The organism is Cyanobium sp. Tous-M-B4 (genome assembly GCF_024345395.1).
GTDB lineage: Bacteria > Cyanobacteriota > Cyanobacteriia > PCC-6307 > Cyanobiaceae > Cyanobium_A.
In genome coordinates, this window is sequence record NZ_JAGQBA010000008.1 from 1 (window position 1) to 88841 (window position 88841).

At 63.0% G+C, this 88841-nt stretch carries 93 protein-coding genes, 1 tRNA gene and 2 pseudogenes; 52 read left to right on the plus strand and 44 right to left on the minus strand.

The genetic code is table 11. The features are described from left to right. Nucleotides 1-250 (minus strand): annotated as a pseudogene (locus KBY73_RS13975) (photosystem II q(b) protein); the annotation flags it as partial. A gap of 260 nt (nucleotides 251-510) precedes the next feature. On the opposite strand from KBY73_RS13975, the gene KBY73_RS13980 reads away from it, so the two are divergent. Further along, nucleotides 511-867: a hypothetical protein gene (locus KBY73_RS13980; protein ID WP_254937678.1), complete on the plus strand. Its 357-nt coding sequence runs from the start codon at nucleotides 511-513 to the stop codon at nucleotides 865-867. 161 nt (nucleotides 868-1028) lie between these two features. Further along, nucleotides 1029-1352 (plus strand): hypothetical protein, encoded by a 324-nt coding sequence (locus tag KBY73_RS13985; RefSeq protein ID WP_254937679.1) that lies wholly within the window; start codon nucleotides 1029-1031, stop codon nucleotides 1350-1352. On the opposite strand, the gene KBY73_RS13990 is transcribed toward KBY73_RS13985, so the two are convergent. Continuing rightward, entirely contained in the window at nucleotides 1349-2299 is a 951-nt protein-coding gene (locus KBY73_RS13990) for an aspartoacylase (protein WP_254937680.1), read from the minus strand. The genes KBY73_RS13985 and KBY73_RS13990 overlap by 4 nt on opposite strands. Before the next feature lie 71 nt (nucleotides 2300-2370). On the opposite strand from KBY73_RS13990, the gene KBY73_RS13995 reads away from it, so the two are divergent. The 4 genes from KBY73_RS13995 to KBY73_RS14010 all read left to right on the plus strand — a co-directional run bounded on the left by KBY73_RS13995 (nucleotide 2371) and on the right by KBY73_RS14010 (nucleotide 6293). After that, nucleotides 2371-3345, plus strand: coding sequence for a glutathione S-transferase C-terminal domain-containing protein (locus tag KBY73_RS13995; protein ID WP_254937681.1), 975 nt, complete (start codon nucleotides 2371-2373; stop codon nucleotides 3343-3345). Continuing rightward, nucleotides 3342-3983 carry a DUF2301 domain-containing membrane protein gene (locus KBY73_RS14000; protein ID WP_254937682.1) on the plus strand — a complete coding sequence of 214 codons (642 nt, stop codon included), beginning with the start codon at nucleotides 3342-3344 and terminating at the stop codon, nucleotides 3981-3983. The genes KBY73_RS13995 and KBY73_RS14000 overlap by 4 nt, the downstream gene beginning before the upstream one ends. After that, complete coding sequence (locus KBY73_RS14005; protein WP_254937683.1) at nucleotides 3980-5869, plus strand: ABC-F family ATP-binding cassette domain-containing protein; 1890 nt, start codon at nucleotides 3980-3982, stop codon at nucleotides 5867-5869. The genes KBY73_RS14000 and KBY73_RS14005 overlap by 4 nt, the downstream gene beginning before the upstream one ends. A gap of 205 nt (nucleotides 5870-6074) precedes the next feature. Beyond that, the gene (locus KBY73_RS14010) at nucleotides 6075-6293 is read left to right on the plus strand and encodes a CP12 domain-containing protein (RefSeq protein ID WP_106632635.1); all 219 of its coding nucleotides are present in this window, start codon (nucleotides 6075-6077) and stop codon (nucleotides 6291-6293) included. A 35-nt stretch (nucleotides 6294-6328) separates the two neighbouring features. Here KBY73_RS14010 and obgE read toward each other — a convergent pair whose 3' ends face one another. Further along, a complete protein-coding gene (obgE, locus tag KBY73_RS14015) occupies nucleotides 6329-7339 on the minus strand; it encodes a GTPase ObgE (protein WP_254937684.1) in 1011 nt (336 codons plus the stop codon). Nucleotides 7340-7377: 38 nt separating this feature from the next. Here obgE and KBY73_RS14020 point away from each other — a divergent pair, with 38 nt between their 5' ends. Next, complete coding sequence (locus tag KBY73_RS14020) at nucleotides 7378-8604, plus strand: ABC transporter ATP-binding protein (RefSeq protein ID WP_254937685.1); 1227 nt, start codon at nucleotides 7378-7380, stop codon at nucleotides 8602-8604. Here KBY73_RS14020 and KBY73_RS14025 read toward each other — a convergent pair. The 5 genes from KBY73_RS14025 to KBY73_RS14045 form a co-directional block, all read right to left on the minus strand. Continuing rightward, nucleotides 8592-11033: an endonuclease MutS2 gene (locus tag KBY73_RS14025; RefSeq protein WP_254937686.1), complete on the minus strand. Its 2442-nt coding sequence runs from the start codon at nucleotides 11031-11033 to the stop codon at nucleotides 8592-8594. The genes KBY73_RS14020 and KBY73_RS14025 overlap by 13 nt on opposite strands. Next, nucleotides 11030-11419, minus strand: a complete 390-nt coding sequence (locus tag KBY73_RS14030; RefSeq protein ID WP_254937687.1) for a VOC family protein — start codon at nucleotides 11417-11419, stop codon at nucleotides 11030-11032. The genes KBY73_RS14025 and KBY73_RS14030 overlap by 4 nt, the downstream gene beginning before the upstream one ends. 20 nt (nucleotides 11420-11439) lie before the next feature. Beyond that, entirely contained in the window at nucleotides 11440-12336 is an 897-nt protein-coding gene (locus tag KBY73_RS14035) for a hypothetical protein (protein ID WP_254937688.1), read from the minus strand. Between the two features lie 64 nt (nucleotides 12337-12400). Further along, a complete protein-coding gene (hemB, locus tag KBY73_RS14040) occupies nucleotides 12401-13402 on the minus strand; it encodes a porphobilinogen synthase (RefSeq protein WP_254937689.1) in 1002 nt (333 codons plus the stop codon). A 25-nt stretch (nucleotides 13403-13427) separates the two neighbouring features. Continuing rightward, the gene (locus KBY73_RS14045; RefSeq protein ID WP_254937690.1) at nucleotides 13428-14396 is read right to left on the minus strand and encodes a DnaJ C-terminal domain-containing protein; all 969 of its coding nucleotides are present in this window, start codon (nucleotides 14394-14396) and stop codon (nucleotides 13428-13430) included. A 204-nt stretch (nucleotides 14397-14600) separates the two neighbouring features. Between KBY73_RS14045 and KBY73_RS14050 the strand changes: the two genes are divergently transcribed. From KBY73_RS14050 to KBY73_RS14070, 4 genes are all read left to right on the plus strand, one after another. After that, nucleotides 14601-15203 carry a hypothetical protein gene (locus tag KBY73_RS14050; protein ID WP_254937691.1) on the plus strand — a complete coding sequence of 201 codons (603 nt, stop codon included), beginning with the start codon at nucleotides 14601-14603 and terminating at the stop codon, nucleotides 15201-15203. Nucleotides 15204-15336: 133 nt separating this feature from the next. Beyond that, a complete protein-coding gene (locus tag KBY73_RS14055; protein WP_254937692.1) occupies nucleotides 15337-15789 on the plus strand; it encodes a hypothetical protein in 453 nt (150 codons plus the stop codon). Between the two features lie 19 nt (nucleotides 15790-15808). Beyond that, nucleotides 15809-16183, plus strand: a complete 375-nt coding sequence (locus KBY73_RS14060; protein ID WP_254937693.1) for a hypothetical protein — start codon at nucleotides 15809-15811, stop codon at nucleotides 16181-16183. A 665-nt stretch (nucleotides 16184-16848) separates the two neighbouring features. Beyond that, the gene (locus KBY73_RS14070) at nucleotides 16849-18015 is read left to right on the plus strand and encodes a class I SAM-dependent RNA methyltransferase (RefSeq protein WP_254937694.1); all 1167 of its coding nucleotides are present in this window, start codon (nucleotides 16849-16851) and stop codon (nucleotides 18013-18015) included. Here the strand turns inward: KBY73_RS14070 and KBY73_RS14075 are convergent. Further along, complete coding sequence (locus KBY73_RS14075) at nucleotides 18012-18398, minus strand: phage holin family protein (RefSeq protein ID WP_254937695.1); 387 nt, start codon at nucleotides 18396-18398, stop codon at nucleotides 18012-18014. The two genes, KBY73_RS14070 and KBY73_RS14075, sit on opposite strands and share 4 nt — an antisense overlap. Further along, nucleotides 18395-18817 carry a glycine zipper domain-containing protein gene (locus KBY73_RS14080; RefSeq protein WP_254937696.1) on the minus strand — a complete coding sequence of 141 codons (423 nt, stop codon included), beginning with the start codon at nucleotides 18815-18817 and terminating at the stop codon, nucleotides 18395-18397. The genes KBY73_RS14075 and KBY73_RS14080 overlap by 4 nt, the downstream gene beginning before the upstream one ends. 117 nt (nucleotides 18818-18934) lie before the next feature. On the opposite strand from KBY73_RS14080, the gene smc reads away from it, so the two are divergent. Together smc and KBY73_RS14090 are read left to right on the plus strand one after the other, a co-directional pair. Then, on the plus strand, nucleotides 18935-22543 hold the full coding sequence (gene smc / locus KBY73_RS14085) for a chromosome segregation protein SMC (protein ID WP_254937697.1): 3609 nt from the start codon (nucleotides 18935-18937) through the stop codon (nucleotides 22541-22543). Nucleotides 22544-22611: 68 nt separating this feature from the next. Further along, nucleotides 22612-23688, plus strand: a complete 1077-nt coding sequence (locus KBY73_RS14090) for a PRC-barrel domain-containing protein (protein ID WP_254937698.1) — start codon at nucleotides 22612-22614, stop codon at nucleotides 23686-23688. A 9-nt stretch (nucleotides 23689-23697) separates the two neighbouring features. Here the strand turns inward: KBY73_RS14090 and msrB are convergent, their stop codons facing one another. From msrB to KBY73_RS14105, 3 genes are all read right to left on the minus strand, one after another. Further along, entirely contained in the window at nucleotides 23698-24141 is a 444-nt protein-coding gene (msrB, locus tag KBY73_RS14095; protein WP_254937699.1) for a peptide-methionine (R)-S-oxide reductase MsrB, read from the minus strand. Between the two features lie 36 nt (nucleotides 24142-24177). Beyond that, nucleotides 24178-25473 carry a glycosyl transferase gene (locus KBY73_RS14100; RefSeq protein WP_254937760.1) on the minus strand — a complete coding sequence of 432 codons (1296 nt, stop codon included), beginning with the start codon at nucleotides 25471-25473 and terminating at the stop codon, nucleotides 24178-24180. Nucleotides 25474-25489: 16 nt separating this feature from the next. After that, a tRNA-Leu gene (locus tag KBY73_RS14105) sits at nucleotides 25490-25571 on the minus strand. A gap of 130 nt (nucleotides 25572-25701) precedes the next feature. Here KBY73_RS14105 and accC point away from each other — a divergent pair. Further along, nucleotides 25702-27060: an acetyl-CoA carboxylase biotin carboxylase subunit gene (accC, locus tag KBY73_RS14110; protein ID WP_254937700.1), complete on the plus strand. Its 1359-nt coding sequence runs from the start codon at nucleotides 25702-25704 to the stop codon at nucleotides 27058-27060. A 13-nt stretch (nucleotides 27061-27073) separates the two neighbouring features. On the opposite strand, the gene KBY73_RS14115 is transcribed toward accC, so the two are convergent. Beyond that, nucleotides 27074-27418, minus strand: a complete 345-nt coding sequence (locus KBY73_RS14115) for a YggT family protein (protein WP_254937701.1) — start codon at nucleotides 27416-27418, stop codon at nucleotides 27074-27076. A gap of 90 nt (nucleotides 27419-27508) precedes the next feature. Here KBY73_RS14115 and psbX point away from each other — a divergent pair, with 90 nt between their 5' ends. The 4 genes from psbX (at nucleotide 27509) to KBY73_RS14135 (ending at nucleotide 29683) form a co-directional block, all read left to right on the plus strand. Then, complete coding sequence (gene psbX / locus KBY73_RS14120; RefSeq protein ID WP_106632598.1) at nucleotides 27509-27631, plus strand: photosystem II reaction center X protein; 123 nt, start codon at nucleotides 27509-27511, stop codon at nucleotides 27629-27631. Nucleotides 27632-27717: 86 nt separating this feature from the next. After that, complete coding sequence (locus tag KBY73_RS14125) at nucleotides 27718-28614, plus strand: Ycf66 family protein (RefSeq protein ID WP_254937702.1); 897 nt, start codon at nucleotides 27718-27720, stop codon at nucleotides 28612-28614. Between the two features lie 44 nt (nucleotides 28615-28658). Next, entirely contained in the window at nucleotides 28659-29195 is a 537-nt protein-coding gene (locus KBY73_RS14130) for a Tol biopolymer transporter periplasmic protein (protein WP_254937703.1), read from the plus strand. Further along, nucleotides 29192-29683 (plus strand): hypothetical protein, encoded by a 492-nt coding sequence (locus KBY73_RS14135; RefSeq protein WP_254937704.1) that lies wholly within the window; start codon nucleotides 29192-29194, stop codon nucleotides 29681-29683. Before KBY73_RS14130 ends, KBY73_RS14135 begins: the two co-directional genes overlap by 4 nt. A 12-nt stretch (nucleotides 29684-29695) precedes the next feature. Here the strand turns inward: KBY73_RS14135 and KBY73_RS14140 are convergent, their stop codons facing one another. The 3 genes from KBY73_RS14140 to KBY73_RS14150 are packed head-to-tail and all read right to left on the minus strand — an operon-like array spanning nucleotide 29696 to nucleotide 32308. Then, the gene (locus KBY73_RS14140) at nucleotides 29696-29908 is read right to left on the minus strand and encodes a chlorophyll a/b-binding protein (RefSeq protein WP_254937705.1); all 213 of its coding nucleotides are present in this window, start codon (nucleotides 29906-29908) and stop codon (nucleotides 29696-29698) included. Between the two features lie 28 nt (nucleotides 29909-29936). Next, nucleotides 29937-31928, minus strand: coding sequence for an ABC transporter ATP-binding protein/permease (locus tag KBY73_RS14145; RefSeq protein WP_254937706.1), 1992 nt, complete (start codon nucleotides 31926-31928; stop codon nucleotides 29937-29939). A gap of 38 nt (nucleotides 31929-31966) precedes the next feature. Next, nucleotides 31967-32308, minus strand: a complete 342-nt coding sequence (locus tag KBY73_RS14150) for a histidine triad nucleotide-binding protein (protein ID WP_254937707.1) — start codon at nucleotides 32306-32308, stop codon at nucleotides 31967-31969. 56 nt (nucleotides 32309-32364) lie between these two features. On the opposite strand from KBY73_RS14150, the gene KBY73_RS14155 reads away from it, so the two are divergent. Then, entirely contained in the window at nucleotides 32365-33936 is a 1572-nt protein-coding gene (locus KBY73_RS14155) for a YifB family Mg chelatase-like AAA ATPase (protein WP_254937761.1), read from the plus strand. 22 nt (nucleotides 33937-33958) lie between these two features. Here the strand turns inward: KBY73_RS14155 and rpsU are convergent, their stop codons facing one another. The 4 genes from rpsU to def form a co-directional block, all read right to left on the minus strand. Next, complete coding sequence (gene rpsU / locus KBY73_RS14160) at nucleotides 33959-34129, minus strand: 30S ribosomal protein S21 (RefSeq protein ID WP_010304532.1); 171 nt, start codon at nucleotides 34127-34129, stop codon at nucleotides 33959-33961. Nucleotides 34130-34205: 76 nt separating this feature from the next. Then, nucleotides 34206-34865, minus strand: a complete 660-nt coding sequence (locus KBY73_RS14165; protein WP_315858443.1) for a DUF3747 domain-containing protein — start codon at nucleotides 34863-34865, stop codon at nucleotides 34206-34208. Nucleotides 34866-34898: 33 nt separating this feature from the next. Next, the gene (locus tag KBY73_RS14170; RefSeq protein WP_254937708.1) at nucleotides 34899-35096 is read right to left on the minus strand and encodes a hypothetical protein; all 198 of its coding nucleotides are present in this window, start codon (nucleotides 35094-35096) and stop codon (nucleotides 34899-34901) included. A 12-nt stretch (nucleotides 35097-35108) separates the two neighbouring features. Continuing rightward, a complete protein-coding gene (def, locus tag KBY73_RS14175) occupies nucleotides 35109-35693 on the minus strand; it encodes a peptide deformylase (RefSeq protein ID WP_254937709.1) in 585 nt (194 codons plus the stop codon). An 88-nt stretch (nucleotides 35694-35781) separates the two neighbouring features. Here def and KBY73_RS14180 point away from each other — a divergent pair, with 88 nt between their 5' ends. Next, the gene (locus KBY73_RS14180; protein WP_254937710.1) at nucleotides 35782-37710 is read left to right on the plus strand and encodes a prolyl oligopeptidase family serine peptidase; all 1929 of its coding nucleotides are present in this window, start codon (nucleotides 35782-35784) and stop codon (nucleotides 37708-37710) included. A gap of 8 nt (nucleotides 37711-37718) precedes the next feature. Further along, the gene (locus tag KBY73_RS14185) at nucleotides 37719-39077 is read left to right on the plus strand and encodes a sodium:solute symporter (protein WP_254937711.1); all 1359 of its coding nucleotides are present in this window, start codon (nucleotides 37719-37721) and stop codon (nucleotides 39075-39077) included. Here KBY73_RS14185 and KBY73_RS14190 read toward each other — a convergent pair. The 5 genes and pseudogenes from KBY73_RS14190 to KBY73_RS14210 form a co-directional block, all read right to left on the minus strand. Further along, nucleotides 39059-39715 (minus strand): class II aldolase/adducin family protein, encoded by a 657-nt coding sequence (locus KBY73_RS14190; protein ID WP_254937712.1) that lies wholly within the window; start codon nucleotides 39713-39715, stop codon nucleotides 39059-39061. The two genes, KBY73_RS14185 and KBY73_RS14190, sit on opposite strands and share 19 nt — an antisense overlap. Further along, nucleotides 39708-40808 carry an S-methyl-5-thioribose-1-phosphate isomerase gene (gene mtnA / locus KBY73_RS14195; RefSeq protein WP_254937713.1) on the minus strand — a complete coding sequence of 367 codons (1101 nt, stop codon included), beginning with the start codon at nucleotides 40806-40808 and terminating at the stop codon, nucleotides 39708-39710. Before mtnA ends, KBY73_RS14190 begins: the two co-directional genes overlap by 8 nt. A gap of 51 nt (nucleotides 40809-40859) precedes the next feature. Then, nucleotides 40860-41243, minus strand: a complete 384-nt coding sequence (locus tag KBY73_RS14200) for a HEPN domain-containing protein (protein WP_254937714.1) — start codon at nucleotides 41241-41243, stop codon at nucleotides 40860-40862. After that, nucleotides 41236-41580, minus strand: coding sequence for a nucleotidyltransferase domain-containing protein (locus KBY73_RS14205; protein WP_254937715.1), 345 nt, complete (start codon nucleotides 41578-41580; stop codon nucleotides 41236-41238). Before KBY73_RS14205 ends, KBY73_RS14200 begins: the two co-directional genes overlap by 8 nt. Before the next feature lie 48 nt (nucleotides 41581-41628). Next, a pseudogene (locus KBY73_RS14210) lies at nucleotides 41629-42174 on the minus strand (DUF1543 domain-containing protein). A gap of 68 nt (nucleotides 42175-42242) precedes the next feature. Here KBY73_RS14210 and KBY73_RS14215 point away from each other — a divergent pair. Further along, nucleotides 42243-43640, plus strand: coding sequence for an FAD-dependent oxidoreductase (locus KBY73_RS14215; RefSeq protein ID WP_254937716.1), 1398 nt, complete (start codon nucleotides 42243-42245; stop codon nucleotides 43638-43640). On the opposite strand, the gene KBY73_RS14220 is transcribed toward KBY73_RS14215, so the two are convergent. From KBY73_RS14220 to KBY73_RS14240, 5 genes are read right to left on the minus strand one after another with little or no spacing between them, the layout of a single operon-like run. After that, nucleotides 43637-44974: a SufS family cysteine desulfurase gene (locus tag KBY73_RS14220; RefSeq protein WP_254937717.1), complete on the minus strand. Its 1338-nt coding sequence runs from the start codon at nucleotides 44972-44974 to the stop codon at nucleotides 43637-43639. The two genes, KBY73_RS14215 and KBY73_RS14220, sit on opposite strands and share 4 nt — an antisense overlap. Beyond that, complete coding sequence (locus tag KBY73_RS14225) at nucleotides 44971-46068, minus strand: SufD family Fe-S cluster assembly protein (RefSeq protein ID WP_254937718.1); 1098 nt, start codon at nucleotides 46066-46068, stop codon at nucleotides 44971-44973. The genes KBY73_RS14220 and KBY73_RS14225 overlap by 4 nt, the downstream gene beginning before the upstream one ends. A 14-nt stretch (nucleotides 46069-46082) precedes the next feature. Further along, nucleotides 46083-46886, minus strand: coding sequence for a Fe-S cluster assembly ATPase SufC (sufC, locus tag KBY73_RS14230; RefSeq protein ID WP_254937719.1), 804 nt, complete (start codon nucleotides 46884-46886; stop codon nucleotides 46083-46085). Nucleotides 46887-46943: 57 nt separating this feature from the next. Beyond that, nucleotides 46944-48383 (minus strand): Fe-S cluster assembly protein SufB, encoded by a 1440-nt coding sequence (gene sufB / locus KBY73_RS14235; RefSeq protein WP_254937720.1) that lies wholly within the window; start codon nucleotides 48381-48383, stop codon nucleotides 46944-46946. 14 nt (nucleotides 48384-48397) lie between these two features. After that, nucleotides 48398-48784 (minus strand): ferredoxin-thioredoxin reductase catalytic domain-containing protein, encoded by a 387-nt coding sequence (locus KBY73_RS14240; RefSeq protein WP_254937721.1) that lies wholly within the window; start codon nucleotides 48782-48784, stop codon nucleotides 48398-48400. Nucleotides 48785-48994: 210 nt separating this feature from the next. On the opposite strand from KBY73_RS14240, the gene sufR reads away from it, so the two are divergent. The 10 genes from sufR (at nucleotide 48995) to KBY73_RS14290 (ending at nucleotide 56844) form a co-directional block, all read left to right on the plus strand. Then, nucleotides 48995-49666 carry an iron-sulfur cluster biosynthesis transcriptional regulator SufR gene (gene sufR, locus KBY73_RS14245; protein WP_254937722.1) on the plus strand — a complete coding sequence of 224 codons (672 nt, stop codon included), beginning with the start codon at nucleotides 48995-48997 and terminating at the stop codon, nucleotides 49664-49666. A gap of 385 nt (nucleotides 49667-50051) precedes the next feature. Next, the gene (locus tag KBY73_RS14250; RefSeq protein ID WP_396097216.1) at nucleotides 50052-50669 is read left to right on the plus strand and encodes a phycobiliprotein lyase; all 618 of its coding nucleotides are present in this window, start codon (nucleotides 50052-50054) and stop codon (nucleotides 50667-50669) included. A 91-nt stretch (nucleotides 50670-50760) separates the two neighbouring features. Beyond that, on the plus strand, nucleotides 50761-51522 hold the full coding sequence (locus KBY73_RS14255; protein WP_254937723.1) for a phycobilisome rod-core linker polypeptide: 762 nt from the start codon (nucleotides 50761-50763) through the stop codon (nucleotides 51520-51522). A gap of 185 nt (nucleotides 51523-51707) precedes the next feature. Beyond that, a complete protein-coding gene (locus KBY73_RS14260; RefSeq protein ID WP_254937724.1) occupies nucleotides 51708-52751 on the plus strand; it encodes a DUF4912 domain-containing protein in 1044 nt (347 codons plus the stop codon). 8 nt (nucleotides 52752-52759) lie between these two features. Next, nucleotides 52760-52942 carry a hypothetical protein gene (locus tag KBY73_RS14265; RefSeq protein WP_254937765.1) on the plus strand — a complete coding sequence of 61 codons (183 nt, stop codon included), beginning with the start codon at nucleotides 52760-52762 and terminating at the stop codon, nucleotides 52940-52942. Nucleotides 52943-52999: 57 nt separating this feature from the next. Next, nucleotides 53000-54373 (plus strand): phosphatidylserine/phosphatidylglycerophosphate/cardiolipin synthase family protein, encoded by a 1374-nt coding sequence (locus tag KBY73_RS14270; RefSeq protein WP_254937725.1) that lies wholly within the window; start codon nucleotides 53000-53002, stop codon nucleotides 54371-54373. A gap of 123 nt (nucleotides 54374-54496) precedes the next feature. Further along, on the plus strand, nucleotides 54497-54883 hold the full coding sequence (locus KBY73_RS14275) for a hypothetical protein (protein ID WP_254937726.1): 387 nt from the start codon (nucleotides 54497-54499) through the stop codon (nucleotides 54881-54883). 47 nt (nucleotides 54884-54930) lie between these two features. Further along, on the plus strand, nucleotides 54931-55173 hold the full coding sequence (locus KBY73_RS14280; protein ID WP_254929606.1) for a hypothetical protein: 243 nt from the start codon (nucleotides 54931-54933) through the stop codon (nucleotides 55171-55173). 8 nt (nucleotides 55174-55181) lie between these two features. Further along, entirely contained in the window at nucleotides 55182-56396 is a 1215-nt protein-coding gene (locus tag KBY73_RS14285) for an FAD-dependent monooxygenase (RefSeq protein WP_254937727.1), read from the plus strand. A gap of 22 nt (nucleotides 56397-56418) precedes the next feature. Continuing rightward, nucleotides 56419-56844: a hypothetical protein gene (locus tag KBY73_RS14290; protein ID WP_254937728.1), complete on the plus strand. Its 426-nt coding sequence runs from the start codon at nucleotides 56419-56421 to the stop codon at nucleotides 56842-56844. Here the strand turns inward: KBY73_RS14290 and KBY73_RS14295 are convergent. Next, nucleotides 56827-57177 (minus strand): hypothetical protein, encoded by a 351-nt coding sequence (locus KBY73_RS14295; RefSeq protein ID WP_254937729.1) that lies wholly within the window; start codon nucleotides 57175-57177, stop codon nucleotides 56827-56829. The genes KBY73_RS14290 and KBY73_RS14295 overlap by 18 nt on opposite strands. A 162-nt stretch (nucleotides 57178-57339) precedes the next feature. On the opposite strand from KBY73_RS14295, the gene KBY73_RS14300 reads away from it, so the two are divergent. Both KBY73_RS14300 and KBY73_RS14305 read left to right on the plus strand, forming a co-directional pair. After that, nucleotides 57340-58995, plus strand: coding sequence for an alpha-D-glucose phosphate-specific phosphoglucomutase (locus KBY73_RS14300; protein ID WP_254937730.1), 1656 nt, complete (start codon nucleotides 57340-57342; stop codon nucleotides 58993-58995). Nucleotides 58996-59161: 166 nt separating this feature from the next. Beyond that, nucleotides 59162-59851, plus strand: a complete 690-nt coding sequence (locus KBY73_RS14305; protein ID WP_254937731.1) for a potassium channel family protein — start codon at nucleotides 59162-59164, stop codon at nucleotides 59849-59851. Between the two features lie 114 nt (nucleotides 59852-59965). Here the strand turns inward: KBY73_RS14305 and KBY73_RS14310 are convergent, their stop codons facing one another. From KBY73_RS14310 to KBY73_RS14325, 4 genes are all read right to left on the minus strand, one after another. Continuing rightward, complete coding sequence (locus tag KBY73_RS14310; protein ID WP_254937732.1) at nucleotides 59966-60409, minus strand: hypothetical protein; 444 nt, start codon at nucleotides 60407-60409, stop codon at nucleotides 59966-59968. Next, nucleotides 60409-63714: an efflux RND transporter permease subunit gene (locus tag KBY73_RS14315; protein ID WP_254937733.1), complete on the minus strand. Its 3306-nt coding sequence runs from the start codon at nucleotides 63712-63714 to the stop codon at nucleotides 60409-60411. Before KBY73_RS14315 ends, KBY73_RS14310 begins: the two co-directional genes overlap by 1 nt. A gap of 7 nt (nucleotides 63715-63721) precedes the next feature. Beyond that, nucleotides 63722-64762 carry an efflux RND transporter periplasmic adaptor subunit gene (locus KBY73_RS14320; protein ID WP_254937734.1) on the minus strand — a complete coding sequence of 347 codons (1041 nt, stop codon included), beginning with the start codon at nucleotides 64760-64762 and terminating at the stop codon, nucleotides 63722-63724. Between the two features lie 111 nt (nucleotides 64763-64873). Beyond that, nucleotides 64874-66007, minus strand: a complete 1134-nt coding sequence (locus KBY73_RS14325; RefSeq protein ID WP_254937735.1) for an efflux RND transporter periplasmic adaptor subunit — start codon at nucleotides 66005-66007, stop codon at nucleotides 64874-64876. A gap of 56 nt (nucleotides 66008-66063) precedes the next feature. Between KBY73_RS14325 and KBY73_RS14330 the strand changes: the two genes are divergently transcribed. Beyond that, nucleotides 66064-68361: an AAA family ATPase gene (locus KBY73_RS14330; RefSeq protein WP_254937736.1), complete on the plus strand. Its 2298-nt coding sequence runs from the start codon at nucleotides 66064-66066 to the stop codon at nucleotides 68359-68361. A gap of 89 nt (nucleotides 68362-68450) precedes the next feature. Here KBY73_RS14330 and KBY73_RS14335 read toward each other — a convergent pair whose 3' ends face one another. Together KBY73_RS14335 and KBY73_RS14340 are read right to left on the minus strand one after the other, a co-directional pair. Further along, nucleotides 68451-69134, minus strand: a complete 684-nt coding sequence (locus tag KBY73_RS14335; RefSeq protein ID WP_254937737.1) for an alpha/beta hydrolase — start codon at nucleotides 69132-69134, stop codon at nucleotides 68451-68453. A 160-nt stretch (nucleotides 69135-69294) separates the two neighbouring features. Further along, nucleotides 69295-69975: a 4'-phosphopantetheinyl transferase superfamily protein gene (locus KBY73_RS14340; protein ID WP_254937738.1), complete on the minus strand. Its 681-nt coding sequence runs from the start codon at nucleotides 69973-69975 to the stop codon at nucleotides 69295-69297. A gap of 23 nt (nucleotides 69976-69998) precedes the next feature. Between KBY73_RS14340 and bcp the strand changes: the two genes are divergently transcribed. Next, nucleotides 69999-70466, plus strand: coding sequence for a thioredoxin-dependent thiol peroxidase (gene bcp, locus KBY73_RS14345; RefSeq protein WP_254937739.1), 468 nt, complete (start codon nucleotides 69999-70001; stop codon nucleotides 70464-70466). Here bcp and KBY73_RS14350 read toward each other — a convergent pair. Together KBY73_RS14350 and KBY73_RS14355 are read right to left on the minus strand one after the other, a co-directional pair. Continuing rightward, entirely contained in the window at nucleotides 70444-71040 is a 597-nt protein-coding gene (locus KBY73_RS14350; RefSeq protein WP_254937740.1) for a type III pantothenate kinase, read from the minus strand. The genes bcp and KBY73_RS14350 overlap by 23 nt on opposite strands. A 92-nt stretch (nucleotides 71041-71132) precedes the next feature. Then, nucleotides 71133-71900, minus strand: coding sequence for a phosphoadenylyl-sulfate reductase (locus KBY73_RS14355; protein WP_254937741.1), 768 nt, complete (start codon nucleotides 71898-71900; stop codon nucleotides 71133-71135). A 111-nt stretch (nucleotides 71901-72011) separates the two neighbouring features. Between KBY73_RS14355 and KBY73_RS14360 the strand changes: the two genes are divergently transcribed. The 4 genes from KBY73_RS14360 (at nucleotide 72012) to KBY73_RS14375 (ending at nucleotide 76775) form a co-directional block, all read left to right on the plus strand. Beyond that, nucleotides 72012-73166 (plus strand): NAD(P)/FAD-dependent oxidoreductase, encoded by a 1155-nt coding sequence (locus KBY73_RS14360; protein WP_254937742.1) that lies wholly within the window; start codon nucleotides 72012-72014, stop codon nucleotides 73164-73166. Nucleotides 73167-73239: 73 nt separating this feature from the next. Then, nucleotides 73240-74898: a GTPase HflX gene (hflX, locus tag KBY73_RS14365; protein WP_254937743.1), complete on the plus strand. Its 1659-nt coding sequence runs from the start codon at nucleotides 73240-73242 to the stop codon at nucleotides 74896-74898. Between the two features lie 46 nt (nucleotides 74899-74944). Beyond that, nucleotides 74945-75580, plus strand: a complete 636-nt coding sequence (locus tag KBY73_RS14370) for a peroxiredoxin (RefSeq protein WP_254937744.1) — start codon at nucleotides 74945-74947, stop codon at nucleotides 75578-75580. A gap of 10 nt (nucleotides 75581-75590) precedes the next feature. Next, nucleotides 75591-76775, plus strand: a complete 1185-nt coding sequence (locus KBY73_RS14375) for an anhydro-N-acetylmuramic acid kinase (protein WP_254937745.1) — start codon at nucleotides 75591-75593, stop codon at nucleotides 76773-76775. Here KBY73_RS14375 and KBY73_RS14380 read toward each other — a convergent pair. Continuing rightward, nucleotides 76709-77020 carry a ribbon-helix-helix domain-containing protein gene (locus KBY73_RS14380; protein ID WP_254937746.1) on the minus strand — a complete coding sequence of 104 codons (312 nt, stop codon included), beginning with the start codon at nucleotides 77018-77020 and terminating at the stop codon, nucleotides 76709-76711. The two genes, KBY73_RS14375 and KBY73_RS14380, sit on opposite strands and share 67 nt — an antisense overlap. A 107-nt stretch (nucleotides 77021-77127) precedes the next feature. Between KBY73_RS14380 and KBY73_RS14385 the strand changes: the two genes are divergently transcribed. From KBY73_RS14385 to KBY73_RS14405, 5 genes are all read left to right on the plus strand, one after another. After that, on the plus strand, nucleotides 77128-77460 hold the full coding sequence (locus KBY73_RS14385; RefSeq protein ID WP_254937747.1) for a hypothetical protein: 333 nt from the start codon (nucleotides 77128-77130) through the stop codon (nucleotides 77458-77460). 39 nt (nucleotides 77461-77499) lie between these two features. After that, entirely contained in the window at nucleotides 77500-77781 is a 282-nt protein-coding gene (locus tag KBY73_RS14390) for a hypothetical protein (RefSeq protein ID WP_254937748.1), read from the plus strand. A 206-nt stretch (nucleotides 77782-77987) separates the two neighbouring features. After that, a complete protein-coding gene (locus tag KBY73_RS14395) occupies nucleotides 77988-79736 on the plus strand; it encodes an ABC-F family ATP-binding cassette domain-containing protein (RefSeq protein WP_396097218.1) in 1749 nt (582 codons plus the stop codon). 148 nt (nucleotides 79737-79884) lie between these two features. After that, nucleotides 79885-80049: a hypothetical protein gene (locus KBY73_RS14400; protein ID WP_254937750.1), complete on the plus strand. Its 165-nt coding sequence runs from the start codon at nucleotides 79885-79887 to the stop codon at nucleotides 80047-80049. Nucleotides 80050-80183: 134 nt separating this feature from the next. After that, a complete protein-coding gene (locus tag KBY73_RS14405) occupies nucleotides 80184-80411 on the plus strand; it encodes a hypothetical protein (protein ID WP_254937751.1) in 228 nt (75 codons plus the stop codon). On the opposite strand, the gene KBY73_RS14410 is transcribed toward KBY73_RS14405, so the two are convergent. Continuing rightward, nucleotides 80408-81544 carry a trypsin-like peptidase domain-containing protein gene (locus KBY73_RS14410; RefSeq protein ID WP_254937752.1) on the minus strand — a complete coding sequence of 379 codons (1137 nt, stop codon included), beginning with the start codon at nucleotides 81542-81544 and terminating at the stop codon, nucleotides 80408-80410. The two genes, KBY73_RS14405 and KBY73_RS14410, sit on opposite strands and share 4 nt — an antisense overlap. A 309-nt stretch (nucleotides 81545-81853) precedes the next feature. Between KBY73_RS14410 and KBY73_RS14415 the strand changes: the two genes are divergently transcribed. The 7 genes from KBY73_RS14415 to KBY73_RS14445 are packed head-to-tail and all read left to right on the plus strand — an operon-like array spanning nucleotide 81854 to nucleotide 87346. Next, a complete protein-coding gene (locus tag KBY73_RS14415) occupies nucleotides 81854-82159 on the plus strand; it encodes a DUF2973 domain-containing protein (protein ID WP_254937753.1) in 306 nt (101 codons plus the stop codon). A 43-nt stretch (nucleotides 82160-82202) separates the two neighbouring features. Continuing rightward, nucleotides 82203-82586 (plus strand): hypothetical protein, encoded by a 384-nt coding sequence (locus KBY73_RS14420; protein ID WP_106632550.1) that lies wholly within the window; start codon nucleotides 82203-82205, stop codon nucleotides 82584-82586. A 39-nt stretch (nucleotides 82587-82625) separates the two neighbouring features. Next, the gene (hrpB, locus tag KBY73_RS14425; RefSeq protein ID WP_315858445.1) at nucleotides 82626-85193 is read left to right on the plus strand and encodes an ATP-dependent helicase HrpB; all 2568 of its coding nucleotides are present in this window, start codon (nucleotides 82626-82628) and stop codon (nucleotides 85191-85193) included. 60 nt (nucleotides 85194-85253) lie between these two features. Next, nucleotides 85254-85430 carry a hypothetical protein gene (locus KBY73_RS14430; protein ID WP_254937754.1) on the plus strand — a complete coding sequence of 59 codons (177 nt, stop codon included), beginning with the start codon at nucleotides 85254-85256 and terminating at the stop codon, nucleotides 85428-85430. After that, complete coding sequence (gene xseA, locus KBY73_RS14435) at nucleotides 85427-86602, plus strand: exodeoxyribonuclease VII large subunit (protein ID WP_254937755.1); 1176 nt, start codon at nucleotides 85427-85429, stop codon at nucleotides 86600-86602. The genes KBY73_RS14430 and xseA overlap by 4 nt, the downstream gene beginning before the upstream one ends. Before the next feature lie 4 nt (nucleotides 86603-86606). Further along, complete coding sequence (locus tag KBY73_RS14440; RefSeq protein ID WP_254937756.1) at nucleotides 86607-86882, plus strand: exodeoxyribonuclease VII small subunit; 276 nt, start codon at nucleotides 86607-86609, stop codon at nucleotides 86880-86882. 14 nt (nucleotides 86883-86896) lie between these two features. Then, complete coding sequence (locus KBY73_RS14445; RefSeq protein WP_254937757.1) at nucleotides 86897-87346, plus strand: DUF2834 domain-containing protein; 450 nt, start codon at nucleotides 86897-86899, stop codon at nucleotides 87344-87346. Between the two features lie 8 nt (nucleotides 87347-87354). Here the strand turns inward: KBY73_RS14445 and KBY73_RS14450 are convergent, their stop codons facing one another. Next, nucleotides 87355-87702 (minus strand): hypothetical protein, encoded by a 348-nt coding sequence (locus tag KBY73_RS14450; protein ID WP_254937758.1) that lies wholly within the window; start codon nucleotides 87700-87702, stop codon nucleotides 87355-87357. Beyond that, complete coding sequence (locus KBY73_RS14455) at nucleotides 87702-88583, minus strand: YihY/virulence factor BrkB family protein (RefSeq protein WP_254937759.1); 882 nt, start codon at nucleotides 88581-88583, stop codon at nucleotides 87702-87704. Before KBY73_RS14455 ends, KBY73_RS14450 begins: the two co-directional genes overlap by 1 nt. Nucleotides 88584-88841 lie beyond the last annotated feature (258 nt).

Below are 88841 nucleotides of genomic sequence, written 5' to 3' on the forward strand. Positions count from 1 at the left end.
GAACAACAGCACCGGAGATGATGTTGTTGCCGTACATCAGGGAGCCAGCTACGGGCTCACGGATGCCGTCGATGTCGACAGGGGGTGCGGCGATGAAGGCCACGATGAAGCAGATGGTGGCAGCCAGAAGGCAGGGGATCATCAGCACACCGAACCAGCCCACATAAAGGCGGTTGTTGGTGGAGGTGACCCAGTCGCAAAACTGGTTCCACGCAGAAGCGCCTTGGCGCTGCTGAATAGTGGTTGTCATGAGAACGAGAAGAGGGTGTTCCAGAGGAACGGGTATGGAAGGTGGCAAGCCACCAGACGGAATCCCGTCGAGCGCAAGAACATTGCGCAACACAACTGTAACGGAAGATTGCGGCTTTGGTGAGAAGGCTGGTCAGGGGGCGCCAAAGCCCTGCTGATGAAGCCCATAAGTACCGCTGATGTTGGGGTGCGACAGGGCAATCCATAGCCAGCCGGCCAGACCACTGCTAAGCAGAGGACAGCTAAGGATTCGTCTCCGGCATGGCCCTGCTCGTTCGATTTAAAGCCCTGCCTATACGGGCCAGCCTGGCCACCACAACCGTGGCCGCAGCCTGCCTGTTCTCTGCTGGCTGTCAGCGGCAACCATCAGCCGAGCTGCAAAAGCTGCAGCAGCGCCAGGAGCAGTTGGAAGTAAAGATTCAGCAGCTTGAGCAGAAGCTCAACACCGTGGCTCCCGGCAACGGGGCCGACCCGGCCGGCAAGCCCCCGGCTGGAGCCATCAAATCACTCACATACCGCAGCGGCACCTCAGACGATCGCCTGCGCATTTACTGGGCCGACGGCAGCACCACAAACCTGCCTTGCAAGCAGGAGCAGTCCACCTTGGTGTGTGGGTAAGTCGCCTTGACACTGACAGAGCCGCTGCGTTGAGCTGGATCTGTCACATCCATAAACCCATGGGTTCACCTTTTGCTTCAGCAGCGGCGTTATTAAGTGCGCGACTGCTGGCGGGGGGCTTATTGGTAGCCAGTTGCCTGGGCGCTGGCAGCCTGTCATTTTTGAATTCCGCTCCGGCCCGGGCCCAGGCGGAAGCACCCGTTCCATTCAGTGCCGTGCGGGCCCTCAACTTGGCTCGCAACACCGCAGTTCAGACCAACGGCGGCTTGGGGCTCTACCGACCAGAAAAGTGCATGTTTGAAACGGCGAGCGCCGGCAACAAATGCCTGATCAGCTCAACCAGTGATGGCTATCTATTTCGCTTCCTTGGCGGAGCACCTGGCTGGCAGCAGCTAAGTCTGGCTGCAACGGTGGAAACCGAAATCCGCGTATCCAGTGACGGGCGCACCGTCCTTGGCATTGATTACAACGGCGCCCCCCGTTAGGCCAGCTGGACAGCAAGGGCTGTCAAAGCTGGCAACCATTCAGACCCAACCGGCCAACATTCCCTGCGAGTGAGGCTTAGGGCAATGCCCTTTTCGCCGTAGGCGGCCTCATTTACAAAGACGGGCCAGACGGAATCCCCCGCCAAATCCGGCGGCAGGGCCAGGCCAATTTCCTTGCCGCAGGGATCGATAAACACCGGATCTCCCGAACGCAAGGGACGCCAGTCGCGATGCTGTAACGCTGGATGCAGGCAGGCGGCAGGTGAACCATCTGGATGGCGCGGCAAATCCAGGCTGCCCAGATGGCAATGCACCACAAGCTCAGCCGGCAGCCTTAGGCGGCCTCGCCGAGCTGCCGCCAACACGGCCAGGGCCGCCTCAACGCCGAGCTGGCTTTGACGGCAGATCGGAGCCTGGATAACCCCCTGGGGCACCGGACCCACCTCGATCACCAGGCCGCAGGGCCAGCGCTCAACCAAAAAGCCCGTTTGGGAAGCATCGGCCTCGTGCAAGTAAATCGGCAGCCCCAACTCCCCCTGCAAACCCGCCGCCAGAGCTAGATCGGCCGGCCTCCGGCCGTAGAGCACCAAGGAGTTACCCATAGCGCTGGTGGTGCTGTGTAGGTCGAGCACCACCAGCGAAGGAGATTCAGCATCAGGGCCATGGCAAGCGAGCAGCTGGCGAGCGCGCTGCAGATCAGCTTCGTTTCTCGAGGAATCCGCCAGCAGCTCGGGGGCAAAGCAGCGGTTTAAATCCCGCTCCACATAGCGCTGATTGGCTTTGTGGGCAGCAGGGTTGCCAAGCACCAGCGCCACATCAAGGCCGTGGCGCTGCAGGGCCTCGGGCTGGCGGCGCCAGTGCTCCAGCAGCCAGGGGGCGTTGCGTTCATTGCCGTGGGTGCCGGCCACGACCAGCACCTGGGCCGGTTTGACGATTTGGCTGATCAAAAAGAAGAAGGCCAGAAATGGATTTCAGCCCCAGCCTGACGCAGATTCAGAGCTCTGCCGCCCCCGCAACCATGCCTCCCCCCGCCCCCTTGGTGCGCACGGCCCGCGCGATCTGGCACTGGCAATGGCACCAGCTCATGGGCGGCCTGGGACCGGCCGATGCAGAGGGCAACTACCGCCGCCCCAGCGGAGCTTTCTCGGCGCTGCCGCCCCTGCCCAGCGAAGCCGGGGCGGCTGATGGGCACGTGTTGATTGTGGGGCGCAGCTGCCCCTGGGCCCACCGGGCCTGGCTGGTGTGGAGCCTGCGCCAACTGGGCTGCAGCATCAACCTGGTGGTAGTGGACCCCGATCCAGCCGAGGGGCGCTGGCGCTTTGCCGAGCCCTTCGAGGGCTGCGCCAGCTTGATCGAGCTCTACCAGCAATCCGGCGCTGATCCGGGGCAGCGGGCCACGGTGCCGGCGCTCTATTCCCGCGGTGAGAGGCGGATCCTGGTTACGGAGAGCGCCCGGCTGATCGAGCTGCTCAACCGCTGGCCCGCACCAGCAGGGCCCGATCTGGAGCCCCATAACCAGCAGGCAGCCACAGAGAAGTGGCGCGCGCGGCTGCAGGGCGACGTCAACGACGGGGTGTACCGCTGTGGTTTCGCCCGCACCCAGGCCGCCTACGACCGGGCCGAGGCGGCCTTGTTTGCGGCGCTTCTGGACGCCAATGGGGCCTTGGAGCAATCTCCTTGGCTAAGTGGGGACCAACTGAGCCTGGCCGATATAGGGCTTTTCCCGACCCTTATCCGGCTGGAGCTGATTTATGCGCCCCTGTTCGGTTGCAGCCGCATACCCCTTTGGCAGCTTCCAGCCCTATGGGACTGGCGCCGGCGCTTTTACAGCCTGCCCGGCGTGGCCGAGACCTGCTTCCCGGAGGCCTGGCGCAGCGATTACTTCGGCGCCCTGTTTCCCCTCCATCCCTCGGGAATCATCCCGGCCGGGCCGCCACTCGCCACACTGGTGCAAGGCAGACCAGTACAGGAAAGCAGCGAGAACCATCCATGACTGATCCGATATTTGAAGGGGTGTACGGCACCTACACGATTGACGCCACCGACCGGCGGGAGGTGCTCGGTTACCGCCTTGCCCTCACGGCGGTGGCCGTTGGCCAAGCAGGCCTGCTAGTGCAGTGGCGGCAGCTGGGAGCCGACCAGCTCTGGCCCTGGATGCTGCTGATGGCTGCGGGGCTGGGCCTAGCTCTGCGCTGGATTCACATTTACTTAGTGCCCTTGCACCGGGCCCTGCAGCTGTTCTGGCTACTGGGTTGCCTGGGGGGCCTGGCATTGGCGATCCACAGCGGCCCCGGCGCCATGCTGCCGGCCCTGGCCAGTCAGCCCCTCTGGATTCTGGCCATTGGCCCCTTTTTCGCGGCCTTGGCGGGGGTTGGCTTCAAGGAATTTTTCTGCTTCAGGCGGCCGGAGGCGATCGGCGTGACCCTGCTACTGCCTACCGCCCTGCTGGGCCACCTCAGCGGCTTGCTGCCAGGAGCGATCACCACGGCCCTGCTGGCCCTGGAGAGCGGGCTTTTGCTGGTGCTTTGCCTGCGCAAATTTCCCATGCCCGCCGCGGCAGATGTGGGCGACAAGAGCGTGTTTGCTTACCTCAAAGGCCAAGCTGGCGCAGCTGGGGAGGCTGCACTTTGAGTTTGATAAGCCTGGTGGAAGCCAGCAAGGACTTCGGCATCCGCACCCTGTTCGAGGGCCTCACCCTCCACATCGGCGAGCGGGAGCGGCTCGGTCTGATTGGTCCCAATGGGGCCGGCAAGAGCACCCTGTTGAAGGTGCTTGCGGGCAATGAGCCCCTCGGCAGCGGCAAGCGCCGCTGCGCCCCCCGCACCCGGGTGGTGCTCGTAGACCAGGAGCCCGAGCTAGATCCCGAGCACACCGTGCTCGAGCAGGTGTTTGCCGGTAGCGGCGAGAAGATGGCTTTGCTGCGGCAGCACACGGCCCTGAGTCAGGCCGTGGCTGATGGCCCCGACAACACCATCGCCCTGGCCCAGCTCAGCGACCTGCATGGCCGCATGGATCAGCACAATGCCTGGGGGCTGGAGCAGCAGTGCCGCGAGGTGCTGGAGCGGCTAGGCATCGCTGACATCGAGCGCAAGGTGGGCGACCTCTCCGGCGGCTACCGCAAGCGGGTCGCCCTGGCGGCAGCCCTGGTGGCCGAGCCGGACGTGCTGCTACTTGATGAGCCCACCAACCACCTCGACGCCAACGGGGTGGAATGGCTGCAGAACTATCTCGAGCGCTTCTCCGGCGCCCTGGTGCTGGTGACCCACGACCGCTACGTGCTCGATCGGGTCACCCGCCGGATCGTGGAGGTGGATCGGGGCCTGGCCCGCAGCTACGACGGCAACTACGCCACCTATCTCACCCATAAAGCTGAGGAGGAGGCATCGGAAGCGGCCTCAGCCGCCAAGTTCAAGGGCACGCTGCGGCGGGAACTGGCCTGGCTCAGGCAGGGTCCCAAGGCCCGCAGCACCAAGCAGAAGGCCCGCATCCAGCGAATTGAGGCGATGCGGGAGGCACCTCTGCGGCAGGGCCGCGGCCAGGTGAGCTTGGCCACCACCAGCCGGCGGCTCGGCAAGCGGGCCATCACCGCTGAGGAGCTGGAGGTAAGTGTGGGCGAAGGACCCGAGGCCAGGGCCCTGCTGCGCGCCTTCAGCTACGACTTCAGCCCGGAGGACCGGGTTGGCATCATTGGCCCAAACGGGGTAGGCAAGTCGAGCCTGCTGGAGGTGATCGCCGGCCGGCGCCAACCCAGCAGTGGCAGCCTGGAGCTGGGCTCAACCGTGAAGCTCGCCTACTTCGACCAGCACAGCGATGTGCTGCTCAAGCCCGACCAGAAGGTGCTGGAGGTGGTTCAAGCTGCCGCCAGTCGGGTGGCAGTGGATGGTGAGGAGCTGAGCGCCTCCCAGTTGCTGGAGCGCTTCCTGTTTCCACCAGCCCAGCAGCACCAGCCGGTGGCCAAGCTCTCCGGCGGCGAGCGACGGCGGCTGCACCTCTGCCGGCTGCTGATCGAGGCGCCGAATGTGCTGCTGCTCGACGAGCCCACCAACGACCTGGACGTGCAGACCCTGAGCGTGCTCGAAGACTTCCTCGAAGACTTCCGCGGCTGCGTGGTGGTGGTCTCCCACGACCGCTACTTCCTCGACCGCACCGTGGACCGGCTGTTCTGCTTCGAGAACGGTGAGCTGCAGCGCTTCGAGGGCAACTACAGCGCCTATTTAGAAGCGAGCTCCGCCCGCCAGGCCGCACCCAAGAGCCCCAAGAATCCAGCCCCGGTAGCGCCCCAAGCCAGCAAAGCGCAAACGCGGCGGCGGAGCTTCAAGGAGAGTCGGGAGCTGGGCGAATTGGAGCTAAACCTGCCGGCCTGGGAGCAGCAGCGCCGTGAGCTGGAGCTGGCCCTGGCCAGTTCAGGCAGCGATTACGCCGCCCTTGAGGGACTCACCCAGGAGCTCGCCGCGTTAACGGAGCGCATCCATTGCGGCGAGGAGCGCTGGCTCGAACTCAGCGAGCTGGCGGGGTGAAACGGGGGGCCTAGCCAGGGCCGGCCGCACCGCAGAGGACCCTGGGCTCACATTGTTGCCAATCCAACACATCGCCAAAGCTCAGCTCCCGGCGCCATTGGCGCTGCTCAAAGAGGTAGCAAGTGCACCTTCGGGGCATCGATCAAGATCAGGCGCCCGTAAGGTGAGCCGCGATGAGCTCCGGTCTCAAGTGGCCGGTATCCGAATGAAAAGCATCGACGAGCACATCCAGAAAGACCAGAGCGAGATCGAGGCAGCCAAAGCAGCTGGCGACCTAGGCAAGGTCCGCCACTTGGAGGAAGAGCTCCAGGGTCTCAAGGAGTTCAAAGAGCACCATCCCGAGGACAGCCACGACCCAACCCCACTGGAAGTGTTCTGTGACCTGAACCCTTCTGCCCCCGAGTGCCGCGTCTACGACGACTGAATTGACTAGGGCTTAATTGCCTACGGCTGAACTGCCTAGGGCTGAACGATGCCGAGCTGCTGCCACACCGCGGCCAGCAGCTGCGGCAAATTTTTGGAGGCAGCAGCTGAAATAGCCAGAACGGGCAAGCCGCCACGGGCCTGCACCTGCTGGCTCACCTTCTCCACCAGCTCTTCAAGGCTGGCTGGATCGAGCAATTCGATCTTGTTGAGCACCACCAGGCGGGGCCTCTGGTCGAGCCCATGGCCGTAGGCCGTGAGCTCCCCCTCGACCACGTTCAAGTCGGCGACCACATCCTCCGCGCTGGAATCGATCAGGTGGATCAGCAGCCGGGTGCGCTCGATGTGGCGTAGGAAGTCGTGCCCCAGCCCTGCCCCCTGGGCCGCTCCAGCGATCAAACCAGGAATGTCAGCAAAGACGGTGCCATCACCACTGGGCCGGCGCACCACCCCCAGGTTGGGCACCAGGGTGGTGAAGGGGTAATCGGCGATCTTGGGCCGAGCTGCCGAAAGCACCGAAATCAAGGTGCTCTTGCCGGCATTGGGCAAACCGATGATGCCAACTTCAGCCAGCAGCTTGAGCTCCAGCTGCAGCAGCCACTCCTCTCCCTCCCTGCCCTCGGTGAACTTCTCCGGGGCCCGGTTGCGGTTGCTGAGGTAGTGGGCATTGCCCAGGCCGCCGCGGCCGCCAAAGGCCACCAGTAGCTCCTCACCTGCATCGGTGAGATCGCCTAGCAAAATTGAGGTTCGGGCATCGCGCACCACGGTGCCGCAGGGCACCTTGATCACCAGATGGTTGCCGCTGGCACCGGTGCAGCGATTGGGACCGCCCCGGCGACCATCGACCGCCAAAAACTGCCGCTTGTACTTGAAATCCAGCAGGGTCTGGAGGTTGGCGTCAGCCACCAGCAGCACGTCGGCACCACGGCCGCCATCGCCGCCGGAAGGGCCGCCTGCTGGCACATATTTCTCGCGGCGAAACGCCACGATTCCGTCGCCGCCTCGGCCGGCCTTGACCGTTACGCGGGCTTGATCGATGAATTGCATTGGAACAAACCTAGGATCGCGCCGTCTGAAGGCCCGTCTTGGCAGAGGTTCGCTTCCAGCAGGTCAGCAAGACCTACCCACCCCGGCGCGGTGGTGATCCGGTGCAGGTGCTGCGCCAGCTGGATCTACAGATTCATGATGGCGAATTTTTGGTGTTGGTTGGGCCCTCAGGCTGCGGCAAAAGCACCCTGCTGCGTTTACTGGCTGGCCTAGAGCAGCCCAGCCAGGGGGAGATCTTCGTGGGCAATCGGCCGGTGAGCTCGCTGCGCCCAGCCCAACGGGACGTAGCCATGGTGTTCCAGAGCTATGCGCTCTATCCCCATCTCACGGTGGCCGGCAACATCGGCTTCGGCCTGCGCCGCAGCCGCAACCGCACGGCCCTTGAGCAGCTTCAAGACAGCCTGCATTTGGCCACCAGGCGGCTGCCAGGGCCCTTGCGGCTGCGCTCACGGCGGGAGGAGCGCATCGACCAGCGCATCGCCGAGGTAGCGGAAACCCTGGAGCTCGACCAGCTACTCGATCGGCTGCCCAAGGAGCTTTCCGGCGGCCAGAAGCAGCGGGTTGCCCTGGGCCGGGCCATCGCCCGGGCGCCGGCAGTGTTTTTGATGGACGAACCGCTCAGCAACCTCGACGCCAAGCTGCGCACCGGCACCCGCACCCAAATCGTTGAGCTGCAGCGACGCCTGGGCACCACCACCCTGTATGTCACCCACGACCAGGTGGAGGCCATGACCATGGGGCACCGGATCGCCGTGCTCAATGCTGGAAGGCTGCAGCAGCTCGGCACACCGATGCAGCTCTATCAGTGGCCCGCCAATTTGTTTGTAGCCCAGTTCATCGGCAGCCCGCCCATGAATCTGCTTCCGGTAACCGCGATAGGTGCGGGCCAGGTGCAGCTGGGCGGCCGCAAGCTGGCGGTTGAAGGTCCCCTCGCCGAGGTGCTGGCATCACGGGCAGGGGAGGCGCTCACTGGCGGACTGCGGCCCGAGCACTTCCAGCTAGCTCCCGCCACCAACCGCAACCTGCGGGCCGAGGTGAGCCATGGCGAAGCCCTGGGCAACGAACAACTGCTCACCTGCCGCCTGGAGGAGGGCGGTCACCTGGTGCAGGTGCGGGTCGGCCCTGAAACAATCCTGCCGCCGGGGGCCAGCCTGAACCTCGATATTGATCCCCGAGGCTGGCGCCTGTTTGATGCCAGCGGCGAGGCCCTGCCCCTGCTCCCTGAGCCCGCAAGCCTGGAGCCGACCCTGCCCTATTTCACGTAAATCACGCTGCAGCCAGCCCCGCCGTCGCCCTGCTCGGCGTCACTCACCCGCTCCACGTAGGGCACCGTTGCCAACCAGGCCCGCAGGCCGCGCTTGAGTTTGCCCGTGCCGATGCCGTGGATCACCCACACGGGACCATTGGCGGCGCGCAGCCGCTCCTCCAAGGCCGCTTCGGCTTCATGCACCCGCAAGCCGCGCACATCAACGGTGTTGCGCTCGGAGCGCACATCCGGGCCCGGGCCCCCCAGCCCCCGCTGACCCTTCACCTGCACCCGCACCTCAGGGGGTGAGGGTTTTTCGCCATGCAGCCCCTCGATACCGGCCAGCTCCAGGGTTAGCCGCATCACCCCACAGCGCACCGTGAGTTCCCGGCCGTCATCAGCGATGGAGAGCACCTCAGCGGCCTTGCCCAGCGACAACAGCCGCACCCGATCACCAACGGCGGGCATCCAGCCCCGGTGCTCGCGCCGCTCCGGGGTGGGGAGGTGCTGCTGCTCAAGCGATTTTAGCCGCTGGCCGGCCTGGCGTGCTGTTTCGCCTAGGGCGGCGCTACTAACCTCGCCCCCATCGCGCCCCTGGCGCAGCCTCCTGATGATGCGCTTCACCTCGTTCTGTCCCTGACGAATCGAGCGCTCCAACTGCTGGCGCCGCTGTTCCTGTAGCTCGGCGCTCTGCTGGGTCTGCTGTTGCCAGCGCAGCAGCAACTCCTCGTGCAACAGCTCGGTGCGGGCCAGTAGGGCGGCTGCCTCCTCGGCGGCCTCCTGCTGGCGTTGACGCTGATTTTCCAGGCCGGCGATCACCTGGTTCACCTCGCCCTCGCCGAGGGGCTCCAGCTGGGCGGCGGCGAGCTCCAGCACCGGCTCCCCCAGCCCCAGCCGGCGGGCAATCGCCAGGGCGTTGCTGCGCCCCGGGATACCCCACTGCAGCCGGTAGGTGGGCGAGAGGGTGTCCACATCGAAGGCCACCGAAGCGTTCTCGAAGCGTGGGTCGGCGTATTTGAGCGCCTTGAGCTCACCAAAGTGGGTAGTAGCGATCGTGAGCCGGGCCCGATCGGCCAGGTGCTTGAGCAAAGCCGTGGCCAGGGCCGAACCCTCAAGGGGATCGGTGCCAGCCCCCACCTCATCGAGCAGCACCAGGGAGGCGCCGCCAGCCGCGCCAGACCCCGGAAGAGCTTCGAGGATGCGGGCGATGCGGCGGATGTGGCCGCTGAAGGTGGAGAGGTTTTGTTGCAGCGATTGCTCATCGCCGATGTCAGCCAGCACCTGGCTGCACCAGGGCAGCCGCGGCGTGCCGCTGCAGGGCAAAAACAGGCCAGCCCGAGCCATAAGAGCCGCCAAGCCGACGCTTTTGAGAGTCACGGTTTTACCGCCGGTGTTGGGGCCGGTGATCGCCACCACCCGCAGCTCCGCTGCCACCAGCAGGCTCACGGGCACCACCGCATGGCCGCCCTGACGCCGCTGCTGCCAAAGCAGCAGGGGGTGGCGCAGCTCACGCAGCTCGAAGGGCGCGCTGGGGTCGTCTGCCAGCTCCGGGCGTACCGCCCCTAACCATTGGCCGTAGCGCGCCCGGGCCACCCCCGCATCCAGACGCACCAGCACCTGCTGGAGTGCGGCCAGAGCTTCAGCCTCCTCGCCCACCTGGGCGCTCAGGTCCGTCAGCACGGCCCGCTCCAGTTCCCGCTCGCGCCCCTCCAGGTCGCGTATGCGATTGCCCAGGGCAATCACCGCCTGGGGTTCGATAAACACCGTTTGTCCCGAAGCCGAGCTGTCGTGCACCAGCCCTGGCAACTGAGCGGCAGCGCCAGCCTTCACAGCCAGGACGGGACGGCCGTTGCGCTCCGAGATCACCGTGTCCTGGAGCATGGCGCCGCAGCGGCGCATCAGCTCCTGCAGTCGATCACGCCGATCTGAGCGGGCCCCAAGCAGCTGGCGCCGCAATCCCTCCAGGGGCGGACTGGCCCGATCCGCCACCCGGCCGCCCTCTTCAAGGCAAAAATGCAGCCGCTGCTCCAGCTCCGGCAGGGTGCGCAGCTCGGCCACCAGGGCCGTACAGACGGGCCGCAGCTGGGGATCGTCGATCTGGCGCCGGAGCCGGCGGGCCGCAGCCAGGGTGGTGGCCAGGGCCAACAACTCCTCGCCCGGAGCCGTGCCGCCCTTGGCGCAGAGGGTCACCAGCGCCGCGATATCGGCAACTCCCTGAAAACTCAATCCCCCCTCCAGCAGCCCGTCGAGGCCAAGCAGCTCGGTGGTTTCAGCGAGCAAGCGGCGGCTGGCAGCGAGGCAAGCGGGCAGGGCCAGCTCCAGGCAGGCACAGCGGCCTGGAGCTGTGCTGGCGAAGCTGGCCAGCTGCTCTGCGAGCCGCGGCCACTCGAGCAGCTCCAGGGCCTCCTGCTGAATTGGGGCCAATGGGGGGGCAGTGACGTCGTTCACCCGGGCAGGTTGGAGGGGATGCCGCCAGGGGGCTCGTAGAGCATCTCTAGCCAGTTGCCTTCCGGGTCTTGTAGGTAGAAGCTGGCAGTTCCGTCACGGTGGTCATGCACTGGGCCGCAGGAGCGGCCTGCCGCCACAAGCTGAGCGTGCACCGCATCCACCTCTGAGCGGTCGCGGAAATGGAAAGCAAAATGGGGCCCGGCAGCTTTGTAACTAGGGCTGAGCAGGGCCAAGCCCGTGCCGGCCCCAGGCCACTGCAAATAGGCCCAATCGGGGGCATCCCAGCAGAGCTCCAGGCCCAGGGAAACATAAAAGGCCTTGGCCCGCTCCATGTCCTGCACCCGCAGTGCCACATGGCCAAGGTGATGAACAGCAGCAGGAGCCATGGCAACTGAACCGGGTGAGTTCATTGTGGGTTACAGAACCGGATCTTGAGGATCTGATCGAGCTTCACCACCAACATCAGCCAGGCGGTGCCAGCCAGGGTGAGAAGGGGATAGGCGAGCGTGGGTGCAGGAATTACGAAGGGAAGCAGGGCCAAACCGAAAGCCGGAGCACATCGGAGGCGAGCCAACCTGAGCAGCAGCGCAGTAACCAAAACAGCCAAAAACGCAGCTAACGGACTCACTCCCAGAGCCAGCACTAATGCAATTCCAGCCACCGCCGCTCCAGCAGTAACCGCCAGCACGGCAAAGAAGCGGCCTTGCCAGGGACACTCATCAGCATGGGCCAACATCTCCCAGGCAATCACCAGCAAAGGGGGATACAAAACCAATTGGGATCCCAGCAACTGAACCATTACCAGAGCTCCCAGCAAGAAAACAGCCAAAGGCAGCAGCCAGGGAACCCTCTCCAACCAAGACTTGGGTGCAACCAAAGTTGAGATAGTTGGAACCAATGGGGAAACTTGAGCCCGAGCCGGAAGCGGCATCAAGTGAGAGCGAAGCATGACGATTAGGGCCAACCCACCTGTGCCCACCAAAATCGCCACCGGGTAAAAAAAACTCGTAATTCCCAGCACCAATGGCAATACCCCGGCTGAAATTGCGGGAATAACAGGCGAGCGCAGAAGCCGGATCACAAGCAAACAGATTGCCAGATCCAATATCAGCGCGGTGGGGCCATAGGGCAGGGTGCGGGTGAGCAGCACCCCAGGTACAGCAGTAAGCACCGGTGTCAGGGCCAGAAGCTTGGGGGATCGGGCCCAGCTACTGAGAGGATCGGCAAACACAACAGAGGCGAGCGCCCCCAGCTCTGGAAACAACAAATAACTGATGCCACTAGCCCTGGCCAGTGCAGCCATCAAAGCGATGTAACTAGCTGTAGCCAGATAAGGCCAAATCCAAAAATATCGGGAAATAATAAAATTACCCCTGGCGCAGCCACTGCGCAGCATCACAGGCGTGATAGGTGAGGATTAGATTGGCCCCAGCCCGCTTAAAGCACAGCAGGGTTTCCAGCACCACGGCCCGCTCGTCGATCCAGCCCTTTTCAGCGGCGGCCTTCACCATGGCGTATTCACCGCTTACGTTGTAAGCCGCAATTGGCAGCTCCGTTTCGCCGCGCAGACGGTAGATGATGTCTAAATAGGCAAGGCCAGGCTTCACCATCAAAATGTCAGCCCCCTCCTGTTCATCGAGCAGGGCTTCGGTGAGCGCTTCACGTCCATTGGACGGATCCATTTGATAGGTTGATTTATCATTCGGGATAGGCTTGCCCGCGCCAACCCGAGGAGCTGAATCAAGAGCTTCGCGGAAGGGACCGTAATAAGCAGAAGAGTATTTAGCTGTATAGCTAATGATACCGATATGCTCAAACCCCTCCTCATCGAGGGCTTCACGGATAGCCCCAACTCGTCCATCCATCATGTCGCTGGGGCCAATCAGATCCGCCCCGGCCCGAGCTTGGGCAACGGCCTGACGGCAGAGGATCGCCACGGTTTCATCGTTGAGCACTACCCCTTCCTCGCTAACGATGCCGTCATGGCCGTCACAGGAGTAGGGATCGAGGGCCACGTCCGTCATGATCGCCATCTCGGGGTGCACCTCCTTAAGCCGGCGAATAGCTCGGGGTATCAGGCCACCTTCGTTGAAACATTCAGCACCGTCTTCGGTTTTAAGGCCATCGGCCACCTTGGGAAACAGCACAACGCAACGAATGCCCAAATCCCAAGCGCGGCCCACCTCCTGCACCAACCCTTCGAGGCTCCAGCGCATCGCCCCAGGCATGGCCCCGATCGGCTCGTTGGTGGCGCCCTCATGCACGAAGAGCGGGTAGATGAAATCGGCTGCGCTGAGGTGGTGCTCCCGCACCATCGCCCGCAGGGCCGGGGTACGGCGCAGGCGGCGGGGACGGTAGGTGAGCTCCATGGCTGCGATCTGGCTGGGGTGGATCCTAGAGACGGGCCGCCTGGATCCAACCGGCGCGGGGATCGGCGCTGCGGGCTGCCCGCAGCTGCTCCAGCAACTGGCGCTCCTCAGCGCTTAGCTGGTCGGGCAACTTGAGTACCGGCGTAAGCAGCAGATCGCCGCGGCCATCCTTGAGGGGCCAGCCCTTGCCCTTGAGCCGCAGGCTGCGCCCCAGGGTCATGCCGGGCGGCACCCGCACGGAGGCCTCGCCATCGGGGGTAGCCACCCGCACCTCGCCGCCAAGAGCCAGCTCATCGAGGCTGAGGGGCAGCTCAGCCCGCAGCTGGTCGCCGTCCAGCTTCCACACCGGATGCTCCTGCAGCTGCAGGTTGAGGTAGAGGTCACCCCGGCGCCCGGTGCCGGGCTGCAGGTTGCCCTTGCCCTTGAGCCGCAGGCGGCTGCCGTGTTTCACGCCGGGCGGAATGCGCACCTGCACCCGCTCGTCGTTCACCGCCAAGGTGCGTTCGGAGCCGCGGAAGGCATCGGCGAAGGAGAGGCTGATGCTGGCTTCGGCATCGAGATTGATCGGGGCGCTGCGGCCACCGCCGGGCATACCGCCAGCAAAGCCACCAGGGAAGCCTGAACTGAAACCAAAACCGCCCGGGGCGCCGCCGGGGGAGGGGCCGCCAAACCGACCTAGAAGGTCGTTGATGAAGTCGTCGAAGTTGCCATAGCGGCCGAAATCAACGTCAACGCCGCCACTGGCCGAGCCACCGCCCGCCTGGCTCCAGTACTGGCCAAATTGCTCGTAGCGCCGGCGTTTATCAGGATCGGAGAGAACTTCATAGGCCTCGCTCACCTCCTTGAACTTGGCCTCAGCCCCCGCATCACCGGGGTTTACGTCAGGGTGGTACTGACGGGCCAGCTTGCGAAAGGCACGCTTGATGGCGTCGGCATCAGCGCCACGCTCCACCCCGAGCACGTTGAAATAATCCCGATAGCCGTTTGCGCTCATCGCAGTTCTGGCGTCAACGGCTCTAGAGGCTCCACTCTCTCAGCCAATAGCAGTCATCCCACTGCGCACCAGGGTGCGGAAGGCCGAACGGAGGCTGAAGCGGAGCTGTTGCGGCCTTGAGGCAAATGGCTAAGCGAATGCGAAGGCCTTCAGCGGCCCAGACGCATCGCTTAAGATGAGCATATATATGCGTCCCCCCCCGCAATGGCAGTCAGCCCTTCTTTCCTAAATTACAAACTTGACAGCGACGATCTTGATGATCATTACAGCAAGAGCTCTGAATATATTTCCTTTAGCGATGACGAGGAAGATGACTCAGATGATGACGATTCAGATGACAATGATTCGTCTGATGATTCAGAATACGACGATGATTCAGACGATGACGACTCAGATGATGATGACGACTTAGACGACGATTCCAGCAGCGACGACTCAGATGATGATGACGACTTAGACGACGATTCCAGCAGCGACGATTCAAACGACGACTACAGCCGCTACTCAGGATTTAGCGTAGTGGAGCAAAAATCCGACGCAGATACAATAACCAATTTCAATGCCTCCAAGGACAAAATTAAATTATCTTTTGATTTTGACGATGATATTGATTTCAAATTCACCGATTCCCGCCGAGAATTCCGGCAAGCATCATCCAGAAAGTTTGAAATTATTTTCAACGACAAAAACGATGGGCTTTATTTTAACGACAACGGAAGGCGCGATGGCCTTGGCGAGGATGGCGGACTAATTGCCCTAATAGTTAATTTGACCGGACGCCTGTCTGACGATAATTTTATCACCTAAAACCGTTTCTCGAAATTCTAATTATATTAGAGCTAGCGAGAAACGCTTGTCCGTTCCAATAGGGGGGTTTGCTAACAATTCAATACCCCCCTTTCTCTTGGAACTACACTTCTTCCATCTCATTTGATGTGAAATGTCTCGGCTTGGCTCCCTGCGCTCCGGCCTGCTTATCGCCCTGAGCACGGTGCTGGTTGGCTTTACGGCCACTGCAAGCGCCGAAAGCGGAGCCACCTCCACCGGCAGCTCCACCACTGCCACCTTGGGCGAAGCCCTTTCTGCTTCGACCCCGGAACAAAAAGCGCTCAGCGCCCATCTGAGCGCCAAGGGAGCTGTTTTTTACGGCGCCTGGTGGTGCCCGGCCTGCTTCCAGCAAAAAAACCTTTTTGGCAAGGAAGGCGGCAATTCCCTCCCCTATGTGGAGTGCGACAAAACTGACGCTGGCCGTAGCCGCTGCATGGCCGCCCAGATACGGGCTTTCCCCACCTGGGACCTAGCGGGCAAGGAGCGCCGCGAAGGGGTACAAACAATTGAAGAGCTCAAAGTGTGGAGCGGCTTTAGCGGAGCTGCCAAACCAAACCAGCCTTGACCCCTACTCGCCTCTCAATATGTCTACCAATCTGCTGAAAGCCGCTTTAGTTGCCGCCGTCGTGCTGCCAGCCGGCAATGCCCTGGCCCAAGGATTGGCGCCCATGGTGGGGGCCAGCGCGATTCAAGGCACCCTCCAGGGCACCTCCACGCCTGCTTACACGGGCGTGCTCGATAAGGCGCGCAACACCGTTAACACCGCCAGCACCCAGCAGGCTGCAGCAGGTTCAGGCTCCAGCCGGGGGCCTTCCCCAGCTCCGCTCGCTGGCAGCTCAGCTCAAAACATGGCTAGCGGTTCGCCCAGCGGCGCTTCGGTAAACGGCCAGGCAATTCCGTTGTGCTCCCATGGCGGCCTTTGCCAGGGCGCAGTGATGCGGGCAATCGGACGGCCCTGAAGCAGCAGCCGAGCAAGCCCTCCGGCCCCTTGTGGATCTCTGAAGCGCAAGGCTCAGAACAATCCTGGGGTTCTTGGCTGGGAATCAGGTGCAAGGGGCTCGGGCGGCGTAGGGAATCTGAACCGCTGCTCGTCCCAGGCTGCCAACAGCGCCGCCAAGGCCACCAGCGCAACCAGGCCAATCCCCAAAGACAGACCTGGGCGCCTAAATCGGGAGCGCCGCTGACGCTGGGGCGTCTGGGCTGCCCCCAGCGGCCTGGCACAACGGCCACACACCAGGCGACCAGCCAGGCTGCGATCCGCCTTAACCGACCAACTGCCGCAGTGGGGACAGGCCATCGCTCCGGCGAGCTGCAATGGGAAGGCCCCTTCCAGGGCCCATGGGTCAATTGGGTGATAAGGCTGACCTCACCCCATCTCCCTTACAGGGTCAGGCTGCCACAGGGGCGGTCTGACGGGAGAAACGAACGATGTTGTTCGCTGTTACGTGTTTGCTCTTACCGAGCAGGCTTCAGTCACCCTCCTTATACCCCGTCGAAACCATTGCAGCCCCGTTAAGTGGAGCTGAGCGGAATCGAACCGCTGTCCGAAGCACTGGTGTGAGCCACCTAGTCCGGCCGAAACCGGACTGGTTCATTGTGGCAGCAAGCAAGGGCAGACTCAGGGGTGGGCATCACCGAACCAAACAGCACATCAATCAGCGGCATAGCGGTTGTGCCACCGGGCCTCGAAGACGCCGCGGCGGCTGAGCTCACGGCCTTGGGTTGCCAAGCCGTAGCACGCCTACGCCGGGCCGTGCGCTTCCAAACAGACCTGGCTGGCTACTACCGGCTGCACCTGCAAGCCCGCCTGCCCTTCCGGCTCCTGCTTGAACTGGCTCACTTCCCCTGCCGCAGCAAAGACGAGCTCTACGACGGTGTGCAGCGCGCCGTCGATTGGAGCCGCTGGCTACCTCCTGGTGCCACCTTCCGGGTCGATGCCACCGGCAGCGCCCCTGGCCTCAACCACAGTCACTACAGCGCCCTGCAGGTCAAAAATGCCCTGGTGGATCTGCAGCGTCAGCAGTGGGGCGCCCGCTCCTCCGTTGACCTCGAGGATCCCGACCTCTCCATCCACCTGCACCTCGGCGGCGGCGAAGCAGCCCTGAGCCTCGATGGCAGCGGCGGCAGCCTGCACCGCCGCGGCTACCGGGCCGCCATGGGCCTGGCCCCGCTCAAGGAAAACCTCGCCGCCGGCCTGATCGCCCTCACCGGCTGGGATGGCTCGGTGCCCCTGGCCGATCCCCTTTGCGGCTCCGGCACCCTGCTGATTGAGGCGGCCTGCATGGCCCTAGGCCGGGCGCCAGGTCTGGGCCGCCACTTCGCCCTGGAGCGCTGGCCAAAGTTCGACTCCCAGCTCTGGCAGCAAGAGCGCCAAGCGGCCAGCGCCCTAGCCCTAGAGACGCTCCCCAGCGGAGAACCCCTGGCGCCGATCGTTGGCAGGGAGCAGGATCCCGGCGTGCTTGATCAAGCCCACAGCAACGCTGAGGCTGCCGGCATCGCAAGTGCCCTGGAACTGAGCCTGGGCGACTGCCGCGACTTCATGCCTCCGCCAGGGCCGGGGATCTTGGTGTGCAACCCGCCCTATGGCGAGCGCATCGGCGAGCGTGAGGCACTGGAGCCTCTCTACGCCGACCTGGGCCGCATGGTGAAGGAGCGTTGCGGCGGCTGGAGCCTGTGGCTGCTCAGCGGCAACCCGGAGCTCACCGGCGCCCTCAAGATGAAGGCCAGCCGCCGCATCCCAATCAGCAATGGAGGCATTGACTGCCGCTGGCTGCACTACGAGGTGCGCTAACGACCCAAGATTGCGCGAGTGGTTTTGCTTAGGCCGGCGGTGGTTTCCGGCAGGTAGGGGCCCTTGAGCAGCTGGCCGCCCACCCGCAGAAAAATCCCAGCCAGCACGAGATTCAGGGCCGCCACAGCCAAAGCAGCATGGATCCAGCTCAGCCCCTGGGCTGCGTGCAGCCCCAGCAGCAAAGCCAGCTCGGCGCCGATGAGGGCCAGCAGCAGCAGGGCTAGGCCGCCGCTGAGCAGCAAGGCCCCACTGATCAAGCGCCGCTTCTCCCGATCCACCTCCTGCAGAGCGATACGCACGTGCAGGTCCATAACCGAAGTCAGCAGGGCGCCAACCCGGCCCGCCGCCACCCGGGCCGGGCCGGGCGAGTTTTGGTCCGTCATGACGAACGCCGGCCCGAGGCAAGCAGCAAACCGAGCAGCACCCCGACGCCGGTGGCGATGCCAATCGCCATCAGTGGACGCTCCCGCACCGGCTTCTCAATGCGAGGCCGCAAGGTGGTGTTGAGCTCATCGAGCAGGTTTTCCAGCTGAGCCTCCAAGGGCGCCAGGTTGTCCGCCAGGCGACTGGTCTGGTCCCCCGCCACCTCGAGGAGGTCGAGCAGCTGGTCCTTGACCGCACTAGCGGTGCGGCCGGTCTGGCTGGAAATCACCTCAACCACTTCATCAAAACTGCCCCGAGTGGCCTCCAGGGTCTGGCGGGCAACCGCCGGCCACTCCCGCTGAATGGTGGGGATCAGGGTCTCAAAACGGTCGCGGAAGCCCTCGGGGCTGGCGGCGCGGGGAGGCGTTTCGGCGTTCATGGCAGTTCTGCGGTCATGGGGACAGGGGGCGACTGCGAAGCTCAGTCCTCAAGGTAAGGAGGGGGTTGAGCTTTCGAAAGCCTCCGCTACATTTCTGCTGCTCGGCGCACGGGCCTGTTGGTTCACATCAATCAGGTCGAGCTCACCCACTTCAAGTCCTTTGGCGGCTCGATCACGATCCCGCTGCAAGAAGGTTTCACGGTGGTCACGGGCCCCAACGGCTCCGGCAAGAGCAACATCCTTGATGCGGTGTTGTTTTGTCTGGGCCTGGCCAGCAGCCGCGGCATGCGGGCAGATCGTCTGCCCGATCTAATCAACAGCGCCATGCTGCGCGAGGGCAAGGTCGCCGAAACCTCGGTGAGCGTGCGCTTTGACCTCAGTGAGTGGCAACCCGACCAGGCCGAAGCTGGCCTGGAGCCGCCAGAAGAAGGGCCCTGGATCAAGCCAGGTCAACAGGAGTGGACCGTTAGCCGGCGCCTGCGGGTTGCCCCCGGCGGCACCTACGCCAGCAGCTTCAGCGCCGATGGGGTGAATTGCAATCTGCAGCAGCTCCAGAGCCAGCTGCGGCGCCTACGGGTGGATCCTGAAGGCAGCAATGTGGTCATGCAGGGTGACGTCACCCGCATCGTCTCGATGAGCGCCCGGGACCGGCGCGGCATCATCGACGAGCTGGCTGGTGTCGCCCTATTCGACAGCCGTATCGAACAGAGCCGCGGCAAGCTTGACGAGGTGCAGGAGCGTCAGGAGCGCTGCTCAATCGTGCAGCAGGAGCTGCTCAGCTCCCGCCTGAAACTTGAGCGCGACTGCGCCAAGGCCCGCACCTATCAAGACTTGCGCCAGCGCCACCACAACGGCCGCCTGCAGGAGCAGGTGCTGGCCTTTGAAGCAGCCCAGGCGAACCAGGCTGCCCTGCTGCAACGCAGCGCCAGCCTCGCCAGTCAGCAACTGGCTGAACGTGAGGAGATCAGCGAGGGCGAAACGGGCCTGGCTGCTGCCGCCACCGCGCTCGAGCAACTCCAAGCTGAGGTAAAAGCCCTCGGTGAAGACCAGCTGATCGCCGTGCAAGCCGAGCTGGCAGGCCTCGAGGCCAGTGGCCGCGAACTAACCCGCCAGGCAGGCAAACACAAGCTCGATGCCGAGGCCCTGCAACGCCAGCGCCACGAGCTGGCCCGCACTCAGGGCGAGCTGCGCCAGCAGCAGCAGGCCCTCGAGGCCAGTTCGGACCAAGCCGCTCTCAACGACGCCGACGCCGGCTGCCGCGATGCCGAAGCCGCCGTAGAGCTGTCGCGCCGCCGGCTGGGCGAGGTGGCGGGGCGCTCCGGCAGCTGGTTGGAAGAACAGCAGCAGCGCAGCCGCGCCCGCCAGCAGCTGGGCGAGCAGATCAGCCCCCTGGAGGCCGAGCGTCAGCAATTACAGGAGCGACTGCGGCAGCACCAGGAGCGCCTGGCCGAGCTCGGCGCCGAAGAGCAGCAGGAAGGGGCCAGCCATCGCAGTGCCCAGCAGCAACTGGAGGCCACCGAAAGCAGCTGGCAGCAGGTGCTGGAGGCCACCCGAGCGGAGCAGCAGCAGGTGCAGGAGCTAGCCGAAGCATTGGCCCTGCAGCAGCGCACCCGCAGCCGCCTTGAGCAGGAGCAAACCCAGCTCGAGCGCGAGATCGCCCGGCTAGACAGCCGCCGCGAAACCCTGCAGGAAAGCCGCGGTACCGGAGCCCTGCGGGTGCTGCTGGAGGCCGGCCTGGACGGCATCCACGGGCCGGTGGCCCAGCTCGGCGAAGTGGAGGAGCGGGTGCGCTTGGCGCTGGAAGTGGCCGCCGGGGGGCGCCTCGGCCAGGTGGTGGTCGACGACGACCGCATCGCCGCCCGGGCGATCGAGCTGCTCAAAACCCGCCGGGCAGGCCGGCTCACCTTCCTGCCGCTCAACAAGATTCGGGGGGGCTCCGGTGGCGGCTCCAGTGGTAGTGGCGGAGCCGCACTGCAACGCGGTGGGCCTGCAAGCGGTGGGCTGGTGGGCAAGGCGGTGGATCTGGTGGGTTACGAGCCCGTTTACGCCGAGGTGTTCCGCTACGTCTTCGGCGACACCCTGGTGTTCGACAGCCTGGCCAATGCCAGACGCGAACTGGGCCGCTGCCGGGCCGTGACCCTCGACGGCGAACTGCTGGAGAAGAGCGGCGCCATGACCGGCGGCAGCCTGCAACAGCGGGGCAGCCAGCTCAGCTTCGGCCGCAGCCAGGACGGCGACGAAGCCGCACCCCTGCGCCAGCGCTTGCTGGAGCTGGGCGAGAGCCTGCTGGCCTGCCGCCGCAAGGAAGCCGAGCTGGGCCAGCAGCTCGAAGCCCTGCGCCCCCGGCTGCTCGCACACCAGCAGCGCCAGGCGGGCCTGGAGGCCGAGCGCAGCGCCGCCCAGCGGGCCCTAGCCCCCCAACTGCAACGCCAGCAGCAGCTGGGCAGCCGCCTAGGCCAACTGCAGGAGGCCTTGCAGAGCGATCTGCAGCGCCAGCAGCAACTTGATTCCCTGCTGTTGCCCCTGCAGCAACAACGCATCGCCTTGGAAGAGGCCGAGGCTGCGGTGCAATCCTCCGGTGATGCGGCCCGCTGGCAGGGGCTGCAGAGCGAGCTGGAGGCAGCCGACACGGCCCTGGCCGCGGCCCGCAGCCTGCGTGATGGGCTGCTGGCGGCCCGGCGCGAACGGGCCCTGAGCGCCGAGCGCCTCAGCAACCAGCTCGAGGCCCTGAGCGCCGATGAACAGCGGCTGGTGGCCGCTGTGAACACCCTGGTGGAGGAGCGCGCTCGCTGGAAAGAGCAGCACCAGGCGGATCAGGAGCGGCGCAGCACCTTGGCAGCCGAGCAACAGCTGCTGCAAACCCGCTTTGGCGAAAGCCGCCGCGCCCGCGATGCCGCCGAAGCCCAGCTGGCCGCCCAGCGCCAGGCCCTGCAACAGCGCCAATGGGAACTGCAACGCCTCGGCGAGGAGATCGAATCGCTGGCCGAACAGCAGCGTGGCGACCAGCTGCGCCTGGCCCAACTCGAGCGGGAGCTGCCCGAGCCCCTGCCGGAGATCCCCGAGGAGGTGCGGGAGGCGGGTCTGGAGGCCCTGCAGGCAGAGCTGCGCAGCCTGCAGGCCCGGATGGAAGCCCTCGAACCGGTGAACATGCTCGCCCTTGAGGAGCTTGAGCAGCTCGAAACCCGCTTGGCGGAATTGGAGGAGCGGCTCGAAGTGCTCAGCAAGGAGCGCGAAGAGCTGCTGCTACGCATCGAAACCGTGGCCACCCTGCGCCAGGAGGCCTTCCTTGAAGCCTTCACAGCCGTGGATGGCCATTTCCGCACAATCTTTGAAGGGCTGTCCGACGGCGAGGGGCACCTGCAACTGGAAAACCCGGAAGCACCCCTTGAAGGTGGCCTCACCTTGGTGGCCCACCCCAAGGGCAAGGCGGTGCGGCGTCTCAACTCCATGAGTGGCGGCGAGAAATCGCTCACGGCGCTGAGCTTCCTGTTTGCCCTGCAGCGCTTCCGGCCTTCGCCCTTCTATGCATTAGATGAAGTCGACAGCTTTCTCGACGGCGTCAACGTGGAGCGCCTCGCCGCCCTGATTGCCGGCCAGGCAGACCAGGCCCAATTCATGGTGGTGAGCCACCGGCGCCCAATGATCGCCGCCGCCACCCGCACCATTGGCGTCACCCAGGCCCGGGGCGCCCACACCCAGGTGGTCGGGTTACCGCCCGCTGCCTGAGCCGCCCCTTCCCCAGCGGAGCAGGTGAGCCACAATGGGCCGACTGGGCCACGGGTACGACCCTTTCATTGACCTCCTCCATCCCCCCTTCCGCTGATCCCGGGGCAACGGCTGCCGCCCCAAGTGATCGCCTCTGGTTGCGCTCCGAGCTGATGGGCACCCAGGTGATCACCCGCGACACCGGCCGCCGGCTGGGCGTGGTGGGCGAGGTGGTGGTGGATATCGACCGGCGCGAAGTGGTGGCGCTGGGCCTGCGCGACAACCCTCTGACCCGCTTCCTGCCAGGCCTGCCGCGCTGGATGCCCCTAGACCGGATCCGCCAGGTGGGCGATGTAATCCTGGTGGATTCCGCCGATTCGCTGGCAGAGGGCTTCAACCCTGACCGTTACAGCAAGGTGATCAACTGCCAGGTGATCACCGAAGCGGGCGACCAGCTGGGCCGGGTGCTGGGCTTCAGCTTCGACATCGAAACCGGCGAGCTGGCCACCCTGGTGATCGGCGCCCTGGGAGTGCCCCTGCTGGGTGAAGGCGTGCTGAGCACCTGGGAACTCACCGTTGAAGAGATCGTCAGCAGCGGCCCGGATCGGATCATTGTTTACGAGGGCGCCGAAGACAAGCTCAAGCAGTTGGGCTCCGGGCTGCTGGAGAAGCTTGGTATTGGTGGGCCGAGCTGGGAGCAGGAGGAGCGAGATCGCTACCGCACCAGCATGGTGCCCGTGGAAAACCAACTGGCTGCAGGCCAGCCGGCAGTGCAGGAACAGCGCCGCATCCAGCCGGCAACTAGCCAGAGCTTCGAGCCCGATGAGGAGTTCGATTACGTCGAACTCGATGAGCAGCGCCAACGGGAACCCCTGCGCCAGCGCCGCTACCTCGACGAGGAGGAGAGCCGCTACGAGCAACTGCGTTACGAGGAATCACGTTACGAACAGCGTCCAGCTGAACCCAGTCGCCGCCCCCTGCAGGCCGAGCCCCAGCCCAGGCAGGCACGCCCCCTCGAGGCTCGACCTCTTGATGCTCGACCTCTCGAAGCTCGACCTCTCGAAGCTCGACCACTAGAGAGGCGGCCCGCCCCCACCCCCTACCGCGAACCCCTGGATGTGGAGGCTGAAGACCTGGCCAGCAACGACCTAGACGATCCCTGGTAAAAAACCCTCTCAGCTCGCCTTGAAGGCCAGGGAAGCCGAATTGACGCAGTGGCGCTGGCCGGTTGGGGCTGGGCCGTCGTTGAAGACGTGGCCAAGGTGGGCGTCGCAGTTAGCGCAGCGAATTTCTGTGCGCACCATGCCGTGGGCGTTATCGGTGTGGGTGCTAATGGCTGCTGCGCTTACCCCATCCCAGAAGCTGGGCCAGCCGGTACCGGAATCAAACTTGGTGGCGCTGCTGTAAAGCTCGGCATCGCAGCAGATGCAGTGGTAGCTGCCATTGCCCTTCTGGTTCCAGTAGGCGCCGCTGAAGGCACGCTCGGTGCCGCCCTGACGGGCAACCCGGAACTGCTCAGGCGTCAGCTGCTGGCGCCACTGCTCCTCGCTGGCCCCGCGGGCCAAGCCACTGTCGAGGCCGCAGGCTGAAGGGTCGGAAGAACTAGCAGCGTCGGCCATCGAACTCAGTCAAAAGGAGTCGCAAGCCTAGGCAGCTCAGTTGGGGGATTTCAGCGTAGGGGCACTCAGCTCAGGGGGCAGCAGCTCCTGCACCAGGGCCGCCAGGCTGGCCACAGCCCCCGGCTGGCCCCGCAGGCTGCGCAGATCGGCGCGCATCTGCTCCAGTCGCTCCGGTGCCGCCAGCCAGTCGGCGGCTTCGGCGGCGATGGCCTCAGGGGTGATCGCCCCAACCCGCTCCGGCACCACCAAGCGGCCAGCGGCAATGTTGGGCGAGGCCAGAAAGCCCCGGTGGCGCAGCCGCCAGGCCGTAATTAGCACCCCAAACAGCCAGCGCAGCAGGGGCAACCGCCCCAGCATTCCGGCCAGTCCATCCCAGGCCTGCATGACGTGCAGGTGCTGGGTTGGCACCAGCACCAGCATCGGCACGCCCAAAGCAGCCAGTTCGGCGGTGTTGGCACCCACGGTGGTGAGGGCCAGGGAGCACTGGCTCAAGCTGCCGTAAGCCGGATTCTCCCGAACCAACCGAATCCTGGTGCCAGCTGGGGTCTCCAGTAGATCCGGAGCCAGCAGACGGGGCTGACCCGACCGGTAGGTACGGGAGATCGGATTGGCCGGGCCAGCCTGAATCAGCAGCTCCTCCACCGCAGTGGTGGGCGCCAGGGGCAACAGAAAGCGACAGCCTGGACGGAGGGCCGCCAGCCGATCGGCCGTCTCCAGCAAAAACGGCATACCCACGCGCAACTTGGCCCGCTTCGAGCCCGGCAGCAGCGCCAACCACTCCCCTGCCGGCAAGGGCGCCTCGCTACGGGCCGACTCGGAGAGGTCTGCCATCAGGTCACCCACCACCGTGCAGCGGGATGCCCAACGCGGTGCCAACTGATCAGCAGCCAGGGGCCCCATGGCAGCGATGCGGTCGTTCCAGCGGGGCCAGCGGGCCACCCATTCCGCATAGGTGAGATGGCGGTAACCCAGCCGTGCCGAGAGCAGCACGGTCCAAAACTGATCACCCCCTAAAAACACCACCAGTCCCTGGCGGGGCCAGGGGCCAAACCGCTTGGGGCGCAGTAGCAGCGACCAAAATTGACGCGCCGGCACGATGCGCTCAAACAGGCCCCAGGCGGCGGCGGCTCGATGCTCCTGTCCCGTGCCGTTTGGGCAGGGCACAAGCAACAACTTGAGGCTGCAGGCTGCCGCAGGAACCTCAGGGCGTAGCGCCATCTGGCGATGCAGGCGCTGGGCGAGGGGCCTAACCCAAGTAGACAGCTCTCCGGGGCCGTTGCTGACAAGCACGATCGCTGCCGAGGGCCGGATCGATTCGGGCAAGGCCTGGATGGCTCGAATTAAGAAATGCGGATGACGAGACTTGAACTCGTAAGGCCGAAGCCACACGCCCCTCAAACGTGCGTGTCTACCAATTCCACCACATCCGCATGTGGTTCGGATCGCTGGGCGTTCCGGTGCGAGCAATATACCCATCGCCGGCACCAGAACCCTCTAGGGGAGCTGTCCAGGCAGCACTGATACAGTCCGCCTCAGCCCATATCAGCTGAGACGCCGCGGATGCCCATCGGCAAGCTGCTGATCGCCAACCGTGGCGAGATAGCCCTACGCATCCTGCGCACCTGCCGGGAGCTCGGCATTCCCACCGTCGCCGTCTACAGCACGGTGGACAAAAACGCCCTGCACGTGCAGCTCGCCGACGAAGCCGTATGCGTTGGCGAAGCGCCCAGCAGCAAGAGCTACCTCCACATCCCCAACATTTTGGCGGCGGCCACCTCCCGGGGTGCTGACGCAATTCACCCCGGCTACGGCTTCCTGGCCGAAAACGACCGCTTCGCCGAGATCTGCGCCGACCACGGCATCACTTTTGTGGGTCCCTCCCCCGAGGCCATCCGCTCGATGGGAGATAAGTCGACCGCTAAGGCCACCATGGAGCGGGTGGGGGTGCCCACCATCCCCGGTAGTGCCGGCTTGCTGGCCAGCCCGGAGGCGGCGGCGCGATTGGCCGAATCGATGGGCTACCCGGTGATGATCAAGGCCACCGCTGGCGGCGGCGGCCGCGGCATGCGCCTGGTGCCTGGGCCCGATCAACTCGAGAGCCTGTTCAAAGCGGCCCAGGGGGAAGCGGAGGCTGCCTTCGGCAACCCTGGCCTTTACATGGAGAAATTCATCGACCGGCCCCGGCACGTGGAAGTGCAGGTGCTGGCCGATCGCCACGGCAATGTGATCCACCTGGGCGAACGCGACTGCTCGATCCAGCGCCGCCACCAAAAGCTGCTGGAAGAGGCCCCCAGCGTGGCCATCAACGCCGACCTGCGCCGCCAGATGGGCGATGCCGCCGTGGCCGCCGCCCGCACCATTGGCTACGAGGGCGCCGGCACCGTGGAATTCCTGGTGGACCGCAGCGGGGCTTTCTATTTCATGGAAATGAATACCCGGATCCAGGTGGAACATCCGGTCACCGAGATGGTCACAGGGGTAGATCTGATCGCCGAACAGTTGCGTATTGCCGGTGGGGAGCCGATCTCGGTCACCCAAGACCAGATCAAGCTCTGCGGGCACGCCATCGAGGCGCGCATTAACGCTGAAGATCCCCGCCAAAACTTCCGGCCCGCCCCTGGCAAAATCACCGGCTGGCTACCTCCTGGCGGCCCCGGTGTGCGGGTCGATAGCCACGTGTACACCGGCTATGAGATCCCGCCCTTCTACGACTCCTTGATCGGCAAGGTGATCGTCTGGGGCACCGATCGCCCCCATGCCCTCAGACGGCTGCGCCGGGCCTTGTCGGAATGCGCGGTGACCGGCATTCCCACCACCATCGACTTTCACCTGCAACTGCTGGATCGCCCCGAATTCCAGGCGGGCGACGTACACACCAAATTTGTGGAGCAGGACATGCTTCCGCAGAAGGGCAGCTAAGCCGGATCTGAGTTCAGCCGATCCCGACGCTCTGGGCCCGAAACAACACCTGACTGACAAGCCCCTGCTGCCCCACCAAAATTTCTCGCACCAGGCTGAGCAGGCCCACCCACACCACCGGCGTCACATCCACGCCACCGATCGGTTTGATCAGCCGACGGGTGAGGGCAAGCAAGGGCTCGGTAGGGGCTCCGACCAGGCGCATCGCTCCGCGGCTCAGATCAATCTGGGGATACCAGGTGAGCACGATCCGAAACAGAAAAAGCAAGGTCCAAAGCGCCAGGCCAAAGGCCAGGGCCAAGTGCAAGCCGGACAACAACGGCAGCCAGGACTGGGGTAGGGAGGTGGCTGCCGTCACAAAGCTCTAAGTAGCTGGGCTCCCAGCGTAGGAAGCCGCCATCACTGCCTAGGATCGCGCCACGAATCAAGCCATAGAGCTGTTCCTGCCATGACGCCATCCCTGGCCAATTTCCTGACCAGCCTGCTTGCCGGCGCCGTGATCGTGGTGGTGCCCATCACAATCGGGCTGGTGCTGATCAGCCAAAACGATCAGCTTGATCGTCGCCTTTGAGCTTCCGGCACCTGAGTAACTCCAGGTCTCTGGCTGCTCGGGCTCACCTGCCTACACTGACGAGACGGACTGTCGGGTGAAAAACCGTGGTTAATGCCAGCCTGAATTGGGCCAGCATCGTGGGCATAGTGCTTGCGGTGGGCGGTGCACTGCTTTATTTCATGCGGAGCTTCAAGCCCGCCCTCGCCCGCGATTACGACGTCTTTTTCGCTGCGGTTGGCCTGCTCTGCGGCGGCATCCTGTTTTTTCAGGGGTGGCGCCTCGATCCAATCCTGCAATTTGGTCAGTTTCTGCTCGCCGGCACCACTGTCTTTTTCGCCTACGAAAGTGTGCGCCTGCGGGGTGTAACCACCGAGCAGGCACGCCGGTCGTCCTACTTCGACGACGACGAACCAATGCCTGAACCAGGCCCATACAGGCCGAGAATGGGTGGCCGCGCTTGGGTCGAGGCCTCTACAGATCGCTTTGATGAGCCCGAGCCGCTGAGACGCCGCATCCCCTCCCGCGGCGAAGTCGATGCGCCAGATGAGGAAGACTTTTACCGTGCACCCCGGCCCAGCAGTAGGGCCGCCATCCCGGAAAGGGCCGCCAGCCGCCGCCCTGCCCAAGAGGATTGGGCACCCCAAAGCTCTAGCCGGCCCAGTATCGATTTCGGTGCCCGCAGGCGTGATCGAGATGCCGCGGTAGAGCCCCGGCGCGGTAGCCGGCCGACAGCTGCTAGTGAGGCCATGCCCCGCTCCAGCCGCAGGCCCGGGCCACCAGCCCCAGCCCCAGCCCCAGAAGCACCTAGGAGCTCCAAGCCAGCGGGGGTGCCCCAGGGCTCACCGATCAGCCCAGCAACCCCTGCCAGCGGCAGAAGCAATCGGCCAGCGGCAAGCGATATCAGTGATGCGGACTTCACCCCAGTGAAACCCTCCAGTCGCCCCGAGCCCAGCCCCCGAGGCATTAGTCCCCGGGACAACAGCTCCCGCTTCGACGACTGAACCTTTTCGCCGCCAACAGATTGGTGCCCCTAGGGGTTTCTGCCATGCTGCTGACAACCCTGAGCTTTCTTGTCAGCGGCTGCTCCGGTGGAGCGTGGCTGGCCCGGCGCAGTGCTGGCCAGGTTGGGGTATTCAACGGCAACAGCCGCCAAGAACCCGCCCTCAGCGGCCAGGGACGATTTCTTGCCTCAGTGGTTGATCGGGGCGGCAGGGCCACCCTGCTTTTGCAGGAGCAGCCCAGCGGCCGAATCGTGCCCCTGCGCCATTTCCAAAACCACCAGCCCCACAGCTCCCCCTCCCTTAGCTGGAACGGTCGTTATGTGGCGGCCCTGGTGCAACAGGGCAACCAAAGACTGGCCTTGATCGAAGACCGAGCCAACGGCAACCTGCACCGGCTTCCCCTACCGACGGACCGCACTGCAGTTCGCCTCAGCCTGTCCCCGGAGGCACGCCAGCTGGCGGTGCAAGTTGCCCAGGCTGGCCAGTGGCGCGTGCAGCTGTTTGATCTGCGCAGCCTGCTTGAGCCAGACCTGCCCGGCGGCCTTGCCGTTCAGGGGGGCGGAGCCCAGCCCTCACCATGAGGAGCTCGCTTGCAAATAGAGCCATCGCAGCGGCAGCAACCGGCCTGCTACTGGGCGGCTGCCTTGCCCCCATGGCCCAGCCCATAGTGCCGCTCAACTCCCGGCTGGAAGCCATAGGTGCCAACCGGGATCCAGCCCTTTCAGGGCGCTGGCTGGCCCTAATCAGCGGCAGGGGCGGCCGCGAACAAGTGCTGCTGCTGGATCTGGAGCGCCAGCAGCCCATAGACCTGCCGGGCCTCAACCGGGCCGATGCCCAACCGGTGAGCGTCAGCGTCGACGCAGCAGGAGAGCGAATTGCCCTGGTGCGGCAGCTGGAGGGACGCACCGAGTTGGTGCTCTACAGGCGCTCCGTGCAGAGCCTGCAACCCATACCGATGGTCCCCAGCGGCGTTGCCCGCCAGGTGCAGCTGCAGGCCGATGGTCGCCAGCTAGCTGTGCAGGTGAGCAGGAGCGGGATCTGGCAGGTGGATCTGGTGCAAATTCCTTAGAGCACCAGACGCTCAAGGCACCAGGCCAGACCAGCGCAGAAACGTCTCGCCGCCCAGGACTTCGATCAGCAGCACGGCAATGAAGCCCACCATGGCAAAGCGACCATTCACCCGCTCGGCGTAGCCGCTCCAACCAAAGGCTGGCACGTCGCCGGTTGTTGCACTAATTGCTGCACTGGTTGTAGGACTGATTTCTGGGGTCTGGTCGGGGCTTGGTTCAGGCATGGGGTCAGGTAGGGGAACAGGGAGTGGATCAGGCGTGGCGGCCCACGTCATAGCCGGCCGCCGGTAGTAGCCGCCAGTTGCCGCTGCCATCGAGCTCCAGCACGGTGTCATGGAAGGCGGTGAGGGTGGGCCTATGACCGACGCTCACAAAAGCCATCTCCCGCTCAGCCAGCAGGGCATAAAGGTGACGCTCAGTTGCCACATCCAGGGCGCTGGTGGCCTCATCTAGAACAACAAAACTTGGTGAATTGAGCAGCAGGCGCGCAAAGGCCAAACGCTGCTGCTCGCCCAGGGAAAGCAGGCGAGGCCAATCCTGAATGATGTCGAGATCGGGGTAGCGCCCAACCAGCTCGGGCAGCCGCACCTGCTCCAAAACGTGGCGCAGCTGGTCGTCACTAAAGCGATCTGGCTGCAGCGGATAGCAAAGCTGCTCGCGCAGGCTGCCGAGCAGCATGTAGGGCTTCTGGGGAATGAACAGCAGATCTCCCTCGCTGGGCCGCTCCACCCGACCAGCAGCTGGGGGCCACAGCCCACTGACCATGCGCAAGAAAGAGGTTTTGCCGCAGCCCGATGGGCCTACAACCAGCAAACGTTGATGGCGATCCACCTCAACACTGAGGTCGCGAATCAAGATACGATTTGTGCGGGGTGGCACCAAATCGACATGGCTAACCAGAATCGAATTTCCACTGCTACCAGTGCTCGTTGCGGCCAACTGGGCTTCAAGCGCTGCAGTTTCAATGCCGATTGAATCAACCTTGCCCTGAAAACCCTCAAGCCGGCTAATAGAAGCCGAGAATGCCGCAAGACGGTCGATATTATTAACGATGTAACTCACCGAAAAGAGCACTTGACTGAAAGCAATACTTGCCTGGCCAAAGACTCCAAAATCAACATCTTTAGCGAAATAAATAGGAGCTATCACCAGCCAAGGCAGGAAGCGAGAAAAATAATCATAGGAGCGCTGAATCACACTAATGAGCGCCTCCCAAATAATCAGGCGATCATAATTTCGAATCGCCCCCTCTAGCCTTCTGCCTGCCTCACGGCCCTCCTGTTGCTCGCCCCGATAGAACGCAATAGATTCAGCGTTATCTCGAATATGAACCAATCCGTAGCGGAAATCAGCCTCCAGCTTGAGCTGTTGATAGTTCAAGCTCACCAGCTTCCGACTGGCAAATACAATTAGAGAAGTACCTCCTACTGAATAAGCAAGCAGCACCAAGGCAAGCTTGTCGCTGATAGTCCACAATACAATAATGAAACTGACGAAAGTGAGCAGGGCAGATATTATCTCAACCGTTACACTGAGGCTGGTGCCAGTAAAACTGGCTGCGTCTTGCGAAATGCGCTGATCAGGGTTGTCAATCTCCTCGATTGACTCATCATTTGGATTGAGAACGTAATAAGCCCGATTTGAAAGATACCTGCTCAACAGGCGGCCGCTCAGCCATTCACGCCACAGCAGGCCAAGCTTAGGTATTAAATAACTCTGGATGGCCCTGATCGGAAGGGCGATAACCAAGCAAAAAGCATAAATAGCAACGATCTTCCAAAACTCCTCAGCCTTGTAACCGACAAGAGCATTTTCAATATTGCGAGCTACATAGCTAATCCCCACATTGATGCCATTGATAACCAGGATCAGCAGGGTGATCACCGCCATCAACAACCAGGGCAACCAGCGCCCGTGTCGCAACTTGCCGCGGAAAGCCACAAAACAGACCAACCCTCCGGCCAGCAGCACCATCACCAGCGGCCCGATCGGGCTGCTCCAAATTGCTGCCACCTGCTCGGGCACCCCGGGCAGGAAACGGCTGCGCAATTCGGGAATCAAGGCCCCGGTTAGGGCCAAAACCCCAGTGAGCAGCAACAAGGTGCTGCCTACCACCACCGCAAGCAGTGCCACCACCAGCAGTAGAAACTGCCAGCTCTTGGTGTCGTCTACCGGCAGGAAATAGGGCTGGGCCAGGCGCTGCAACTTCGCCAGTTGACCGCGAAGAGCCTTGAGGGGGTTCATGGGGCAGGTCGGATCAGGTCATTGTCGCGGGCCCGCGGTCAGCCCGGGGGCCAGGCCAGGGGACGCCCACCAAGGACATGCACATGCAGGTGAAACACGGTCTGGCCCGCATCCGCGCCGCTGTTAATAACCGTGCGGAACGACTCCAGACCCTCCTGCCGGGCCACCTGGGCAGCCACCAGCAACAGGTGGCCGAGCAGGGCCTCGTTCCCTGCGGTGGCATCAGCAAGCTGGGCAATCGGCTGGCGTGGAATCACCAGCACATGCACTGGAGCCTGGGGAGTTACGTCGCGGAAAGCCAGGCAATGCTCATCGGCATACACCTGATCGCAGGGGATCTCGCCACGGAGGATGCGCCCAAAGATCGTGTCTTGGCTCACAAAGGCAACGGGGGTGGGACAGGGGTGGCACTAACGATGTAGTAGCCCATGGCGTGATGTTGGCACGGTGCAAGACGGCGGCGCTGCAGGGCCTGGAGGCCAGGCCAGTGCTGGTCGAGGTGGATCTGGCTCCCGGCTTGCCGGGCCTGCAGCTGGTGGGCCTGGCCGATGCGGCGGTGCAAGAAGCCCGGGAGCGGGTGCGCTCGGCCATACGCCACAGCAGCCTGAAGGTGCCGCTGACGCGGGTGGTGGTGAATCTGGCCCCCGCCGATCTGCGCAAGGAGGGGCCGGCTTTTGACCTACCGATCGCCCTGGGCCTGCTACTGGCCAGTGGCCAGCTGGATGCCGCCAGCAACAACGAGGTTTGGAGCGCCGGCGAGCTGGGGCTGGACGGCAGCTTGCGGCCGATCCGGGGGGTGCTGGCGATTGCGATTGCAGCCCGGAACCATGGCGCCCGGGCCTTGGTCGTGCCCCAGGCCAATGCCTGGGAGGCCGCATTGGTGGAGGAGCTGCGAGTGTGGGGCGCCGCCGATCTCGGCCAGGCCTTATGGCGGCTGCAGCATCCGCGGGCCCGTCCGGCCGCCACCGCTCCTGACCCCGCCCCCGCCCTTAAACAAGCCAAAGCGCTGAAAACCGCCAGGCCTGCGGCTGAAGATCTTGCCGACGTCAAAGGGCAGCCCCACGGGCGCCGGGCCCTGGAGATCGCCGCGGCCGGAGGCCATCACCTGCTGCTCTGCGGCCCACCCGGCAGCGGCAAAACAATGCTGGCCCAGCGACTGGCGGGGCTGCTACCCCCGCTCGATCCTGCGGAGGCCCTTGAGCTCACAGCCGTCCACTCGGTGGCGGGCCTGCTGGACAGCAGCCAGGGCTTGCTGCAAACCCGCCCCTTTCGCAGCCCCCACCACAGCTGCTCCGGGCCGGGGCTGATCGGTGGAGGTGGCCAACCCAGACCAGGGGAGCTGGCCCTGGCCCACCACGGAGTGCTGTTTCTCGATGAGCTGGCCGAATTTCGCCGGTCCGTGCTCGACCAATTGCGCCAGCCCTTAGAAGACGGCGAAGTCTGGATTAACCGCGCCCGCCAGCGAACTCGCTTCCCCTGCCGCATCACCCTGGTGGCCGCGGCCAATCCCTGCCCCTGTGGCTGGTTTGGCGACCCTGAGCGCAGCTGCGGCTGCGGGGAGGGCCAGCGGCGGCGCTACTGGGGCAGGCTGTCGGGCCCCCTGCTGGATCGCATTGATTTGCAGGTGGTGATGAGACGGCCATCAAGTGCCGCCCTAACGGCACCGTTTAGAAGCCACGGTGGCAGCCCGACCAGCGACGAATCAAGCGCTGAAGTGCGAGCAAGAGTCCGCCGGGCCCGGGCCCACATGGCTGCCCGCAATCCCGGTGGCTGCTGCAACAGCCGTATCGCCGGAGGCCAGCTGCAGCAAGTGCTTCGACTGGAAGGCAAAGCCTTAGAAGTGTGGGAGGCAGCGATTCAGCACCGGCAACTCAGTGCCCGGGCTGGGGCCAGGCTGCTGCGGGTTGCCCAGACGATCGCCGACCTAAACGATCAAGCCAGCATTGGCGCAGCTGCAATTGCCGAAGCGCTCACCTACCGGTCGTTTGATCAAGGGGTATCTCGCTAAGCGGGAGGCCAGATCAAAGCAATCAACGGCGGCGGCGGCGCTGCTGGGCCTTGCGCTTGTACTTCTCGACAGGTGTCTCGTGGTGACGCAGACGCTTTAAGTCAGCGAAAATGCCCGCCTTGGACACCTGGCGCTTGAAGCGGCGCAGAGCCGATTCAATCCCTTCGTTTTCGCCGACGGTGACCTGGGTCATGAAGCGCTGCGCTGCTCACAGAGCTTGCCAATGTAGCAACTGCCCTTTCGCGTTGACCATTCCCCGTGCCTCCAGGTCAGCTCCCGCTGCCAGAGAGGCCTGAAATGGGGCTGGGCGCCACTACCGGCAGCCCAGGCTGGATGGCAGCATCAGGCCAGGTATCGCGGTAGAGATACACGTGGCCCAGATTGCGACCGCCGAAAGCGCGGCGCTTGAGCTGCCAGCCCGGTTCAAACACCAACTGCAGGAAGCCAGAGCCCGAACCCTGGGTGCGGGCTACCAGCATTTCAGGACCCGCACCGGCCTTGGTGGGCACGGCCAGCAGCACGTTGTCACCGCTCTGACGCTGCACGGTGAGCCGATAGCTCGTAGCTAGATCAGCCTCGCCTACACGCACCGAGTAGCCGTTGGCATCAATGAAGCGACTGCAGATGCCGCTGAAGTCAAAAGTTGCAAGCAGGGGGTCTACCTGAGCTGGTGAGCCAGGGACTACGGCAAAACAGGGCCGGGTCGGCTTTACCTGCTCATAGATGTTGAGTTGAGCGCGGACGCCATCGCCGATGGGCGCTGCCACCAGGACAAAACGCTCCTGGCTGAGATCCGCAGCTTGAAAAAGGGTGCTGGCCATGGCTGGGGTGGCAGCAAAGGCAACCGCAGCGGCCCAAGCTCCAGCTGCCAGGGGGAGGGAATTGGCACCCAGTTGGGGCAATCGCATCACGGCATTGGCAAGCAACATGGACTTAATCGTATGCAAGGCATCCAGCTAGGGCTAGGCCGGCTTGTTGATCCGGATGGCAACCAACAGGGCCGCAACCGTGCCAGGCAGGCTTAGGCCCAGAATCCAACGGGTGGCCTGCAGGCCCAGGTCGGGGTCGCCATAGGCCAGCTCAAACACTGAGCCCGTCGAAGCGATGCCCAGCAGGCAGGCCAGGGCCAGAAACAAGCCGGCCAGGGGTTTCATTGGCATGGAGAAGAAAGATCAGCGGATGGAACGGACATCTGCCCGCTGAAAACCCTTTTCCAGCAAGCCTTCATTGAGGCTGAGCTCATCGGTAACCCGATCGACGAAAAGCACACCTTCGAGGTGGTCCATCTCGTGCTGGATGCAGCGGGCCAGCAGACCATCAGCCTTGACCCGTTGGGGCCGGCCCATCTCGTCGCGATAGCTGACCTCGACCGTGGCCGGGCGCACCACATTCAAGTAGACGCCTGGAATACTGAGGCAACCTTCCTCGTAAGTCTCGATCGCAGCGCCGAAGCAGGCGATTTCGGGATTGATCAAAACCATCGGCGCCGCAGCAGCATTCTCGGGATCAAGATCAATCACCAGCAGCTGCTTATGCACTCCCACCTGGGGTGCCGCCAAACCGATGCCCTTGGCCGCGTACATGCTGCGCAGCATGTCCCGGGCCAGATCTCGCACACTCTCATCAACCTTGCTGATGCGCTTGGCAGGAGCGCGCAGCACCCCATCACCAAGGGTGTGGATCGTGAGCGGGGACTCCTCAAGGGCATCCTTGGATACTTGAACGCCGCGGCTGGCCTGAACGGCGGAGCGTGCCATCTGGGCAAAGCTGCCGGCTGAACTGCGGGCCAACGCGATACTTGATCGAACGACTTCCACTTTAAGTCGTTATCCCTCGGTGCATGCGGTGGCTGACCCCCCTGGAGCCCTTCCCGCCGCTGTTGTGGTGGGCCAAACCCCCAGCCTGCGGGAGCCACGGCTACTCGACGGGGTGCTCTATTGGCTGGAGCAGCGCCCCCATGAAGGGGGGCGCACGACCCTGCTGCGGCGCTTGGGGCCAGACCTGCCAGCAGAGGAGCTAAGCCCTGGCAGCTGGAATCTGCGCAGCCGGGTGCATGAATACGGTGGCGGCAGTACGGCCCTGGGCCACCGGAGCGATGGCCGGCTGGTGGCAGTGTTCAGCCACGACGGCGACCGCTGCCTCTGGCTGCTGGAGCTCGATAGCAGCAGTTGCCAGCCGCGACGGCTCAGCCCGCCAGGTGCCTACGGCGGCGGCTTGATCGATGCCAGCCGCGACCGCTGGATTGGCGTACTGGAAAGCGGCAGTGATGAAGGTGCTGGCTGCGACCAGCTGGTGGCTGTTGGGCTGGAAGGTGGCGAGCCCCAGCCGCTGGTGGAGCCAGCCGACTTCTGCGGCTACCCGGCCCTGAGCCCCTCCGGCGAGGGGCTGGCCTGGGTGGAGTGGCAGCAGCCCTTCATGCCCTGGGAGCGCAGCCAGCTGTGGCTGGGGCACTTCGATGCGGCAGGCCAGCTCAGTGGCCGCCGCCTGGTCGCAGGATCGGGGGTGGAGCCAAACCCGGACATTTCGGTGTTCCAGCCGCTCTGGTGCGGGCCCCACCTGGTGGTGGCAAACGATCGCTCCGGCTTCTGGAACCTCGAACAGCTCGATAACGCCGAGGGACTCGACATAGAGACCCTCGGCGCAGAGGCGCCGCTGCATTGGCGGCCGCTGCTGCCCATGCAGGCGGAATTCGGCCTGCCCCAGTGGGTGTTCGGCATGGGCACCCAGGCCTGGGATGGCGAGCAGCTGCTGGCCACCGCCTGCCTGCAGGGGCGCTGGCAGCTGGGCCGGGTGGAGCTGCCGAGCCAGGGCGGAGACGCCGGCCAGTGGCAGCCCCTGGCCATCCCCTTTGATGATTTGGCTGGTATTTGCGCCGAAAAAGGGCGGCTGGCCTGCATCGCCGCATCAGCAACTGAAGCCGCGGGTCTGCTCGAGCTGGACCTGGCCAGCGGCAACTGGTGGCACACCCCTGCTGCCACCTGCCCTCTGGCGCCGGAGGCGATCAGCCTGCCGCAGGAGCTGTGGTTTGAGGGCCACGGCGGCGCCCGCAGCCACGCCTGGTTCTACCCCCCAGCCGGGGGAGCCCACCGCGGGGCACCCTTGCTGGTGAAAAGCCACAGCGGCCCCACCGCCATGGCCCGCACGGCCCTGAACTTAGCCATTCAGTTTTGGACAACTCGAGGCTGGGGGGTGGTGGATGTGAACTACGGCGGTTCAACCGGCTTCGGCCGCGCCTATCGGCAGCGGCTCGCTGGCCAGTGGGGCGTGGTGGACGTAGCAGATTGCGCCGCAGCCGCCCAGGCCCTGGTGGCGGCGGGCCGGGCCGATCCTGACCGCATCGCCATCGAAGGCGGCAGTGCCGGCGGCTTCACCACCCTGGCCGCCCTGTGCTTCACGGACGTATTTCGCGCCGGCGCGAGCCGCTACGGCGTAGCCGACCCCAGCGCGTTGGCGTCTGAGAGCCATCGCTTTGAAGCCCGCTATCTCGATGGGCTGATCGGCCCCTGGCCGGAAGCGCGCGCCACCTACAAGGCCCGCTCACCGCTGGCCCACGCCGATCAAATCCGCTGCCCGGTGATCTTTTTTCAGGGCCTCGATGACAAGGTGGTGCCACCGGAGCAGACCGACCGCATGGCAGCAGCGCTCGCAGCCAACGCCATCCCGGTGGAGGTGCACCGCTTCCCGCAGGAGGGCCACGGCTTCCGCGATGGTGCCACCTTGATCCGCGTCCTGGAGGCCACTGAGGCTTTCTTCCGCCGGCACTTCAACCTGTGATCGCAACCTTGGCGAGCGACCTGCTGCCCAGCTTCGGCTGGTTGGCCCTGGCCCTGGCCTGCCTCAGCCTGATCCTGGCGGTGGGGCGAACTCTTGGCACGAGGCTGCAGCTGCGGCTCTGGGGCATCCCCGAAGCCCTGCTGGCCGGACTGCTGGGCCTACTGCTGGCCCCGGGCGGCACCCTGCCGCTGTTGCCTCCTCAGGTGATGCAGCTATGGGCCGATCTGCCGCTGGTGCTGCTCACCCTGGTGTTCGGCTCGCTGCTGCTCGGCAAACCCCTGCCCAAGCTGGAGGGGCTGTGGCGACCGGTGTCGGGGCAGGTGTCGCTGGCGCTGGTGCTGGCCTTCGGCCAATACGTGGTGGGCGGCCTGGCGGTGCTGCTGGTGCTGCAGCCCTGGCTGGGGGTGAGCCCGGTGATGGCCTGCCTGATCGAGGTGGCCTACGAAGGAGGCCATGGTTCCGCCGCGGCGATGGGGCCCAGCTACGCGGCCCTGGGCTTTCCCGGCGGTCAGGCCCTGGGCTTAGCCATGGCCACGGTGGGGCTGCTCTCCTCCACTTTGGTGGGAGGGCTGGTGGTGGTGCTGGCCCGCAGCCGCGGCTGGCTGCTGGCCGATGCCCCAGGCGCAGCAGCCAGCGAGTCCATCAGCACGACCAGCGGTGATTCGGGTGGCGTGGCGGCCAGAGCGGCGGCCTGGGCGGTGAACCTGGCCCTGGTGGGCGTGGCGGTGCTCACGGGCGTGGCGCTGCTGGCCGGGCTGCGCTGGCTCACCGCCGGACTGGGGGATGGCGTTGGCAGCGTTGTTGATGCGCTGCCGGTGTTTCCGCTGGCGATCGTGGGGTCGCTGCTGGTGCGGCTGGCGCTGGAGCGCAGCGGCAAAGCCCACTGGGCTTCTTCCGCGGTGCAGGGCCAGGTGGGCACCCTCTCGGCAGACCTGCTGATCACCGCCGCCACCGCCGGGCTGGATCTGGCCCTGCTCAGGGCCGACTGGCTGCCGCTCACGGTGCTTGCCCTAGGGGGCCTGGTGTGGAACCTGGCGGTAACCCTGCTGCTAGCCCCGCGGCTGCTGCCCGCCGACTGGTTTGAGCGGGCGGTGATTGAGTTTGGCCAGGCCACGGGAGTGGCGGCCAGCGGCCTGCTGCTACTGCGCATGGCCGATCCAGACGACCGCAGCGACGCCCTACCGGCCTTCTCGATCAAGCAGCTGATGCTGCAGCCGTTTCTGGCCGGAGGGGTGGTGACGGTGGTGGCGCCGCTGGCGGTGGCGGGCTGGGGGCTGCCGCTGTGGACCGGCTTCTGCTTTGCCCTGGTGCTGCTGTTTGGCGGCACCGGACTGTGGTTGGCGCGCAATCAGGCGCCGGTCCCGTAGTGCAGGGAGCGGAACTGCTGGTGCACCGCGGCCATCTGGGCGGCGCTCAACAGCGGAGGCTCGCCGAGTTGCAGGGCCTGCAGATACATCTGGGCCAGGGTTTCCACCTCAACGGCGATGCGCAGGGCCTGATCGAGGCTGGTGCCGAGCGTCACCTGGCCGTGCTGGGCCAGCAGGCAGGCCAGCCGATCCTCCATGGCCTGCACTGCCAGGGCTGAGAGCTCGGCGGTGCCAAAGGTGGCGTAGGCGGCGCAGCGGATGTGATCGCCGCCGGCCACGGCTGTCATGTAATGAAAGGGTGGGATGGGGCGGCCATGGCAGGCAAGGGCCGTGGCATGAATCGAGTGGCAATGCAGCACCGCCTGGATCTCAGGCCGGCTGGCGAGGAGATCGGCGTGCAGCCGCCACTCGGAGGAGGGCCGCCGCTGGCCAGCTGCTGCCGCGAGGGGCTTGCCGCTGCTGGCAATCGCCACCAGATCCTGCGGCTCCATCTGCTCGAAGGGCAGGGAGCTGGGCGTGATCAGCAGGCCACCAGGAATACGCACCGATAGGTTGCCGGAGGTGCCCTGATTGAGCCCGCTGGCGTTTAGGCGCCGGGACACCTCCACGAGCTGCTGGCGCAGCGCCTGCTCAGTCATTGCCATAAAGCTCCTGCAACCCAGCCTCGGTGGCCGCTGCCACGCCTCGCTCGGTGATCAGGCCAGTCACCAGCCGCGCCGGCGTGACATCGAAGGCCGGGTTGAAGCCGGCACTGCCATCGGGACTGAGCTGCACCGTGGTGATCGCCCCATCGGCGCCGCGCCCCTGGATGTGGGTCACTTCCGTAGCGCTGCGGGCCTCGATCGGGATCTCGGCCACGCCATCGCCAATCGTCCAGTCGATCGTGGAGGCGGGCAAGGCCACATAGAAGGGCACGTTGTTGTCGTGGGCGGCCAGGGCCTTGAGATAGGTGCCGATCTTGTTGCACACATCGCCGCGGCGGGTGGTGCGGTCGGTGCCCACGATCACCGCATCCACCTGGCCGTGCTGCATTAGGTGGCCGCCGGCGTTATCGACGATCACCGTGTGGGGCACGCCCTCCTTACCCAGCTCAAAGGCGGTGAGGCTGGCGCCCTGGTTGCGGGGGCGGGTTTCATCGACCCACACGTGAATGTTGAGCCCGGCGCGATGGGCCTTGTAGATCGGCGCTAGGGCCGTGCCCCAGTCGACGGTGGCCAGCCAGCCGGCGTTGCAGTGGGTGAGCACATTGAGCCTGGCGCCGGGCCTGGCCGCCGCCAGCTGCCGGAAGATCGCCAGCCCGTGATCGCCGATGGCCTCGCACATGGCCACGTCCTCATCGGCGATCGCCGCCGCCTCCGCCTTGGCCACCTCGGCCCGCTCAGCAGGCGGCAGCGGCTGCACCATGGCCCGCACCCGCTCCAGGGCCCAGCGCAGGTTGATCGCCGTGGGCCGGGTGGCATTGAGCTGCTCAAAGGCCGCCGCCAGGGAGGCGTCGCCCGGATCGGCCTGCATGGCCAGCATCAGCCCATAGGCGCCGGTCACGCCGATCAGCGGCGCTCCGCGCACCACCATCGTGCTGATCGCATCTGCCGCGTCAGCGCAGTTGCGCAACGTACGCGTCGTGAATTGGTGGGGCAGCAGGGTCTGATCGATTACGCCAACCGCGTGGGAGCCCGAGCCCCCGTCTGGCTCCAGCCAGATCGTGCGCCAGGGCTTGCCGTCGATGTTCATGGCTGCGGAAGTGGGCCGAGTCTTCTCCTGATCATCTCTGGGCAGGTGAATTCAAGCCCCAGGCCAAGGCTCCTCCACCCGCCGCAACAGGTTTTCGACCAGATCGAAGCAGGCCAGCCAATTGGGTGGCTCAACCTCAAGTTCATCGTCGTAACGCAATTGCACCGCAAAGAAGTTGAGCTCAGTGAGGCTCTCGTATTCAGCCGTGGCTTTGCCCAATTCCTGCAACAGATCCAACAGCGCACCCAGGTCATGGGTGAAAGGAGCTTCTCCTCCAGCCACTTGAATCCAGGCCTTCAGGGCCTTTTCCGCTGCTTGCTGGAGCAAGAAACCAATGCTGCTGCCACGAAAACCAGAAAACTCCCACATGCGCCGAGCCTCAAGAAGATCGGCCCGCGCAATGCGCAGATAGCGACTGGCGTCGGCATCAGCCATCGAGCACGATCCCCTCACGGCACGCCACCGTGGTCACCGCCTGACGACAGGCGCAACGAGCAGCCACCTCACTCTGGGAGTAGAGCAGTAGATCAAGAGGCAGGCGGTGGCTCGAAAGCTTTCGGCTCAGCCGACCGAGAACCACAAGCCGACTGTGCTGCGCCAGCCAGGCATCCGGAACGATGATTAACAGATCTGCATCGGAATCTGGGCGCCCCTGCCCGCGAGCCCGCGATCCGAATAGGCGCACGTCCGACTGAGGGATCTCAGCCCGAATCGCAGCCGCGATCTGAAGAATCCGAGGATCAACAACAGGAGTGATGGCGCTTGCGGTCATGGAATCAGTCTGCCTGCTGTTGCGAGCGCTGCAGCAGACCCAATCACCTCAAATCAGCCGGTAGCCAAACCAATCCGGCACCTGGCTCTGGCTCAGGCCCTCAAGGTGGGGCTCCAGCTGCACATGCCAGCGCTCGCCGCCCAGCAGCTCCAGCTGCTCGATCGCCAGGCAGTCGTCTACGGCCACCAGATCATCCTTGTGCTGCTGCAGGGCGCCGCGCAGCCACTGGCGCTTAGCCGCCGCCTAGGCCGCCTGGGGCGAGCGAGCCACCACCAGGCCGAAGTGGTGCAGCTCCGCGAGGGAGTCGGGGCGGTAGGCGCCCAGGTTGACAAACCAGAGCCGCTCGGGCCGGGGCGCGGCCGGCTCGCGCCCGAGGCTCACCGCGAAGCCATCCACCGCTCGCACCGCCATATAGCTGTCCAGGTGCAGGCCCTCACGCCTCCCGAACCACTGCCGCCGCAGCTCCGGCAGCGCCCCTTCGATCGTGGCGCCGGCCACGAAGCGCACGTCGTGGAGCTCGATGTGACAGCCAGGGGCCCGGCCGCCCAGCACCGCCAGAAACAACTCGGGCCAGCCCTGGCTCTCAGAAATCATCGAAACCCAAACGGCCCTCGCTGCCAAAGCTTGCCAATCTGAGCGCAACGCCCCCAGCCGATCAAGCCATGACTAAGAAAGTGGATGTGCTGATCGTGGGTGCCGGGCTCTCGGGCCTGGTCGCTGCCCGCCGGCTGCAAAGCGCCGGCCGCGCGGTGCGGGTGCTGGAAGCCCGGAGCCGGGTGGGCGGGCGCATGCTGAGCAGCACCAGCGCCAATGGCAGCGTCATTGACCTGGGCGGCCAGTGGGGCGGCGCCAGCCACCACCGCTTCGCGGCCCTGCTGGATGAGCTGGCACTCGAGCGCTTTGCCAGCCACTACGGCGACCGCGGCGTCTTCCACTGGCGCGGCAGCAGGGTGGAAGCGCCCCTGGCCAAAGACTTTGCGTCAAGCCATCTCTTCTTCAAACCTGAGAGCCTCGGCCTGACTGCAGCGGAGCTGGAAGCCTTTGAGGACCTGCAGCGGGCCTTCAGCACCCTGGTGGCCCAAGTGGATCCTCACCAGCCCTGGCGCACGCCCAATGCCGAGCAGCTCGACCGCCTCACGGTGGCGCAGTGGGCCGAGCGACACACCACCATCCCCCTGGCCCGCCTGCCCCTCGAGTGGCTCTGCCGCGTGGGCGGCTCCGGCGGCTTTGAACCCTGGGAGGCTTCGATCCTGCACCTGGCCTGGACCCAGGCCGTGGCCCCCCAGACGGAGAGCCCAGAAGCCTGGCTGGTGCGCGGCGGAGCAGGAGCCGTAGCCCAGCGGCTCGACTCCACCCTGGAGGCCCAAGCGCCCGGCTGCCTGCGGCTGAACCGGCCCGTGCAGGCCATCGTTCAAGACAGCCACGGCGTTTGCCTGGTGGACAGCAGCGGGGAGCAGCATCACGCCGCCAGCGCCATCGTGGCCATCCCGCCACCGCTGCGGCTGGCGATCCGCTTCGAGCCGGCCCTGCCCGCAGCCCTTAGCGCCCTGCTGCAGCGCTCACCTATGGGAGCAATGATCAAAGTTCTGGCCATCTATGCCCGGCCCTTCTGGCGCGAGCAGGGCCTCAACGGCCTAGGGAGCGGCGATCTGCCGTTCCTGGAGCTCACCGCCGACAGCGGACCTCCGGAAGGCCAGCCGGCCGTGTTGGCCGGCTTCATCGCTGGCGAGCGCGCCTTAAGGCTTGGCGCCATGCCCGCTCTGCAGAGGCGGCAGCTGGTCATTGACGACCTAGTGGCCTACTGGGGGCCGGAAGCGGCCAAGCCGCTTGAGCTGGTAGAGCACAACTGGAACAAGGAGCCCTGGAGCGGCGGCGCCTTTACCAGCTTCGTGATCCCTGGCACTTGGACGGGCCCAGCCCGGCTAGCAGCTGCCAATCACGGCCGGGTGATCTGGGCGGGCAGCGAGGTTTCCCCGAGATGGCCGGGCTATTTCGAGGGAGCAATCGAAGCCGGTGAACTGGCGGCCGCCACTGCCCTGGGCGAATTGCCAGCAAACTAGCTGTGCTCGCGCAGGAAGGTGATCGTGCCCTCCAGTTCCTCAGCGAAGCGGTCGATCTCTTCCGGGGTGGTTGTGAAGCCCAGGCTGGCTCTGGCTGAGCCGGGGAGGCCGTAGAGGCGGTGCAGGGGCTGGGTGCAATGGTGGCCGCTGCGGATGCAGATGCCGGCTGAATCAAGCAGGGCGGCGATGTCGTTGGCGTGCAGGCCATCCACCGTGAAGGCCGCCAGGGCACCGCGATCTGGTTGCTGCTCAGGGGTGGGACCCAAGATGCGTACCCCCTCGATCGCCTGGAGACGCGCAAACAGCTGACGGGTGAGCAGCTGCTCCCAGGCGTGGATGCGCTCAAGACCAATTGCGCTGAGATAGTCGAGAGCAGCGCCCATGCCGATCGCCTCGCCGATGGCCGGGGTGCCCGCCTCAAATTTGTGGGGCAGTTCGGCCCAGCTGCTGTGATCGAGATAAACGTCCTGAATCATCTCGCCGCCGCCCAGGAAGGGCGGCATCGCCTCAAGCAACGCCTCGCGGGCCCAAAGAAAGCCCATGCCGGTGGGGCCGCAGAGCTTATGGGAGCTGCCCACCAGGAAATCGCAGCCCAGCCTGGCCACATTCACCACCAGGTGGGGCAGGCTCTGGCAGGCGTCCACGAGCACCAGAGCGCCTGCGGCGTGGGCCTGCTCCACCACCTGCTCAATCGGATTGAGGCAGCCGAGGGTGTTGCTCACCTGCACGAGGCTCACGAGCTTGGTGCGCTCGCTGATCTGGCCGCGCAGATCCTCCAGATCCAGCTCACCGCTCTCAGTGAGCCCCGCATGGCGCAGCACGCAGCCAGTGCGCTGGGCCAGCAGCTGCCAGGGCACCAGGTTGGAGTGGTGCTCCATCACTGTGAGCAACACCTCATCACCAGGGCCCAGGTTGGCCTCGCCCCAGCTGCGAGCCACCAAGTTGATCGCCTCGCTGGCATTGCGGGTGAACACGATCTCGCGCGCACTGGCCGCACCGATGAAGGTGGCAGTTTTACTGCGGGCTGCCTCAAAGCCTTCAGTGGCGCGAGCACTTAGCTGGTGGGCGCCACGGTGCACGTTGGCGTTGTCGTGGTCGTAGTAGTGCTGTAGGGCCGCCAGTACCTGACGGGGCTTCTGGCTGGTGGCGGCGTAATCGAGGTAGATCAGCGGCTGGCCAAGGCAAGCCGTTTGGGCTAGGAGGGGGAAATCAGGCCGGGTGAGGGCAGCAAGATTTGGCGCAACCACCTCAAGGCTGGGCGGGGTTGCGGGGGTGGTTGCTGCGGTAGTTGCTGCGGTGGTTGCTGCAGCGGTTGTGGTGGTGCTGGTGGTCATGGATGCTCCCGCAGCAGCAGCTCTAGCGGATTCAGGGCCGCCGCCGCCGCGGGAAGCTCGCGCAACACCTCCTCGCAGTAGCCCCGCAACAGCAACCGTGAGGCTTGTTCAGCGCCAATACCCCGGCTCTGCAGATAAAAAAGCTCGTTCTGCTGCAGCCGGCTAATGGTGGCGCCGTGGGCGCACTTGACATCGTCCGCGACGATTTCGAGCTCGGGCTTGGTATCCACTCGGGCCCGATCGGAGAGCAACAGGCTGCGGCTGAGCTGGGCGGCGTTGGTTTGCTGGGCGCTGCGCGGCACCCGCACAGCCCCGTTGAACACGCTGCGTCCGGCCCCATCAGCTACCACCTTGTGGAGCTGGTCGAGCTGCCCATCGGGGCCTTCAAAACGCACTTGGCTGTGGGTGTCGGCCAGCTCCTGACCATCCACCAGCTGCAGTGCCCGCAGCCGGGTCTGGGCCGCTCCCTCCAGCTGGCTGATGCAAGGCTCGAGGCGGCTTAGGGCCCAACCCCCAACTGCGGTGGTGAGCTGGAGGGAACTGGCGGGAGCCTGGCTGATCGACAGGTGGCTGAGCAGGCTGGCGCAGGCATCACCAGGCGCCAGCAGCCCCAGATTGAGCTGGGCACCGCGGCCCAGCTGGGCCACTGCTACCAAGCTGGTGGCGTTGGATCCACTGGAGCCGTGCCGAATCATCAGCTCCAAGCTGGCGCCCTCTTCAAGCACGAGCACCAGCTGCAGTGCCAGCAGACCCGGCGCCGCACCGGCGTCAAAATGCAATTGCAACGGATCAGCTGCTCCAGCCACCCGCAAAGCCAGACAGCGGGGTGAAGCACCTTGGTTTAGCCGCACCGACCAAGCATCGCTGCCGCCTGTGGCCTCAAGCACCTGCTGCTGCAACCCCTGCGCCTGATCGGCTCCGATGCGGCTAATGCCAGCGGGCAAGCTGAGTTGGGCGAATGGATCGACACCACTCCAGAGTTCGGGCGCCAAGGCCTCTAGGGCAGCCAGGCCTGTAAATCGCCACTCCTCCTGACTTCGGCCCGGCAGGGGCAGGCCAGCAAGCTGAGTGAGCCAATCAGCAGTATTGGGCATAACCGCAGCTGCCATCACAGCACCTCCGCAGGTTCCCGGCCCAGGCTGGCCAGCTCCTGATCCACCCATTCGTAACCAGCGCGCTCAAGCTCCAAGGCCAGCTCCTTGCCTCCGGTGCGCAGGATCCGGCCAGCCGCCATCACATGGACGTAATCGGGGGTGATCAGATCCAGCAGGCGTTGGTAGTGGGTAATCAGCAAGGTGGCATTTTCCAGGCTTGCGAGTTGATTGACCCCATCGGCCACGATGCGTAGGGCATCGATATCAAGGCCTGAATCGGTTTCATCGAGGATCGCCACCAACGGCTCAAGTAGCGCCATCTGCAAGATCTCGTTGCGCTTTTTCTCGCCACCGGAGAAGCCTTCGTTGACACTGCGATCTAAAAAGGCCGGATCCATCTGCACCACTTTGAGGCGCTCACGCACGAGGTCTTCGAAAGCAAAGGTGTCCAGCTCCTCCTCACCCCTTTGAGCGCGGCGCGCGTTAGTGGACACCCGTAGGAATTCAAGGTTGCTAACCCCCGGGATCTCCACCGGGTATTGAAATCCCAGAAACAATCCTAAGCGGGAACGCTGTTCTGGCGGTAGCTCAAGTAGATCTGCACCCATATATGAAACCGAACCGGCTGTGACCGTGTAGGCGGGATGGCCGGCCAGCACTTTGGAAAGTGTGCTTTTACCGCTGCCATTACGCCCCATCACTGCGTGGATCTCACCAGCTCGGATAGTGAGGTTCACCCCTTTAAGGATTGGCTGCTCCTCAACCCGTGCGTGCAGGTCACGAATTTCGAGCAGTATCGAGGCGTCTGGGCGAATCACAGCAGGTAAGGAAAGGCGGGAAAGGGGGAACGGACAGATAAAACAGATCGGCGCGGCTCAGCCGACGGATCCCTCGAGCTTGAGGGCAAGCAATTTGTCTGCCTCAGCAGCAAATTCCATGGGCAATTGATTAAACACATCACGGCAAAAACCACTGACCATCATCGAAACCGCCTCCTCAAAACCAATGCCCCGGCTTTGCAGGTAAAAGAGTTGATCTGCAGAGATGCGGCAAGTGCTTGCCTCATGCTCCACTGCAGCATCTGGTTGCTGAGAGCGGATATAAGGATAGGTATTGGCGCCAGCTTGATCGCCAATTAACATCGAATCGCACTGACTGTAATTCTTAGCGCCTACCGCTTTAGGGCCTATCTGAACAAGGCCTCGATAGCTATTAGAAGAATGACCAGCGCTAATGCCCTTACTGACAATGGTTGAACGGGTCCTCGGGCCAACGTGAATCATCTTGGTGCCAGTATCGGCCTGCTGATAGTTATTAGTAAGGGCAACCGAATAGAACTCGCCCACCGAATCGGCGCCCTGCAATACACAGCTGGGATACTTCCAGGTAATTGCCGATCCAGTTTCCACCTGAGTCCAACTAATGCGGCTGCGGTCACCTCGGCACTGACCGCGCTTTGTCACGAAGTTATATATTCCACCTACGCCATGCTCGTCACCGGCGTACCAGTTCTGAACCGTTGAGTACTTAATAGAAGCATCATCGAGCACCACCAACTCCACAACGGCCGCATGGAGTTGATTGGTATCAAACATCGGGGCCGTGCAACCCTCTAAATAACTAACCGAAGCACCCTCTTCGGCAATTATCAAAGTACGCTCAAACTGGCCCGTATCAGCGGAATTAATCCGGAAATATGTTGACAGCTCCATTGGGCATGCCACACCCTTGGGAATAAAAACAAAAGAACCGTCGCTGAAAACCGCAGAATTCAGGGCCGCAAAATAGTTGTCATTACTGGGAACAACTGTGCCAAGATATTTCTCTACCAAACCTGGATACTCCTTTACAGCCTCACTGATAGAGCAAAAAACAACGCCGTGCTCAGCCAGCTTTTCGCGATAGGTGGTGGCGATTGAGACACTGTCAAAAACGGCGTCAACCGCCACATTCGATAGGCGCTTCTGCTCGCTCAGGGGGATGCCAAGCTTTTCAAATGTTTCCAGCAGCTTGGGATCGACCTCATCAAGGCTGGCTTTTTTCTCCTGCTGCTTAGGAGCTGCGTAGTAGATGATGTTTTGATAATCAATCTGCGGGTACCCCAGTGCGGCCCAATCTGGCGACTGCATCTGCAGCCATTGGCGGTAGGCCCGTAGCCGAAAAGCCAATAAAAACTCCGGCTCATTTTTCTTCGAAGAGATCAGACGCACAACGTCTTCACTCAGACCCTTGGCGATCTTTTCAGTTTCAATATCAGTGACGAAACCGTGCTTATACGGCTGTGAAACTAGATCGCCAACGGTTGCAGTACTCATCGAGGTAAACCGAATCAGCTGGCAGTAAGGGCTTTAACTTCGTCTAAGGAAATTGTCTGCTGGTCACCGCGGAAAGCATTGTCCTCGGTGAGAAACAGCATGCAGTGGCACTCTTTACGCTCCCGCATGGGCACGCAAGGGCAGTTCCAAAAGGCTTGGGAAACCTCGGCCTGCTTGTCCTCGTAATGGCGGCAGGGGCATAGGGCACCACCAAGCTCATCTTTGTGCTTGGCCAGGCCAGCAAGCACAACCGCGGTCACACCAGGATCACTACAAAAATAAGTACCAGTGCGCTGCGCGTAGGTTTCGGCAAACTTTCGAATCACCTCCAAGCTGTCGGAATGCGCCGGCGAACTCCCTGCGGGGCTCTCAGCGGTCGAACTGGCCGGAGTGTCGGACATGGCTCGAAAGGGAAGGTGATCAGAAGGCAGTAGTCAATCAGCGCCTCGAAATGTGACGCCATCGGCAACCAGCAAGTGGATTTGCCGGCAGACCATTACGAAACCAAGTTGTTTCGATAGTGGTTGAGCCTAAGACACCACGGCCGGGAGCGGGGCCCAATCCCCAACCTCCCGCCAGTCGTGGCATCGTTGTCTCAACCGGCCTTTGCCGTGAGCGCCATTCCCCAAATCATTCCCCAGCACGCCGATCCGGCATCCACTCGGGATACGGTCCTCACCTTGCTGGTTAGGCATGGAGAGGCCACCGCTAGCGCCCTAGCCGCTCATCTGGCGATGTCGGTGCAGGTTGTGCGTCGCCATCTGCGTGGCTTGGAAGATGATGGTCTGGTCGAGGCCAGTCCAGCGGCGGAGGGTCCGGGCAGGCCCAGTAATCACTGGCGCCTTACCGCCAAAGGCCAAGGGCAATTTCCCGATGGCAGCGACCATTTCGCCCTCGGCCTGCTGCAATCTCTGGCTGGCAACCTGCCACCGGAAACCCTGCACGGACTCCTAGAGCAACAAGCCATTCAGCAAGCTGACGCCTACCGCCACCGCATCGGCGCCGGCTCGCTTCAAGAGCGGCTGGAGCAACTGGTGGATCTACGCCGGCAGGAGGGCTATCTGGCGGAATGTTCTCAAGATGCCGGCGACCCTCAAGCCTGGATGCTCAGTGAATTTCACTGTTCCGTGATGCGCATCGCCGAGCAATTTCCTTGCATCTGCGACCAAGAGCTGCAGCTAATTCGCCACACCTTTCCCGACTGCCAGGTGGATCGGGTGCAATGGCGCCTGGAGAAGGGTCACTCTTGCGGCTTTCGCCTGACGCCCTGCCGTGACGACTGAAGCCCCGCCACCCCAAGCCCAAAGTCCGCTTTCAGCAGCGGAACTGGCGGAGCTGGAGGCCACCCTCCTGCCTGCCTTGGAGCGGCACCACCTGCGCCTTCTGGCCCATAGCCTGCGCAGCCTGCAGGCGGTTGCAACTCACCAGCCCGCGGGGGCACTCCCAGGCCATGACGCGATTTGCGCCTGGGCCAGCCAGCAGCCCGCGCTCACCGACGCTCCCTGCTTCCAGGCAGTCCTGGTGGAGCAGTTAGAAGCAGCGGGCAGGCAGCTGCAGCAACTGGCCACCAGCCTGGGCCGGGCACCATTGGCCCTAGAGCTGGGCGACCTCATCGCGGCTTGCGATCATCGCCACAGCCACAGCCACATTCATAGCCACATCACGCCAGTGAGCGAAATCCAATCCGAGTCGATCGCCGACGCCCTCAGCTTTTTCCGCCTTAGCTGCGGTCGCTGGCACTCCCAGCGCAGCAGCCATCACCTGCTGCACCGGCGAGCTGAGGCGGGAGGCTCCTTCATTGAGGTGGTGGAGATCGCGGCAGCCGATCCCCGCCTAATCGCCATCGCCGAGCTCCACGGCGAAGATCCCGCCGGCCTTGTTGGGGGCTGCCGGGTGACCTGGAACGCCTCAATGGCGTGGGATAAGGCCGGAGAAGCCCACGAAGGGGAAAGCGTTTTCGGCTTGATCCCCACCGATGAGCTCGGCCGGTCCGGCCTGCTGCTGCGCGACCGTGGCTATGCCGAAACCGCCCCCGTGGCAGGCCATTTCGCCATGGACGAGCGCGATGGGCTACTGCTCACCACCAGCTACGAAACCATGGCCAGCCTGGAGCGATTCAGCTTTGCCGGCCCCAACGTGCGCCTGCGCACCAGCACGGTGGAAGGCCTCTCCAATACGGCGTCCTTCTGCGTCGAAACACGGCTGCTAGACAGCCCGGAGCCTGGGGCCACAACCCCAGCTCAAGAGCCCGTTTCCGAGCAGCCCCTGTCTCCCCTGGGATGGTGACGAACGTTACGGACTGTGAGCCCTGTCTCGGCCAGCCGAACCCGGCCGCAGCTGCACTTCTACGATCCGCAACGACGGATGATGAAGTCGTGTGGCCCTGCCCCTCCTGAAGTACGCGCCCACTACCCAAAACTCGCGGGTTGCCCCGCTTCGGGTGGGTTCGGATGAGGATCCCAAAGCCGTGTCCATGGACAAGGCCATGGACCGCGAAGACCAAAACTTCGTGATTGAGGCGGCTTACCGCCAGATTTTCTTTCACGCCTTCAAGGTCGACCGCGACCGCACCCTGGAGAGCCAGCTGCGGGACGGTCAGATCACGGTGCGGGAGTTCATTCGCTCTTTGTGTCTCTCAGACACTTTCACCCGCAGCTTCTACAACCTGAACAGCAACTATCGGGTGGTGCGCCACCTGGTGGAAAAGCTTCTGGGTCGCCCCACCCACGGCAGGTCTGAGGAGATCGCCTGGTCGGCCGTGCTGATGACCCGCGGGGTCAGGGGCATGGTTGACGACATCCTCAACGGCCAGGAATACCTGGATGCCTTCGGTTACGACACCGTTCCCTTCCACCGCAACCGCGTGGTGGGCTCCCGGGATCTGGGCGAAACCCCCTTCAACATCACCACTCCGCGGTACGAGGCCTACTACCGCGGCATCTTGGGCTTCCCCCAGGTTGTGTACACCGGCACCGCCAAAACAATCCCCGCTCGCTCCCGTCAGCGCCGTGGCGGCTTCCCCGAGGACTACCTCCCCTGGGTGCGCAATCTGCCTGCCATGCGCAGCCAAGGCGGTGCATCCGGCAGCGTCAGCATGGACTATCTGTCCAAGGTTCCTTACCGCAGCATCGGCCGCTGAAGCCAGTCTCCAACTAAAACCACGGGCGGTCAAAAGGCCGCCCTTTTTTATGGGCCATCAGCACCCAGGCCGTCAGCATCTACTGACGGCTCCAGATCGAGCTACCCGAGCCAGGAGAAACTCATCCACACTGATCCCAAAAGAAATCTGTCGCTGTGACCCAGGCACTTACCGCATTGGCACGCATGACTTTGCGTCAGCTGCGCCAGGTCGCCAGCGACCTTGGGGTGAGCTTGTACAGCCGTAAGTCCAAGGATGAACTCCTGGCGGCCATCAATGTTCGCCAGGATGAGGAGGACACGCCTATCAGCCTTAAGGCAATCGAAGCAGAGCTACCCCCAGCTCCCCGCCCCAGCTCAGCAAATACCAGTGTCGTATTTCTGCCCCGCGATCCCCAGTGGGCCTACGTGTTCTGGGATATCTCCGAAAGCGATCGGGCCTCAGCCCTCGCAGCTGGTGCCTCCCAGCTTTGCCTGCGAGTAGCCGACGTAACTGGCCTGCCCGGCGGCTCGGCTCACCCCCACACCCTGCAGGAAGTGGTGGTCGACAGCCATGCCACCGAGTGGTATTTGCCCGTGCCCCTGTGCGATCGGGATTACCGGGTGGAACTCGGCTACCGCAAAGGCAGCGGCGGCTGGATATCCCTGGCCTTCTCTTCAGTGGCACGGGTACCAGCCCAGCACCCCAGCGAGCAAATACTCGATCAGTTCGTGCCCTTTTCGCTGGACACGGCTCCAGCCATCCTGCCGACGCCGGTGGAGCCAGCCGATGCAGGGCTGCACGAACGCCTTTATCAAACAGCTACAGCCCGCTGGCGCCGTCTTGGCAGGGGTTCTGAGGCTTTCCATGAACTTGAGGCAGCCGGCCTAGACACCAGTGAACTGAACACCTCTGGTGCCGGCATCTGGGCCAGTGGCCGCAACGCCTCCGGCATCGGCGGGGTCGCTTCCCGTCAACGCTCGTTCTGGCTTGTGGCTGATGCTGAGCTGATTGTGTACGGTGCCACCGATCCCGCTGCCCGCCTCACCATTGGCGGTGAGGAGGTGCCCCTTTCCGCCGATGGCACCTTCCGAGTGCAAGTGCCCTTCCGCGATGGTCAGCAGGTGTATCCGATCGAAGCGGTCGCCGCCGATGGCGAGCAGAAGCGCAACATCACCCTGGAATTCAGCCGCTCCACCCCTGAGGACAACAGCAACCCAGCCGAAAAGGCCGTAAGCGAATGGTTCTAAATCGATCCTTGGCACTGAAGCGCTCTGCCGTAGCCCTCACGCCGATGGCGGGAGCCCTGGCCTTTCCGCTGATTGTGCCGGTTGTGTTGGTGCGCTTCGGTCTGCCAGCCGCCATGCTTAGCGCCGTGTTGATTGGTACAGCTTGGTTTGTGGTGATGCTGCGCACCGCCGAGATGCCCGGCCACCACTAGATAAAGCCTGGGCTTGATCCGATGTGGGAACCCTGGGTTCAACCGCCCAGGACTGCCATGGCCAACCTTTTGCCGCGCCACCCCTTCGCCTGGGCAAGCCTTGTGGCCTTGGCTTTAGCTGGCTGCAGCGCTGACGCCCAGCTACTGGGCCAGTCAGCCAGGCCCAAGCCCCTGCCCAAGGGGATTGAGCTGGCCTTCAACCACGCCGAAACCAGCCGCTACCGCAGCCCGATCAACGGTCAATGGCGTCAGGGCGACGATCTCGAGGCTTTCGTTCTGGCCAGTATTCAGTCGGCGCGGCGGGAAATCCTGGTAGCGGTGCAGGAGCTGTCTCTGCCGAAGCTGGCCGAAGCGCTGGCGGCTAAGCACCGCGAGGGGCTGACGGTGAAGGTGGTGCTGGAAAACACCTACAGCAGCCCCTGGAGCGAAGAGCATCCGGCCGATCTGGCTCCACACCAGCGCACCCGCCATGAGCAGCTCAAGGCCCTCGGTTGGGGGGATGCTGTGGCGATTCTGCAGCGGGCCGGCGTGCCCCTGATCGATGACACCGCCGATGGGAGCGCTGGCAGTGGCCTGATGCACCACAAGTTCATGGTGGTGGACAGGGCCGTGGTGGTGACCGGCTCAGCCAATTTCACCCCCTCCTGCATCCACGGCGATCCGGGTGCAGACCGTAGCCGCGGCAACGTCAACCACCTGCTGCGTCTGCGCAGCCGTGAGCTGGCTAACACCTTTGTGGCCGAGTTTGAGCGGATGTGGGGCGACGGCCCCGGCGGCCAGCCCGACAGCCGCTTTGGACTGGGCAAGGGCGGCGGAGCTCCCCAACAGCTGCTGGTGGAGTCAACGCCGGTGACGGTGCTGTTCGCCCCCCACCGCCGCAGCGATCCCCACCAGGGCCTGCTGATGTTGGAGAAGCTGCTCGCAGGCAGCCGCAAGCAACTCGATCTGGCCCTGTTCGTGTTCTCGGATCAGGGACTGGTTAATGCGATGGAGAACCTGCAGCAGCAGGGCGTCAACATCCGCCTACTGGCCGATCCCGGCTTCGCCAACCGAGCCTTCAGTGAAGTGCTCGATCTTCTCGGCACCAAGCTGCCCGACCACCGCTGCGGCCTGGAGGCGGCGAACCGCCCCTGGCAGCGCCCCCTGGAGAGTGTGGGCACACCACGCCTGGCCAGCGGCGACAAACTCCACCACAAACTGGCTGTGATCGACCACCGCACCGTGGTCACCGGCTCTTTCAACTGGAGCCCCAGCGCAGCTCATCAAAACGACGAAACCCTGCTGGTGCTCGACTCCCCCCAGCTGGCCGAACACTTCACCACTGAAATGAACCGGCTCTGGAAGGGGGCCGAGCTCGGCATCACCCCCCGGCTGCAGCGCAAACAGGAACGGCAGCAGGTGCGTTGCGGCAGCGGGGTGCAGCGCAGCTGACCAGGACTGGCCGCCGTAATTCAGGCCACACCAATGGTGCCCGTACAAGCACCAAACACCACATCTGGTGATCAACCCCTACGCTCAGCGCACAGCAACCACTCTGGCGAGAGGAGTAAGACCATGCCAAAAAGCGGCGGCTTGGGCAAAACCGGAAGCCTGATCAAATCCCTAGCCGGCTCCTTAATCCTGCCCGCAGAAGACTCAACCCCAGCCGCGCCGGTGGTCTACACCACGGCCATTCGCAGCGAGGGCAGCCTCAGCGAGTCAATAGCGGGGATCAGCGTGCTGGCCAACCAGCTCGGTTTTACCCACGCCCCCGAAACCCTCTATGCCGTTGACGGCCAGAGCGCCGCTTTCCACGCCGACCATGGCGCCAGGGCAGTGAGCCTGGCGGTTGAATGCAATCCGCAGCAGCAGACAGTTTCCCTAGCGGTTAGCGGGCTGGACAACCAGGACACCTTTGAAACATTCCATCAGGTGTCCAGCACCTTGTTTGGTGACTGCTGATCTTCGGGAACGCCCCCTACGCTGAACGTCTTCCTTATCTCGCGGCCATGGATCACCAGCCGGCCTCCCGCAACACCTCAGCCACCCTGGATGCCATCCAGCTGATGCTGCGCGACCTCCACACCCGGCACGATGAAATCCGCCACCGGGCCGCATTCCGCGGCTGCACCAACGAACTGCTGGCCGTGCAGCAGGAGCTCGTGGAGTATTTGCTTAGCAAGAAAAGTCAGTTGATGGGCCATGTCGACCCGGTTAGCGGCGGCACTCGCAACTACAACTCCTTCGTTTGAGTAGCCCCTTGAACCACCGCCCCAAGGTGGTGGTAGTGGGTGCCGGACCGGCTGGCGCCAGCTTGGCCCTACTGCTAGCCCGTGGCGGTGTGGCCGTAACCCTGGTTGAGGCCGGCACCAGCCTGGAGCGTCAATTCCGCGGCGAAGCGCTGATGCCCTCAGGGCTAGAGGCCCTGGCGGCCATGGGGCTACTCGAGCTGATTCCAGGCCTGCCCCACCGGCCCCTGGTGGGATGGCGCTTCGTGGTGAATGGCCAGGAGCTATTCACCGCCACCGAGCCCCTCGGCGGCGATCCCAGCCGACCCTGCACCCTGGTGAGCCAGCCGGCCCTGCTGGAGGCCCTGCTGAAACTTGCCGGCACCTACCCCTCCTTTGCGATTGAGCGCGGGCAACCGGTGGTCGACCTGCTCTGGCAGCAGGAGCGGGTGGCGGGGGTGCAACTGCGCGATGGCCGTCAGCTGCCTGCCGACCTTGTCGTCGGCTGCGATGGCCGGGGCTCCCTGGTGCGCCAGAAGGCAGGGCTAACGCTGCAGAGCAGCCCCAGCCCGATCGACTTGCTCTGGTTTCAACTGGCCAGTCCCGCGGCCTCGCCCTTGGCTGGCTCCTTCACCACCCTGGTGGGTCCCGAGGGGGTTTTCAGCGCTTTCGAAAGCGCCAGCGGCGGCTTGCAGCTGGGCTGGGTTATGGGCAAGTCTCAAGCCACACCCGAGCTCAGTAGAGAAGGCTGGATCGAGCGGATGGCAGCCTTGAGTCCGCCGCAGCTGGCGGCCTGGCTACGGGAGTGGAGCGGCGGATTGGGCCCGCCCAGCCGGCTGACGGTGCAGGTGGGGCTAGCGGATCGCTGGTGCCAACCGGGCCTGCTGCTGCTTGGCGATGCGGCCCACCCGATGGGACCCGTGCGCGCCCAGGGCATCAACATGGCCCTGCGTGATGCCTGGGTGGCCGCCAGGCGGTTGTTGCCGCTGCTCAGCAGTGGCTGCAGCGGCGCTGCCCTTGACGGGGTGGCCGTCCAAATTGAGGCGGAGCGGCGGCCCGAAATCACAGATATGCAAACCCTGCAGGCCGCCGAAGCCGCCCGGGGAGAGCAGTTGCGGCAGCAGGGTTGGTTGCGGGGGGCTCTGGCGATCGCCGCCCCCCTGGTGGGCCCGGCAATCGCTGCCCACTGGAGCCAGCAGCAACAATCGCTGCGCCAGGGACTAGCCCCGCTGCCAGGACCGCCATGATGGGGGCCACCCCGGTGGAACCATGGCCGCGCCTCGGATTGATCCAGCACTTGCCCTTGGCCTGATCGCCCTGCTGGCTGCCCCTCTACAGGCAGCACCCAAGGACCCGCCCTACCCCTCCATGGAACTGTTGCGCGAGCTCCAGCTCCACACCTTCGACTGCGGCAGAGACAACACGATTGAAGCCTGCGGCAAAGCACGCACCATGGCCGATCCGCTGCTGGATCACCCCCGCCTAGGCGCCAATTGCAAGGACACCATCTGGACGATCCGCGAACGGGCCAAACCAGCTGCCACCAACACTTTTGAGCGGCGTGAGGCTCTTAACAGAGCCGGCCAGGACCTGATCCCCTTCTGCAAGCAGCAGACCCGCTCGGTCGCCCCGAGCAAAACCGACAGCAAACCCCAGGAGAAAAAGGGCGGGTTTGGCCTAATTCCGGGCTCCTGATCCTGACGCCGCCTGGCTCTCGATCAGGTCCAGCACCTGCTGGGCAGTGCTGTTCATAAACGCCAGCGACCAGCCAACCTGCACCACCGCCTGATCGGCTAGGGCACAGAGACCATCCTTCTGAGCGGCAACTTCACAGCTGGCAGAAAGGCCCAGTAAGGCATTGGTGAGCTTGCCGCGCAGGCAGGTTTCCTTGCCGCGGCGATGGATCACGGCTTCAGCTGCCAAACGACTGCGCTGAACTGCCTCTCCCAAAGGGAGAGCGCGGGCTCCCCCCATCACTGCCGCCCTGCCGGCTTCTGTGGCCGCCAAGGAGCTCGCCGTTAGTGCCAAGCCAGCCAAGCAAGCCACTCTCCAAATGTGCCCGCTGGCAAACCTGCTTTCGGCCAATGCCCCTCTCCCTATTCAACTGCCTTCCCTTGGAAGCTAGTCAGTTCTGTAAGGGTGACAAGCCAAGGCTAATTTGGTGCCCCAGTGCCTCCGTGGATTCGGCCGATGATCAGCAGTAATCCCGTGAGCATTCGGCAGATTTCCCTGGCCCAGCCTTTCACCGACCAGAAGCCCGGCACCTCAGGCCTACGCAAAAGCAGCCGCCAATTCCAGACCCCCCACTACCTGGAGAGCTTCATCGAAGCGAGCCTGCAGGTGCTGCCAGGCGTGGCCGGCGGCACCTTGGTGGTGGGAGGTGACGGTCGCTACGGCAACCGCGCAGCCATCAGCGTGATCGCCCGCATGGCCGCCGCCCATGGCGTGACCCGGCTGATTACCACCACCGGCGGCATCCTCTCCACTCCGGCCGCTTCCCACCTGATCCGCCAACACGGCGCCGTGGGCGGGGTGATCCTCTCGGCCAGCCACAACCCCGGCGGCCCCGATGGCGATTTCGGCGTCAAAATCAACGGCGCCAACGGCGGCCCCACCCCGGAATCGATCACCGACGCGATTTACGCCGCCACCTTGGAACTAGGCGGCTATCGGATCTGCGCAGGCGGCAGCGATCCCGACCTCTCGGCCCCTGGCCGCAGCAGCATCGGAGAGCTGCAGGTTGAGGTTATCGATGGCGTCGAAGACTACGTGGTGCTGATGCAGCGCCTGTTCGACTTCGACCAGATCGGCGATCTGCTGCGGGGCGACTTCCCGATGGCCTTCGACGCCATGCACGCAGTGACCGGCCCCTACGCCAGCCGCATCTTCGAAGAATTGCTTGGCGCTCCCGCGGGCACGGTGCGCAACGGCATACCCCTGGAAGATTTTGGCGGCGGCCACCCCGATCCCAACCTCACCTACGCCCACGACCTAGCCGAGCTGCTGATGGGCAGCGATGCCTACAAATTCGGTGCCGCCTGCGATGGCGACGGCGACCGCAACATGGTCCTGGGAGCGCGCTGCTTCGTGAACCCAAGCGACAGCCTGGCGGTACTCACCGCCAACGCCACCTTGGCCCCGGGCTACGCCGATGGCCTAGCCGGTGTGGCTCGCTCGATGCCCACCAGCGCCGCCGCCGATGTGGTGGCCAAGGAGCTCGGCCTGGCCTGCTTCGAAACCCCGACGGGCTGGAAATTCTTTGGCAACCTGCTTGATGCCGGTCGGATTACCCTGTGCGGCGAGGAGAGTTTCGGCACGGGTTCCAACCACATCCGCGAGAAGGACGGCCTCTGGGCCGTGCTGTTCTGGCTGCAGATCCTGGCCAGGAAGCGGGAGCCGGTGAGCAGGATCATGGCCGAGCACTGGAGCCGTTTCGGCCGGCACTACTACTCCCGCCACGACTATGAGGCGATCCCCTCAGAAGCAGCCCACGCCCTCTACGCGCGGGTCAAGACCATGCAGCCCGCGTTGGTGGGCCAGGCCTTCGCCGGCCGCAGCGTCGCCACCGCCGACGACTTCGCCTACACCGACCCGGTGGATGGCTCCCTCACAACCGGCCAGGGGCTGCGACTGCTGCTCGATGACGGCAGCCGGGTGGTGTTGCGCCTTTCAGGCACTGGCACCCAGGGGGCAACCCTACGGGTGTATCTAGAGAGCTATGTGCCGCCCAGCGGCAACCTCAGCCAGGATCCCCAAATCGCCCTGGGCGAGCTGATCACAGCCATCGATCAACTCGCCGAGATTCGCAGCCGCACCTGCATGGAGCAGCCAACGGTTATCACCTGAATCAAGCAGGCGTCTCCTGCTTTACCTCCGAAAACGGCTGCCCGCGTAAACCAGCTGGGGCGCGTCGTCTGATCACGTGATCGTGCTCCAGTTCGACCCATGCCCGCATCTGGAAACGTAGATGCAATCGGAGAGCCGAAAGGACTGGATTGAGCGCGTAAAGCCGTTGATTCGCAAACCGGAATCCATCAAAGCGCTAACTAGCCTGGAGCCGTGGTTCCAGTTGCCCAGACAACCGATTCACACCGCTCCTAAGCGTTACAAACAAACGAAACTAGTTTGGATTGGCGTGGTAAGCATTTCTCTAATGCTGAGTCCCCATGTGATCGCTCTACTGGTCGGAGCAGCTGCGGCTGGGGTGCTCTTAAGCAACTATCCAACAACGCCTCAGCTATCGCGCTGCCCTGAAATCGGCAGCCTCCCGGGCATCGTGCTGGGAATGTTCATTGCCACAACGCTCATCCATACATTGGTGACGTCCTTACAAGCGGACCTGGTTCACTCAAAACGTCTGAGCGCCTGGTACTCAACAAGCGGCGGAGGGCGCCACCTGTTGATTGCCATTGGCGCACTCATGACTGCAGCCACGTTGTTCCTGGAAATTATCCTCTGGGCATGGGTCTATCGCCACGTCGGCGCTATTCACGGACTGGAAGCAAGCTTGTATTTCTCAGGCATCACATTCACAACAGTTGGATACGGAGATATCACGCTAGCCAAAAGCTGGCAATTACTCAGCGCGGGAGAAGCTGTCAACGGGGTGTTAATGGCCGACTGGAGCACCGCTCAATTAATTTTTCTTGTCCAGAGAATGATGATCTTGAGCGTACAATCTGAAAGAATAAAAGCAGATTGATTCTAAATCAAGATCTATTTCGGCATCACCCGGCTTGGCGTTGCACCGCACAACTAATTTCAACTCAACTATGTGCAGCTGACCATCTCAAGCATCTGCGTGATTCGATCCCAATCAATCTGCAGCAGAGCCAGCCGAAAGCCGGAGGGAAGCCAGATAGCTGGAGTGGGCAGACCTCGACCAGTAAACAGCCAGAGGAATCGCGACAAGCTCATTGATCAACATGGCGCGGATATAGGAAATCAATTCTATTTTACCTTGAGCCAGCAGCCATAATTGAACAATCAAGATCTTGACAACCCCAAGCCACAAGATCACTCGAAGCCAGGAAAGAGCCCTCAGTGACTTCTTGCTCGTAACAACAAACATGGCGACCAGAACCGTAAGCGAAAATGCAATTCCCATCAGATGCGGGAGGACCAGCTCATCGATGCCTTGGGATGGAAGCAGCCGCAACCCGGCCACAAAGAATGCTAAACAAACAGCCTGATGCACATAGACAATCCTCGTGAATAGGCCAAATCCCCAAGGCCTTGACTGACGAGGATTTGCAGCCATCAATTCGGACCGGAAATGGTAGGAACAGCAACGCTTCTGGATTCAGCTCCTCCACCGCCCTCACCAAACCAACGCGCCTCCAGCTGCTTAATCAGCACATAAAAAGGTGGCACCACTCCGAGCGACAGCACCGTGGCCACCAGCAGACCGCCGAAGATCACCGTGCCCAATGACTGCTGGCTGTTGGCACCGGCCGTGGTGGCCACCACCAAGGGCAGGAAGCCAGCCAACGAGGCAATGGCCGTCATCAGGATCGGCCGCATTCGGGATTCAGCAGCGGCCATAGCCGCCTCGACGACGCCCATGCCCTCCTCCAAATGCTGTTCGGCCACCTCCACAATCAAGATGCCGTTCTTGGCCGCCAGACCGATCAGGGTCACTAGCCCCACCTGGGCATAGATGTTGAGATCGATCGAGCGCAAGGCCAGGAACACCAGGGCACCCAGCATGGCCAGAGGCACCGTCATCAGAATGATTACCGGCGTGACATAGCTCTCGTACTGGGCCGAAAGCACCAGATAAACGATCAGGATGCCCAGACCAAATACCAACACGCTTGCGTTACCAGCAGAAAGCTGCAGCGAGGCCAGACCAGTGAATGCATAACCAATATTATTGAAATCGAGCCGCTTAAATATCTGCTGAATAGCCGTCAAGGCCTGGCCAGAGCTCTTGCCAACGGCCTCAGCACCCTGTACCAAAATAGTGCGGTAAAGGTTGTAGTGACTAATCACCGGAGGTGCACTGGTGAGGTCCGACGAGGCAAACTCACTGACCTGCACTAGTTTGTTGTCGCGATTGCGCACGTAGTAACTGAGCACATCCTCAAGTGTGCTACGGCCGGATGCCTCTGACTGCACGTAGATATTGCGCACCTGGCCATTTTCGTAGGTCAAGCCTGAGTAGTTGCCACCTGCGAGCACGGCAATTGTCTGCATTGCCTGCTGAAAGTCGATGTTCAGTGCACCCATGATCGAGCGATCGATCTTGAGCCCAAAGGCTGGGGCGCTGGGGATGAACTGGGTGTAAAGGCTTGAAAACTGATCGGATGCAGTTCCAGCAGCTACAAGCTTTTGGGCTAATGCGTCGAGTTGGTTAAAGCTGTATGCGCCATTACTTAAGTCATTGAACTGAAAGTAGAAGCCACCCTGGGCCGAAAAACCAGGAATCGCCGGCGGCTGGGCTGCGACTACTAGACCACTACTAATCTTGGAAAGCTTGGCATTGAGTCGCTCCACAATTGCCGGAGCTTTCTGATCAGCTCCGCTGCGCTCCTCCAATGGCTTGAGGCCGAAGAAGAAAACACCCTGGTCTGGGCTGGAGCCGTTGAAGCCGTAGCCGCTAACCACCGAAGCTGCCGTGATGTCAGGCTCCTCCTTGAGCACCTTGGCGATCTCGAGACCGGTCTGCTGGGTAAGACTGAGGGAGGCACCATTCTGTAGCTGGAAAATCCCCACCCCATATCCCTGATCTTCCTCCGGAATGAACGCCGAAGGCAGGGCGGAGAAGGCAAGAGCGGTCAGCACGATGCCGCCTGCCAGACCGGCGAAGACCAACTTGCGCTTGCGGATCAATACCTCCAGCAGACGGGCATAACGACCCTGCAGCCAGGCAAAAAAGCTGTTGAAACGCTCAAAAATTAGGCCAAGCCTGCTGCCGGCGATACCGAACAGCACCACCCCGAACACGTAAGCACCGACACCAAAGGATGCGGCGCTGAAGCGCCCGAAGGCCAGGCCCACCACCACACCACCGATGGTCCAACCCCAACCCTTGGGCTTTGGAGGCTGCTCCGACTTGAGGATCAGGGCCGACATCATTGGCGAGAAGGTCAGGGCATTGAAGGTGGAGATGGCGATCGAAAAGGCGATCGTGAGGGCGAATTGCTTGTAGATGATGCCAATACCACCCGGGTAAAAAGCTACTGGCACAAATACCGCCATCAGCACGAGCGATGTAGCGATCAGAGCACCAGTTAGCTCACCCATACAGGCCATTGCCGCCTTGCGTGGACTCATGCCACTTTCAAGATTTTTAGAAACTGCCTCGATTACCACGATGGCGTCATCCACCACCAAGCCAGTGGCAAGCACCAAGCCCAGCAAGGTGAGCTGGTTTATGGAAAAGCCAAAAGCATTGATGAAGGCGAAAGTACCAATGAGTGAGATCGGGATCGCCAGGCTAGGCACCACAGTGGCTCGCCAATTCTGCAGAAACAGAAACAGAATCACAAGTACCAGCACAATTGCCAGGCCAAGGGCGTCGGTTACACCCTCAACCGCAGACTCAATAAACTGACCAATATTGTAAATCTGCTTAACCGCGATCCCCGGTGGAGCTGCCTGGGTAAATTGATCCATCACTGCCACCACAGCTTCTGATACATCCAGAGCGTTGCTCTCAGGGGTTTGGAACACCGCAACGGTGATAGACGGAAACCCGTCGAAACTCACCGCCTGCTGAGCAAAGGTATTAAACCCATAGGTAGCCTGGCCCACATCGCGGAGTCGCAGCAAATTACCCTGGGGTGACTTACCAACTATCAGGTCGTTAAGCTGATCTACCGACATCAAGTTGCCGTTGTCGGACACCAGGATCGGGTATGCGAACAGCTGATCTCCTCCTGCTGGCGGACCACCAATCAGGCCACCAATAGCGATGCTATTTTGACTCTTAACCGCACTGACGATTTGGTCGGCAGTCAGCTGGTTGGCAATGAGCTTGCTTGGATCAACAAACAGCCAGAAGGCGGGGTTACTACCTCCCAGCAGATTGACTTGAGCTACTCCGGGGACCCGCTCAAGCTGGTAGTAGAGCTGCTCATAAATCAAGCCATTGATATAGGAAGCATCAAATTGACCCTGGCTAGACGTGACCTGATAGGCAAGCAGAATCGAGGGTGTGCTCTGCATCACCGACACCCCAGTTGCCGAGACCTGTTGGGGCAACTGGGGCATGGCCAGGGAAACGCGGTTTTGAACGTTTACCTGGTCGATGTTGATATCAGTGCCTTCGTCAAAATAAACCTGAATGATGCTCTGACCGGTGTTTGAACTAGTTGACGAGATGTAGGCAGCACCCGGCACGCCATTGATCTGCTGCTCGAGCGGGTTGGTAACTGCCTGTTCAGTAACTATGGAATTAGCCCCGCCGTAATTGGACGTCACCTGAATAAGCGGTGGCGCAATATTCGGCAGGTTTTCAATTGGCAGACTGGGGATCGCAATGATTCCCATCAGCACGATCAGGATGCTGCAAACGGTCGTAAGAACAGGCCGCTTGATGAAATTATCGGAGAGTGACATATCTTTCTCAGTTGCTTCCGCTTGAGAGTTTCACCGGCATACCGGTACGCAACAGCGCCGTATTGGAAACCACAACCCTTTCTCCTTTCTGCAGGCCCGAGACCAGCGGGTAACGATTGCCCTCCAGCTCACCAAGCTGCACTGGGGTTTGCACCACGATCGGAGTAGCTGGCGGCAGGGCCTCAAGCTTCTGCTTCTGCGCCTCAGGGATTTGGGTGGAGGCGCGGATCTTGGCGAGCACCTGGCTGAGTTGCAGCACCCGATAAACAAAAGGCTGTTGGGCCTGCATCATCACTGCCTGGACCGGCACGGAAAGCTGGCGGGTGTTGCCGGTGACAATCAGGTTGCGCACGTACTGACCTGTTTTGAGCTGGCCGCTTGGGTTAGGGAAGGAGGCCTTAACTAGCACCGTGTTTGGCGAAGAACTACTACCGCTAACTCCGTAGTACGGAGAAATAAACACCACCTTCCCCGTCGCAGACAGGGGAGGGTTGCCCTGGGTCACCAGCTGCACGGTCTGGCCAAGCGCAACTCGCGATGAGCGGGTGGCGGGCACGTCCATCAGGGTCCAAAGACTTGAGTTATCGACAATGCCGGTGATCGCCTGTCCTTGGCGCACGTAATCACCCAACTTCACCGTATCGAGATCGCCGATCTCACCACTGATCGGTGCCGTCACGAATTTGTAGCCCAAGGTGGCCGCATTGGCACGCACTTGGTCGCGGCTTTGAATTGCCTGGGTGACGTAGAAGTCGCGATCCTTGGTGGATACCGCTCCCTGCTCATTCAAAAAAATGTAACGCTCCGCATTAACCAGATTCTTACGGGCCTCGGCCTTGCTGGCATCCAGGTTTGCCGATTGCTGCACGTTGTCGAGCACCAAGATCGGCTGGCCCGCCTTCACCCGCTGGCCCTGGGTCGCCAGGATCTTCACCACTCGCCCATCAACCTCGGGGCGCAGTGCCACATCACTGGTGGAGCTGAGCTGGCTGATCACCTCAATCGAGGGGCTGAAATCAGCCTCGCCGATGGTCTCGACCTGAACCACCAGCGGTGGCCGGGAGGCCTGTTTGGTGGCACACCCCCCTGCGCACAACAGGCCGATAAGAGAGGTGACCGCAACCGCTCTGTTCACATCCACTGAGCACCGAAGCGCAAGTTACCGGACCCCGGCCTTTTTGGCCTGCTTCGCAAGTTGCACAGGAGCACCGTGGCGCAGATTGAGCAGACCAGCGGTGATCACCCGATCACCACCCTGAACAGCACCCTGACCAATGCGCTGCAGTGGATAGAGGGTTCCCTGCAGATCACCCAGCTGCACCGGAGTTTGCAAGGCAAACAGGGTGCCGCTCGGCAACCGGCGCAGCTCGGCTATGGGGGCCTTGCCTGGCCGCTGCTCCAGCTCAGCCAAGCTGCCCACTAAATAGATGAAGGGCTGTCCTGCCAACCGAGTCACCGCGGTGAAGGGAACGGCCAACTCCTGGCGCCGATCCAGCACCAGCCGCGTGCGACTGCGCTGGCCATTGCGCAGGCTGCCCCGCGGATTAGCAAACGACGCCTTCACCAGCAGCGTCTGAGTTGGAGCGCTCACCCCCGGATCCACCGAGATCACCGGGCCCTCCGCCAGGGGCTGGGAGCTGGAGGCGGCCAGCAGCAGCACCCGCTGGCCCGGCCGAACACGATCGGCATAGGTGGCAGGTATGTCTATGCGGGCCAAGAGATTGTCGTTGCGGATCAAGCGGGTAATCGGCACGCCCGCAGCAATCACATCGCCCTGCTTGACGCGCAAATCCGCCACCGTGCCGCTGATCGGCGCCCGCAAATCCTTGAAGGCGAGGTCGGCCTCCTTGGCTACCAGGGCTTCGCGGGCAGCGATGTAGGCCTGGCGAAATTCATCCCGCTGCAGGGCACTGGCTGCACCCTGGCGAGCCAGATCCTGATATCGCTGGTAATTGAGGCGGTTGGTCTGCATCTGAGCGCGCAGGCTGGCCACCTCGGCCCTGAGCTGGGCCTGATCGAGCACCAGCAGCAGCTGCCCCTGGCGCACCCGATCTCCTTGAGCCACCAACAATCGCTGAATGCGGCCCCCCGCCTGGGCCGCCAGATCCACCTCCTCCTCAGCCTCCAGGGTGCTCACGGTGTCAAAACTGGCTTGAAATTCGGCAGTTTCCAGGCGCTGGCTCTGCACCACAGGTATCCGGGAGGCTGGCTGGCGGCCCTGCTGACAGCCCACAACCAGGGCAGAGGCCATCGCCGTGAAAAGCAAAAACTGGGAAGCAACAGGGCGGTGCATGGAAGTGATGGTGGCTCGGGCGCGCCGCGTGGCCGGAGCGTATCGCCGGCGGGCCGATGATGGACTCAGAACGGCGCTGCGGCGACCTCGTGAGCGACCTGTTCAGCCATCAACGCGACATCACCCTGGCCCGGGTCGCGCCCCTGGCCGACAGGCTGAGGCCCCGCAGCCTTGATGACTTCGTCGGTCAGGAGTCGATCCTCGGCGTAGGGCGCCTGCTACGCCGCGCCATCGCCGCAGATCGAGTCGGCAACCTGATCCTGCACGGCCCGCCGGGGGTGGGCAAAACCACCCTGGCCCGGATCATTGCTGGCAGCACCAGGGCCCACTTCAGCAGCCTCAATGCCGTACTTGCCGGCGTCAAGGATCTGCGGGCCGAGGTGGACGCGGCCCAGCAGCGCCTGGCGCACCATGGCCTGCGCACCACCCTGTTCATCGACGAGGTGCACCGTTTCAACAGTGCTCAACAAGATGCCCTGCTGCCCTGGGTAGAAAACGGCACGGTGAATCTGATCGGAGCCACCACCGAAAACCCCTTTTTCGAGGTGAACAAAGCCCTGGTAAGCCGTTCGCGATTGTTTCGCCTGCAACCGCTTGAGCCAGCACACCTGCGCCAGCTGCTGGAGCGGGCCCTGCGGGATCCGGAAGTGGGCTACGGCGGACGCTCGATTGACTTAGCCGCAGCAGCGGCCGACCACCTGGTTGATGTGGCCGGGGGCGATGCCCGCAGCCTGCTGAATGCCCTGGAGCTGGCGGTGGAGACCACTCCTCCCGGCGCTGATGGCTCGATCAGGATCGATCTGAGCATCGCCGAGGAGTCGATTCAGCAGCGGGCGGTGCTCTACGACAAGCAGGGGGATGCCCACTTCGACACGATCAGCGCCTTCATCAAATCCTTGCGCGGTTCCGATCCAGATGCGGCCCTTTTCTGGTTGGCCCGCATGGTGGAGGCGGGCGAAAATCCTCGCTTTATCTTCCGGCGCATGTTGATCGCTGCCGGGGAAGACATCGGCTTAGCCGATCCCCAGGCCGTGGTGGTAGTGGAAGCCTGCGCGGCCAGCTTCGAGCGAGTGGGATTGCCAGAGGGGCTTTACCCACTGGCCCAGGCAGCTCTCTATTTGGCGGGAGCGGAGAAGAGCAACAGCGTGCTGGGTTTCTTCGATGCCCTCAAAAGCGTGCGCAGCGCCAACCGCCAGCAGGTGCCCGCCCACCTGCGCGACGCCAACCGTGATGGCCAGGCTTTTGGCGATGGAGTGGGCTACCGCTACCCCCATGCCTACGCCGAGCACTGGGTAGCCCAGCAGTATTTGCCTGGCGCACTTCAAGGTGAGATCTTCTGGCAACCGGGCAGCCTGGGCTGGGAGGGCCAGAGGCGCGAGCGCCTGCAACAGCGGCGAGCCGCCCAGCTGGCAGCTGCCGCCGAGATGGCGGCGGATCAGGGCGACGTGCTTAGCAGCAGTCCGGAGGATCCCCAGCTGGAGCGCTGGCTGCAGCGGCAAGCCGCCGCCGAGGGAGAACGACTCGACACTCTGAGACGTCGGTTCTGGGATGGGGTGGGCTGGCGGCGCCACGACCGGGTGCTGGTGCTGGAAGCGAGGTCGTTGCTATGGGCCCTAGATCCCCTGGCCGCTACGCCCGAGGGCGGGGTAGTGATCACCGTGGCCCAGGCCTCCGACCTGGAGCGGCTGCAGGCCCAGCTAAAGGTGCTCGAAAGCCTGCGCCAACCCCAGCTGCTGCTGGTGCCTCCCCAAACCCCTACCGCCCTTAGCTCCCAGCTCGAACCGCAACTCGCACTTGACTCCGGGGCCCGCTTCGACTGGGTGATAGCGCGGCAACCCTGGCAGGGCCTCAGCGCCGAACAACTCGAGGCCTGGATCGGCCAGGCAGGCGCGCTGCTGGGCCACACCGGCCAATGGCGCCTGCTGTTCAGCACTCCCCAACTCGGACCAGCAGCAGGCCTGCGGGCCCTGATCGGCACGGCAGAAACATCCCTACAAACCCTGCTGGAGGAGCTAACCCACCTGGAGGGGCAGCGACTGATCCAGGCCCAGAGCACCGGCCTAATCAGCCAACGCAGCTTGATCGCCGCTGGATGGCAAGTGCAACAGGAGCAGTGGCAGGAATCACTCCAACTCGAGCTGACGGCCGAGCTGATCGAACGCTGGCTAGCACCGGCCAGCCCCTATCTCGAAGCGATGGCCGCACTCCGGGGCAAGCCCCTAGCCAGTGATGCCGTGCAAAGTCTCCAAGAGGCGTTCAGCCGTCTGCTGGGCCAGCCCCTGCCCCAGACCCTTGAGCACACCTTGGTACGGGCAAGACGAGTGGACGCACTGCAAACACTCCACAACCCATGAAAAAAGCCCCGGCGCTAGCCGGGGCATCTGGGGTGGCGATTCGCCTAAGGCGAGCCGAACACCAAGGCCATGCTCTCCAAAGGCCAGGCTCACCAGAGGCCGCGGATGGCCTCAGATTCAACTTGCTGAACCGGAGCAGGGGCCATTGTGCGCACTTCAGCCACGGCATCGGCCATCTGGTTGGCCTGAATGCAGGCCGGCAGAAACACGTACCAGGAGAGCAGGGAGGTGCACTGGGCGTCACCTTGGCAACGACCTTCAGCGCAGACGTTCTGGGCACCGGTGTAGGTGTTGCAGAAGTCGGCCAGGCGCATGTCGGTAGGCAAGGCATTCATGATGCCGGCCGAGGAGATCTGGCCGTCACGGGCATCGGCCACGATCGCCGAGCGCAGAGCCTGCACCGCAAAGGTGTTCATGCTCCAGTAGGGGAAGTAGCTGGTGGTTTGGTTCTTGAGGAACTTCACACCGGCATCCGAGTAGAGGAAGCGGGAGACGCCAACCAAGTCCACGTTGTAGGTCTTGTTCATGCCTTCACGCACCTCGGCAGCGGTCCAGCCGGAACGGCTAAGGCCCCCTTCCAGGCCCCGATCGGTGACTTCACCAGACTGCAGGAATGTATTAAAGGCGTCCTGGTTGGTGGACCACACGGCGCCGCCGGTGTTCCAACGAACGGGGAGATTGTTGTCGACTGCGGCAGACGCTGGCAGCGCCACCGCCGATAGGGCCGTACCCACAAAAAGGCCGGCCAGCAAACGTTTGATCACGATAAACATGGCATCAGTTCATTTCGAACGTAGCCATGCCATGCGGCGTGTCACCAAAGAGGTAAGTCTGCAGGGAACATCGACACAGAAACAAAAGGTTTTTGCTGTATTTCAGGAGCAAATCTGCGTTTTTAGAATGATCATGCGCCATTTGGGCCCCGTTCTTTCTTCAGGCTGCCTCTTCAGGCTGTCCTGGCGACTGCAACATCAATCCTGCGCAACCCTCACCAACCGCCGCCCAGCGCCAACCCTGCTGCAGAGCGCTGCTGTGATCCGGCTTGGCTCCATCACTGAGATTCTGCAAGCTGCCGCTGCTGTGGTCGTAACACCACTGAGCCAGTTCTGCGGCCAGGGTGCGATGGCGCCACTTGATAGCCGCTTCCTTCAACACCCAGCTGTTGAGGACCGCTCGCCGTAGCTCCGCCCCAGTCAAATCCCGCAACTGCGCCTGTTCAGTCTCTGGATAAAACCGCCGCATCAATCCAGCTGGCTCAATAGGTCGAGCAGTGGATTCGAGGTCGACTCCGATGGGGGAGCCGGAGTAGCCAATCAGCAAGCCAGCGCCGCTATGGCTGAGACTGACCCATCCCAGACCATCCCCTAACAGTGGAGGGTGGCCGGGCGGACTATGGAGAGGCACCGAGGCACCAGCGCATCCCAACACCTCAGCCAACTGCTGCCGGAGCAGCGCCCGGCTCTGGAAGTAGCGACTTCGCTGCCGATCAGGCAGGGCCAAGCCCCAACTGCGTTCAGCCATAGATAAATAACCGAGTTCACCCCCCTCCAGAGAACGCAGCCATAGCTCGGGAGCTGGGCGCTGCGGCAGATCCAAGCTGCTGCCTAGGCTCACTTGTGAGTTCGGTTGGATGTTCAATGACCCTGCAGATCGGCGATCCCGCCCCTGATTTCACCTTGCCAGACCAAGACGGAACGGCGGTGAAGCTTTCCCAGTTCAAGGGCCAACGGGTGGTGATCTACTTCTATCCCAAGGACGACACCCCGGGTTGTACCAAAGAAGCTTGCAATTTCCGCGACCAGTGGGGAACGTTCGAAAAGCAAGCCATCACCGTGCTCGGCATCAGCAAAGACGGCGCCAGCAGCCACACCAAATTCATTGCCAAATATGACCTTCCCTTCACCTTGCTAAGCGACGTCGAGCCCTGCGCAGTGGCCGAGGCCTATGGGAGCTATGGGCTCAAGAAATTCATGGGCAAGGAATACATGGGCATGATGCGCCACACCTTCGTGGTGGATGCGGAAGGAAAGATCGAAAAGATCTACACAAAGGTGAAGTCCGAAACCATGGCGGACGACATCCTTAGCGATCTGGGCTTGGCCTGAGTGCAGCCAAGGCCTCAAGGGCCAGATCCGGAGCCAGCTGCAGCGGCATGGGGCTAACTAGCAGCTGCTGCAGCAATGGTTTCAGCAGGGAGCCATCTCCTCCCGTGAGCCAAAAACTGCAGCCAGGACAGCTGGTTTGAGCTTCACGCCCAGCCGCGGCCAGAGCGGCCGCCAGACCTCGCAAAACCCCAGCGGCCATAGCTTCTGAGGTCGAGCGAGGCCAGAGGTCCAAAGGCAGGTCCAAGGGCAGGTCCAAGCCAGGCAGTCCTGCAGTTTCAGAAGCCAGGGCCCGCAACTGCAAGGCCGCTCCGGCTAGCAAGCGTCCTCCCCCAAATCGGCCCTCGCTGGTGACCAGGGTGAGGCTCAAGGCGGTGCCGCCGTCAGCCACCAGTACGGGACCAGAGGCAAGGCACCAGGCCCGCCAACCCACCAGAGCACGATCCACCCCCAGCCAGCCAGGCTGCTCCAACAAGGGCACATCTTTCAAGTGCAGACGCCGCTCCAGCGGCAGTGGAGCAGAGGCGGGCACAGGGCCCACCGCAGCCCAAGCAACCAGCCCCTCAAGCTGTCCCACACCGGCTGGAGCACTCCACGTCCGCAGGCAGCCCAACGCCCCCTCTGCCCAATGCCATCGGCTGTTGCCGATCAGCAGCCAACGGCCTTCGCTCAGATGCCCTCGCCCATCAATCCCGGCAGATGGATGCCACATTCCTGTTGGAGACCACCGAAACGCGTCGCTCGGCCGATGACATCGCCTAGATCGGGAGCACTGGAGTGCCAGTCGCCCACCGTGGAATAACCCTGCTCAAACAGCGGGTGTTGGGGCAATTTGTGCTCTTCCATGTAGTAGTAAACATCCCGTTTACTCCAGGAGAGAAGGGGCCGCAGCGACCAGCGCTGGCGCACCGCATCTAGCGGTTCCATGGCCTTGCGGTGATCGGTCTGGCTGCCGCGCACACCACTGGCCCAACAGGTCACCGCCAGCTCAGTGAGGGCCCGGTCGAGGGGTTCCACCTTGCGGATGCGGTGATAGAGCTCCAGATCTGCGCCCTGGTGGGTTTCCCAAAGGCGGCCGTGCAGAGCTTCCATCCGGGCCGGGCTAATGGCCGACTGGGCCACCACTAATTGGAGCTGGAGCTGCTCTACCAGGCGCTCGGCGTATTGATAGGTCTCCGGCGGCAGATAGCCCGTATCAACCCAGACCACGGGTATGGGCCGGCCGGTATTGGCGGTCAGCTCACTGGCCATGTGCAGCAGAACTGCCGACTGGATGCCAAAACTGGTTGTTAAAGCAAATCCTGCCCCGAAGGTGTTCTGAGCCCAGCTCAGGCGCTCTTGGGCCGGCAAGGGTGCAAGCAGTGCCCTAGCAGCTTCCAGATCGATCGGCCGTCCGGCGCCATCGGGTGAAAGGGCTGGGACTTGGTCCGTCTGCATCAAACCATCATCGCCCTTTGAGTAAGTCGCTGGTTAGGGTTCAAAAGCAGGTGCCGGCGAAAGACCACCAAAGCAATGCTGAATCCTGAGGCGGCGCGATCGCAGGCTGCGGTGACCCCGCCAACCGCACCGGTGGTGATCGTGGGAGGGGGCTTTGGTGGGCTCTACACCGCCCTCGCCCTGGCAGAGCGCCGCCAACATCCACCAATCCTGCTGATCGAACCCAACGATCGCTTCCTGTTTCTGCCCCTGCTTTACGAACTGCTGAGCGGCGAACTGCGCAGCTGGGAAATCGCACCTCGCTACGACAGCTTGCTGGCCGGCAAAGGGGTGGCCTGGCTGCAGGACCGGGTTGTGCGCATCGACGCCAAGTCTTCACAGGTCCATACCGCTACCGGCCGCTGCCTGCACTTCAGCCGCCTGGTGCTGGCCACGGGTGCCCAGGCCAATGACTTCGGCATCCCCGGCGTAGCTGAATACAGCCTCGGTTTTCGCACCTTGGCAGACGTGGAACGGCTGCAGCTGCTAATCCAGACCTTGAAGGAGCGGTCCCGGCCCCTGCAGCGCTTGGCCGTGGTGGGAGCTGGTGCCAGCGGGGTGGAATTGGCCTGCAAGCTGGCCGACCAGTTGCAGGGGAGCACGATTGTGGACCTGATTGAGCAGGGCCCCGGACTGCTGCCCCAGGCCAAGGCCTTCAACAGAGAGCAGGCTGAGCAGGCCCTGCAACGCCGGGATGTGAGGCTGCGAACCCACACCCGCGTCGAGGCAGTGCAAGCAGGTGGATTGACGCTGCTGGGGCCAGCCGGCTCGGAACAGCTGAAGGTTGATGGGGTTATCTGGACTGCAGGCCTGCGCTTTCAATCGCTTGAATGCCAGCCGCCAATTTCCGTCGACCGACTTGGACGACTGAGCTGCGAGCCCACCCTGCAGCTGGTCGATCACCCCCACCTATTTGCCCTAGGCGACATCGCCCAGCAGGAGTTACCCCTGCCAGCCACGGCCCAAGTGGCCTTCCAACAAGCTGAGTGCCTGGCCGCCAACCTGATGCATTCCCTCGCAGGCGAACCCCTCGATCCCTTCAACTACAACGACCTCGGCGAAATGATGAGCCTGGGCCGAGGCGAAGCAAGCCTCGTTGGCGGCGGATTCACCCTGGCGGGAGCGGCGGCATTTCAGATCCGCAAACTGGCCTACCTGGCCCGCTTACCTGGCAAATCGCATCAGTTAAAAGTGGTCGCCGGCTGGCTAGCGGACTGGCCCCGGTGACCCTGCCGGGAGCCCAAGCTTGTGGTGGGCAAGGCCCGCCCATGATCAAATCCTTAATCGTTCTTTATCTGTGGTGAAACAAGGCGGCCTGGCGGGGCGCACGGCCGGCTTGCGACCCGCCCAAAAAAGACGCCTGGAACGCCTCTGTCACCGCCGCCATCCGGACGACCAGGTAGCCGAATTGCTCTGCTTGCAGCGGCTTGCCAGTGAAAGCCGTGAGCTGGAGCTGCCGCTCACCCTGGTAGTGGATAGCCGGGGCCTGTGCCGGCTGCTCTGGGTGGGGCCGCTGGAGCAATCGGGCCGGCTGCTGGAGCGCCTGCCCGGCTCAGAGCGCCGCCAGGGTTCCGAGCTGCGGCTGATCACCTGCTGCGGCCGAACCAAACAACTCGAAGCCGGCCGCCAGGAGGGAATCGTGGGGCTGGATATAGCGCCCATCTTTTGGCTGCGCTTCGGCGACAGGGCGGGGGCGGGGGGCCAATGGCCCGCCCAACTGTTGGTGGCCCACCCCGACGCCGCCGAACCCTGGGCAAGCGAAGCGACTGAAGATCTAGCCGAATTGTGCGGCCGCGATCCCCTCAGCCTCACCCAGCCAAATGCACCCAGCGATAGCACCTTTGGCGCCAACCAAGACGGCCCTGAAAAGGTGCTGCTGCTAGCCCTCACCCCCGGCGACCGCGGCCGGGCCCAGCGCCTGATCGCCGAACTGGAGGGACTCGTAAGCAGCGCCGGTGCTGTGCCGGTGGGAGTGGTGGAGCAGCGCCGCAGCCAAGTTGCTCCCCAGACCCTCTGGGGTGAGGGGAAAGTGGGTGAAGCAGCCCTGGAGGCCCGGCGGCTCGGCGCCACCCTGGTAGTGACAGACCGGGAGCTCACACCGGTGCAAGCCCGCAATCTGGAGCGGCTCCTGGATCTGCCGGTGAGCGACCGCAGTGAACTGATTCTCGACATCTTTGCCCAACGGGCCGCCAGCGCCGCCGGACGCCTCCAGGTGGAACTAGCCCAACTGCGCTACAGGCTGCCCCGACTCACCGGCCGCGGCCGCAGCCTGTCGCGGCAGGGGGGAGGCATCGGCACCAGGGGGCCGGGCGAAACCCAACTGGAAAAAGATCGTCGCGCCATCGCCCGCCGGATTGAGCGGTTGCAGCGGGAGGTGAGCCAGCTGGGCGAACACCGGGCCCGGTTGCGTCGCAGCCGCCAGGGACTGCGGCGACTGGCCCTAGTGGGTTACACCAACGCCGGCAAAAGTTCCCTGCTCAACGCCTTAACCAGGGCCAGCGAGGGCCGCGCCGTACTGGCCGAAAACAAGCTGTTCGCCACCCTTGATCCCACCACCCGACGACTTGAATTGCCGGAACCAGTGCTGCTCACTGACACGGTTGGCTTCATCCGCGATTTGCCCCCGCCCCTGTTGGAAGCATTCCGCTCAACCCTGGAGGAAACCCTTGAAGCTGAGGGCCTGTTGATCGTGGTTGATCTGGCCGACCCGGCCTGGCCCGAGCAGTGGCGCACCGTCAACACCATCCTCGATTCCCTTGGAGCAACCGCCCCCAGGCGCCTAATCGCCAATCAAATCGACCGCTGCCCAGCCGGGGAGGTGGAGCGAGCCAGGGCGCTAGCCCCAACGGCCCTGTTCATTTCCGCCACCGCCTGCCTGGGCCTGCAGCACCTGCGCCAGGAGTTGCGCAGCTGGCCCGAGTCAGCGCCTGAGGACGAAAACACCACATCTGCGCGCTGACTTGTGGCACGATCAGCACTTGCTTTCTTCCTCCCTTTCAGCCTCTATGGCCCTCCAACTCGGCGATACCGTTCCCGATTTCACCCAGGATTCCCAGCTGGGGCCGATCAATCTCTACGACTTCGGCGCTGACAGCTGGGTTGTGCTGTTCTCCCACCCGGCCGACTACACCCCTGTTTGCACCACAGAATTGGGAGAGGTATCCCGGCTGCGCCCTGAATGGGAAAAGCGCAACGTCAAAACCATCGCCCTGAGTGTGGATTCCGCCGAAAGCCACAACGGCTGGATCTGCGATATCAACGAAACCCAGAACACAACAGTTGATTATCCGATCCTTGCGGATGCGGACAAAAAGGTGAGCGACCTTTACGGGATGATTCACCCCAACTCCCTTAATAATCTGACTGTGCGTTCGGTGTTCATCATCGATCCCAACAAGAAACTGCGCCTGCAGATCACCTACCCCGCCAGCACAGGTCGCAACTTCCACGAAATCCTGCGGGTGATTGATTCACTGCAGCTCACCGACAACCACTCCGTGGCCACCCCGGTGAATTGGAAAGACGGCGACGATTGCGTCGTAGTGCCATCGATCTCCACCGAAGATGCCCGCGCCAAGTTTGCCAAGGGCGTCACTGAGATCAAGCCCTACTTGCGCATGACCCCCCAGCCCAACAAGTGAGTTTGGGCTGATGCGGGTGTTGGGGTTGATGAGCGGCACAAGCGCCGATGGCGTGGATGCCGTCCTGGCCAGCTTCAGCGGGCCGCCCCAACGTCCGCGCTGGAGGCTGGAAAATCACCACTTCAACCCTTACCCCGCCGAGCTCCAACGCCAGATAATTGGCGTTGGCCAAGGCCAATCGTTCGCTAGCTCAACGCTGCTCGAATTGGCGGAAGCCGTGACCGAGCAGCAAGCTCTCGCAGCCAGAGCATGCGATCCCCAGGGCAGGGCCCAATTAGTTGGCTGCCACGGCCAGACCCTCTGGCATCGCCCGCCCCAGGCTGGCCAGCGGGGTGCCAGCTGGCAACTACTTCAAGGGCCACTGCTGGCGGAACTGCTGGCTACGCCGGTGGTATTTGATTTCCGCAGTGCCGATCTGGCCCTTGGCGGCCAGGGAGCACCGCTTGTCCCGCCTGCAGACCAGGCCCTACTGGGTCGTTGCGGCGGCTGGCGGGCGGTACTGAATCTGGGGGGCATTGCCAACCTCACCCTGATCCCACCGGCCCAGGGCCCCGAAAGTTGCCTACCAGTGCGGGGCTGGGACTGTGGTCCCGCAAATACCCTGCTGGACCTGGCAACCATGCACTTCAGTGGCGGCCAGCAGAGCTATGACGCTGATGGGGCCTGGGCCCGCCAGGGACAGATCGATGAAGCCCTCATTAAACGCTGGTTAGCTGAGCCCTATTTCCAGTGCCCACCGCCGAAGTCCACCGGTCGAGAGCTATTCGGCCAGGCAGACCTGGAGCGAAGGCTGGCCGAACTCAAGGGGCGAGACGCGGCGGACGCCCTAGCCACCCTGACCGGCTTCAGTGCCGCAGTTGTAGCCCAGGAGTTGGGCCATGGACCCCAAGCGATCGAGCTGCTGGTGGCTGGAGGGGGCTGCCGCAACAGCCTGCTAGTAGAACAACTGCAACGCCGCTGCCGCGGCCTGATCGTGCGGCCGTTGGTGGAATTTGGCATCGGCGAGGCAGAGAGAGAGGCCTTGGCCTTCGCCCTGCTGGCCTGGTGGCACGCCCTGGGGCATCAGGGAAACCTGCCCTCAGTCACCGGCGCGAGCGGCGGCGCGGTGCTGGGGCTTTGCGCCCGTCCTCAGTCAGGTCGGTGCAACCGAACCCTGCGGGGAGCTCCCCGCAGGCGCTGGGGTTTTTGGGCCTGACTGGCCTCCAGTCCCTGACGAAAAAGCTCAGCCTGGAATCCCGCCTGAACCGGGGAAGCCTGGCTGGCTTGGGCCTGCTGCAGCCGCTCCACACCTTGCTGGATCAGCACCTTGGCCATGTTGCTCACCGTACGGGACTCGGCATCCGCGAATTCAGCCAACTGTTGGCAGAGCTGCTCGGGCAACACCACCTGAATGCGAGGTGATTTGGACTTGCCACTCGAGGAGGTCTGCCGGGTGGCCACGGAGTTGCGAAGCAGGCGTGGGGCAGGACTGGAGCTTGCAATCTCCAGCCCATACCCCTCAGATACAAACCAGTGTACAGAGATGCACAAGGGTAGTATCCAAGACTATGCTGAAGGCAACCATCCCATCGGAGGTGCACACCGTGCCCCGTTCCTCCACCCCACGCGCCTCAACCCCTGCCTCAGCTGCCCAGGGCCGCAAACGCCGGACAGCCGAACGCAGCGATGTGCTCGTCTCCGCAGTAATCAGCACCTACCTGCTCACCCACCTGCATCACGTTCTGCAGCGGGCCGAATACGGCGCCCAGCAGGAGGGAAGAGGCGCACTTGCAGCCAACTACGCCGAGCTGCGCAAAGTGCTTTGCCTAGATGCCCGCAGCATGGAAGATGCATCCGCCTGTGGCACACCAGAGCAAGGCGAAAACCAGCTAGCCGCCTAAACCCATTCGTTTTAAAGTTTCGATAATTTGCTGCTTGCAATGACCGCCAGCAACGTCGACGCACTACCAGACGACGCCGTGAGACCTCTGCACGCCAGCAATGCTGCTGAGCTCTACGCCCAAATCAGTGCCGACCACGACCTAACCCAAGCGCTATTCCGCCAGGCCCTACAGGATCCTTCTGGGGCCATTAGCCGAATCATTGAGCTGGGCCAGCAGTTCGGCTTGCCGGTCAGCGCCCAAGAGATCCGCACCTACGTTTCCAGCCTGGATGACAGCGTCAGCAAGCAGTGGCTGGTGAAGGCTCGCGGGGGGCTCTGAGTTGGTGCGGCGCTGTTGTCGCTGATCGCGATCACCACCTGCCCAGCTGAAAAAGAGCCAATAACTCACAAGCGCCAGACCAGCTGCGACAACCAGAGCTGCCACCTGCTCAAGGCGTTTGATCATGGCCGTCCCACAGGCAGGTGAGACGAGTCTGCACCAGATGATTACCTAGCCGACCCCCGGCAGACAGGTCGCCAGGGATGATGGAACTGGTCCCTAGACCCTTCTCCGTGCTCCGCCTCGAACGCCTCGGCAAGATTTATCCCACCGGCGAGGTGCTGCGGGATGTCACCTGGGAGGTGAGGCCGGGGGACCGCATTGGCTTGGTGGGCGTCAACGGAGCTGGCAAGTCCACCCAGATGAAGATCATTGCCGGGCTGGAAGAGCCCAGCAGTGGCCTGGTGGTGAAGCAAGGCGAACCCCGCATTGCCTACCTGCAACAGGAATTCGACGTCGATCCAGCCCGCACGGTGCGAGAGGAGCTGTTCCAGGCCTTCGGCGAAGCAGCTGAAGTGCTGATTCGCCAGCACCAGCTGGAGCACGAAATGGCCAGCGAGCAGGCCGCCAGCGACCCCGACCATCTTGACGAGCTAATCCACGAGCTAGGCCGGCTGCACAGCCGTTTCGAGGCGTTGCACGGCTACGAGCTCGACGCCCGCATCGACAAATTGTTGCCCACCATTGGCTTCAGTCCCGAGGGGGCCGAACAGCTGGTGGGGGATTATTCCGGCGGCTGGCAGATGCGCATCGCCCTCGGCAAAATCCTCCTCCAGGAACCGGATCTGCTGCTGCTCGACGAGCCCACCAACCATCTGGACGTTGAAACGATTCAGTGGCTCGAGGGCTATCTGGTCGAACAAACCGCGGCCCTAGTGGTGATCAGCCACGACCGCACCTTCTTGGATCGGGTCTGCAACCAGATAGTGGAAACCGAACGGGGGGTATCGCGCACCTACCTGGGCAACTACAGCCAGCACCTAGAGCAGAAAGTCCTGGAGCGCGAAGCAACTCAGGCCGCATTTGATCGGCAACAAAAGGAGCTTGGAGCCCAGCAGGCCTACATCGACCGCTTTCGGGCCAGTGCTACCCGCTCCACCCAGGCCAAAAGCCGGGAGAAACTGTTGGAGAAAGTTGAGCGGGTTGAAGCTCCGCTCGAAGGTGTCGGCGGGCCGCGATTCCGCTTTCCCGAAGCACCACGCTCTGGGCGCCTGGTGGCAGACATCAAAAATCTGACCCACAGCTACGGCGAGCAGATTCTGTTTTTGGGTGCTGAGCTGGAGGTGGAACGGGGTGACCGCATCGCCTTTGTCGGGCCTAACGGCGCCGGTAAATCAACCCTGCTGCGGCTCATCATGGGCAGCGAAAAGCCCGAGGACGGCTGCGCCAGCCTCGGGGAGCACAACGTGATAGCGAACTACTTCGAGCAGAACCAGGCCGAAGCCCTAGACCTCTCCAAAACCGTGATCAACACGATCTTCGAGGTGGTGCCCGACTGGACTCAGACCCAAGTGCGCTCGCTGCTAGGCAGCTTCTGCTTCAGCAACGAAAGCGTATTCAAGGAGGCCGGCAAGCTCTCTGGAGGAGAGAAAGCCAGGCTGGCGCTGGCATTAATGCTGCTCAGCCCCTGCAACCTCCTAGTTCTGGATGAGCCCACTAATCACCTTGATATTCCAGCCAAGCAGATGCTGGAAGACGCGCTGATCGACTACGAAGGGGCGGCCTTGCTGGTGAGTCACGACCGCTATTTCATCTCCAGGGTGGCCAACCGGATCGTGGAGATTCGGGATGGCCAACTGGTACTCTACCGCGGCGATTATTCCTATTACCTCACCAAGAAAGAAGAGGAAGCTGGCCTGGCCCGGCAGGCCGAAGAAGCAGAACGCAAAGCGGCAAAACAGGCAGCCAACAAAGCCAAGCAGGCGTCTCGAAAATCCCAGTCAAAATCCAGCTGACCAGCGCCGCCCGCAGCCTCCTGCCTCAGCAAGTACACAGAACTTCACCGCCGCTTAGGCAGGAAGACTCATTTCACTAGCCGCCTTGGTTTGGTGTGCATAGGCTGACAAGGAGTCGCCACCGCAGGAGATCATGGGTAATGCACACATGGGCCCCAACGCCCAGGGCACCAGCTATCAAGTCGCCGGCTATCAGGAGACTGGCGGCCAAAGCGACGCTTTGGAGGTGTATTTCGAATGCATCACCACCTGCTCCCTAGACGACGGCGCCTGCGTGACGCGCTGCGTTGAAGAGCTGCGTGAACAGCCCTGAGCCCAGATATCGGCCATCCCACCACCGCGTAACAGCAAATCAGCACAGGCAAGGCACCCTGTCGCAACCGCTACGCAAGCGAATGAAACAGTTTGTAGCGTTACGGGGTCAAACAGATACCTGTGGTGCGTGCCATGTCTGAACCACTCGCCCTCAGTCTCGGCCAGCAGTTTGAGCTGGAGCGCATGAACCGGGCTATTGAAGCCACCGCCGATCCCCAGACTCTGCGAGGCATTGCCAAGCAGCTACTCCAGGCCTGGCATAGCCAAAAGGCGGCAACCCAGTGGGTGATGCGTCAGCAACTCGGCGCACCAACCCAAGTTTCACCAAGCCTGGGCAGTCCGTGGGGGCAAGAGGCCTAGGGGGCTGGGGCTAATTGGGCTGGAATAACGGTTAACTGCATCAATTTTCCGGCCCTATTCACCCGAAGCGCCAAGCTTCCCCCCACCCCTGCCCTCTCCACCGCTGTCACCAGCTGGGAGGGGCTAGCAATGGGCTGATCACCCACCGCGACGATTACATCGCCCTTTTGCAGGCCTGCCCGGGCCGCCGGTGAGGAAGCCTGTATCGCCATCACCCGCACGCCTTGATTCAGCCCAGCGCCATCACCGGCACGAACCCCGTCGAGACTTACGCCGATAACTGGGTGGCTGACGCGACCAGAGGTAAGCAATTGTCGGGCAATATCCCGGGCCCGGTTAATTGGAATGGCAAATCCCAAGCCTGCCCCAGGCCCGGTACGCACCAAGGTGTTAATACCGATCACCTCGCCATCAGCGTTTAGCAGTGGTCCACCTGAATTGCCCGGGTTAATTGCTGCATCGGTCTGAATCAGATCCAAGCGCTTGTCTGTGATGCCCAGCTTGCTGGCGTTGCGGTTGAGATTGCTGATGATCCCCATGGTCACGGTGTTGTCCAACCCGTACGGGTTGCCTACGGCAATTGCCCACTCGCCCACTTGCAGGCTGTCGGAGTTGCCCAAGGGCGCTACTGGCCAGGGGCCATTGCCCGCCAACCTCACGACCGCCAGATCCGTGCGGCGATCAAGACCGACCACCGTGCCCTCAACCCGACGACCGCCCTGCAGCCCCACGGTCACTCGGTCTGATTTCTCCACCACGTGGGCATTAGTCAAAATTAGGCCCTCAGCCTGAAAAATAAAGCCGCTTCCCTGACCCCGCTCTGTGCGCTGAGAGGGCTGCTGTTGCAGCTGGGGCATGCCAAAAAATTGGCGAAACAGAGGGTCGTTGAGCAGGCCACTGGGCAAACCTCCCGAAGCACCACCTGAGGCGGCCACGGTCCGTTCCGTGTCAATGGTCACCACCGCGGGTCCAGCGCGGCGGACGGCCGCCGCTACAAACGACTGGCGGTTCGAGCTGACTGAAGCTGCACTCTGGGCAAGGGCGGCAGCGGCTGGCCAGGGGGCCGGGGGCGCCAGCAGAGCCATAACCACTAACCCCGAGCCCAGCCAGGGCAAGGCCCGCAAATCAGCCATCACCACAAGATCCAACTAGTAAAACCGTAAGCAAGCAGCCAGCGGCTGCCTAGATCGTGATTTCCCTCCCAGTTCGGGCGCCACGGGCGGCCCAAATCAGCCCTATTGTTAATAAATATTCTTTTAATTCCATGGACACTGGGCGACTGCTAATTGCTTTTCTCGCCTTCGGTGCCGCCTGCAGCACCCTGTGGGCCTGGATGGTTGCCAATACCGGAGATGTTGCAGTCGTTGATCCCCAAACGGCTCGCTCCAGGCAATGATGGAACCGCGACACGCAACCACCCATCTGAGGCCAGCTTTACGGCCATGAACACTGTGTTCTCCCAGCTTTTACCCCTGGTCTACGGGGCCTGCTTCGTATTACTGCTATGGCAAGCCTTCAAGGTGATGGGTCAGGGATTCCGAGCCATTCCCCGTCCAGGTGATCGAGATGCTGAGGGTGCGCCTTCAGCACAAGTACCCGAAATCAGGTCCAATCTCGACCGCACCGGGCGACTCACCATCCATCCGGAGCTGCTTGATTCAGATGGTCAGATCACCCAGGAAGACCTGTTGACCGTGCGCTTCAGCGGCGACAACGAGCAAGCGGCTTACCCAGGTGACCTCAGCTGAATAGGCTCTCCGTTGAGCAAGCGTTTTTCAGCGGAGACAGAAGGTGGATCAACGGACCCGAATAGTGGCTGCAGTGCTGACAAGTCTCAAGCTGCCACCTCGTTTTCGCCTCAAGCTGATCAAGGAAGATCCGATTCGGCTGGAGTTGAGCATCACTCCCGCCTACGGCAGGGATCCAATTTTGGTAGGTCTGGTTGAATCTCAGGATCTCGTTGCCCGTCGCGACCGAGAGGGGCGCATCCCCCGAGACCTGCAAGGCACCTGGGACTGGACTGTTCGCCACGGCAAGGTGAGCACTGGGGGCTGGAATCCTTACCTGAAGGAGGCCTTGCAAACCATGTTTGAAACCGGCCTGCCGGCGATCGTTTACGAGGAGCTCACAGGCGAGGCCTACCACCCGGTGGATGGCATTCGCCACGTGCGCTGATTCCACCAGGAAAGCCCGCTGCCAACGCCCCCGCTCCCGATTGACGGCCTGCTGGCGCCGCTGCTCGAAGCCTGCAGGCCCGGGGCAACCGTGCTGCTCCAGGCACCCCCTGGAGCAGGTAAAACGACCCGGGTGCCCCTAGCTCTGCTGTCAGGACTGAACCTGGAGCCGGGCAAGCCGGGTGACGCATCTGGCCGCATCTGGATGCTGGAACCCCGTCGCCTGGCAGCCAAAGCGGCAGCCCAAAGGCTGGCGGCCGAGCTCGGTGAGCCCCTCGGCCAGCAAGTTGGCTACAGCGTGCGGCTCGAATCCTGCATCTCAGCCGCCACCCGCCTGGAGGTGCTAACAGACGGCCTGTTTCTGCGGCGCTTGCAGGCAAACCCCGGCCTTGATCGGGTGGAGTGCCTGATCTTTGACGAATTCCATGAGCGCGGCGCCGACACCGACCTATCTCTTGCCCTGGTGCGTCAGGCCAGGGAGCTGCTGAGGCCAGAGCTGCGGCTGGTGCTGATGTCTGCCACCCTCAACCTGGCCCCGCTGGCGGAGCAGTTGCCTGGGGCCACCGTGCTGACTAGCGAAGGGCGTTGCTACCCGGTGGCAGTCAGCCACCAGCCACCGCGACCAGGCGAAAGGCTGGCGCAACAGGTGGTGCGCGCCCTTGAGCAGCACTGGCTAGAGCAGCGCGGCGACGGCGAAACGGTGCTGGTTTTCCTCCCAGGGCTAAAGGAGATCCAGGACTGCAGCAGGGCGATCGCCGCCACCGACTGGGGAAAGTCCACCCATGGGGTCGTGGAGTGCGTTCCCCTGCACGGCAACCTGACCCTGGAGACCCAAGGCCGCGCTATCGGCCCGGCCAGCAGCGCCGCGGGCAAGGTGGTGCTCGCCACTTCCATCGCTGAGAGTTCCCTCACCTTGGCTGGGGTAACCCTGGTGCTCGACAGTGGTCTGAGCCGCCGCAACCGCTTCGATCCGGGCAGTGGACTTGATGGCCTCGTCACCGTGCCCGCCAGCCAAGCCAGCGCTGAGCAACGGGCCGGACGGGCCGGTCGCCTGGGGCTAGGTCGCTGCCTGCGCCTTTGGTCGCCCGCTGAACAGCAGCGCCGTCCCGCTTTCGATCCACCGGAGTTGCTCGAGGTAGATCCCCTGCCCCTGGCCTTGCAACTGGCCCAGTGGGGCGATCCCCTTGGCAGGGACCTGCACTGGATCGACCCACCAGCACCTGCACACCTGCAGGAGGCCCGTCTGCAGCTCGACCAGCTTGGTGCCCTAGGCGCCAGCGGGCGGCTGAACAGCCACGGGCAGCACCTGGCCCAACTGGGGGTGCATCCGCGCCTCGCCCAGCTGCTACTGCTGGGCGAGCAACTTGGCCAACTGGAGCTGGCCTGCGGCCTGGCGGTGCTGCTAAGCGAGCGCGATCCGCTCAACCGTCAGGAGGCCGGCAGTGACCTGCTGCGGCGACTTGACTGGCTAGGGGAAGACCGCCCTGGCGATAGCTCCCAGCGCCGGCTGCGTCAGCTGCAAAGCCAGCTGCACCGCCAGGTCAGGCAACTAGGTGGTCAGGGTTCCAGCCCTACAGCTGCAATGCCTGTTGGCCGATCAGTAACCCTGTCAGAAGCGGCGGCCGCGCTAATTGCCGCCGCCTATCCGGAGCGGCTGGCCCTAGCCAGATCAGGCAAGCCCGGCCGCTACCTCCTCAGTGGCGGCCGCGGCGCCGTGCTCCATTCAGACGATCCCCTAGTGGCCTGCCCTGCTCTGGCCGTTGCCCAGCTGGATGGCCAAGGCCAGGACGCTCGCATCCAGCTAGCGATCCCCCTTGATATCAGCCAACTGCGGCAACTGGCGGAGCATCCCGGCGGGCAAGGCCAGGTCGCAGTGGAGGCGCGCTGGGATGGAGAAGGTCAACGGGTGCGCTGCGAGCGCTCCCTGCGGCTAGGGGCGCTGGTACTTGAGCGCCGCAGCTGGGGCGAAGCCGAACCGGCCTTGATTCGCAGCGCCCTGGTAGAGGGCCTGCGGCAGCTGGGACTGGAAGCTCTGCCATGGGATCCCGTTAGCCGCCAACTCCAGCAACGCCTCAGCCTGGCCCACCAGCACCTAGGCGACCCATGGCCCGACTGCAGCCCCCAGCTGCTACTTGAACAGCTAGATGAATGGCTCGGCCCCCACCTCAACGGCCTCCGCAGCCGCGACGACCTGCAGGGACTACCCCTAGGCGAAGCCCTCTGGGGCGACGCCCCCTGGAGCTTGCGTCCCCAACTCGATCAGCTGCTGCCAGTGGCCCTGACCGTGCCCTCTGGCCGCCAGGTCAAGCTCGACTACAGCAGCGGCCAGCCCGTGCTGGCAGTAAAGCTGCAGGAGCTATTCGGCGCTCGCACAAACCCAATGGTGCTCTCAGGCCAGCTAGCCGTGACCGTGCACCTGCTCACACCGGCCGGCCGGCCAGCAGCGATCACCCAGGATCTGGCGGGCTTCTGGGAGCGCAACTATCCGGAGGTGCGCAAGGAGCTGCGCGGGCGCTACCCCCGTCACCCCTGGCCAGAAGACCCGTGCCAAGCCGAGGCGACGGCCCTTACCAAAGCGAGGCTGCAAAAGGGGAATCATCGAACCTGAGGGGCATGGGCAGATAAGGCACCTGCCTGCCCCAAACTGGATCTTTCCGGCAAGGCTGCCTTGGCCCGCTTTTACGTCAACAACCGTCGTGATGGCTCGCGCCTGCTTAGCAGCGCCCTAGTGATCTGCGTCGCAGGCCTGATTCGCTTTGATCATCCGATTGGGCGATCGGTAGCGCTGGTAGCAGGCCTGGTGAGCCTCTACTGGTGGATCTGCTACCGGCAGATCCAACCGTGACTGCGGCCGGGGATTTTTCAGGCATACCGCGCTATGGCGTCACAGAACTGAATTGCGCGGTGGCATCGCTGCTGGAGCGAGGCTTTGCACCTCGATTTCTGCTTGACGCAACCGTGAGCCGGCCCCAGCTCAAAAAGGGACATCTCTGGATGACCCTGGTCGACGAGCAGGCATCAATTTCAGCAGTGGTTTGGGCCTCCCAACTGGCGAAGCTGACCTTCGTTCCCGAAGACGGAGATGGGGTCGTAGTGGTGGGCAAGCTCAATTTTTGGAGCAGCCGGGCAAGCCTCTGCGTTCAGGCACTCGACATCAGGCCGAGCCTGAGTTCGGTCCTGCGTCAGTTCGAACAGGTGCGGGAGCGGCTGGCCCTCGAAGGGTTATTGGATCAAGACCGCAAGCGCCCCCTACCAGCTTTCCCAAGGCGCATTGCCCTGCTCACGAGCTGTCCGAGTTCTGCCTTGGCCGACATGCTGCGCACCAGCGCCGAGCGCTGGCCAGCGACAGCAGTAGTCGTGGTGCCAATACCCGTACAAGGCCCCGTACACGAAGCCATCTGCCGGACCCTGGGACAGCTGAGCTCCCAAGTGGAGCAGTTGGGCATCGATGCGATCGTGATCGGCCGAGGCGGAGGCAGCCGCGAAGACCTAGCCGTGTTTGATAACGAAGAGCTGGCGCGATGTTTAGCCGCCTGCCCTGTGCCCGTAGTCAGTGGCATTGGCCACGAAGATGACACCACCGTTGCCGACCTGGTAGCGGACTACAGGGCCGCCACCCCCACCGCTGCCCTGGTGGCCCTATTGCCAGATCGCCGCGTAGCGGTTCAGACATTGCAGCAGCAGGGGAGACACCTACAGCAACTCGTCCAACTGAGGCTGCAAGGAGAGCGTCAGCGACTCACTCGGTATCGGGAGCGCCTAGCGGGGGTGCATCCACTCGCCCTAGTGACCTGTCGTCGCCAGTCCCTGGGGCATGCGCAGCAGCTGCTGCAGGCACTTTCGCCCGCACACCAGCTCAAGAGGGGCTTCTGCTTGCTGCGCAATGGCAAAGGGCTTGTGGTGCGCTCCGTGCAGCAACTAGAACAAGGGGGCGAAGTCATAGCCCAACTCACAGATGGGCAGGCGAGCGCCGTGGTGCGCGAGATTCTGCATCAAGCTCCTGAGGCGAAGCTCTGAACGGATGCCTAAAGCAAAGGCCACAAGCAAAACAAAAGAAAATGAAAGCTTCGAAAGCGTTGGCGCCGATCTCTCATACAACGAAGCCCACACCGCCCTGCAACTGGCCTTATCAGCCCTGCAAGCCACGGACCTAGATGTCGAAGCAATGACAGGTCTATACCGTCAAGCCCGCGCCTATTTGGATCGCTGTGAGGCGGTACTCGCCCATGTGGAACAGGAAGTAATGCTGTGGCAGGAAGGAGATATCGCGGTAGTCCCCTTTAATGAGCCCAACTAGAATCAACTCAAATCATGGCAGCTAATTCCGACACCAGCCCTAGCAACAGCAGCACTGGCATCAGCACCATCGCCATTCAGGGGAATTCAACCTTGAAATGGCTGTATCTAGCCTTAGCGATCAGCGGGGCGGTTCTTCCCTGGCTAGCAAACGTTGACTTCATCAGGCAATACGGATCAAGCTTCGACATAGGCATGTTTGTGCATCTTGCAAATGCAAATCCAGCCGCAAGCTCCCTATCAAGGGACCTGGCAATAGGAGCAACGGCGGTGGTGATTTGGATCGCGCAGGAGAGCAAGCGGCTGCAAATGCGAGGGCTGCCTTGGGTACTGCTCAGCTGCGTAACGCTTGCTTTCGCATGTGGAGCCCCACTATTTTTGTATTTACGAGAGCGCCGTTTGGAGGAATTAGCACGCGGGCAAAAGCCCACACCTACCGGCCAGGAATTAGAAATAAAGAATTAGATGCAAGCTCAAGGAGATGGATTTTCCTCGTTGACGACTTGTACATCGATGGTGACGTTACTGACATCAAACTGCTCACCAGACTCGGAACCCGACGCAGAAGCGGAAAAAGCGCTGCCACAGGCTGGGCAAAATTCCTTCTCCATGGAGGCAAAACCACAGGATTCACAGGTACGCAGCCTGCTTTGAATCACCTGCCAAGCCACGAAGCCAGCCGCTCCCAGTAATAGGGGCAAAAACACCAAGAGCAAGGTTATGCCTCCGAGCAGATCGAGTACAAAGCGCCCTGCCGGACCGGGAGCGAGGAGCAGCAAAAGCGCCAACAGCAACCAGAGCCAGGTACGTGATCGCGGCATCAGCTGATTTCAATTGGGGCAGATACATCCATCCTGACGCGCTGGCGCCGGTCCAGGACGACACACAAGCACTGACCGTAGTAAAGGATGACACCAACCAACCAAACCCAAAGACTCAACAACAACACACCCCCCACCAGCCCATAGGCCTGAAAGCGCACCCCTACCGCCAACAGAATGCGCCCAAGCACCAAATTAAGGATGGTGAGGGTTGAACCTATTAATAGCGCCCCTGGGAACAGAGGCTGCCAAGCGACACGACGCGAGGGCAATACCCACAACAACAACATGGCCAAGGCAATAGAAATCAGCAACGAAATCAGTAAGTCAAGTATTGATGAAACTGGACGCTGCAAATCACGAGCCACAGGCAGAATCTCCAGGACACGGGCCCACAAGCTGGCCGAGCCAAGCAGACGCATACTGGTGAAAGCCTGATCGACCACAATAAAAAGGGCGAATAATGACACAAGGCCAAAAGCCTTGATACGTAATCGCACATAGCGAACTACCAAACGCTTCCATGGCAAATCCTCAAGCCCTGCTGGGCGATTCCACCAAAGCCGATCAGCGCCACGCTGCAAAGTGAGATAGGCATTGCTTGCCGTTAAAATCAATACAACGGCACCAAGAATCCCAGCACCAAATCCTTGCCTTAAAAAAGCTGACAATGTTGAAGAAAAAATCGGCATCGCCGAATTGGGCAAGATTTCCGAAACAACTACCAATAACCTCTCAACCAAACCCTCATCCCCGCCAAGCAACCTAGCCGCAATGGAAAGTGCTATCAAAAGCACAGGGAATAAAGACTGAAGACTGTGATATGCGAAAGCAGCACTGAGGTCAACGCAGTCGAGCTTAAGCCACAATCTATAAGCCAACCAAAAGGGCAGCAATCTATATCTCTGGCCACCATCCCATCTACGCAGGTCCCAGAGAGCTCGTGAACGCACTACCCAGCCACCATCCGGAACTAAATGGACACTAGCTGCAGCCGCTGTAATTACCAAGCCCACCCAAGAAGCTTAACCAACAAAAAAGCCACCCTTAGGGGTGGCTTTTAAGTCAACTTACACAAACTCTTTCAAGAGCAAGATGAAGTTGATTGGGATGAATGTTTTACCTGGCATCGAGCTATT

Excerpts from the sequence above, each read along its gene's own strand:
- KBY73_RS13980 (WP_254937678.1), top strand. The coding sequence starts at position 511 with ATGGCCCTGCTCGTTCGATTTAAAGCCCTGCCTATACGGGCCAGCCTG.
- KBY73_RS13995 (WP_254937681.1), top strand. The coding sequence starts at position 2,371 with ATGCCTCCCCCCGCCCCCTTGGTGCGCACGGCCCGCGCGATCTGGCAC.
- KBY73_RS14000 (WP_254937682.1), top strand. The coding sequence starts at position 3,342 with ATGACTGATCCGATATTTGAAGGGGTGTACGGCACCTACACGATTGAC.
- KBY73_RS14010 (WP_106632635.1), top strand. The coding sequence starts at position 6,075 with ATGAAAAGCATCGACGAGCACATCCAGAAAGACCAGAGCGAGATCGAG.
- obgE (WP_254937684.1), bottom strand. The coding sequence starts at position 7,339 with ATGCAATTCATCGATCAAGCCCGCGTAACGGTCAAGGCCGGCCGAGGC.
- KBY73_RS14030 (WP_254937687.1), bottom strand. The coding sequence starts at position 11,419 with ATGGCTCCTGCTGCTGTTCATCACCTTGGCCATGTGGCACTGCGGGTG.
- KBY73_RS14035 (WP_254937688.1), bottom strand. The coding sequence starts at position 12,336 with ATGGCTGCACTGGCCAGGGCTAGTGGCATCAGTTATTTGTTGTTTCCA.
- hemB (WP_254937689.1), bottom strand. The coding sequence starts at position 13,402 with ATGGAGCTCACCTACCGTCCCCGCCGCCTGCGCCGTACCCCGGCCCTG.
- KBY73_RS14045 (WP_254937690.1), bottom strand. The coding sequence starts at position 14,396 with ATGAGCGCAAACGGCTATCGGGATTATTTCAACGTGCTCGGGGTGGAG.
- KBY73_RS14050 (WP_254937691.1), top strand. The coding sequence starts at position 14,601 with ATGGCAGTCAGCCCTTCTTTCCTAAATTACAAACTTGACAGCGACGAT.
- KBY73_RS14055 (WP_254937692.1), top strand. The coding sequence starts at position 15,337 with ATGTCTCGGCTTGGCTCCCTGCGCTCCGGCCTGCTTATCGCCCTGAGC.
- KBY73_RS14060 (WP_254937693.1), top strand. The coding sequence starts at position 15,809 with ATGTCTACCAATCTGCTGAAAGCCGCTTTAGTTGCCGCCGTCGTGCTG.
- KBY73_RS14075 (WP_254937695.1), bottom strand. The coding sequence starts at position 18,398 with ATGACGGACCAAAACTCGCCCGGCCCGGCCCGGGTGGCGGCGGGCCGG.
- KBY73_RS14080 (WP_254937696.1), bottom strand. The coding sequence starts at position 18,817 with ATGAACGCCGAAACGCCTCCCCGCGCCGCCAGCCCCGAGGGCTTCCGC.
- msrB (WP_254937699.1), bottom strand. The coding sequence starts at position 24,141 with ATGGCCGACGCTGCTAGTTCTTCCGACCCTTCAGCCTGCGGCCTCGAC.
- accC (WP_254937700.1), top strand. The coding sequence starts at position 25,702 with ATGCCCATCGGCAAGCTGCTGATCGCCAACCGTGGCGAGATAGCCCTA.
- psbX (WP_106632598.1), top strand. The coding sequence starts at position 27,509 with ATGACGCCATCCCTGGCCAATTTCCTGACCAGCCTGCTTGCCGGCGCC.
- KBY73_RS14130 (WP_254937703.1), top strand. The coding sequence starts at position 28,659 with ATGCTGCTGACAACCCTGAGCTTTCTTGTCAGCGGCTGCTCCGGTGGA.
- KBY73_RS14135 (WP_254937704.1), top strand. The coding sequence starts at position 29,192 with ATGAGGAGCTCGCTTGCAAATAGAGCCATCGCAGCGGCAGCAACCGGC.
- KBY73_RS14140 (WP_254937705.1), bottom strand. The coding sequence starts at position 29,908 with ATGCCTGAACCAAGCCCCGACCAGACCCCAGAAATCAGTCCTACAACC.
- KBY73_RS14145 (WP_254937706.1), bottom strand. The coding sequence starts at position 31,928 with ATGAACCCCCTCAAGGCTCTTCGCGGTCAACTGGCGAAGTTGCAGCGC.
- KBY73_RS14155 (WP_254937761.1), top strand. The coding sequence starts at position 32,365 with ATGTTGGCACGGTGCAAGACGGCGGCGCTGCAGGGCCTGGAGGCCAGG.
- rpsU (WP_010304532.1), bottom strand. The coding sequence starts at position 34,129 with ATGACCCAGGTCACCGTCGGCGAAAACGAAGGGATTGAATCGGCTCTG.
- KBY73_RS14165 (WP_315858443.1), bottom strand. The coding sequence starts at position 34,865 with ATGTTGCTTGCCAATGCCGTGATGCGATTGCCCCAACTGGGTGCCAAT.
- KBY73_RS14170 (WP_254937708.1), bottom strand. The coding sequence starts at position 35,096 with ATGCCAATGAAACCCCTGGCCGGCTTGTTTCTGGCCCTGGCCTGCCTG.
- def (WP_254937709.1), bottom strand. The coding sequence starts at position 35,693 with ATGGCACGCTCCGCCGTTCAGGCCAGCCGCGGCGTTCAAGTATCCAAG.
- KBY73_RS14190 (WP_254937712.1), bottom strand. The coding sequence starts at position 39,715 with ATGACTGAGCAGGCGCTGCGCCAGCAGCTCGTGGAGGTGTCCCGGCGC.
- mtnA (WP_254937713.1), bottom strand. The coding sequence starts at position 40,808 with ATGAACATCGACGGCAAGCCCTGGCGCACGATCTGGCTGGAGCCAGAC.
- KBY73_RS14200 (WP_254937714.1), bottom strand. The coding sequence starts at position 41,243 with ATGGCTGATGCCGACGCCAGTCGCTATCTGCGCATTGCGCGGGCCGAT.
- KBY73_RS14205 (WP_254937715.1), bottom strand. The coding sequence starts at position 41,580 with ATGACCGCAAGCGCCATCACTCCTGTTGTTGATCCTCGGATTCTTCAG.
- KBY73_RS14215 (WP_254937716.1), top strand. The coding sequence starts at position 42,243 with ATGACTAAGAAAGTGGATGTGCTGATCGTGGGTGCCGGGCTCTCGGGC.
- KBY73_RS14220 (WP_254937717.1), bottom strand. The coding sequence starts at position 44,974 with ATGACCACCAGCACCACCACAACCGCTGCAGCAACCACCGCAGCAACT.
- KBY73_RS14225 (WP_254937718.1), bottom strand. The coding sequence starts at position 46,068 with ATGCCCAATACTGCTGATTGGCTCACTCAGCTTGCTGGCCTGCCCCTG.
- sufB (WP_254937720.1), bottom strand. The coding sequence starts at position 48,383 with ATGAGTACTGCAACCGTTGGCGATCTAGTTTCACAGCCGTATAAGCAC.
- KBY73_RS14240 (WP_254937721.1), bottom strand. The coding sequence starts at position 48,784 with ATGTCCGACACTCCGGCCAGTTCGACCGCTGAGAGCCCCGCAGGGAGT.
- KBY73_RS14260 (WP_254937724.1), top strand. The coding sequence starts at position 51,708 with ATGACTTTGCGTCAGCTGCGCCAGGTCGCCAGCGACCTTGGGGTGAGC.
- KBY73_RS14270 (WP_254937725.1), top strand. The coding sequence starts at position 53,000 with ATGGCCAACCTTTTGCCGCGCCACCCCTTCGCCTGGGCAAGCCTTGTG.
- KBY73_RS14275 (WP_254937726.1), top strand. The coding sequence starts at position 54,497 with ATGCCAAAAAGCGGCGGCTTGGGCAAAACCGGAAGCCTGATCAAATCC.
- KBY73_RS14280 (WP_254929606.1), top strand. The coding sequence starts at position 54,931 with ATGGATCACCAGCCGGCCTCCCGCAACACCTCAGCCACCCTGGATGCC.
- KBY73_RS14290 (WP_254937728.1), top strand. The coding sequence starts at position 56,419 with ATGGCCGCGCCTCGGATTGATCCAGCACTTGCCCTTGGCCTGATCGCC.
- KBY73_RS14300 (WP_254937730.1), top strand. The coding sequence starts at position 57,340 with ATGATCAGCAGTAATCCCGTGAGCATTCGGCAGATTTCCCTGGCCCAG.
- KBY73_RS14310 (WP_254937732.1), bottom strand. The coding sequence starts at position 60,409 with ATGGCTGCAAATCCTCGTCAGTCAAGGCCTTGGGGATTTGGCCTATTC.
- KBY73_RS14315 (WP_254937733.1), bottom strand. The coding sequence starts at position 63,714 with ATGTCACTCTCCGATAATTTCATCAAGCGGCCTGTTCTTACGACCGTT.
- KBY73_RS14325 (WP_254937735.1), bottom strand. The coding sequence starts at position 66,007 with ATGCACCGCCCTGTTGCTTCCCAGTTTTTGCTTTTCACGGCGATGGCC.
- KBY73_RS14330 (WP_254937736.1), top strand. The coding sequence starts at position 66,064 with ATGATGGACTCAGAACGGCGCTGCGGCGACCTCGTGAGCGACCTGTTC.
- KBY73_RS14335 (WP_254937737.1), bottom strand. The coding sequence starts at position 69,134 with ATGTTTATCGTGATCAAACGTTTGCTGGCCGGCCTTTTTGTGGGTACG.
- bcp (WP_254937739.1), top strand. The coding sequence starts at position 69,999 with ATGACCCTGCAGATCGGCGATCCCGCCCCTGATTTCACCTTGCCAGAC.
- KBY73_RS14355 (WP_254937741.1), bottom strand. The coding sequence starts at position 71,900 with ATGCAGACGGACCAAGTCCCAGCCCTTTCACCCGATGGCGCCGGACGG.
- KBY73_RS14370 (WP_254937744.1), top strand. The coding sequence starts at position 74,945 with ATGGCCCTCCAACTCGGCGATACCGTTCCCGATTTCACCCAGGATTCC.
- KBY73_RS14375 (WP_254937745.1), top strand. The coding sequence starts at position 75,591 with ATGCGGGTGTTGGGGTTGATGAGCGGCACAAGCGCCGATGGCGTGGAT.
- KBY73_RS14385 (WP_254937747.1), top strand. The coding sequence starts at position 77,128 with ATGCTGAAGGCAACCATCCCATCGGAGGTGCACACCGTGCCCCGTTCC.
- KBY73_RS14390 (WP_254937748.1), top strand. The coding sequence starts at position 77,500 with ATGACCGCCAGCAACGTCGACGCACTACCAGACGACGCCGTGAGACCT.
- KBY73_RS14395 (WP_396097218.1), top strand. The coding sequence starts at position 77,988 with ATGGAACTGGTCCCTAGACCCTTCTCCGTGCTCCGCCTCGAACGCCTC.
- KBY73_RS14400 (WP_254937750.1), top strand. The coding sequence starts at position 79,885 with ATGGGCCCCAACGCCCAGGGCACCAGCTATCAAGTCGCCGGCTATCAG.
- KBY73_RS14405 (WP_254937751.1), top strand. The coding sequence starts at position 80,184 with ATGTCTGAACCACTCGCCCTCAGTCTCGGCCAGCAGTTTGAGCTGGAG.
- KBY73_RS14410 (WP_254937752.1), bottom strand. The coding sequence starts at position 81,544 with ATGGCTGATTTGCGGGCCTTGCCCTGGCTGGGCTCGGGGTTAGTGGTT.
- KBY73_RS14415 (WP_254937753.1), top strand. The coding sequence starts at position 81,854 with ATGAACACTGTGTTCTCCCAGCTTTTACCCCTGGTCTACGGGGCCTGC.
- KBY73_RS14440 (WP_254937756.1), top strand. The coding sequence starts at position 86,607 with ATGCCTAAAGCAAAGGCCACAAGCAAAACAAAAGAAAATGAAAGCTTC.
- KBY73_RS14445 (WP_254937757.1), top strand. The coding sequence starts at position 86,897 with ATGGCAGCTAATTCCGACACCAGCCCTAGCAACAGCAGCACTGGCATC.
- KBY73_RS14450 (WP_254937758.1), bottom strand. The coding sequence starts at position 87,702 with ATGCCGCGATCACGTACCTGGCTCTGGTTGCTGTTGGCGCTTTTGCTG.